This is a genomic window from Nostoc sp. (assembly GCF_036917465.1).
Taxonomy (GTDB): domain Bacteria; phylum Cyanobacteriota; class Cyanobacteriia; order Cyanobacteriales; family Nostocaceae; genus Nostoc.
On record NZ_JBALDL010000094.1, the window covers coordinates 1 to 101070 of the forward strand.

Sequence of the window (101070 nt, forward strand, 5' to 3'; positions counted from 1 at the left end):
GAACGGAGTTCTGAGGTGGATTCATCCAGTTCAAAGGTGGATGAACGGAGTTCTGAGGTGGATTCATCCAGTTCAAAGGTGGATGAACGGAGTTCCGAGGTGGATTCATCCAGTTCAAAGGTGGATGAACGGAGTTCTGAGGTGGATTCATCCAGTTCAAAGGTGGATGAACGGAGTTCTAACTCTCCCCTGCCCCCCTGCTCCCCTGCCCCCCTGCTCCCCTGCTCCCCTGCTCCCCATTCATACAACCCCACACGCGGAATCGGCCGGGGTGGCGGGGGATTGTATGCAGTTAACAGGCAATTATCAGAGATAAATTGGAGAGCATTAACAAAATTTTCTCTGCCGCCTTCGCTAAAATACTGCCATACCTGGTTAGCAATACCAACAGGTACGGTAGACTGAGAAATTAAGTCGGGATCAAAAGCATCGTCACCTGGCATTACAATGAGGTTTCTACCATTCCGTTGCACAATTTCTTGTACTACTTCTAAGCCATAACTCCAATAAGAACGTCCTCCCAATAACCGCAAAATAATTACCTGGGCGAGTTCCAAAACTTGCTCTCCATAAGTATCTATACTTAACTGTTGCTGCAACTGCAACAGATTGGCGACTCGTAATGCCGGAAAGTGTGGAGGTAATTTGGGAACTGCAACTGCTAAAGTTTGAATGTCGGTATCCGCAGCCGTAATCAACACGAAAGGCGCTGGAGTTTGTTCTAAAAAAATTAAACCCTCTGACTGATTCCATCCACCCGATGCGCTACTTATACGATGCATAATGTTTTATTACTGTCTTAAACTATTGGTTATTACACGAGCAAAACAAACTTTTTTCCCTGCATTTAGCCCCCTGTTACTAGTGATGATAAAAAATGCTTAGTTCTTCTGATTTGAGCTTTTCTCGAACCTTGCCTATTGTTGTATTTAATCAGCTTGGCGAATTGTTAGAGCAAATGGCTCAAAGATTAGGAAGTGCCACTCTGGTTTTGACAGAAGATGTTTTAGCGCGGATTTGCATACCTGTGGAGTGGCAAAGACAAAGGTTTACGTTAGTGGTTTCTGAACAATTTAGTACGCTTTTGTTAGGAAATTTTGAGCAAGGGGAGCAGGGAAGCAGGGGTGAGCAGGGAGAACAATTACCTATTCAGGACGGGCTAAACCATAGCCATCCGCTAACAGGACTCAATGCTAAGTTAACATTTGATTTAGAGGCGATCGCCTCCTTTATGCACGAATTGAGAGATTTGTTTGAATGCGATTCCTATACTCATCAAAATCTTGAATGCTATCGCCAAATTATTAGACCTAATGATGCTACGCTTCAAAGTCAATTTACTCTGCTGTTATTAGAATATCTCCTAATTCAGGCAAACCAAGAAATAATAGCACCTCCAAGCCCAATTGCGCCGGCAGTTTATATCTGTCAACCGGTGGAAGATGCTTTAAAAAAACAGATTTCCCAAGAACGGTTGTTGAATCAGGTAACAACGCAGATCCGCAAAAGTCTTGATTTGGGAGTGATTATGGCAACTGCGGTTACGCAGGTGCGTGAGTTTCTAGAATTAGACAGATTAGTAATTTATAAATTTGAAGATTCCAGAGTCAATACTCAACAATACCAGTCTTCTACACAACAAGTTAACAATAAATGCTCAACTTCTATCTCAGTAAATAATCAATCTCCACTAGAAGACTACCAACGGTATGGGGGTTATATTGTCTATGAAGCCCGTGCGACAGATGCAATTATATCTGTATTAAATTACACGGAAAGAAATTGCTTTATGCGAACCTCTCAATGTTGGGAGAAGTATCGTCAAGGCTTTACCTTAGCTGTGAATGATGTCGAAAAAACTTATGCTCTAGAAGAGTGTTTGTTGAATTTTTTAAGGGAAAGCCAAGTTAGGGCTAAGTTGGCAGCACCGATTATATTTGAAAATAAACTGTGGGGGCTGCTGATTGCTCATCAGTGCAATGAACCACGCCAGTGGACTGATAGCGAAAAAAACTTGCTGACTTCCATCGCCGAACAATTAGCGATCGCAATTCACCAAGCTGAGTTAATGCAAACCCTCACCCAAGAAAAACAAACTCTCGAACAACGAGTGATTGAACGCACAATCGGACTACGTGATGCCCTCGTCGCCGCCGAAGCTGCTAGCCGCCTTAGAAGTGAGTTTCTCGCTACTATCAGTCACGAATTACTCACGCCTTTAACCTATGTGATTGGCATGTCGTCTACCTTGTTACGCTGGCCTTTGGGAGAATTGAGTCAACGACAACGAGGTTATCTGCAAAAAATCCACGATAGTGGAGAACATTTATTAGAAATGATTAATGACATTCTAGATTTATCGCAAATCGAGGCTGGAAAGACGGCTTTAAATATTTCGGAGTTTTCTTTGGTAAATGTTGCCGAAAATGCTGTAGAGTCACTGCAAAAAAAAGCAACAAGCGAACAAATTAATCTCAACCTTGATTTGCAAATCGATCCCAGACGCGATCGCATCATCGCTGATCCAGAACGAGTAGAACAAATACTCTGGAATCTGTTAACTAATGCGATTAAATTCACCCCTGAAAGTGGTAGCGTTACCTTGCGCCTTTGGGTAGAAGATGATACCGCTATTTTTCAAGTGGAAGATACCGGGATTGGCATCCACGAAGAACAGTTACCATTACTGTTTGAGAAATTTCAACAACTCGATACACCCTATCGCCGCCGCTACGAAGGTACTGGGCTTGGATTAGCTTTAACTAAACAACTTATAGAACTTCATCGAGGTCGAATTGAAGTAGAATCAACCATCAGTATTGGCTCCATTTTTACTGTATGGATACCAACTCAGGCAATAAAAGTGCTGACTTAAAAGCCTGTTAGACAAACAACCAATTACCTTGAGCTTAAAAAACGTCTTAGCCTTGGAATAGAATTGCAAGGCTATATAGCAACAAAGGGGGGATTGTCAGATATAAATAATGAGAAAACTAGGTTTCTGACAATTTCTATTCTCCCTCCTCTTTTTATATTCTTTCGCTGGCAATTTTCTGGAGGTATTCAATGCGTTGCTGAATATCTTTGAGATATGCTTCTTTACCCATCAGTATTTCTGATTGAGCAAGTTCTTTAACTAAAATTGCCCCAGCTTGCCCCAGTTTACCATTATCAGTTGTTTTCAATGCTTCTTCGAGTGCTTCATACCACAGTTCATTTTTGGCATAATAATTTACACTTTCTGGAATGCTAATAAATTGTTTATTAGCAAGTGATTCACAATTGATGACGGTAAATTCTGCACGTCTAACAATTGGGTCATTTTCGCAGTCAATTGCGATTTGCCATAGATATGTTTTACCCACTGTGAGTTCTGGGTAATCGAGGGGAAGTTCTAGCTTGTTAATCCCGACTATTGTGGGTATTTCTTTAACTTGGCCAATTTCTTTAAGGTTGTTGGCTGAATCAAATACAGCTAATCGGAATCGCACATTTTGGGAACTTGACATATACCAAGCCAACATTGGACGGGTGGAACTGGTTTTACCGATATATGTCTGAGGTGCAAGCTGTGTTATTGGGATACCGCCGTTACTTGAACATCCACGGGAACCACCCGCACGAGAATTTTCGCTAGATGGTTTGCGATCGCGTGGTTTAAACTCAGCAAATGCTGGAACTGCTGTCATCACAAAAACCATGCCTACAAGAAGGCTTGTAAGTCTGCGGTTATTTCGCCAAAATCTGAGATGTTGATAACTCATAATAGATGCTGTTGATTGTAGGATTAATCTAAAATTTAGTTGTACTGTTTCTTTTATGGTAAAGCTACTAACTTGATTAAACCACATTATGCACTACATCTTGTAACATTGCGCTTAGTAGTAAGTTTTACTTAGTTTCAGAGGCTCATCCTTATATATAGTGCATTAGTACTATTTAGGGAAATGCAGAATGCGAGATCAAACAATGAAAGCCTTTTCCTGTAAGCTTTTAGTACAGAAATCCGGTTTGATTATTGAAATTACTTGGCTTAGTAGGCAAGAGACAAAAGGATTATAGAATATTGAGGTGTACCGAGTTTTTTTCAAAAATCAAATAAGTAAGTGGGTTAAATTAAATATAAAACCTCACCCTGCCTCCGGCTTCCCTCTCCTTAGTAAGGCTACCGCGTACACACAAGTTATCGAATCACTACCAGTCCTCGAATTACCCCACCCTAACCCTCCCCATATCTATTGGCTACGGTGTACACACAAGTCTTTGAGAGTGGCCTCATAGGCTTTTGATCCCCCCAACCCCCCGATAAATTGGGGGGCAAAAGTCTCTTAAAGTCCCCCTTATTAAGGGGGATTTAGGGGGATCTCCAACGATTTTGGGTTTGTACAAAGATGTGTGTACACCGTAGGTATGTATTGGGGAGCAAACTAAATTTTCTTGTTTCCCCCCAATACATCGGGGGGATTAAGGGGGGTAAAACCCGGATCTCAAAGTAACTCCGATTTGTGTGTACACCGTAGCTTTAGTAAAGAGAGGGATTGAGGGTGAGGTTTGATCTTATATTTAATTACGCCTACCTACTTAGAACGTATTTACAGTTAGTCAGGTACAAAACCTAAATCTCAAAGCCTTGGTAAAGCCTGTTTCCCTTCTGTTAGCGTAGCGGGGCGTAGCCCATTCTGACTCCTAAATTATCCTGTATGAATTTTATATTATGTTTCAGGAAAGAGCCGATAGAGCCATTCTTTCTGAAGTTTCCAACTAAGTTCGCAGATAGTCCCGCGAGGAAAAAGTGATTCGCGTCGAAACTCTCCTTTTAGTTGTTGAGCAAGTATTTTAGAATCTTTTGTGCCTTTATTTTCTAGTTTTGATGTAATTCCCAAACCATTATCTTTCACCGACAAATTATATTTATTTAAACTATAAACACCTGATGCTTCTACACGCTTGACTCCTTGAGCATGTTTGCCAACATTACACAACGCTTCTTCTAAGAACAGACAAATTCCGCGTTTGTCTTCCACGCTTAAATACTGATCATCAATTGGGTCAAAATTGCGAATTTTTACTTTTAATGTTTTAAAGTTTTCAAAGTCTTTACGTTCTAAGGTAGTCGAATAAACTTCATATAACAAATCGTGAAGCGGCCGGTTCAATTCAATAATAGATCCGCTACCTAAACGCAAACTTTCCTGTGTGGTTAATGCTTCGAGTTTAAGAAATTCGCCAATTTCTCTAATTTCAGAATCCAGCTTTTCAAATTGTCCCAGCAAGTGTTCATAAGGGATATCTTTAGCCCGCATGTGCTTTAATGCATAAGCAAGAGTTTGCAAAGGCCCATTATGAATTACAGAAAAAGTGTGTTGAATGGTGTTTTGCCGTTCGTGAATTTGCGATCGCAAAAATTTATCGTGCTGGTAAAATGCAAAAGTACTCAAACCTACCCCATTCACGGCTAATACAAGCAAGCTTGGTGTTACAGGAATCCATACACCCCACACCCACAGCATCATATACCCGCAGCTAAATAGACAAAATACCGCTACACTCACACTCAGTATATTTTTCCAAACAGATTGGGTTAGCCGTCCGATAAGAATCGGCAAAAAACCCCAAACCAATATCCAAATGTACTCTTCGATATCTCCCCAGCTGTAAAGCATTGGGCGGTTATCTATTACACTACTAAGGATTTGACTAATCGCATGAGCATGATAGTCTATGCCATAAATTTGACCGTTTAATTTTAAGTTAGATACAGCAGATGTATAAATAACATCGCCCGTACTCATGTTGCGGTTCCCAACTAAGACAATGCGATCGCGCAGTAATTTTGCATCAACTTTCTGATTGAGAATATCGCGCAGCGACACAACATTAAAAGGTTGATTACAGTTGCGGAAGCTCATTAAAATTGACAATCCCCCATCATCAACACGAACGTATCCGCCAAAATTATGAGTAATCCGGGATAATTCAATATCACGAAATTTTATGGTATTTGGGTCATTTTTTCCAGTTTCTAACTCAATTCCTTGTGCATTAAAATATTTAGTAACTAACCGCAATGCTAAAGAATATTTATCCTCGTTGATATTCTTAGGATTTGCTGTATATAACAAATAGCGTCGATTTCTGCTATCCTTATCATTAAGTAAATCGACAAATCCAACTCGCTCATGTGGCAAACTCTTGGGTGGTAAAGTTTCTCCAGGTGGTAAAATTTTTTCAATCCCAATAATATTAGAATTTGCTCGTAATATCTGCGCTAGTTCTTCGCCACCAGGTTCTACAGGAACATTTTTGAAAATATCCAGCCCAATAGCTAGCGGTTTATAAGTTTCCAGCTTGGTGAGTAACTCTGCAATCTTTGTATCTGGAATTGGATATTGTTTAACCCATTCAATATCTTTTTCATCGATACCGATAATTACTACACGTTCATCAGGTTTTTCTACCGGACGCAGACGTAACATCCGATCGAGAAGCATCCATTCCCAAGATTGCATTCCTCCAACTATTCTGATTGAGATCACCACAATTAGCACTATTATGCCTGGAGGTGCTGCCAGTGACCACAACCCAAATTCTTTCCAAATCCGATTCCAGATTTTTATTTTCCTTTTCATCTAGCACTCTTCTATCACTCTGGTCAAATAAAAATCCCAGTTAACTTTTAGACAAGAGCCGTAAACTGCGTTTGGAGCTTTATTTTCTCACATTATGGCTACAATTATCTCTTACTTAAAAAGTGTTGTTTAGCAAAGATTACTGTTTTTTTCTCTGGAGAAAGTAATAAAAAAGTGATAAATTCCAGATGAATTTGCCGCATATTAAGTCAGTTGGCGGGAATAAGTAAGTAGGCGTAATTAAATATAAGATCAAACCTCACCCTCAATCCCTTTCCAAAGTATCGGAGAGGGAAGCCGGAGGTAGGGTGAGGTTTTATATTTAATTTGACCCACTTACTTAAACCAAATTATGTTAATAAACCTAAATAGACTGAAAATCCTTATAAATGACTAATGACAAATGACAGCCCAAGCCAGTTAGCTTTAATCACGCCGATTTACTTAATCAATTAAACCTTCTTCACGAGAACGAATTTCGGTAAGGATTCGCATATTCTTGCCACTTTGCTTGCAGTCTTCAGGATACACCCCCAAAACATCCTGAATCTTCGTCCAGTAAGTGCGAACTACTCGTTCTGATTTATACATACGGTCAGCGATCGCTTTATCTGTCAAACTCTCTTCAAAAGCCAATCGCAACACGTCTAACCATTCTGGTTTAAGTTCGATTCCCGTTTTGATATCTTTGGTGTGAGTTGCACCCTGAAGGGCTAAATTAACCCGCATTAGCATTTCATTTTCGGCTAATCCTTTGTCTGCGATCGCAAACCCTCCTTGATGATTATCAATCTCATGTTTGATGCGGATTAACGCCTTCACATAGCTAGTTTGTACCATAAAATTATAATTGGGATGCTCTTGGATCAAAGCTTGCAACAGCTTAATTCCGGTATCAATTTCTGCTGTCTCCCCTTGCCGATCGGGAATTGATAAATCCATCACAATCAGGTCAAACTGGCGATCTTGAAGTTGAGAAAGTGTCTCTTTCCGACTCTGAGCCTTAATAATAGACGCTTCGGGATACTGACGACTTAAGACATTGAGAGTACCAGTCAATATTAATTGATGGTCATCGACAACCAGAATAACTAGTTTTTTGTCCATAGATAAATTCCCATAAACTTGATGTTTTGTCAAACTTATCTCTACCATATTTCCATCTAGATTATATCTAAAGGAGGTAGGGGGCAGGGGGAAAGGCACGAGAATATGGATTGATCCCACTACTAGTCAGCTAGTAATGAAAATAGGACTAGCCCTTTCAAGGTCAGTAGACCGAAAAGTTCTGCGATCGCTCAGTGATGGATACTTGCAAACCTGATTATTGTCTGAGAAACTGTACTTTTTGATACGGTTTTGCGAAAATTCGTTTAGAGATATTACATAAGTAAAACTAATAAATTGGAGAAAAAGGTAAGGGTAGCTCCCGCACCAGAACAATCTTCTGGCGCTGTGTCTTGGAATTTTTGTAAAGTATTGAGGTGAAGAAGTAAAACTTTTAACTTAAAGGATTAATTCGTTTGGCTATGACTGCAACTACCCCGGTTTTAACCGATAATCAAACCTTAAAAGAAGTCGTTAACTGAATAGCCAGAAAATGTTCCAATTAAAACTCAAGGTAATTGCGAACAACAAAATATATTTGAAATTTTAATTAGAGCAGCCACTCAAAGAGACAGCATTGAAAACACTACTAAAGTCTTAAAAAATGTTCCAACCAGTAATGATATCTGTTACCATTTAGAAAAATATTCAGACATCACTTAAAAACGGTAAAAGGCGAGCGCATGGATGGACGAGAATTCTTTATTTATGCAGTCTATAAAGTCCAGTTATCTTTACAGCTTATACATGATGACTATCGTCTTCGTTTTGGCATTGAGAGTAGCTACCGAATGAAAAACCAGTGCCGAATTAAAACTACTATTAAAAATCCAACCATTCGCTTTCTATTCGTAGCCTTGGCATTTTTAATTATTAATGTTTGGATTTATCTAGTCTGGCATTATCTTAGTCGCTTAAAAAGAAGTTCCAGACAAGTTTTCTCTCATCTATTTACCCTCAAACAGATACTTGAATTTTTACGTCAAGCCGTAGACCGTAACTATGGGGTAGCCTGTGAAGTTTGTTTACCATCTGACTGATTTTGATTGATTTTTGGATTTTATATATAAGCCAATCTTATCATTCCTCTGAGACGATCAGCTTTTTTCCATTCCTCCAATAACGGTATCGTACACTACTATTTTTTAGCGATCGCAAAACTTTTCGGTCTACTGACAGTGATTTGTTCGCGGAGTCAACCATAAATCGCTTAGTCGGTCATTTCGAGACGCTATTAGAAGCCATAGTTGCTAATCCACAGCAGCCAGTGGCATTACTTTCTTTGCTAACACCGCAACAGCGCCAGCAACTTTTGGTGGAGTGGAACCATACACAGGTAAACTATCCCCATCAGCTGATTCATCAATTGTTTGAGGAGCAAGTTCAGCGCACACCGGATGCGATCGCAGTAGTATTTAGAGAGCAAAAGCTGAACTACCAAGAGTTAAATGAGCAAGCAAATCAACTAGCGTACTACTTACAGAGTTTGGGAGTCACCGCAGAGGTGATGGTAGGACTTTGTGTAGAACGCTCTTTAGAAATGGTTGTGGGATTGCTTGGTATCCTTAAATCTGGTGGTGTCTATGTTCCCTTAGATCCAGCTTATCCCCAAGAACGCATCGCCTATATCCTTTCGGATTCACGCTTATCTGTTTTATTGACTCAGCAAAAATTAGTCGCCTCTTTACCAAAGCATCAAGGGCGAGTAGTTTGCTTAGATACTCTTGGGGAAGAAATGTCTGCTGGTGGTGAACTTCCACCGATGAGTGGCGTAACACCAGAAAACTTGGCTTATGTTATTTATACCTCTGGCTCAACTGGCAAACCCAAAGGAGTTGCGATCGCACACCAAGGATTATCCAACTTAGCAAAAGCACAAATCAAACTATTTGGTGTGCAAATGGCCGTGCAGGATTATCGAAGTCAGAGAAATATTACCTCTATTCAGACCCTTGAACGCTGATAGTTGGGAAGCTCAGATACTTTTTTTAGCAGAACAGGATAAGAGAGCGATCGCTCTCTTATACCAATTTTCTATGAAGCTGCATATAATTCGATCCCCCCTAGCCCACGCCAGTCGCTCATGGGGGAAACCCCCAAGACCGCGCTGGCTCCCCTTAATAAGGGGGAAACCGGAAAAACATCTATTAAAGTCCCCCTTTTTAAGGGGAGCCACTGCGTTGGGCGGCTCTGCCGACTTGAAGCACGTGGCGTGGATTTAGGGGGATCAAGATATGTGCAACTTCACATTAAATTGGTATTATCCAATAATTAATTTGCTCAAACTGTATTTGATAAAAGTAGTCTACTAAGTCCAATAAAGAATTTCTGCTTTTGGAAAGCGCCTACTAATCTCACTCTCAAAAAAGCAACGCAACGCCTTCATTGTGTCCTTACCGTAAACATACTTCGTTCCACCAAACTTATTCCGCTTAACACTGCGTTTTGCCTCATCCATCTCTAATTTTGATTGCGGATACCAAGTTTGTAAAACTTCTTTTGACCCTGGTGTGAACCGATGTGAGATTAACTCAAAGGTAAGGTTACAGTCAAAATCCAGTGCCTCGTTTATCCGGTCAAACAAACAACTATAGTGCATCTCCCAATCATCTATCGGCATAATTGGTGCGATAACCAAGCCTACTGGATAACCACCACCGCCACGGTCTAATGGTAGCGCTAACCGTCGCAATGCATTCAGTCTGGATGTTACGGACGCTGTGCCACCTTCAAACTTGCCAGAAATCGGTGCTGCATTAACACTCATCCGACAACGGGTATGCCCATTGTGTGGTAAGTCGAGTAACCTATCCACAGCATCAAATTTCGATACCCAACGTAAATGTGCATTACTACGACTGCCAAAGTAACGGATACATTCAGCGAGGCTTCCAGTTAGATGCTCAATACCTAATGGGTCTGTGTAACAGCTAACTTCAAAACTCGTGTTTTTACCTTGTTGCTCATAGTTAGCTAAGTTCTCTAATATCTGCGGTAAGTTAGCAAAAACGCGGATGACAGGTGGCCCTGACAAGCTACCAGCTAAGTAGCAGTATTGACAATGAGCGGGACAACCTTCAGCAATGTGAAACTGCCAATCCGCAGAAGGTGGAATGGGACTCAGCTTAAAAGAACTGGGTGGTGCAGTAACCACTGCTAAGGTACGTTTGGCGATGTTATAAGTATCCCGCTCAGACTCACCGCGCAGTCCCTTCAGACGATTCTGTGATAATTCTTCGATTGGTAAGTTGAGTGACTGTACACGTGCAAGAATCTGCTGCCCCCAAACCTCATCTAAGGCAGCAGGTGTAAACAGTACCCGTTCAGGTATCCACAACTTTGCTGGCCTTGTTTGTGTCTCTGATACTGAAACCTCGTCTGTAACTGTATTCAGCAATATCGTTCTCCGTCTTTAGTTTGCTGACTTCTGCAATTAATTTTCAAGAACTTGCTTAATTCGTCGCTCTAACAAATCAAGATCCAAAGTGCCTTCATCACGGCTAATTCTACGCACAGTTGAATTAACATTACCTAAATTCACTAATAAATCTTGAAGAATTTCCTGCTGCTGACGTGCTTGGGTAACTTCGCGTGGCTCTTGTACTAAATCACGCACGATCGTATCTTCAGCGCGAGAGGCGATAATTGGATCGCTTTGGCCTTGAATGTGAACAAAAGTCCGTCGCCCTGGGCCTCGTTCTTCTTCTATTGGTATAACTGCTGTTACTTGGTCAGAACGCACATATTTTCCAAATCCCAAATGGACTAGCTCTGATGAGAGTATTTTCATATATACAGCTGAAGGCTAATTTTTAAGTCTTACTTATATTATAAAATCTCTAAAAGTGACTTAAAACCATAGACCATACGGGTTATACCCAATTAAAAGTAGTAGTTATATTTGCTTATCGAAGCAAGCTAGAGGGCAGTTCCTCCTGGAGGCAGGAGGAAGAAAATATATATTTTTACGCAAAAATATACGATGTAGGGGCAATTCATGAATTGCCCCTACCTGAAAATCAGGGTTTTGGTTATTAGTTACAGAAGTGTACCAGAAGGTTGTTGCACAATCTTGTTTACAGTTTTTGCTTCTCCAATGTCTTCTCGACCTGTAATCAATCTAGAGCGACGATTACGAGTGATATAATTCCATGCCCACTGAAATACTACTAGTAATTTAGTGTCAAACTCGATTAAGAAGTAGATGTGAACTAATAGCCAAAATGCCCAAGCAATGAAACCTGTGAGTTTGATTAAGCCTAAATCTACAACAGCTAAATTTTGCCCAATCATCGCCAAACTACCCACATCATTGTAACGAAATTGTGGCAAAGTCTTACCTTGAAGCCGTCGTTGAATTAATTTACCTACATACTCTCCTTGTTGTTTAGCTACAGGTGCAACACCAGGTAAGACTTTACTATCTTGGTGGGAGAAGTTAGCTAAATCTCCAATTACGAAAATGTTGTTATAACCTTCGATAGACAAGTCAGGTTCTACAATTACCCGCCCAGAGTAATCGCATTCTACACCTGTACTTTCTGCTAAGACTTTCCCCATTGGGGAACCTTGGACACCTGCTGCCCACAATATAGTGTCTGAGGCAATTTCTGTAAATTCATTGCCTTGCTTGAAAGTAACGATACCACCTTCAATATTTGTCACCCTAGTATGAGTGTGGAGTTCTACACCTAACTTTTGCAAAGCTACTGCTGCTGATGCCGATAACTCTGGCGCAATGTGTGGGAGGATGCGAGGGCCCCCTTGTAATAGTAAAATCTTCGTTTCTGAGGTGTCGATGCTGCGGAAATCTTCTTTGAGAGTTTTGTATGCCAATTCTGCGATCGCACCTGCTAATTCTACACCAGTTGGCCCACCCCCCACAATCACAAAATTCAAGAAAGCACGGCGTTTTTCTGGATCAGTTTCTTTTTCTGCTGCTTCAAATGCGCCAAATATCCGGCGACGCATTTCTATCGCATCTTCCACAGTTTTCAAACCAGGAGCAACTTTTTCCCAGTGATCTTTACCAAAATAGGAATGGTTAGCACCTGTGGCCACAATTAATGTATCATAAGGTACTACTTCATCGCCCAGAATAATTTGTTGCGCTTTTGGATCAATCTCATTTACTTCTCCCAACAACACCTTTGTATTCTTGCTTTTGCTAAATACAGATCGCAATGGTGCGGAAATATCAGAAGGTGATAGCGTACCTGTGGCAACTTGATATAAAAGCGGCTGAAATAGGTGAAAGTTACGTTTATCAATGAGAGTAACATTTACATTCGCTGCATTCAGACCCTTTGCTGCATACAGTCCACCAAAACCACCACCAACGATAACAACCTGATGTGGTGCATTCTTTTCAAGTGAAACTGCCATAAAAAATATTTCCTTGTGTTAAGAGTTTGTAACTATTCTTAACAAATATGTAACAGCATTATGATAAAGATTGCTGTTTATTTAGAACAATTGAAAAAATAATGAAAGTAGTCAAGGTTATATTATTTCTGTTTAAAGATCCGCCGATAAGACTGGGTGTTCCACATTTAAATTGCATAAGCTGGGCGCTCATGTTGCCCACCCCACAAGAGTTATGTTTAATTAGATTATGCAAATTAGATGCTTTTTAGCTGATGACAATTGTGCTATCTTACCAACGTATTTGTATCAAATTGAAATTGAAATAATATAACCCACTACGTTAGCTGCTTATGTTATTAGGACTTACGCAAAACTACACGCGGTAGGGGCAATTCACGAATTGCCCCTACCGGAAACTCAAGGTTTGGGCTATTTTTTGCGTAAGTCCTGGTTATGTTTCTCGTGATTTTATTAATGGAATAGATTCATGAATGACTCTCCGGTGGATTGTCTTCTACTGTTGGAAGTGGTTGTTCAGATGTGCTATTTTCTTGGGATGTAGATTCCACGCTTTCTGTCATCCCGTGCTGTTCTTGTCCTCTAAGTCCTAGATATGTAGCAGCACTGATTCCTTGTAGTGTCAGAAGTGTTTCATCAAATTCTGGCATTGCCAGATTTTTAATTACCTCCCAAACAAAGAATAGTCCGATCGCAACTGTCCAAATAAATGTTTGGAACCGATGAAAGTTGACTCCATTAATATCAGATAATATATCATAGAAAAATCCCTCAGAAATGCGTTGACTACCTTTTCTCTTTCTTTCATTACCCTGTCCATCAATTAATGAAGTACCAAATGCAGTTACAGAGTTAATTCCTAATAAAACTAGTGATTGACTTGTCAAAACATTGGTATAATCTCCTGTTATGCCGTAGATAATCAGATAAGCACCAAAAATTAGAAATGTCCAAAAAGCAAGTTGAGATATCGATAGACTGAAGGGATTTCTGTTTAATTTCTTTCTACCAAGGAAAAATTGAGCAATTCGGCTTTTGCGATTCTCTTTATCAAGATCAGCCTTTTCTGGTATCAACAGTTCCTGACCACCAATCACCTCTTTTTGAGAGTAAACCCCTTCTATTCCAGGGCTACGAAGAGTACTGCGGCAATACCTAATAAATATTAATACAATAGCTACAAGTAAAAACAGACACAGCCAAAATCGCCACGAAAACAGAACTATTTTTAATTGAGGAGGTGATAGAGGATTACTCACTGGAATCGCCAGTTTTCTGGGACAGCCTACCCCCGCTATCACGTTAATACTATATCTATTTGCTCTACCAAGAAGGGCATTCCATGCAGCTTGCGATGAGTCGGTACGTTCAAGTCGAAAGGCTAACCAATTATCATCAACAATTTTCTGTTGATCTTTACCTGGAACCATGACAATGACTGGTTCTCCGTGGACATCCTCCAGTTCATAGCCATCGAGGTACAACACTAATTGCCGAGGATCAAACGAATTGGTGGCATTAGTCGTTGCACTTCTAGTTGCTGCTGATAATCCTTCAACTCTTACCCTGATGCGATCGCCCATTTTAACTTGGTTACGTCCATTGTCGGCAATGACTTGTTGAGTTTTAAGACTAGGAGGCACTGAACATATCTGAGGCGATGCCAAGTTTACAGCAGGGCCATCTGAACTATCTTGAGCAATGACTGCAAAGTTGATAGAAACAATCAACAGAAAAACCAACAAAAAAATAGCAGTAAATTTTTTAAGATTTTTATACATCCGTCGGTATTCCAGCAACAGTGATTATTCTGTCGGTAGTGTAACCGTACTTGAGTCATTCCGTATATTAAAAAACTTGTCTAAAAACAATAGATTCCCCGCTTACCTTCTTGGTGCTAGCCTCTGGTAACGTGAGACTGTATTGGTAATTTTCTTGACAAGACTATTTCCTTAAAATCTTGAAACATATAGCAAGGGACTGGGGACTGCATGAAAAGTCTTTTTGTATCTAAGTTTCATTGTTGATGTCCTAACCACCTTGGCCGCTTCTATGTACATATATATACAGTAGTTTGCAAGTAAATGAGGTACATACAGGATTAAGAATCAGATGTCCATTACACCATCCGCGCCTGTTTGAGAAAGCACCAATAGCGCATTCCCAATTCCTATTGCACCCTTTGCTTACAGAGCGCGATCGTCAGTAATGCTGCTGCTCCAAACGCTGCGATTGTCCGAACATGGTTCCAGAGCGTCCAGTTGGTCAGATATCTAGCCCATAGATTTGCACCCTCAGCACTATCTGGTTTGGCGATCGCTAGGGCATCATTCAAAGGCACATTGAAGGCGATCGTCACCAGAATAGTGCCAACGAGATAGAGCAAGCTACCAACCAATAAGTAAACCGCATCAGGTCGATGCCATTTTAACAGCGAGGCGATCGCTGTTAAAGTGCAAGCTAAAGCCGTTCCAAAGAGCGCTACCATAAACAACGGATTAATCGCTGTGATATTGATCGATTGCATGGCGACAATCCCTTCTCTCGGCTGAAGTCGAGCCAGAGCGCTCATTACAAAAGTCGAGAAGGCAAAGAATACTCCCGCTACCAGTCCGCAGCCTAAAGCAGTGAAAAGTTTTAATGCAAAAGACAAGTGGTTAACAGTTGTCATAAACCCTCCTACAGATAACGGATTAGCAAAGCTCGTTATCAAATTTGTTTTCCTACGGTGCAACCAGTTGTACTATTCGATCCGGCGTATGGGTGATTGACTCTATTGTTTGATGCAGTGACTCGTCTGCAATCTCTTTCGGGTCGATAGATTGCAGCAATACGGTCATTAATTTCTCTGCGGGTGCTGTTTGCCTCATGTGTCATATTCTACGACGCAAGGTGTACCAATCTTCCTTCTTCTTTTTTCTCCTTACCCCAATTTACTGAGTGCATACACAAGAAGAATTACTCAAAATTTGGGGCGATAACCGTTGTACAGTGCTGATGATTACCCATGATATCGACGAAGCACTATTTTTAGCAGATAAATTAATTGGTAATGATGACTAATGGGACACACGCAAAAATTGGTGAAGTCATGGAAATTCCTTTTTCTTGTCCACGCGATCACGCCCATATTATGGAAGATCCACAATACTATAGCAATCCGATTTGATTTCTGAATCACTCGTAGAGGTAAGGGACTGGGGACTGGGGACTGGGAAGAAGGAATAAAGGTGTACTGAGTTTTGTTCAAAAATCAAATATGAGTCCTATCTCAACTACGTAATTATGCTCTAGACTTCCTATTTAATCGCTTTGCCCATGATGATGTAGGTTAAACTAATCGTCATTCTTCTAACTTCTAAAATGCTTCCTTCCAGAAGAGTTTATTTGTTGCTGGTTTTAGGTATAGCAATGCCTACGGCGGGCTACGCCTACGCCCCGATCCTATACCTTTTTCTCAGCATTAAAGCAACCATCGCTATCATTGTGTTATTTGATGCCATAATTCTTGGGTTGATGGTTGCAGATGGTTTACAAGTGCGGCGTTCTCGCGTGGAAATTACCCGCGAATTACCATCCCGATTATCTATTGGACGTGATAATCCAGTAATCCTAAAAGTAACATCGCCAAATACCAACGCCTTAATTGAAATCTGCGATTACTATCCCATAGGATTTGATGTATCAACACCTGCACACCGAGCGATTATTCCCAGTAATACCACTCAAGAATTGACATATACCGTCAACCCGAAACAGCGCGGCGAGTTTCCTTGGGGAAATATTCAAGTCCGACAGTTGGGAATTTGGGGATTAGCTTGGGATGATTGGCAAATTCCCCAAAGTCTGCCAGTGAAAGTTTATCCTGATTTGGTGGGATTGCGATCGCTCACAATTCGTTTGACATTGCAATCATCAGGATCGATCCGTCAACGTAAAACTGGTATTGGTACAGAGTTTGCCGAACTGCGAAACTATCGCACTGGCGACGATTTGCGGTTTATTGATTGGAAAGCTACCGCCCGTCGCGTTGGGGCTTACGGCAATGCAACGCCACTGGTGAGGGTTCTAGAACCAGAACAGGAACAAACTTTACTTATCTTGCTCGATCGCGGCCGCTTGATGACCGCAAAGGTGCAGAATTTGCAGAGATTTGACTGGGGTTTGAATGCAACCTTATCCTTAGCATTGGCGGGATTACATCGAGGCGATCGCGTGGGTGTTGGTGTATTTGACCGCCAGATGCATACGTGGATTCCCCCAGAACGCGGTCAACATCATTTAAATCAGCTAATCGATCGCTTAACTCCAATTCAACCAGTTTTATTTGAATCTGATTATTTGGGGGCAGTAACAAATGTTTTGCAGCGTCAAACTCGCAGAGCGTTGGTAGTCGTGATTACCGACTTAGTTGATGTCACCGCTTCTACCGAACTCCTGGCTGCACTTTCCAAGCTAGCACCGCGCTATTTACCATTTTGCGTAACACTGCGAGATCCGCAAGTTGATCGTCTGGCACATACCTTTACAGATAATGTTACAAATACTTATGCCCGTGCAGTGGCACTAGATTTATTAATGCAACGACAAGTAGCTTTTGCTCAATTGAAGCAAAAAGGCGTATTAGTACTAGATGCACCAGCCAATCAAATTGCCGATCAGATAGTTGAGCGATATCTGCAACTCAAAGCGCTGAATCAACTTTAGTAGAGACGCGAAAATTTGCGTCTCTATATAATCAAGATTAACCAACCACAAAATTGTTGTTGGTTAGTGACAATCCAGTTGATAGTTGAGCAAATTTTACCTGAGTAAACCCAGCCGCACTGCCATCTTGGTCAAAGAACAATCCACCTGTAGAATTATCATAAATGAACCGTTGATCGCCTGTCGTTGCAGATGTTCCAATGGTAAACTGACTTGTCTGAAGTGAACCTTTTGATAAACCGCCACCAAAAACAGTAGCTGATACCTGAATCAGTTCATTAGTGGCATTGAAATCATAAATAGTGTCAACGCCTTTATTGTTGTAACTATTGAAAACAAAGGTATCAATCCCGCTCCCTCCTATGAGGATGTCATTACCATTGCCACCTGTGAGGATATCATTGCCACTGCCACCATCAAGGGTGTTATTGCCTGTGCTGAAGTCGCTGCCAGAGAGGTCAAGATAATCATTACCATCGCCCCCAGAGAGCAGGTTATTGCCTGTTGAACCGCCAGCCAGCAAGGTATCGTCACCTGCCCCTCCGTAGAGGGTGTTATTACCTGTTGAGCGAGAGTCTAAGTAGTCTAAGTAGCCCGTGCTGGAGTAGCTGCCAGAAATGTCAAGATAATCATTGCCATCACCCCCAGACAGCAGGTTATTGCCTGTTGAACCGCCAGCCAGCAAGGTATCGTCACCTGCACCTCCGTTGAGGGTGTTATTGCCTGTTGAGCGAGAGTACAAGTAGGCCCTGCTGGAGTAGCTGCCAGAAATGTCAAAAGAATCATTACCATCGCCTCCAGAGAGGAAGTTATCACCTGTTGAACCACCAGCACTCAAGGTATCGTCACCTGCACCTCCGTTGAGGGTGTTATTGCCTGTTGAGCGAGTGTCATTGCTGTAGAGGCTGAAGTCGCTGCCAGAAACGGAGAGAGAATCATTGCCATCGCCCCCAGAGAACAGGTTATCGCCTGTTGAACCACCAGCCGTCAAGGTATCGTCACCTGCACCTCCGTTGAGGGTGTTATTGCCTGTTGAGCGAGAGTCGGATACACCACGGTAACCCCTGTAGAAGCCAGAAATGTCAAGATAATCATTGCCATTGCCACCAGAGAGCAGGTTATCGCCTTTTGAACCACCAGCACTCAAGGTATCATCACCTGCACCTCCCTTGAGGGTGTTATTGCCTGTTGAGCGAGAGTCATTGATAACGTAAAGCGTCGTGTAAGAGCCAGAGATAGAGAGAGAATCATTGCCATCGCCACCAGAGAGCAGGTTATCACCTTTTGAAGCGCTAGCAATCAAGGTATCATCACCTGCGCCTCCGTTGAGGGTGTTATTGCCTGTTGAGCGAGTGTCGGATTTACCATAGTTCGAGTTATACCTGCCAAAGACATCAATATAATCATTACCATCGTCCCCAGAGAGCAGGTTATCACCTTTTGAAGCGCTAGCACTCAAGGTATCGTCACCTGCACCTCCGTAGAGAGTATTATTCCCAGCACCACCCCGCAGCAAGTCGTTGCCACTTTTGCCATCAATGATGTCATCACCTCCCTGACCATTGATGACATCATCTGAGTCATCAAAACCGCTAACATTATTGTTCAGGTCGTTAAGGAAGGTGACTGTATTTTTGTTGAAGATAGTGCTTTGGGTGGAGTCGGCATTGAAGACATCAAAGCTGTCTGTAGTGATAGTTTGACCATTAAACACGATATTGCCCAAGTCTACAGTTGCTCCTGTAGATGTGCTAAGGTTATCCAGGTTTTCCAGGGCAAAGTTTTGCAGAATGACTTGAGTATTTAAATTATTTTCAAAGGTGATTTCCAGATTGCTGCCATTCTGGGTAAGCAGAAGATTTCGAGCAGTCAAGCCATTACCTTGGAATATTAGGGTATCCACTTCGGCAATGACTCCTGCTGTCGGATTTGTTCCTTGACCTATGCCGCCAAAATCTGTAATGGAAATCGCGCCGGCCGCGATATTGTAAATATCGTTGCCACCTCCACCAGTTAAGGTGTCGCCGTTATTACCGGATAGGGTATCATTACCGTTGGTTCCAACAATGATCTTTGCCATAAATTTTACCTACCTAAATTGATTTTTCTATAACTTCAGTTCTTACACTGCTGTCAGCGATGTTTTCGGACACAAGAATCCACCAAAACTTGACGTTTTCGATCCTCTTGAGAAACAATATATTTCTCGAAGATTCACCTAGAGAATGGGATTCTACGTAACAATTATCTAACTTAAAGCTAGTAGAAAGACAGTGAAAACCTTGATTTTCTCTAGGTTCAATTCATGAATTGAACCTACATTTGTTGATGCGTAAGTCCTATAACTATCTCAAACTATCTAAGCCTTAAGCACTATACAAATTACTCAAGCTGTGAATTCCAGATAATTGTACAGTAGAAATCAGCGAACAACCATCAAAAAATCAACCTTGAATACCTAAAAACCACTTTTTATATTTGGTTTTTTGCCAGTGCCTAAGTCCTACAAGCTTCAAAATAGGAAATAGTTAATTTTTGAGCGGCAAAGATATTTTTATGCCTAGCTTGTAAGCTATTCTCCGTGGATGTCGAGTTTGAACATAGAGAACATCTCAATTGCCTCAAAATAACTACATAGTCAATATCTTACTTAGATGTCTATATTTAAAAAACCGTCTTTGCATACTCTTCACATTATTTGCTGATAAATGTATACACAAATACTAAGCTTTATCAATTCTTTATACTCTTCTAGTTTATAGGTAATAAGAAAGCAGAAAATAGTAAAAAATTTTGAAGGAGTGATATAAAATAGATATCTCACTTTTTGAATGTAGCGATGATGGAGATATTGCGATCGCTATATCTATCTTACATATCTCTGCAACGAGCATTATAGATTGTCAAAATTTACAAACGCAGACATCAGCTAATAAATAGCATCTCACATTCTGTAGGTAGGGGCAATATCCTGCTGTTACTCCGTTAGATAACTCACAGAGTAGCCGCAGAGCGCCTAAATAGATTGCCCCTATACCGTGTAGTTTTGCGTGACTGCTAAATTTATTTTTCGGAAATCCCTAATTAAGATTAAACAACCACAAAATTATTGTTGGTTACTAATAATCCAGCTGATAGTTGGGCAAATTTTACCTGAGTAAAATCACCTGCGCTGCCATCTTGGTCAAAGAACAATCCACCTGTAGAATTATCATAAATGAATCGTTGATTGCTTGTCGTTGCAGATGTGCCGATGGTAAATTGACTTGTCTGAAGTGAACCTAGTGATAAACCGCCACCAAAATTAGTAGCAGATACCTGAATCAGTTCATTAGTAGCGTTGAAACCATAAATACTATCAACGCCTTCATTGTAACTATTGAAAGCAAAGGTATCAGTACCATTCCCTCCTGTAAGGATGTCATTACCATTGCCACCATAAAGAGTGTTATTACCTAATGCGTTAGATGCAGAAAGAGTATCATTGCCATCACCCCCAGAGAGTAAGTTATTGCCTGTTGAATAATCAACAACCAACTTATCTGCACCAGCGCCACCGTTGAGGGTATTATTGCCTGACGTTTGGCGATAGATTTCTTCGCCATACTTATCGTAGTCGCCATATTCGTCGTACTCGTAGCCAGAGGCGGAAAGATAATCATTGCCATTGTCTCCATTCAGCAAATTATCACCTGATGAATAGTCAACATTCAAGTTATCATCACCTTCACCACCGTTAAGGGTGTTATTTCCAGTAGTCTTATACAATGCTCCTCCGAAGCCATGATCGTAGCTAGAACCGGAGAGATAGTCATTTCCATCGCCACCAGAAAGCAGATTAGCGCCTCGTGAATAGTTTACATTTAAGTAATCGTTACCAGCACCACCATTGAGGGTGTTCTTACCTGATGTGTTATCAAATCTGTAGCCCTCGAAGTTAGAGGCAAAGAGAGAATCATTGCCATCGCCACCATCTAGTAGGTTATCGCCTGTTGAAATGTTAGCGCTCAAATAATCGTCACCATTGCCGCCGTTAAGAGTATTATTACCATTGGCAAGATTGACAGAAAGACGATCGTTGTCATCGCCACCATCCAGTAAGTTATCACCTTTTGAAAAGGAAGCACTTAAGGTATCGTTACCAGCACCGCCCTTGAGGGTGTTATTCCCAGATACATAAGGGTCATAGTAGCCACTAGATACAGAGAGAGAATCATTGCCATTACCACCATCTAGTAGGTTATCGCCAGGTGATCCGTCAGCACTCAAGGTATCGTTACCAGCACCACCCTGGAGAGAGTTATTACCAGGTGTAGCGTCAACATTCAAGTAATCGTCACCAGTACCACCGTCGAGGGTGTCATTACCAGCACCACCAATCAAAGTATCATTACCACTACCACCTCGCAGCAAGTCATTGCCACTCTTGCCGTCGATGTAGTCATTACCCCCCTGACCATTAACGACATCATCTGAGTTATCTAAACCCGTAATTTTGTTATTGAGGTCATTGAGGAACGTAATAGTGTTCCTATTAAACAGGGTAGTTAAAGTGGAATCAGCATCAAACACATCAAAACTGTCGGTGATGCTGGTTTGTCCATCAAACAGGATATTGCCAATAGCTGGTTGTGAAGAAGTTGCAGGCAGATTCTCCAAGTCTTCTAATTTGAAGTTTTTTAGGATAATTTTGCTATCAGCCACGCCATCAAAAGTGATTTCCAGATTGTTACCATTCTGGGTAAGCAAGAGATTGTTGGCAGTAAAACCAGCACCCTGGAATTCAAGCGTATCCACTTCGGCAATGACTCCTGCTGTGGGGTTTGTTCCTTTACCTACCCCACCAAAATCAGTGATAGTGTCAGTACCGTGACCCAAATTGTAAATAAATTTATCCTTGCCACCAGCACCAGTCAGTGTGTCGTTATCTGCTTTACCCTTAATCGTGTCAGCACCATTACTGCCCAGTAAAATATCATCATAGTTGCTTCCAATAATACCAATGATATTTGTCATAACTTTTACGCTTCCTTAATAAATGTTTTCAGTAAATTGATAGTTTTCAGCCCGGAGTTACTACTGTTTTAGAACACAAGAACTCGCCGAGAGTTTACACTTTCGGCATATTTTTATGTCACCCTTGAGAGACAGTAATTTTCTTGAAAATCTACTATGTTAACTAGCTTACAAATAACATGCAGCTATTTGCATATCAAAGTGTCATGCGCTATAAAAATTAATGAGTGTGTACATAGACTGAAATCGGTCATTTCAGACTTTTTACAATCATCTTCAATTTAATAGCGGAGGTAGGCATCATTGAAAAAGCATTGCCAAATCGAGCTTCAACGCCTGAAAACCACACCTCATACTTTTATTTTTTGTCAATACATAAATCCTAGTAATTTGAAAATAGGGAACAGTTAACTCTTAATAGTGAAGGTGATTCTCATACCCTTGTTGTGCGCTATTGCCTGTGGGTGTCTAGCTTAAAAATAGGGAACCTTTAAATAACCTGATATTAACAAATACTGAATATTTACTTAAATGTCCATACTTTCAGAAGCATCTTTGCATACTCTTTACATTAGTTGCCGAAATATATCTATGCTAAGAAATTCTCTTAGTGTGTTCTTCACATTTTAATAATTTCTAGTTAAAAAAGATTTTGCAGACAGCAGCAGTCAAAAGCAAGCTGGAGCAGAAGTTTTCAAAGCAAGAAACTTACAAGATGCTCAATGATAAAAATATATATTTTTATCATTGAGTGCTGTGATGCCTGCGGTGAACTAATCGCTGTGCAATAATCGCTATAAGTTACAAAAATTACAAACGCATACATGAAGTGATTTAGCCAAGAAGACTTAATATTTCTTTCCTCCTGCCTTTTTTTGTAGAAGCGGCTGCTGAGTTTTTAGGGGAACGCACAGCAGAAAGTAAAAGACGGCAATATGCGCTTGATTACTGTATTAAACGTTCGCTGCGATCGCTATGATCAAAATAAAATCCAGTGATTGTAAAATTACACATGCAGAAATGATTCAACTTACCCAAAAACACTTGCAAACTATCCGCACCCATACAGAAAGCACTTATCCAGATGAGTCTTGCGGTATAATTTTGGGCTATCTGGATAATGAGCGCAAAACTGTAATAGAAGTCATACCAACAGAAAACATCTGGAACACAGAAGCGGCTACTGAGTTTCCTGGGGAACATACAGCAGAAAGTAAAAGACGGCAATATGCGATGTCTACGACGGGCTACGCCTACGCACCCGAAGTCATGCTAAAAATGCAAAAGGAAGCACGCGTTAGCGAAGCTCGTCGCGGTAGCGAGGCTCGTTCACTGAACATTATCGGCATTTTTCACTCCCACCCAGATCATCCTGCTATCCCTTCAGAATGCGTAGGCGTAGCCAGTCGTAGACATCGCCTATACGCTTGGCAAGGATACTCGTATATAATAATTAGCGTCCAAAACGGTAAATCTGGAGAACTACTAAGTTGGAGCCTTGACGATTGTCATCAGTTCCAAGCAGAGGCAATTGAAAATTTAATTTAATGGTTTAGTTTAAAGACAGTCACTCGTAACGGTTTTCGCCGCCACGACGGATGAAAATTCATCTTCCCTACTAGACATCTCTAATATAAGATACAGTTTTTCGATAGGATAATATTCCGCTCTCCCAGATCATAACTGCTATGCTCAACCCGAATCTGGACGAAATCCAGTTGACCAAAGACGATTACGAACGCTACTCCCGACACCTAATTTTACCGGAAGTAGGACTAGAAGGGCAGAAGCGCCTAAAAGCCGCCAGTGTACAGTGTATTGGTACAGGTGGATTAGGTTCACCACTACTCTTATATCTGGCGGCGGCGGGTATTGGACGTATTGGGATTGTCGATTTTGATGTTGTCGATACTTCCAATCTGCAACGCCAAGTCATCCACGGGACATCTTGGGTGGGTAAACCTAAGATTGAATCGGCAAAAAACCGCATTCACGAGATTAACCCCTATTGCCAGGTTGATTTATACGAAACCCGCTTAACTTCCGAAAACGCCCTAGAAATCCTGCAACCTTACGATATCGTCGTCGATGGTACTGATAACTTCCCCACCAGATATCTAGTTAACGATGCCTGTGTATTATTGAATAAGCCTAACGTTTACGGTTCAATTTTACGCTTTGAAGGGCAAGCTACTGTATTTAACTACCAAGGTGGGCCAAATTATCGTGACCTTTTCCCAGAACCACCACCACCAGGAATGGTTCCCTCTTGTGCAGAAGGTGGAGTACTAGGGATTTTGCCAGGAATTATTGGTTTAATCCAAGCAACGGAAACTGTCAAAATCATTTTGGGACAAGGTAATACTCTTAGTGGGCGATTGTTGCTATATAATGCCTTAGATATGAAATTTCGGGAGTTGAAACTGCGTCCTAATCCGATTCGCCCAGTGATAGAAAAGCTGGTAGACTACGAAGAATTTTGCGGAATTCCCCAAGCTAAGGCAGAAGAGGCAAAACAGCAGATGGAAAGTCAAGAAATGACTGTTAAGGATTTGAAGGAATTGCTGGATAGTGGTGCAAAAGATTTTGTCCTGCTGGATGTCCGCAACCCCAATGAGTACGAGATTGCTAAGATACCGGGTTCGGTGTTAGTACCCTTACCAGATATTGAAAATGGCAATGGGGTTGCCAAGGTTAAGGAAATATTAAACGGCCACCGCTTAATTGCTCATTGTAAGATGGGCGGGCGATCGGCAAAAGCCCTCGCCATTCTTAAGGAAGCTGGGATTGTCGGGACGAATGTCAAAGGCGGAATTACCGCTTGGAGTCGAGAAATCGATCCTTCAGTTCCAGAGTATTAAAAACGCACCGCTTTTGTTAAGGAGTGGATGAGGTTTTTGAAACGCATAAGCGCTTATGCGTTTCAAATTTTTAAGGTTCTAAGATGCTAAAGAATCAGAGGTTGTTTTAGCTAGGGGTTTAACCTGACTCAACAAATTGTGCAGTTTTTCGCCTTCAATGACTTCTGTTTCTAAGAGTTGGGTTGCTATTGTTTCTAGCAAGTCTCGATTCTGTCTGAGAATCTCTAGGGCTTGTTCGTGGGCTGTTTCCACAATTTCCTTGACTTCGCTATCAATGGCTTTAGATGTGTCTTCACTCACCGCCCGCCGAGGATTACCCCCACCATTACCCAAAAACATCGATTGTTGTCCTTGTTGGTAAGCCAATGGCCCTAAGACTTTGCTCATACCATAAGATGTCACCATCCGTTCTGCCAAGTCAGTTGCTCGTTGCAAATCGTTGGAAGCACCTGTTGTAATACTGTTAAAAACAACCTCTTCGGCGGAACGTCCACCTAGTAGAGTTGCAATTTGACCCCGCAATTCTGCTTCATTCATCAAAAAGCGGTCTTCAGTTGGTAATTGCAGAGTGTAGCCCAAAGCAGCCATCCCACGGGGAATAATCGAAATCTTTTCTACGCGACCGTTTCCTGTGGTTAGCGCCCCGACCATTGCGTGACCAACTTCATGGTATGCAACAATCTTTTTTTCAGTTTCGTTCATAACGCGACTCTTCTTCTCTAAACCTGCGACTACCCGCTCAATTGCTTCGGCGAAGTCTTCTTGAGCAACACTTTGACGCAGATTACGAGCAGCCAATAATGCGGCTTCGTTGACCAAGTTTGCCAAATCTGCACCAGCAAAACCAGGAGTACGAGTAGCGATCGCTTTTAAATTTACATCATCTCCTAATTTTACCTTTTGAGCGTGAATCTTCAGAATCGCTTCCCGACCAGATAAATCAGGACGATCTACCAAAACTTGGCGGTCAAAGCGACCTGGACGCAGCAATGCAGAATCAAGGCTTTCGGGGCGGTTAGTAGCAGCTAAGACAATCACCGTTGCATCGCCAGCTGCAAAGCCATCCATCTCTGTTAGTAACTGGTTGAGGGTCTGTTCTCGCTCATCGTTACCACCGTAGAAGCCGTTACTGCTACGAGACTTACCGATCGCATCTAATTCATCAATGAATATAATACAAGGAGCCTGTTTTTTCGCCTGCTCAAACAAATCCCGCACTCTGGAAGAACCTACACCGACAAACAATTCCACAAATTCAGAACCAGAGATGCTGAAGAATGGAACACCTGCTTCTCCTGCTACGGCTTTTGCTAAAAGTGTCTTACCAGTACCTGGAGGGCCAACTAACAACACACCTTTGGGAATCCTCGCGCCAATTTGCGTAAATCGTGCCGGAGTCTTGAGGAAATCCACAATTTCTACTAACTCGGTTTTTGCTTCTTCTACACCAGCCACATCTGCAAAGGTAATTTTAGCTGATTCGCCTTCAACGTAAACCTTAGCTTTGCTCTTACCAATGGAAAGCGCACCTTGGGGGCCACCGCCACCACCACGGGCAAGAAAGAACTGCCAAATCCCAATAAAAATCAGTGGTGGAATCACCCAACTTAAAAGGGTTGTAATCCAAGTATTCTTGGGTGGAGGTGTAGCAGCAAACTCAACTCCCTTTTGTTCTAGCAGTTTGGGTAACTCTAAATCAAAGATTGGTGTAGTTGCAAACACCTGTCCAGGCTCGGCATTTTGTGTTTTTAGTTCGTAGAGGATCTGGTTTTGACCAACGGAAACGCGATTGACTTCCCCTTCTTGTACTTGATGAATAAATAGACTATAGGGAACACCAGTAGGCCCAGAAGCAAATAAACCAGGCAAAAATAAATTTAAGAGCAGGAATAGCCCTGATACTGCCAGTAATATATTAGCTACAAGCCGAAACCGAGGTGATTTAGGTTGTTCTTTAATTGCCATAGATTTTATTACCAATCCTTAGAATGAAAACTATTGAGAATGTGACTTTATGGAAAAATTAGATATTGGCAGTCTAAAGAGTTGAAGCTGCTTATACTGTTTCTAACCAATCAAAAATTTGGGCTAACTGATCCAGTGTTACCAGTCCATACTGCCAAAGGGTCATAGCCAGGAAGTTGGGAGTTTGCTCACAATGGCGCAAAGCAAGAGAAATTGCTCCATCAGAAATACCCAACTCTTCTTCTAAAAAATGCACCAATTGATCTGTAGCTTTCATCGCAATGTTAAACAATGTTGTTAAATAAGTTTTATTTCTGAGAGAGCTTGACTTGTGTGATGCAATATTCAGGTTGCATCGTAAAGTTGTTCAATTTGTCTTGATCCTCAAGGATACTACCTATTTTCATAATTTTTCCTGTTTACGAATGTTGCAGCATTTTTTATTTATGTAACTAAACTTAACAATTAAATTAATCTTTGGGAACTAACAAGCAAATACGGTTTACCGTACTCAAAGCCTTAACACCATTGGAAACGAGAAAATTTTAATGCACAGAACCCTGTTCAAAAAGATGCAGAGATTGTGAGATGCAAAGATAAATTTCCATGTTTTTTCCCTACCTCCGTGTTATGTTTATTTTTTAACGATGATTTCTATCTCTACATAGATAGAAAGAGAGCGATCGCAAGTCAATACGGTTCGGATAAGAGCCAGCGCAGTCTTGGGGTTTCCCCAAGTGGAGCGACTGGCATGGGTTGAGGGGATATTCGAGAGACGAACACGTTAACCGAACCGTATTGGATCGCAAGTACCAAATTAAGGTTAGAGTCAGTAGGGGCGCAGCAAAGCTTACGATGGGCTACGCCTACGTAAAATCCCATTGCAAATTTTGGTATAAAGTCTTATACAGTTTGCAAGCAAAACAAAGATTATACTAAGAATTATCTGTTTTGCTTGAAAATCTTTTTTAGCAAAGATTATTATCGTTTCTTGAAGGGATTGATCGAAGATTGCTAAAATAAAGTATTTCTATTCTCTAGCAATAACAATATCGTTAGACTTAATGACTGCATAAGCTTCTTTTCCTTCAGATAGTTCTAATTCTTCTGCGGAAGCTCTGGTGATAATCGAGGTTAATTCTACTTTATGAATAATTTCCAAAGTTACCTCACTATTAACTGCTCCATAAACAACTCGTTTAACAACACCTTTAAGAATATTACGAGAGCTAACTTTTAGTGATTTCTTTTGAATAGTACTTTCTATGTCAGGCTTTTGAGTGTAGTAGATATCTTCCTGTTTTTCCTGCTGATTTGGTGGTGATCCTGTTGCTGGCGAGTGCTGATTGAGACTACGCACGAGTTCCCGCAAAATCTCAGTCTTGGTGCGTTGAGAATGTTCGCAGAACTCCTCTAGAATTTTCCGCTCGTCCTCTGAGGTTTGAAATGTAACCCATCCTTGTTCTTTTCTTGGCATAATAATATTATTATCAATTTTGGTTATCTTGGTAAAATTTTACCAAGTATGAATTCGGTATGTCGTTTTAGTAATAACATTTTTTTTGCGATAATTGTCGGCATTTTTAGCAAAATTAATCAACTAATCTTACACAAATAACTACATAAAGATTTATTTTTTTATAGTTGCAAAATATTTTTTTGGGTGAAAATGTCTAACCGTCACTGTCTTTATACCAACTAGGATAGTATGATAGTAGTCTATGGTATTTGTTGAAATAGCGATTGTAGGGGGAATCTGGCAGAAAATTCGACTAGCGTAGGCGTAGCCCGTCGCAGACATCGCATAAGTGCCGTAGGATGATTTAACGAGAGTTCACATCTAGGGGATGAAACATCTAAAATCGCGTTCTCAAGACCTGCGGAGTTTATTTGAAAACAATATCACTATTGAATACATAGCAGAACCCCTCAAAGCGATGCCAGCCGATGCAAAGGTGACAGAAGTGCTGCATTGGATGCAAGCACAAAATTTTGATGTTATCGGGGTTGAGACGGGAGATATTATTAGTGGTTATGTAGAACGCTCTAGCTTGATTCAAGGTAAAGAAGGCAAATGTGGTGACTATCAACGAGTCTTCCATCCCAAAGAACTAATAGCCATTTCCACCCCATTGATGAAGTTGCTACCCATTTTGCAACAAACTCCGCGATTGTTTGTCTTGGACTGCAATCAAGTAAGTGGTATTGTTACCTGTGGCGACTTGCAGAAAGCACCCGCACGAATGCTACTGTTTGGCTTAGTAACACTGCTAGAAATGAATTTGCTGCGGCTGGTGCGAATTTACTATCCTCAAGATTCTTGGCAAAAAATCCTCAAACCTGAACGCTTAGAAGTTGCTCAACGGCTATGGCGAGAGAGTCAAGAAAGAAACGAAGCTACAGATTTATTAGATTATTTGCAATTCTGTGATAAACGCGAGTTGATTTTAAATCAGCCAGAACTTCTCCAGCAATTGGGATTAAAATCCAAACGGTTCGGGGAACGCTTCCTCAAGTCTGCTGAACAGTTGCGAAATCGATTAGCTCACGCTCAAAATTTAGTTAGTGGCTCCTCTTGGACAGAGTTGATTTCTCTAGCAAAAGAAATGGAAACGCTGTTAATTCTCTGTGAGGAAGTCGAGTGAAGTTGTCAGCTGGCGATCGCTACGGCGGGCTACGCCAATATAAAATTAAGCTTTAACGCGGCTTATTGAGCGAATCACTAACTTGAGTACCCGTATAATTTGGAACCCAACCTTCTGCAATCGCAAAATAGCGTATCCCTTTGAAATTCAACGACGCAGTTGGACTGCACCAATGCTCAACATCGGCGGGGATGTATAGATAGTCTTGTGCCTGAATTAAAAGCTGTACCTGACTGCCATCAGATCGCACGAAGCCATAAATCATTTCTCCTGCCAACACGTAGAGAGGTTCAGCCGCAGGATGAGTATGGTAACGGCCGTAGGTTGCGATCAGGTGGTGAAGATTGAAGGAACCTGGATGCACATTTAGCAAGTCACACCAGATAGCGCCATTTTCGTGCTGAAGAAATTCAAAGACACTGTTATGCAGTTCTACATAATAACGTTTCTCAGCCTCAGTTAAAACATCCTGGTCTAACAGATTGGGGAAGAGTAGCGATGTTCCTGGATCGTAATGTCTGAGTTGAATGCCAAGAAGCGCAAGTTCAAGAGCTATTTCGCCTAAATCGCTCTCAATCGTACCGTCGTCAAGTAGTAGGTTAGCCATGACAAAAAGACTAATTAACTGTTAAGAAGAGTATACTCTATCTTTAAAACAAAAAACCACTATTCCGACTGATAAACCGGGGAATTGGTAATAGGGCATGGGACATGGGCATAGGGAATGAGAGGATAAGCGAGATGAGGGAAGTTGCAGTAAATCTTTCCCCAATGCCCAATGCCCAGAATAAATTTATCGCCAGAATGATGTTCATTAGTACCACTAGCATCTAAGCTAGTACGGGTGAACTATATGCAGTATAGAATGTCTGACTTAATTTTGTTTTGGCATCGGCGCGATTTACGCATTTCTGACAATACGGGACTGGCTGCGGCAAAACGGCAGAGTCAAAAGGTGGTAGGTGTATTTTGCCTCGATCCGAATATTCTAGAACGGGATGATATTGCTCCTGTGAGAGTAACTTATATGATTGGCTGTTTGCAGAAACTCCAAGAGCGATATACTCAAGTTGGTAGCCAGTTATTAATACTCCACGCCGATCCTGTACAAGCCATACCAGCTTTAGCAGAGGCAATAAATGCTAAAGCTGTTTTTTGGAATTGGGATGTAGAACCTTATTCGCAAGAACGCGATCGCACCGTTATAGATGCACTTAAAGAAAAAGGCATTGAGTTTCTTAATCAAAACTGGGATCAAATCCTCAACTCTCCAGATGAGATCCGCACGGGTGGTAATAGTCCCTACACAGTTTACACCCCCTTCTGGAAAAATTGGATTACCAAACCGAAAGCAAAACCAGTAGAAACACTGCAAAATGTTGAAGGCTTAACAGAAACGGAACAAGAAATTGCAAAACTTACAGGAGCGATCGCATTACCTTCAGCGAAAGATTTAGGGTTTATTTGGGATGAAGAATTGATTATTGCACCCGGAGAAGCGGCGGCACAAGAACGATTAGAAGAATTTACTTATAAAGCTATTAATGAATATCAAGAACAGAGAAATTTCCCCGCAGTTGAAGGCACATCACAACTGAGTGCAGCTTTGAAATTTGGCGTAATTGGCATTCGTAGCGTTTGGCAAGCCACCATAGAAGCACTAGAAAATAGTCGCAGTGAAGAAACAGCAGTTAATATTCGCACGTGGCAACAAGAATTAGCTTGGCGGGAGTTTTATCAACATGCAATGTATAACTTCCCCGAATTAGCTGATGGTGCTTTCCGCGACACCTTTAAGAATTTTCCCTGGGAAATAAACGAAGAACATTTCCAAGCTTGGTGTGAAGGCAGAACTGGCTACCCCATTGTAGATGCAGCCATGCGCCAATTGAATGAAAGCGGCTGGATGCACAACCGTTGTCGAATGATTGTTGCTAGTTTTCTCACCAAAGACTTGCTAATTAATCCCCAATTGGGAGAAAAATACTTTATGCAGAAGTTGATTGACGGTGATTTATCTGCTAATAATGGCGGTTGGCAATGGAGTGCTTCTAGTGGAATGGATCCTAAACCTGTGCGGATTTTTAACCCAGCTAGTCAAACACAAAAATTTGACCCAGATGGTGAATATATTCGGCAATGGGTATCAGAATTGCGGTCTGTAGATACCGAATATTTAGTTACTGGTAAAATTCCATCTTTAGAACGTCATGCTGTTGGCTATCCCGACCCAATTGTGGATCATAAAATACAACAGCAGCAGTTTAAACAGCTTTATCAACAGCAAAAAACCCTTAGTACAGGCGAGTAAAATTGTGATTTTTTTAATCTTTGTTTAGGGTTGATATTGTATCATAATACGAATCTTGCTATAGGGTAAACGCATCTAAATATTGACGAGCCTGAATAAGAGTGGAATGTACTAAGAGAACGTTTGAAAAGCCTTCTTAGTGCCATTCCATCATATTAAGTCTTGATAGGTAAACGAGAAATCATCCATAAGATGAGCAGGAAGATTAAGTAAATTACACCAACTAGTCCAAACTCAATCAGAGGAATATAGGTTACTTCGTAAATTCTGCCCAAGCCGCGTTCAGTCAGTGCATAAACGGCCAGTACACTCACTAAAAAGGCTCCATAGATAGTACGTTTAGTCAAGATACCTAAAGGTAGCCCGTGGAGTTGAGTAAGTACTAAAATACCAAGAAAACCAAAGAGAAATGTTGGCCACTTGCTTTGTCCAAGCATTAGTGATACAACGACACTATGTAAAATAACTGTTATTTCTAAAGCGAATGTCCACCAACGGTTTACATGGCTGCGGTTAAAGATCAACGACGATTGGAGCAGAAGCAAGAACATATAGAGAAAACCAATTAAGTGTCCCAAAGTCGCTTCCATTGGATGATACCAAAAGGTGTAGATAGCGGCGAAGGAGAAAAAATAGCCGTGGTACAGCTTGATAATTTCCAAAAACTGTAGATTAAATGGAACAGAATTGCCAAAAAACAAACCGCGTCGAGGTGTTTCTAAAATCAGTACGAACACCAGTAAGAGTACAACTGCACCTTGAGAAGCCCAAATTGAAGTATCTTGAGCTAGAGCATCGTACCAAATATAGGTCTGGAGAAAGTGTAAAGCAATGAATGCACCATTAATGGTAAGCATGAGGTAATTGATGGGGTGCAACGCTGATTTGTATTTCAACTGCGATCGCTGCGCCCACAAAATACATGCCCAGATGCTAAACTGATGCCCAAGGTACATGCCCCAAGCTGTCGCTCGACTCCAAAACGTCGGGTTGGGAAGCTTCCAGTAGTACCAGTTTAATCCTTGGTCAGGAAGTTTAATGATACTTGCAGGAATGCTCCCACCAATCCAAATTGCGTAGGTGAGGAGGATGCTGACAATAATGCCTAAAAACAGTACTCGGCGACCGGTCATATTAATTCGTAATTCGTAATTTAAGACGTAAAGTAAAAAAGCGTATTGTCCTATAAGCGGAAGAAAGATTAACTACGAAACCAGTATTTTCAGGCTACACGTTCTGTTTTTGATTCAGATGCGCTTTTAGTCACTCGCAAACTAAGAGTCAAAGCTACTAGCATTACTAAAAATCCACTCAAAAAAGGAGCAGAACTCCCAAACTTCATAAAACTAATCCCTGCCCATGTTGGCCCACCGATGCGTGCCAACGCAGAACAAGAACTGGCAATTCCTAATATTTGTCCTTGTTCCTCTGCGGGTGTCATCTGAGAAATTAGGCTGTTTAATATTGGTTGGCTGACACTAATTCCCCATGCCATCAGCGTGGTAGCGACCAACAATAAAACTAAGCTTTGTGAGAATCCAATTAGTAGTAATCCTAAACCTAACCCTAATATCCCCAAGGTAAGTAACTTTATTTCACCAAACTGTTTCTTGAGGAAACCGATGAGTCCTCCTTGAATGATTGTGCTAACAATCCCCATGAAGGCAAAAAGATAACTAACTTGTTGAGGGCCCCAATTTAATTGCTGTTTAGACCATAAGGCCAATGTAGAGTCCATAGCTGCAACAGCAAAGGTAACTAAAAAGTAGATGCCAAGAAGCATAAAAAATTGTGGACGCTGTGACAGTTGCAGCAAGTTTAGCTGTCGCTGACGGTAGCGATGAGCTTGCATTTTGGCTTGAGTTTCAGAATTTAGGGATTCTGGAAGTAACATCAAACCACAAAGCAATGCCAATAAAGATAATCCGGCTGCGAACAACGACGGTAGATGAAAGTTAGCGTTGTTCGGATCAGATCCGATCAAAAGACCTCCAATCGCTGGGCCGAGAATGAAGCCAAGACCAAAAGCTGCTCCGATTATGCCCATGCCACGAGCGCGATTCAGTGGCGTGGTAATATCTGCTATGTACGCCTGAGCAGTAGAAATATTCCCTGACATAATCCCGGCGAGACTACGAGCAATAAACAAAATCCATAATGAGTTGGCAAAGCCCAACCCTGTGTATGCTACTACAGAACCTAATAAAGTCAATAATAAAATCGGACGACGACCGTAGCGATCGCTAAAACTACCCCATAATGGTGCAAATAAGAACTGCATTAAAGAATAAACAGCTACTAGTAGAGTCGCTTCATTCGGTTTTGCGCCAAATTGTTCAGCATACAAAGGCAGTATCGGCAGAATAATTCCGAAGCCGAGCAAGTCTATAAATACAGTCAAAAATAAGACAAATATAGCCCTGTCATTATTTTTACCCTCCATAGTGCAATTCCCTTTTATAAAAAATATGTGTAACTTGGATTAGTTTTATGCACAGGAGGGAACGCTTGACAATCGAAGCTAATTGAATTTAAGCAGTCATTAATTCAAGCAAAATGATTGAATTTGAGCGTGGTTCAGCAAAATAGCATGGAACAAACCCATTATAAAAATTAAGCCAGTAATACTACTAATAAAAGCAACTACGATCTCATGCTTCCGTATAGCTTTTTGTATCTTAGCTTCTATGATGTGTTCTAATTCTTTGTATGACATTGAGTTTAATTTGGCAGAATTATGTGGAACTCACTTACAGAAGTTTGAGTATGTCTTATAGCGTTTCCCATCTATTTCGACGCTGTGAGAGGATCAAGTGCATTTGCGTCGTTTCAAAACAGCACCTGAAACACCAAAAGCCAATATCGCCAAGGTATAAGTTGATTCAGGAATTGCAAAAATGCTTACCTGATTAATGGCCAAGCCATATTGGGGAGCAGAACTGCTAAAAACGAGTCGTGAAATGTTTGCAGTGTCACTACGAATGCCCAAGAAAACTGCCGAATTATCTAATGCTAAGGACGAAATATTTGGAACTGAGAAAGTACCCAACAGGTTATTGGCGTTATCAAAAGCGGTGATAGAAGTTTCAACTTTCAATTTACTAGTGTCTATAGCTATTTGAGTCCCCGCACCAAAAACAGGCTGGGCAAAACTAATCGTCAAAGGCTCACCATTCCCCTGAGTACCAGGATCAGGAGTACCAGGAGGAAGAGGGCTAAAGCCTGTTGGATCTATACCTCCAAAGAGAATAAAATCTCCTTGAGCGAAGTTACTCCGAATCCCAGGGGAAGGTAAAGTTTGAAAAACAAACGGTGGAGTAACCTGAGGATTATTTGTTGGAGCTATATTTATATCTAACCCTAAACCACCTTGAGATGTTGCTGAGAAAGATTTAGGTAAAAAAACAGAAAAGTCGGGAGCCGAGGGATTGAAGACTTTACCTAAACTTCCCCAATTAACTAAATCATTGCCTCCTAAAACAGCGCGTTCAGTTACTAAAAATGTGGCTGCTTTAACTGGTAATGGGATAATCGTTATTATGGCTGTAATGATTGGTAAATATTTCAAAGATAATTTTTTGAATAATTCATTGATTGTAAATGCCACAAAGTTTACTCCTTAATTTTTTAGAAAATATCATCAAAATGGAAAAATTCAACACCCAAAATTAGGCAGTGTGCAAGGCAAACACACGAAATCTATGAAACCTTTGCTGGATAAGGATCTTGATGAAATAGCCTAAATTATCCAACGCCCAAACCCTTGATATTAAAGGATTATTATACTTTTGATACGTTTGCCCTGGTGTTTTAAGTCGAGAGAGTTGAAGCAACTAGTACGGCAAGGCGGAATTCAAAATTCAAAATTCAAAATGAATACAGGGTGAGCGTTCTATTGATTTGGAATGGGTGGTTTATTTACGCTGTGCTGTACTAGTATGTTCAATAGTTATGTTGCAACAAAAATTGGGTCTTTAATAGCTGTTATGCCAAATTATTATTTAAACATCAAGATTTGACTTTAAAATCAATCAAACTTAGAATACCCAAATTCTTAGAAAAGCCTAAAATCTTAAAAGATAAAGCCTGCTTTTATCGAACATGAATATTTTCAGTTTTTTAGTGAATTGATTTAGCATACCAAGTACTGAAGAACCAAACTTTTTGATGGCTACCCACTGCTGCCACAACAAATTGCAAAAAGCTTTAACTTGTCATGGAGTTGTGACTATTAGTAATTTTACACCAACTCAATACTCAGATTGGATGAAAGATTTTCAACGAAGGCGAATTGATTTCCTAAGAAAGACAACTTACCGTTAGAGGCGTTGTAGGAAAAGTCGCTACTGTTAGTACTACCAAAGCCTACTTTAGAAACTTGGATTACGTCGCTTTGACCAAAGTTATAATCTGTGATGGTGTCAAGACCATCATTAACACTGTTGAAAACAAACTTATCTCCACCAAAGCCACCTGTGAGAACATCGTTACCTTGTCCACCGATGATGGTGTCATTACCGAAGCCACCGGAGATAGTGTCATTACCAGCATTGCCGACTAATCGGTTATTTTGGCTATCGCCAGTAATGCTGTCACTTTCATTTGTACCGATGAGATTATCAAAGTTGATTACATTAAATGTTATTGTCCCAAGTTGGGGAACGTTATTGGCAGAGATTGTTTGCTCCTGTAAGTTAGCGGTGACAGATACACCACCAACAGATTGGGAGGAATCTATCGTGTTATTGGCAACGCTAGCATCAGCAATAACTGTTTCTACTTTAAAGACTGTGTCTGTACCAAATCCACCAGCTTTGGTAATTGTTCCTACACCGGAGAGGGTGATAGTTTTACCTAGTTTGCTGTAATCTGCTGTATCAAAGCCATCTCCGCCATCAATGCTGTCGTTACCCTTGCTGCCCTCAAAGGTGTCATCGCCTGTACCGCCTATCAATGTGTCGTTGCCATCTCCACCATCAATTAGGTCGTTGCCATCTCTACCATCAATTAGGTCGTTGCCAGCCAGACCAGATAATTGATTATTTTGACCGTTGCCTTTAATGCTGTCGTCGTTAATTGTGCCGATGACATTATCAAAATTGACTACATTAAATGTCAAGGTTCCCAGACCCGGAACGTTAAGGGCAGAGATCGTTTGAGCTTCCAGGTCAGCAATGGCAGATACCCCAGACAAAGATTGGGATGCATCTATGGTGTTGTTGCCAACACTAGCATCAGCAATTACCCTTTCTACTTGAAAGACTGTGTCTGTACCAAATCCGCCAGCTTTTTTAATTGTCCCTACTCCTGACAGGGTGATGCTTTTGCCTAAAATGCTGTAGTCTACGGTATCAAAGCCATCACCACCATCAATGCTGTCGTTACCTCGACTGGCCTTGAATGTATCATTCCCAGCTAGACCAGATAATTGATTGTTTTGACCGTCGCCTTTGATAATGTCATCGTTAATTGTGCCGATGACATTATCAAAGTTGACTACATTAAATGTCAAGGTTCCCAGACTCGGAACGTTAAGGGCAGAGATAGTTTGAGCTTCCAGGTCAGCAATGACAGATACCCCAGACAAAGATTGGGATGCATCTATGGTGTTGTTGCCAACACTAGCATCGGCAATTACCTTGTCTACCTTAAATAGAGTGTCTTGACCTAATCCACCAGCTTTGGTAACTGTTCCTACACCTGAAAGGGTGATGTTTTGACCTAGTTTGCCGTAGTCTACGGTATCAAAGTCATCACCGCCATCAATGCTGTCGTTACCTTGACCACCCTTGAAGGTGTCATTACCTGCACCACCTATCAACGTGTCATTGCCATCTCCACCATCAATACTGTCGTTACCACCTCTACCATCAATTAGGTCATTGCCAGCCAGACCAGATAATTGATTATTTTGACCGTCGCCTTTGATAATGTCATCGTTAATTGTGCCGATGACATTATCAAAGTTGACTACATTAAATGTCAAGGTTCCCAGACCCGGAACGTTGAGGGCAGAGATAGTTTGAGCTTCCAGGTCAGCAGTGGCAGATACCCCAGACAAAGATTGGGACGCATCTATGGTGTTGTTGGCAACACTAGCATCGGCAATTACCTTGTCTACCTTAAATAGAGCGTCTTGACCTAATCCACCAGCCTTGGTAACTGTTCCTACTCCTGAGAGGGTGATGGTTTTACCTAGTTTGCTATAGTCTGCGGTATCAAAGCCATCACCACCATCAATGCTATCGTTACCCTGACCACCCTTGAAGTTGTCATTACCTGCACCACCTATCAACGTGTCATTGCCATCTCCACCATCAATACTGTCATTACCACCTCTACCATCAATCAGGTCATTGCCAGCCAGACCAGATAATTGATTATCTTGACCGTCGCCCTTAATGCTGTCGTCGTTAATTGTGCCAATGACATTATCAAAATTGACTACATTAAATGTCAAGGTTCCCAGACCCGGAACGTTAAGGGCAGAGATCGTTTGGGCTTCTAGGTCAGCAACGGCAGATACCCCAGACAAAGATTGGGATGCATCTATGGTGTTGTTAGCAACAGTAGCATCAGCAATAACCGTTTCTACTTTTAAGACTTGATCGGTTCCAAATCCGCCAGCTTTTTTAATTGTTCCTACATCTGAGAGGGTAATGCTTTTACCCAGGTTACTGTAGTCTGCGGTATCAATGCCATCTCCGCCGTCAATGTTGTCGTCACCTCGACTGCCCTGAAATGTGTCATTGCCGCCATCACCAGCCAAGGTATCATTGCCCTCTCCACCATTGATTATGTCATTTCCAAGACCACCGGAGATATTGTCATTGCCTGCACGACCAAAAATTTGGTCATCACTATCAGTGCCTAACAAAAAATCATTGTTAGGAGTTCCAAAAATAGTGGACATAATATATACCTTTATCGTTTTACAGAATTTTACGGATCAAATCTCTTTGAACATTGTAATACTTGCATATTACAATGTTTTAACTTATAAAGTTCTGATGAAATTAGTTTAAACATAATTAATCCTGTTTTATATCTCTGGCAAAAGAAAAATACAGAAGGATTCCGGCTGATCAAAAATGTATTTTTGTGTAGGAAATATTGAGAAGCAATACAATTATAACTTATGCACTGTACAAAAGAAGGGTCTTGTGAATCAAGGTGAGTAGGTCGTTCCAGTCTTTGTGCTAATCACCCTTTATTGGTTGCGTAGATGTAGCCTAATTTAGACTTGGCCAAAGGTTATTGAAAAATCTAGCTATAGCAATCCTATTTGAGTTGTAAAAATTCTCGTTCGCATAGCGTGCCGGAGGCATACCGCCAAGCCGCCAAGAGAAGAAGGGAAGAAAGTTTACAAATTATTTACAACTGTTATATCAGTATTGAAAATCATAACCCTTTTCTGTCAATGCGTAAGTCCTATATACTTGACTTTGGTGAGCGATCGCTTGTCTCTGACACTTGCGTTCCCAAAGGATTACGCCAATGTCTTCTGGTACAGCGATCGCACCCAGCCCGAAATTGCTAAATTTTCAGCCTTCTCTTCTTTACATAATTTCGGAATACTACCGCAAATGCGCTGATACTTTATTTTCCCCTCTTCATAAATTCCGCAAAAACACCGTTACGCTATTTGTACTTGTGATCAAAACTTAGAGCATCCAGTTTATTAGGGCGTGTTTATGACCAACCCTGTAACGACGGTTATCCAAGTCAATCTGGAGATGGCTCTAGAGGTAGCTCAAGAATTGGAGCAAGCTCCATACACTGAACTCAGTGCTTATTGTTTGGAGATTTTACGGGAAATAGGATGTTCTGGTACTGAACTCCCTGTTAACTTACAAACTCGCGATCAGCAACTAAACTTTATCACAGGCTTTGCATCTTATGCATTTGGGGAGGTACAAAGTGTACAGAGCATTAATTGAAGATATCTTCTTTGAGCCAGAAGAGACAGAAGAAACTACTTTTCCCGCTACAGATAAAGATTTGTTGATTTTAACAGAAAAATTTTTAGCGTTTGAAATTCCTTCCAAGATTTTTTTACAGGCTATAGCCATTGCTGATTACGATGGTGCAGCTGCTTTTCGCTACGTTGATAATTATTTGATTACTCTCAAAAATAAGAATAAACGTAAGCAGAAGAAATTACTTGTGTTAGGTGCTTCGACTAAGTTTGACAATAATTGATGTGTTTCTTTACAAGCTCATTAACAACCAACCTGATTTAGATAAGATAATTTGCACTACCAATGTAGAGAGATTGCATTGCAACCTCTCTATACACATTTGTTCCACACCGACAATTAAGAATTACGAATTAACATTACTTTCTCGCAAGACAAACTTGTTCATAGCTTTTACCAGCTATATTCCAAGTGAATTCTGTTTCTACTAATTGTCTGCCGTTGTGAGACAATTCCAAACGGAGATGTGGGCGATCGAATAGTTGACTAATAGCGGTGATATACTCTTTCGGTTTATTTGCTCGTAATGCCCGTAATGGATGACTAGCAACATCTACAGTTAATCCTTCTAAGCCGCGATCGCTAGCTACTATTGGTACACCAGCGGCCATTGCTTCTAAAGTTTTATTTTTAATACCAAACCCAGTCCGCATAGGTACAACACAGATGGTAGATTTATGCAAATATTCAACCATCGAAGGCACACGCCCAATCACATTAACTCCTGGTTTGTTATCAAGTGCTAAAACTTCTTGTACCGGATGAGAACCAACAATATCGAAAGTTGTATCAGGATAAAGTCTTTGGATTTCTGGCAATACTTCGTTACTGAAAAAGCAGACAGCATCAATATTTGCCAAATTATCCATTGCACCAATGAAAATTAAGCGATGTCCACCCGGATCGGTGGTACGGTTGGGGAAAGAAACTAAATCTACGCCATTGGGAATAACAGTAATTTCACTATTGGGGTTAAAATTTTTTAGTTGAATTTTATCTTCTTCTGTTGTTGCTACAATTGCCGAAAATTTAGCACAGTAATTTTGCTCATAACGACGCAAAAGTGGTAGATTAATTTTGTCTCTTAGAGAATTTTCTGAAATGCCTGTTGTTAGTTGGTTCCGACAGGTAGCGTAAACAGAACTGTGAACATTCACTATGGTTTTTAGCTGTTTCTGAAAATGCGATTGGATATAAATTTCATTGACGCTATGTTCGCAGGTGATTACATCGCATTTCCCCGCTTCCACCCAGTTATCAATCCATGTTTGCATCTCAACGGAGTAACGATTAAGTACGCTGGGCGGTGTCCCCTGTTGCAAAAATCTCCCAAATCGCTGTATTTTCTGCAATATTCCGGTGTTTCTCGAATCTGGCGGGCGTTCAAAAATAGCTAGATGATCTACACAATCGCGTAATCCTGCTACTTCTGCATCCGTCACATCGCCCTCGCGTTGAGTTACGAGGGAAACACTATGGCGTTGACTCAGGTATTTAAGTAAATTAAATGTCCTGACTTGGGTTCCCCCGCGCGTTGGTGGGTAAGGAAAGGTGGAAGAGAGCATTAAAATGTTCATATAGATGATAAATCAAATGTGATACATACACCATGACCTCATTGAAGGCTGTATGTCATCATTTGATTTATGCAAAAGTCTATCTATTACCCCCTCCCTGCCTCCTTAAAGCATAATCAAACCCAGCCTGACACCCACAGCAACAGCCTCGGTGCGGCTGGAGACACTGAGCTTTTGAAAAATGGATGAGAGATGAAATTTGACGGTATGCTCAGAAATGTGCAAGCGTTTAGCGATCGCTTTATTCCCCAATCCAGAACCAAGCATTCCTAAAACCTCTATCTCTCGTGGTGTCAAGCTTTGTACAGGATTCGTCACCACTTTTTCCCGGATAGACAGTAATTCTACAGCATCCGGGTGCAGCACTACTAAACCAAAAGCGATCGCCTCCACAGCCGCGACAATTTCTAACTCAGTGCTAGTACTGGGCAATATCCCCCGGATACCAGAACGTAATGCCGTCTCTAAATCGATACTGTCGAGTTCTTCAACAATGGCGATTGTTCCTAATGGGTATTGCTTTTCTTGAATCAGCAGCAATTTTTCCCACACCGATTGTTGAAGATTGCTACTCAAATCTACCAGCACTACATCTGGTGATAATTGCTCAATTTCCCTTACCAATACATCCAAATCGGATGCACTCCCCACAACCGTCAGCCGAGGATTGGTAGTCACCACAGCTGATAACCCTGCCCGCACTACAGGAGAAGTGGCAACTACCATCACTCGGATCATGTCGCCTCCACAGCAGTTTTTCCAGAATGCACCTCAACATAAATCACGAATTGCTGCTTACCGCGTAAGAGTTGTAGCGGCACAGATCCTTGACTGTCATTGAGATATTTGCTTAAATCATTCACACTAGTGAATAATCGCCCCGCAACTCCAATTAAAATATCGCCAACTTGCACACCAGCAGTTTCCGCCGCACTGCCAGGTAAAATTGATAATACTAGTAAACCCAAGCTACGCCTACTTAAAAGTACGGGTTGTAGTGTAACTCCTAGTTGCGGACGATTATTTATCTGTAAAAAACGCTCAACAGTTTTGCTGGGAACTGCTACAGCTAAACCATTAACAATCATAGTGTTAATTCCCACGACTCGACCGAGACAGTCGGCAAGCGGCCCCCCAGAATTTCCAGGATACAATTGCAAATCAGCCATTACAGCCTGCGAATTATTTCCATAGATAATTCCAGTTGTCACAGCACCAGTTTCAGCAAAAGGATTACCCACCGCCAAAACTAATTCACCAACTCGCAACGCTTCCGAATTGCCAATGGTTGCAGCAGTTAAATCAGTGGCGACAATTTTCAGGGCTGCTAAATCCTGCTGTGGATCGAATTGTGTTCGCACCGCATCAAATACCCTTCCGTCTGCCAATTCCACAGTTGCACGGTTGCTAGTTGCGACATGGGCATTAGTAATAATTAGTCCGTCAGGTTGCCAAATTACGCCAGAACCAACTCCCAGAGAGCCGCTTTTCACTTTCACAGTGTATAGGCGGAGTTTAGCAGCTACCTCTGTCAATTCAGCAGTGATGTTAGTTAATGTTGTGTTTCCCATGTTATACAATTTTCCCGCATGTCAAAGTAGAATTAGTGGGCTGACAATAGTTTTTAGTCGGGTTGGGATAATTGAGAATGCTGCAAGATATTAGTCAACCCAACTTTGGAAAGCAAATTCTGACAGTTTCAAGTTCAGAAGCTCAACGTTTGAGCAAAAAAGGCGAAGTTCCGAGTTCAGAAGCTCAACATCCGAGTAAAAAGGGCGAAGTTCCGAGTTCAGAAGCTCAACGTTCGAGCAAAAAGGTCGAAATTCCGAGTTCAGAAGCTCAACGTTCGAGTAAAAAAGTCGAAGTTCCGAGTTCAGAAGCTCAACGTTCGAGTAAAAAAGTCGAAGTTCCGAGTTCAGAAGCTCAACGTTTGAGCAAAAAGGTCGAAGTTCCGAGTTCAGAAGCTCAAATGAATAGAAAATTTAGATAAATCTGACAGAGCTAGTAAAATCCATTCTAAATGGAGATTATTCCTCCTTAGTAGGTCTTTCGCCAACTGCGATCGCTAACTCAATTAACACTCCACCTCGGACAACTTGGAGATTGACAGCTTTACCAATGCGATCGCTATTATTAAGCAGCGCTAGCACATCACCTGTATCGCCCACAGTTACACCATCGAACGTTACCAAAACATCACCAAGCAGCACACCTGCATTCTCAGCAGCCCCGGAAGGCTCAACATTAACGACAATTACCCCAGTTGCAGAAGTTAAATTGAGAGAAGTTTTTAAGTTATTTGGTAAGCGTACAGGTTGCATTCCCACACCCAAGTAACCTTTTGAAATGCGTCCTTTTGCCACTAATTCGTCAACCACGCGATCGACTGTATCAGTAGGAATTGTCAGAGTAACGCCACGCCGCCCCGATGTATTCATCCCCACCACAAAACCAGCAGCATCTACCAGAGGCCCGCCAGCAAAACCAGAGTAAAGGGTGATATCTGGGCGGATAAATTGGTCAATATTTCCGCCACTCATACTTCGCCAAGCACCGCTAACCACGCTGACTACACCCATCGCCGCCCTTAAATCACCTTCGCTACCTCTTGCCAATCCTAATACCAGATGACCGACTTTGAGCGTTTTGGCATCGCCAATTTTTGCCACAGGTGTTTCTACATTTTCTACTTTAAAAACAGCAATATCAGTGCTAGAGTCATGACCAATGAGTGTTACTGGTGCAGTGCTACCATTTGATAGAGTAACAGTGATGTCGTCGTAGCGCTGGATGGACTCATCAGAGGTAACAATGATGCCATTCCGCCAGTGAATGCCACTTGGAGAAACACGAGTACCCGCATTGACTGCAACTACAGCACTCCCAGCTTGTTCTACGGTGTCAGCTAAACTGTTAGATAAAGCCAGTAATGAAGACATAAGATTTTTCTGCTAACGTTCTTAGATGTTCATATCGTCCCGTTTTCTACACACAGATGCCATCGGAAAAATGGGGAGAATCCATCCTAGAAAAATGGCTAGGGTTTATATAGCAATCCTGAATCAAACGCACACAAACAACAGGAACGAGATCCCCGACTTCTTTAAGAAGTCGGGGATCTGCGGATTGCAACAATCGCAAATGAAATGACAGATAAACAAATGCACAACCAATCAGGAGAAATCAACTCGCTCACTCCATCTAGAGAATTACCTCTATATGGCAAGAGAATTTTAGTTACAGCACCGATAAATTATGCTTATAGGTTATCTGAACAAATCATTAAACAAGGTGGTTTCCCTGTTTTCATGCCTACTGTAGAAACTTGCTATTTATCCAACTACACTAAGTTAGATATTGCTCTAAGCCAGATAGCCGATTTTGATTGGATTCTCTTCACAAGTAGAAATGGCATCACTGCATTTTTTCACCGGATGAATGATTTAGAGATTCCTGTATCTGTAGTGCAGAAATGTCAATTATGTGCTTTAGGAAAAGACGCAGAAAGCTTATTGTCTTTTTGTGGCAAGGTTGATTTAATTCCAACAGAATCTAGCCCAGCCGGGATTGTGGCGGAATTAGCGAAACTTCCGCAAATTCACAATAAAAAAGTGCTGATCCCGGCTCCAGAAGTTATTGGTTTGCCTGAGCCTGATATCATACCCAATTTGATTAGAGATTTGCAGAAATTAGGCATAGAAGTAATTTGCGTACCCACATATACCACGCAGGGCTTAGATAAAAGTATCTACAGTAGTGAATTAAACTTGATGCGTCAAGGAATAATCGATGTCATTGCTTTTAGTAGCACAGCAGAAGTAGAAAGCTTTTTGACAATGGTCAACTCGCAAAGCGATTATGAGCGTTGTATTATTGCATGTTTTGGCCCTTATACAACTGTTAATGCGCGGAAGTTGGGTATGAATGTCTCCATCGTGTCCAGGGATTATAGTTCATTTGAGGGATTTGGTGAAGCGATCGCAGAATTTTTTACTCTCACTTCCAATTCCCACTAAGCGCTTCAGGATGTAGAGCAATCAACCACATTTAACTCTAGACTCGCAGCACATAAACCCGTAGGATCAACAATGTAGTTCACATTTAACTAGGGATTGTTACATGGCAACTTATAAAGTCACACTAAAGACTCCAGATGAAGAAAAAACAATTGAAGTTTCTGATGATGATTACATTCTAGAGATTGCTAACGAAGATAATGAGATGGACTTGCCTTACTCCTGTAATGCTGGTTCTTGCTCAACCTGCGCTGGTAAGCTGATTTCAGGTACAGTTGACCAATCGGATCAAAACTTCTTAGACGACGATCAAATAGATGCGGGATGGGTTCTTACCTGTGTTGCCAAGCCCACTTCTGACTGTGTAATCCAAACCCATCAAGAAGATGAGCTTAACGGTTAACTAAGAAAAGAGCAAGTTTTTTAGGGTGCATTAGAACGAATGTTCTAATGCACCTAAAATCTAAGATCATGTCATACTCTCGGCGATAACACACTCTAGAAGATTTAAAACTTTGCACTTTCCTAAGAAAGCTGTATGAGCTAAGTAATTCATACTAAAAAGCGCTCTCCAAAAGGGAGCGCTTTTTATTTCGTTTAATAAATAGCTAGCAGATATGAGGAAATTAGCCAGATGAGGCTAGATTAACTTTGACAACTTTGTTCTTTTCTTTTTCAGCTTTGGGTAGCGTCAGCTTCAAGATCCCATCTTTATAAAAGGTTCGGTAAATTCGAGAGAAAAGACTTGTAATCTATAAAGATATTATTAGATACAAACAAGAATTACAAGTTGTGAAACTAATATAGTGGTTCTGGATTGAGTGAGATACACCCGTAGGGGTACAGCACTGCTGTGTCCTTACACTTTGCGATTAATGTTGTACTGCATCTGAATGGGAACCGCTATATTAATAGGACTTACGCAAAATTGTCTCAAAAACCTGATTTGTCGTAGCGGTAATTCATGAATTACCGCTACTTCAGAACTTTTTTGCGTAAGTCTTGATTAATGAGAATGAATTAGATTTATCAATGAAACTAGGTAGATTGATTATGTTATTTAGAGTATTTTTTTAATCAATAATATTAATCAACCCAGTTGTATTTTATTACTTTCATAGAGATAATAAAAGACGATTAACAAAACCCTCAGAAAAGATATGTCAAGCAGTTGGATTTACCTCATAGCCGCAATCATTTTTGAGGTTTCAGGCACAACTTGTATGAAGTTATCACAAGGATTTACTAAATTAGTGCCTTCAGTTTTAATATTTGTTTTCTATGGACTTTGTTTTAGTTGTTTGACTCTTGCTCTCAAGAGAATCGAAGTAAGCGTGGCTTATTCCGTCTGGGCTGGATTGGGGACTGTCTTAATTGCGCTCATTGGTATTATTTGGTTTCGTGAATCTGCCACAATTATCAAACTTTTGTCAATCGCCTTAATAGTTGCAGGGGTAATTGGCATAAATGCAAGTAATGAGTAATGAGTAAATACGCATTACTTATTACTCATTACTTCAAAATTAAAAACAGTTGGAGTCGGGGATCTGGACACGGTGAATTTTGGTTATATAATCTCTGGCTAATCAAAATTAATTAAATCCAGTAGAACGACGATAAAGTAACCAGATAAATAGCGGTGAACCCAGCAATGCGGTGACAGAACCTACAGGTAGTTCAACTGCTCCTAATCTAGAGAGTAAATCTGCAAAAGTCAGTAACCATGCACCTGCAAGGGCAGAAAGTGGTAAAACAAAGCGATGATCTGTACCAACTATGAGGCGGACACCGTGAGGGACAACAAGACCAACAAATCCAATCAAGCCACTAATGCTGACTGCACCTGCGGCTAAGAGAGTGGCGACACCACCAATTAACAGGCGCGATCGCGTCAACGAAACCCCTAAACCCACAGCCAAATCATCGCCCAAAGCCAGCACATTTACCGATCGCGCCAGTAAGCATCCCCCGATTAATGCAACGATGATATACGGGCCAGCCGTCGAAATTTCTTGCCAACCCCGTCCATTCAGGCTACCAACCAACCAACTAAGCGCAATTTGAATTTGGCCGTCTTCAGCTAAAAGCAGCAATGTACTTTGTACAGCACCAAATAAAGAACTCACCGCCACCCCGCCTAAAATCAACCGCTCAACCGAAATTCCTGACCCCGCGCGACCGAGTAAAATAACGATCGCAGAAGTCAGAATTGCTCCCATCCACGCTGCTAGAGGAATTGCGATCGGGAATATTTGCCAGACAATCATTACAATCACAATTAATCCAGCACCCGCAGAAATGCCCAAAATAAATGGATCAGCAAGACTATTGCGTAACATCCCTTGCAGTAATGCTCCTGACATTCCCAAAGCCGCGCCGACGATCAGAGCAGCCGTAATGCGCGGTAGACGTAAATCCCAGAGAATTGTCTGTTTAACCGGATCGCCTTTGTGGAGTATGGCTTGCCAAAATTCTGACATACTTAAGGGTACTGCTCCTTGAGAAAGCGATAGCACTAGCGTTAGCACCAGTGCCACACTAAGGAGTAAAACAGCCCAAATTACCCGGTGTTCAGTAAAAATTGTCTTAAATGGTTTAGCCAAATTCCGGTCTGGTATTTTCATTAACTGTAATCTGTCTCAAACAAAGCTGCATTTACATATATAGCGGTTCTCAATTGCATCGAATATAGACCTAACCCCCAGCCCCTTCCCTGCAAGGGAAGGGGAGTAAGATTCAAAGCCTCTCCCCTTGTAGGGGAGAGGTTTGGAGAGAGGTCAAAATGTATTGCATTCAAAAGAGAAGCGCTATAGTTTCTCTTCGATGATCATCAAGCCAGAAAGGTGAAAGTTGAGCCTCAGAAGGTGAACGTTGAGCTTCAGAAGGTGAACGTTGAGCTTCAGAAGGTGAACGTTGAGCTTCAGAAGGTGAACGTTGAGCTTCAGAAGGTGGAAGTTGAGCCTCAGAAGGTGAACATTGAGCCTCAGAAGGTGGAAGTTGAGCCTCAAAAGGTGAAAGTTGACCTTCAAAAGGTGGAAGTTGAGCCTCAAAAGGTGAAAGTTGACCTTCTGAGGCTGAATCTTTAAATTTTAACTTTTCATTCCCAATGCCCAATTCCCTAAGTTAGTTCTAGCCCTCCTTGATAACCAGTAACGATACGTCCACCATCTTTAAGGATGTGAACTTCTATCTGATCGCTAGCCCAAGTAATTTGGTCTTGGAAAGCCGGATTTAAGACACGAACCCGTTGATTACTAGAAGAAACTGGAGAGTTAGGAGAATTAATTGCCAGAGATTCTACAAAAGGGCCGTCAATTAGGATATCAAGTTGTTCTAACAATTCTTGAGAACCTGGTGGTGCAGATTGAGACTGTAGTTGCTTGAGAGTGAACCCAGAAAAAGACATTACATTTAACCCAGCAGCTTTTACCTTACGCGCTAAAGAAGCCAATGCAGTTGCTTGCCAAAAGGGTTCTCCACCAGAAAATGTGACACCTGTATTATGGGGATTGCTGAGAATATTTTCGGCAAGAGTATCAACAGCAATCAATTGGTTAGCCTCAAATGACCAGGAGTTAGTATTAAAGCAGCCGGGACACTCACGAAGACAACCTTGTACCCAGACAACTGCACGACAACCAGGGCCATTAACTTCTGATTGATCGACGTAACCCATAATGTTGAGATAGCCAGGGGGAATATCCATGAGTGCTAGCGATGGGTCAGGTGGCTTAATTTCCATCTCTTTAACTCCTTTTAGCCATTGCCTGTTAACCGTCAACTATAGCGAATCGACCGTTAGATAACTGTGACAAATGACAAAAGACTAATGATTAATCTCTGAAAAACTTGATGGGATTTTGAAAAGTCCGCTTTAACTGACTAGACTAAAGTTAGTTGCCTAGCTAGTATTGATCCTCCTATAGATAAAATCGATGACTCAAGAAACTTCTAGAATTTGTATCCTTGGTGGAGGCTTTGGTGGTCTTTACACAGCCTTGCGCTTAAGCCAGTTACCTTGGGAATCTACGCAAAAGCCCGAAATTGTTTTAGTAGATCAAAGCGATCGCTTCCTATTCTCCCCTTTACTTTACGAATTACTCACTGGCGAACTGCAAACCTGGGAAATTGCCCCACCATTTGAAGAACTTTTACAAGGGACTGGGGTACGTTTTTATCAAGGTGTCGTCTCTGGAATTGACATCGACCAGCAATGGGTAAATATACATGAAGGGCCACAAATCCCTTACGATCGCTTAGTACTGGCGCTAGGAGGAGAGACACCGCTAGATTTAGTCCCCGGTGCGGCAGCCTACGGCTACCCATTCCGCACCATCTCTGATGTCTATCGTTTAGAAGAACGCCTCCGATTTTTAGAAGAATCCGATGCTGATAAAATTCGGGTGGCAATTATTGGCGCTGGTTACAGTGGTGTAGAGTTAGCTTGTAAGTTAGCCGACAGACTCGGTGAAAGAGGACGCTTTCGGATCGTTGAAATCGCCGATCAAATTTTGCGAACTTCCCCAGAGTTTAATCGGGAAGCAGCAAAAAAAGCAATAGAAGCCCGTGGTATATTTATTGATTTAGAAACTAAAGTTGAGTCAATAGAGCAAAATAGCATCTCTCTAGAGTACAAAAACCAGTTAGACAAGATTCCCGTAGATTTGGTAATTTGGACTGTGGGAAATAGGGTTGCGCCCGTAGTCAAATCTCTTCCCCTCAAGCAAAATCAGCGTGGTCAAATCATCACTACATCCAATCTGCAAGTTATCGATCATCCAGAAATCTTTGCTTTAGGAGATTTAGCAGACTGTCATGATATTGAAGGGCAGCAAGTCCCCGCCACAGCACAAGCGGCTTTTCAACAAGCTGATTATACTGCTTGGAATATCTGGGCAAATATCACTAATCGTCCCCTCCTTCCCTTCCACTACCAACAGTTAGGAGAAATGATGGCATTGGGTAAAGACAACGCCACCCTTACTGGTTTGGGAATTAAACTAGATGGGCCATTGGCATCCGTTGCCCGTCGGATGGCTTATTTATATAGATTGCCAACTTTAGACCATCAACTCAAAGTTGGTTTTAATTGGCTAGTGCGTCCCATCATAGAAACGCTATCTCGATAACTTAATTAAAATTGGGCATTGGGCATGGGGATATGAGGGAGACATAATTAACGCTCTTTTATTACTTTGAAAAAATAAAATATTTGTAGGTTGGGTTGAACAAGGTGAAACCCAACAGAAGCAGCGATTATTGGCGTTGGGTTGGGTTTCGTTCCTCAACCCAACCCAATACTTCTCGGTTAGCGCAATTAGTCGTTGGAGATCCCCCCAACCCCCCTTCAAAAGGGGGGCTTTTAACCCTCTTTTACCCCCTTTTTAAGGGGGTCGCCGTAGGCGGGGGGATCTGAATCTAGGACGACTCAACCCTTATCCGAGAAGTATTGCAACCCAACATACCCATAGATTTATAGAAAATAGTGACAACAAAGGTTTCTGATTTTTATCTCGTGAGAGTCATAGAAGAGCGTTAATAACTAATGACAAATGACAAATGAAAAATTCAAAATCTTCAAACTTTGATGGAACAACCAAAAGTTATTTTTTTAGATGCTGTGGGTACACTCTTTGGTGTTAAAGGCAGTGTGGGTAAAGTTTATAGTCAGATAGCTGAGGAATTTGGTGTTACGGTTCCAGCCGAAACATTGAATACAGCCTTCATCAAAAGCTTTAAAGCAGCACCGCCGCCGATATTTCTAGATGCAGAACTGCAAGATATTCCCCAGCGCGAGTTTGATTGGTGGCGGATAATTGCCCTCAACACTTTTGAAAGTGCAGGTGTTCTTAAAGAATTTTCTGACTTTTCGGCTTTTTTTAGCGAACTTTACATCCACTTTGGTACTGGCGAACCGTGGTTTGTCTATCCTGATGTTTTACCAGCTTTAATTAACTGGCGAAGGTTAGGGGTTACTTTGGGGGTGCTGTCCAATTTTGATTCGCGGATTTATTCTGTATTGCAAAGTTTGGGATTAAGAGAGTTTTTTACCTCCGTCACTATTTCTACCCAGGTACGTGCAGCTAAACCCGATCCGCAAATTTTTGCTATTGCCTTAGATAAACATAAATGTTCCCCAGAGGCAGCATGGCATATTGGCGATAGCATTGTAGAAGATTACCACGCAGCCAAAGCAGCTGGACTCAGAGGTGTTTGGATCAATCGAGAGAATTGAGGGAGAACACTTGTCTGTCAGTCATTTTAACTTTCAGCTTGGCCGACAAATTTTCAGTTGGATTAAAGGTGAAGGATTAGCTAATGATTCTTGATTGCGCTGTTCTCGCCATTTTGCTAGCCGCAACATAGTATCTATATTATGGAGACAATAAATCTCTCTTAGAGGATGTTTTAAAAGTCGTCTGATGAGTAGCAAAACGTTTTAGATCCCCCTAAATCCCCCTTAAAAAGGGGGACTTTTAGAAACTTTGCCCTCCTTAAGAAGGGGGTTGGGGGATCAACAAGTGCCTAAAATTACAGTTAAGGTGATTTCCAGAATAAAAATTACCACACAACATCATTCCAACGTAGAGGGAAAGGGCTATTCACTCTCCTAATCGGTAAAATTATTTTGAGAAATCACCTAACCACTTTTAAAACATCCTCTAAGAGCGATCGCCTAATACAAAATAAGATCGATGGTGAAGAGTTAAAATTTGAAACATCCACCTCAGATACTCGTTAATCCCAATTCCCAATTCCCAATTCCCAATTCCCCAATTCCCAATGCCCAATGCTGCCCAAACACTCGTATGATCAACATATCAGGAAAACATAACAGCCAGATTTTTACCGCAAAACATGGGCAGCATTTGGGAAATCGATTTTTACTCTCGTCCGATTTTGGACGATAATCAGAAAAAAATTTGGGAAGTCTTAGTCTGCGAAAGCCCCTTGGATATCAGCACAAAACCAGATTCTTTGTTTCGCTATGCTCAATATTGTCCCAGTACCCAGGTAAATTCGGGCTGGTTGCGGACAGCATTGCAGGAGGCTATTGACAAAGCTGGAAAAGCACCAATTAAAATCCGCTTTTTCCGCCGCCAAATGAACAACATGATTACTAAAGCCTGCCAAGATATAGGCATTCCCGCCCAGCCTAGCCGCCGCACTTTGGTTCTTAATCAATGGTTAGAACAGCGTATGGAAGAAGTGTATCCTGAAGAACCAGGATATCAAGGGGGGACTAATCCCTCAGTTCGCTTGGAGAAACCTTTGCCGCAACGTTTACCAGATGCTTTGGAAGGGCAACAGTGGGTATTTGTTACTTTAGATGCTGCGGATTTTGCTGATATGCCAGAGTGGGAAATTGGTTTTAGTGAAGCTTTCCCTTTAGAGTTGGCGAAAGTTTCACCCGAAGCCCGGATTCCTGGTATTTTGATTTTCTCATCGAGAGCGTTACCCTTGGCTGGCTGGATGTCTGGTTTGGAGTTGGCTTTTTTGAGATTTGACACCAGTGAAGAGGCAAGATTGCTTTTAGAAACCGGTGTAGTTGAAAGCTGGATTGTGGCGAATATCAAAAAACCTCAACTCTTAGCAGAGGCTAAAGGTTTTGAGGAAGCCAAGCAAAAAGCTAACGGAGTGCATTTTATTGGTGTCCAGTCCGATCCCAAAGCACAATCTTTTGCTGGTTTTTGGCTGTTACAAGAGGTTAATCTTTGAAATTGGGAATTGGGAATTGGGAATTGGGCATGGGGCATGGGGCATGGGGAATGACAAATGACGAGATCCGTTGAGACATGACAATGATTTGGGATAATTAACTGCGTCCATCAATGTTGATTTGCGGTTTCAAATCGTAACTGTAAGGAAATGCTGATGATTTTTGGATTGTCTGCGTCCATTAGCAGAAAGCCCGATCGCAGGCTTTTAGCGATCGCACTTTCTCGTAACGTGCGTTGATATGCGGTTCAAAATCCACCATTCACTAAGGGTCATGGGTTCTGAAATTTTGTCACAAGATACACTAGCCGAACAGTTGCTGGAACTAGCTATAAAATCTGGAGCAGAAGCTGCTGAAGTGTATCAGTCGCGATCGCTTTCTCGTCCAGTGTTTTTTGAGGCAAACCGACTCAAACAGCTAGAAACTAACCAGTCTGAAGGTACAGCACTCAGGCTTTGGCGAAATGGTCGTCCGGGACTGACGGTGGCTTACGGTTCTGTCTTAGCCGAAGTGATGGTGGAAAAAGCTCTGGCATTAAGTCAACTGAATGAACCGGAAACTGTAGAATTAGGCTCTAACTTTCAGCCCTCTTACCCAGATTTAGGGGAAAGTGTGCCGATAGAGATTTTGGTAGATTGGGGCAAAGAAGCGATCGCACTCATCCGTGATGCCTATCCTGATGTTGTGTGCAATGGTGACTGGGAATGTGATATTGAAACTACCAGAATAGTCAATACTAAAGGTTTAGATTGTCACTATACTGATACTACGCTCAACTGCTATATATCAGCAGAATGGGTACGTGGCGATGATTTTTTAAGTGTTGCTGATGGTCAAACCAAGCGGGGGGAACTCCACCCTGAGAGATTAGCTAACCAAATTTTACAACGGTTAATTTGGGCTAAAGAAAATGTCTCACCCCCTACTGGTCGTGTCCCAATTTTGTTCACTTCTAAAGCCGCCGATATGCTTTGGGGTACTGTGCAAGCCGCTTTGAATGGCAAGCGAGTCTTAGAAGTAGCTTCACCTTGGACAGAACGTTTAGGTAAAGCAGTAGTTGCACCCAGTCTCACCCTCTACCAAGATCCAGAAGCTGGCCCTTACAGTTGCCCTTTTGATGATGAAGGTACTCCGACTCAATCTTTAGTATTTATCCAAAACGGGACTTTACAGAATTTTTATGGCGATCGCACCACCGGTCGTCAACTCGGTACTGACACTACTGGAAATGGTTTTCGCCCTGGTTTGGGTAGCTATCCTACTCCTGGTTTATTTAATTTTCTGATCCAGCCAGGTTCAACATCGTTACCAGATTTAATTCAACAACTTGATGATGGCTTGATTGTCGATCAAATGCTGGGTGATGGCGGCAGTATTTCTGGAGATTTTTCAATCAACGTTGATTTAGGCTACCGCGTCCAAAATGGTCATGTAATTGGGCGCGTTAAGGATACTATGGTTGCAGGTAATGTTTACACAGCCCTTAAGCAATTGGTTACACTGGGCAACGATGGTGATTGGAATGGTTCTTGTTATACTCCATCTCTAATAGTAGAAGGGCTATCCACCACAGGGAGAAGCAATTAAAGAAGGCACGGAGCAGGTACTACATCCTACACAAAGTTTCAACAAGTAATCTTGGTGCTTAAGTCCTAACCATACCCAATAACATAATTCGATAACACAATATCTTGGATATTATGTGGCATCTATCCATCCTTCAACACTTTCGACAACTGCTGCGGCCACAACGTCGTTTAGCCATCTTTGAAGCTTGTCTAATTGGCTTAGTTTCGGCTCTTGGAGCAGTCTTACTGAAGTCGGGGGTAGGCTGGCTAGGTGCATGGCGAGTGCAGACATCATTACTACTACCAGCTTGGTTTGTGCTACCTGGTATCGGCCTCACCTGCGGATTACTCGCCGGATGGTTGGTGGAGCGTGTAGCACCAGAAACTTCTGGAAGCGGCATTCCTCAAGTTAAGGCAGTGCTGGCCAATGTACCAATTGCTCTAGATTTACGGGTTGCTTTGGTTAAGCTAGTAGGCGGGATTCTGGCATTGGGTTCTGGGCTAGCTTTAGGGCGAGAAGGCCCAACAGTTCAGTTGAGTGCAGCCCTAGCATCTCAACTCAGTCGCTGGTTTCCGACTTCACCAGATCACCGCCGCCAGTTGATTGCTGCCGGCGCAGGAGCCGGATTAGCCGCCGCTTTCAATACGCCGATCGCAGGTGTATTATTTGTAGTAGAAGAACTTCTACAGGATTCTCTGGCTTTACTCTAGGGACTGCAATTCTCGCTTCGTTTATTGGTGCAGTCGTCTCGCGTGTATTAGGTGGCCGCAGTCTGGATCTCAATCTGGCATTAACTGCTTCCAAGACCAACTTTTTTGTTCAAGATATTCCTTTCTATTTGGTGTTGGGGATTTTGGCTGGGTTGTTGGGAGCGCTGTTTAATCGAGGCATTATCAGCAGCTTAACTGTTTACCGCCGCTCTCTGCGTTTTGGATTACCTGCTCGTGTGGGACTCGCTGGGCTAGTATCTGGGATGATTGTGGCGATGTTACCGCTAGCATTTCGAGATAACACGGGACTACGAGAAATTTTGATTACGGGTGAGGCTAGCTGGTCAATAGCTGCGATCGCCTTTATCTCCCAGTTTATCCTAACCTTGGTAGCTTATGGCTCTGGTGTACCAGGAGGATTATTCGCTCCCGCTTTAACTCTGGGGGCTGCCCTTGGCTACTTGGTCGGTATCGGAGAACACAGCCTGCTGCTTCCTCTGGGGATAGAGAGTGGATTGCCAATTACCTTTGCTTTGGCAGGAATGGGCGCATTTTTTACGGCAGTCGCCAGAGTCCCAATTACGGGGATAATAATTGTGTTTGAAATGACTACAGATTTCAACCTAGTGTTGCCCTTAATGATTGGCTCTGTAACATCCTATCTAGTTGCCGAAAAGCTAGTGCCAGGATCGCTATACGATAAACTTTTGGAGTGGAATGGCATCACGCTCCAAAAAGAATCTCCTACAGAGGGGATAATCACAAAGTTAACAGCCAAAGATGTGATGCAACAACAGGTAGAAACTCTGGATGCAGAGATGCCTTTGGATGAAGCAATGCAAGCTTTTGCCCGTTCCCATCATCGCGGCTTCCCCGTTGTAGAAGATAGCAAGCTGGTGGGGATTGTCACGCAATCAGATTTGTTGAAAATTCGCGATCGCAATTTAGCCAATGATATTTGTTTAAAAGAAATAATGACACCTGTCCCGATGACAGTGACACCAATCCACACTCTGGGCAATGTGCTGTATTTACTAGATCGCTATCAAATCAGTCGCTTACCAGTGGTAGATGGACGGAAACTGATCGGAATTATTACCCGTGGAGATATTATTCGCGCAGAAGCAGATCATCTTAATTGTAAGAATGGCACTCCTGGAGTGCGGCCACAACCTTCTTATGTCGTTTACCAAACGCGATCGCCTAGCACTGGTAGCGGTAGATTATTAGTCCCAGTAGCTAATCCCGAAACCGCAGGTATTTTATTACTTATGGCAGCAGCTATTGCCCGCGATCGCCATTATGAAATAGATTGCGTGCAAGTGATGCTCATACCCCGCCACACTTCCCCGTCGGAAACAGAGGTAAGAACGGCAAAAAGTCGCCGCTTGCTACGACAGGCGGAAGTTTTAGCAAAAAAGTGGAAAATTCCTTTACACACACAGATTCGAGTTACTCACGATGTTGCTCAGGCAATTTTGGAGACAATCAAGGAACAACATATCGATCTAATCTTAATGGGATGGAAAGGTAACACATCTACCCCTGGTCGGATTTTTGGCAGCGTTGTAGACACCGTAATTCGCCAAGCCACCTGTGAAGTTGTATTAGTAAAATTAGGCAAACCCCCCCAATCCCCAGTCCCCAGTCCCCACTACCCAATCCCTACTCCCCAGTTCAATCGCTGGCTAGTTCCAATGGCTGGTGGCCCCAATTCCCCGTTAGCGATTAAGTTGTTACCTGCTTTAATTACATTGGGAAACAATCCGCAAATTCGTTTAACACAGGTGTTTAATCCGTCTGAACTCAAGCCGGATATGTCAATTTCAGAACAAGCTATTCGCCACTTGATGCGGCGGCGAAAATTATCCAGTACTGTAGTTGCGCTCCCAGTGCAAGCTGATTCAGTCGCTGAAGGTGTGATTAACCTAGTGAAAACCGAAGGTTACGATGTTGTAGTTTTAGGAGCTTCCCGCGAAGGATTATTGCAGCAGGCGATTCAAGGTAATATTCCAGAAGCGATCGCTTCTGGTGTAGAAAGTACAGTAATTTTAGTTAGGGGTGCAATTAACAATTAAACTCAACTTAGGAGTTTTCAGGCAAGATTATTCTCTAATACCAATTCTGTATGAAGATGCACATAATAAGTCCCTCCTTCACAAGGGGGGACGGCGTAGCCGGGGGGTAAATATATGCAGCTTCACAGAAAAATGGTATAACTTAATTATCGATTTTACTAACGATAAAATATACCAATAATTAGAGAAACAATGATTGGTATTAGGATGGGAATAGCAACTATAAGTCCCCACTTGCCAAACTTAATTTCCTCACCCTCAGATTTTAAAAATGCAATCCAACCTACAACTCCCATTAAAATCCAAATAAATCCAAAGGCAAGAAATATAATAAATATGGAATCTTCCATTTTTTGAAAACTAACTAAATATACATATAAAACGTTTTTTGGCGTTGCATATTTGCGGGATGGGCAACATGAGCGTCCCTTGTATTTCCGGGCGGGCAGGATGCCCACCCTACAAGAATTATCCCTTAATTCAGCAATGCCCGTTTTTTAATTGTAATTAATGCCCATCAATTAACTTTGCCAAAGTTACATTAAAATGACTAAAATTAAAAGCTTCAATAGTTCTTTTTTGCAAGTATTCTGCTTGGTAAATTACTGGGTTAGAACAATTACCTTGGAGAATTTGAATCAGATTATCAGCAATTTCCTCTACATTATCAGGGTCAACTAAACATCCCAACTCACCCTCAGCTAAGGGATCTATAGAACCATCTTGATTACCCGCTAACACAGGTTTACCACAAGCTAAAGCTTCTAGATAAACAATACCAAAGCCTTCTCCCTTACTAGGCAAAGCAAAAACATCGCAGAGATTGTAATAAGCACACAATTCTTCATCTGGTATAAACCCTGCAATATTTACACAATCTTGTAAATTTAAGCTGGAAACTAAAGCATTAATTCGAGGTAAATCATCCCCTTTACCTGCAAGAATAAAGCGAACATTAGGGACATGCAAGCGGACTTTAATTAATGCATGAATAATTTGGTCATAACCTTTGTATTTTGCCATGCGTCCCATGCGCGTTACTGTTAAAATTACAGGCTGTTCACCTGTTAAGTTATATCGTTCCAGTAAATAGGGAGGTTTAGGATTTATTTTAAATTTATTTGCATCAAACGTATTAGGCAAAATTACTATTTTATCTGAGTCAATACTTGTATCTTCAAGCAAACGATGACGAGTGTAATTACTAACACTAACTATTTTATCTGCTTTTTTTAATGCTAATTTTGTAACATTATTTTGAATATCCCAAACTTCTAAGCCATGAGCAACTACCCAGTAAGGAGTCCCAGTGAGGAGTTTTAGAGCATAACAAGCAATGGCATAGTTAACATGAGTTGAGATTATTATAGTGGGACGTATAAAAATAGCCGAAAGAATTATTTTGGTGGCAAATAAAATGGGTTGTAGTAATCTTGGCAAATCTCCAAAATAATGAAATTTTGTTGAAGTTAAAAACTGCAAGTTTTCTGGCCATCTTAAATTGTGCTTGTCATACTTGAGAAACACATCATAATCACCTTCAGGATATAGATTTTGTAAAGCTTTCAGCAGAAATATTGAGTAAACTTGAATACCTCCCTTAAAATCAAATATATTCGGAAATATTAAGTAAAAATGATGTTTATCAATTTTAGGCTTCTTGAACATCGTAAATAATTTCAGGGTTTGATTGCATAATTAAATTTTTTCGAGAATTTATAGCTGCTGCTATAAAATAAAACTCAATAGTTGTAAAAGTATAGTCCTCAGTAAAAACATCTGGGATTTGAGACACTAAAAACATAATCAGTGGCACAGTAATTAGAGGATTAGCATATTTGATTTGAAGTGCTATCTTTGTTAAAAAATTAGTAAATAGTAATAATCCAGGAACTCCTTGTTCTACTAACACATTTAAAAATATATTATGTGCATGATAACCTTTATTTCCCCAAACTTTTATTCCTATCGTTTCTGGAAAAACTCCTATACCAATACCAGTAAGTGGTCTTTTAATAGTTTCATTGATAGCTGCCTGCCACATTTCAAATCTTGACAATCCTGTTCTTACAATAGTAAGAGGCATTTTTACACTTGGATTTACTAAATTTGAATCTTTTAAATGTGGATTTTCTAAAAATATATTAATTAATGGAAATATTTTACTATCTGTCAAACCAATTCTCTCTGTAGAAATTGGTATAGTTAAAATACATAAAAATAACAAGCTAATTATATAAATCATTTTTCTAACACTAATAATTCTATATGCAAATAAAAGAAATATACCTAGTATTAAAATTACCCAACCATTTCCACTAGCAGAGAGAGCTAGAGAAATTATAAAAATTAATTCGCTTACATGTAATTCAATTTTAGAAATCTTATTCTGTTTTTCTAAAATCAGGCTTAAACATAAACCAATAGCGACTATTACCCCAAACTGATTGGGGTTTTGCATAATTGAACCAATCTCTGGATAAAAACTAGGGAATTTTAATAACTTAAAAATCCAGGACTTGGGAAATAAAGCTTCTATAAAACCCAAAACTGCAATTATTTGCAATAAGTACAATATGCAACGATAGTAGAACGTTAAAAGTGGTGTTTTTATATTTCTGAAAGTTAACACCAAAAAGGCAAAAAACAATATAAAGTAAGTTGAGTATTTTATACTACAAGCAATAGCAATAGTTGGAAATTGGCTCGTTAATGACGAGAACCACATCCATAAATACATCAGGCTTATAGATATCAAAACATTTTTATGCTTCTTAACAACTTCTGGTATAGATTTTACAGATAAAATAATTATTCCAAAGCTAAATGCCGGAAGTAAGAAATAATGAATACCAATATTTATTCCCGGAAATTTAACCCGCCCTAGAAGGGAAGAAAATAGTATGAGCAGGAAAAATATATTAATCATAGCTTTATAGTTGGGGGATAGTTGCTTTAGAACGAAAAACCTAGATTAAACCCTCGATTTGAGAGTTAAACAGAGATTTTGATATTTTTCCAACTAAAATTATGAGTATGTAAAGAATACTATCACATTACCGCCGAGCGGATATAAAAACACAAATAAAGCCTGCTGATGCAGGCTTTATCTCTAATAATCTTTAGAACTTACGCCAAATATAGAGTGCAACATTAATGGTTAGAACGGGAGCCAGAGGAGCCTACCACATTAGGATCGCTATAACCTACATTATCATCAGCTTTGCGGCTCTTGCGCCCAAATAAACCAAATAAACCGAGCAAGCCCAGCAAACCCCAATCACCATCTCGGTAATTTCTATCAGTAGTCGTGCTGTCTGTAGTAGTAGTGGTAGTACTATCAGGAGTGGTTGTTGTCTGTGCAGAAGCGGGCAAAACTGTAGGCAAGGTAGCCAAACTTAAAGCTAGAACAGTAGTTCCTAAAATTTTAGAGATATTAAAGCGTTTCACGATCGCATTCCTCAATTAAATTGCTGCAAGTAATAGTTAAAGCTTATTAAGTTCTAACAGCGCTAGCATCAATCTTTAGCTGCAAATATAAATCTACTTAAAGTTGTATTCGGGATAGAGCAAATAAGCATTTTGGTATAGATTATAATAACGTGCATGGCAACTTATGGGAAACTAAAGTTAGCGATCGCATTAAAAAAGCCCGATTCCAGAAGGTTTATTGATAATTAAGATTTTTACGAAAATTTGTCTGCGTCATCTAGCAATTGCTACACTTTCATTGAGTCGTCTGCCAAATTTTGAGAATGTTCTCACCACTTCCACCACCGGCAATAGTTTTTCCATCAGGGCTGATGGCGATCGCATAAATATATCCAGAACCCGTCTCTAAAGTGCGAATTTCCTTTCCTGTTGACGGATTCCACAGTTTAATTGTCTTGTCACTACTACCACTGACAAGAGTCAGATTATTTTGACTTCCAGCGCGCAAAAAGGCAACAGAATTAACTTTATCATTATGTCCCTTCAAGGTGCGGATTTCCTTTCCGGTTTTCAGATTCCACAATTTAATTGTTTTGTCTTTACTACCACTGGCAAGGGTGACACCATCGGGAGCAAAAGCAACTGAAAGAATCCAATCTGGATTTCCCCGTAAAGTGCGGATTTCCTTTCCTGTTTCTAGATTCCACAATTTAATTGTCTTATCCCAGCTACCACTAGCTAGGGTTTTGCCATCAGGACTAAAAGCTACAGATGGAACACCACTAGTATGTCCCTGTAAAGTGCGGATTTCCTTTCCTGTCTCTAGATTCCATAGTTTGATTTTCATATCCTTACTAGCAGTACCACTGGCAAGAGTTTTGCCATCAGGACTGAAAGCTACAGAAGTAACTCCGTCAGTATTTCCCTGTAAGGTGCGGATTTCCTTTCCTGTCTCCAGATTCCACAATTTGATTGTCTTATCTGCACTACCACTGGCAAGCATCTTGCTATCAGGACTAAAAGCTATAGTCCAAATCCAATTTGAATGTCCTTCTAAAGTGTGAATTTCTTCTCCACTGGCTAGATTCCATAGCTTGATTGTCTTATCATCACTGGCACTACCAAGAGTTGTGCCATCAGGACTGAAAGCTACGGAATTCACATCGCTGGAATGCCCTTTAAGGGGTTTGGGCTGAAAATAATTTTCTGAGACTGAAACGTTTTTTGGGGGCTGAATCGGCTGAGGAATCGGCTGAGGAATCGGCTGAGAAATCGGCTGAGAATATTCCTTCCTTGGAGCCTGGAAATACCAAACTCCCCCCAATCCCAACGCCAAAATGCTAGAAATTAACAGCAGTTGACTTTTTAACGTATTATTTAGCTTTGGTGAAACTAGCCCTTTGTTTGCTGGGGCAGCTGCAAATGTTGACGTAAGTACAGTTACTGGCAGTGATGACAATGGTGGTAGCCCTGGTGTCAAGTCGGCGATGACTTCATCAGGCGATTGGTAACGCTTTTGGATATCTAGTTGCAACAGCTTATCTAAAACTTCACCCAACTCTATAGACACATAAATCTCATTCCTACCTGGACTGATTAAATATTGTCGCCAAGATGCAACCCAACTATAGCCTTGCTGTATCCACAGTTGAGATGGGCGAACTCCAGTCAAAAGATGAAAACAAGTCGCCCCCAAACTGAATAAATCACTGCTTGGGTAAGCTTTGCCATCCTGCATCTGTTCCAATGCAGTGTAACCATGCGAACCAATAACAGTACCCATTTTAGTCTGCACTGTTACCGTTAGCTGCTTGGAAGCTCCAAAATCAATTAGCACTAATCGCTCATCATTTTGACGGCGAATAATATTTTGTGGTTTGATATCCCGATGAATCACTCCCCGAACGTGGATAAACTTCAGTACGGGCAGTAAATCTAGCAAAAGTTCCCGAATCTCTGTTTCGCTATAGTTTCCCCGTGTCTCCCATTCCTTAAGCAAGTTTTTTCCATTGATGAATTGCTGCACCAAAAACAGATAGCCATTTTGCTCAAAATAAGCCAATAAGGTTGGAATTTGCGGATGCTCGGCGAGTTCTTGGAGGCGACTCGCTTCTTGTTTAAATAGTTCAGTAGCCTTTGTGAGTGGCCCAGTTCCCTGAAGTTTTGGTGCAAATTGCTTTACAACACAGCATTCATTCAGCTTATGTACATCTTCTGCTAAATAGGTTCTACCAAATCCGCCCTCGTCTGACAACACTTGAGTGGGACGATAGCGACCTCCTAGCAGGGGTATTAGTTCTGCTCTACAACTGTGGCAATAGTTGTTTTTATCAGGATTTAGGGGTTTTTGGCAATCGGGATTCACACAACAGAGCATACTGGGAATCCATTTCAAGGAGTATATATTCATCTTAAGTCATGCAGTATAATCTCTGTTGTTAGTTAATCTCACTGAGATACTATACAAATCGCCAGTTTCCTTACCTCATCAGGTATTGAACAATTTAAATAATTGGAAAAAAGTTATGTTTGAGCAATCCCTTTTGAATAATTAATTGGTTTCAGCAGCAGGAGGCAGGAAGAAACTACCCTTAAAAGTGGTTAATTCCGGCAATAAAGCTTTATATTTTGTAACACTTTTTCCTGGATATAATTCCTCATTTGAAACTGGGCAATGACCCAGAACGAAAGTTTTGATTAATACTTTTTCCTCTAGCAATCCTCTCGATTTAGTAGTCTGGCAGCATTTAGCTCAGTTTGGCAAAAATATATTGACAAAAATCCGAAAAGCAATAATTTCAGCTTGTAGCTAAATATATACTTACAAAATTAATATTCGCTCTGGTACAGCTTGGCAAAAATCCAGCTAAAATCTCAAACAAGACTCCGGGCAAAGTCCTCTTATTGAAATTATGTATATTTTCGCCCCAGTGTATTAGTAGTTTGAATTAACCTATAAATTTATTGAATCAAATTTTGTCTATCTATATAAATAGCAAATCATTAGCAAAACCAGGAGCAGAATTATGCTATTAGAAACTAAAAACTATCGTCGCAAATTAAGTCATATTCTAATTTGTTCTTTGAGTAGTACTTTGTTAATTACAAGCAATCTGCTACCCATAAGTGCCTTGGGAAAACCTCAAAACTCTCAAGGCTTCATAATTGCTAAATCACCAGATGAGAGACAACCAGAAGCTGTAAAAAAAGCAATTGAGCAAATGCCTGCTGCGACTCAAACCTCAATAGCTCCAAGACGCAAGACATCTATTGAGTCACCAATACAAAATCGTCGTATCTCTTCTAATACAGGAACTTCGCAGCAAACCTCTAGCGCTTCAGATGATGACTCTACTTCTAGACCATCTAGACGTAGGACTTCTAACTCCAATTCTAATCGTTCTAATAATATTAGTTCTGGATCTAGATCGTCTGGAAGTAGAGCTTCTAATTCAAATACAAATCGCTCTAATGGTGGCTCCAGCAGAGTTCGCAAGCCAAGTTCTAATGTAGCTAGAAGTGAAAACCGAAATATCGCCTATGCAGCAGCTTCACCTGCGACACCAACTTATAAAGAGATCAACTTTGTCGATGTCGAATTGGGTATTTTGAGTAGGAATGACTTTCAATCTCAAGGTAGATATTTTCATTTCTATGAGTTTGAAGGTAGAGAAAATCAACTCGTTCAAATTAGGCTGATTGGCAGTAATGATACACGCAGATCAAATAACTTGAGTTTAAATCCTTTGTTGTTTCTGCACGATCCCGATAATAATATCATAGTCAAAAAAGGTGCTTTGGATAAGAGCAGTGGTCGCGATGATGCCTTCATTTTTGCGCGGCTACCTAAGAACGGTACTTACAAAATTGCAGTTACTAGCCGCGATGCTGGAGAGATTGGTCGCTATAGTTTGGCTCTGAGGAATGATAGAGCTAGCTATACTTTAGATGAAGCAGGGCAACTAAGTGCCAATAGTTCAACCTTGAAACAAAATGGAGGCGCTTACAATGTTTCTAATTTCCAAGGAAGAAAAAATCAGCTGATAAGTATTCGTGTAGATAGTGTTGATGAAGAATTTTCTCCTTACATAGCTTTGCTAAATTCTCAAGGAAAGACGATCGCTATCGATATAGACAAAAATAAGGATGGTGTGTACAGCGCTTTAATTGACCGAGCTAGGTTGCCTGAAGATGATACTTACTATATAGTTGTTACTTCCAAGAATCCACAAGAACGCGGTAAATATAGATTAACTATCTTCTAATAATTTAGCTTCTATAAAAAACATCTCCCTGGTTTTACTAGGCAAAACTTGTCCCTCTCCGACTCGGAGGGGGACATTTTAGTAGGGTACAGGTTTTTACTGAGACAACTGCCAAATCTTAATGGTGTTGTCCTCACTACCACTGACAAGGGTTTTGCTATCAGGACTAAAGGCTACTGATGTCACAGTATTGGTGTGTCCTGTTAATGTGAGAATTTCTTCTCCCGTGGCTGAATTCCAAAGTTTGATGGTGCGATCGCGGCTACCACTGGCAATAATTTTACCATCGGCACTGAAAGCTACTGTTGTGACTGTGTTGGCGTGTCCTAGTAGTGTGCGAATTTCTTTACCGGTTGCGAGATTCCAAAGTTTGATAGTGCGTAGGCGTTGCCCGTCGTAGACATCGCGGCTAGCACTGGCTAAAATTTTCCCATCTGGGCTAATAGCTACAGATGTTACGGTTTGATGATTTCCCTCCAGTGTACGGATTGAGTACCCTTTGGTGAGATTCCAGATTTTGATTGTCTTGTCAAAACTCCCACTGGCAAGAATCAGGCTATCGGGGCTAATAGCTACCGATCGCACCCAGAATATATGCCCTACCAGTGTCCGAATTTGCTCTCCTGTTGCTAAATCCCAAATTTTAATGGTGTTGTCATCACTACCACTAATCAGAGTCTCGCTATCAGCGCTGATCGCTAGGGCATGAACTGAGTCAGAATGCCCTGCAAGAGTGCGAATTTGTTTTCCTGTTTTTAAATCCCAAACTTTAATGGTGCTGTCATCGCTGGCACTTACCAGAGTTTTACCATTTGGGCTAATTACTACCGTATTCACCTGCTGAGAATAGGTGTTGAGTGAAGAGATTTGTTTCCCAGTGGCGAGATTCCAAAGTTTGATTGTGCCATTGCCGCCACTGCTGGCAATGGTTTTCCCATCGGGGCTGATGGCGATGGATAAAACCGAGTTTTCATGCCCTTGGAGGGTGTTAGCTAAGGAAACCTTACCCAAAGTAATCTTTGACACTTGACCTAAAAGCACGTCATCTTTGCCAGAATTATTGTGCTGACTCAACCTAGAAACTAAACTGGTTTGAATTCGGCGAAAATGTTTATACCAAGATTCCTGGAATCCGAACAACAGAATTAAAGCACTTACCAAGATTAAAACTCTTAATAAGGGATAACTTTTTGGTAAAGATGGGGCTTGAGTTGCAGGTATTTTTCCAGATGACTTACCGGCTGGTGGTAGGGCGAGGAGTTGTTTGGGAGTTAAATCTCTGAGAACTTCATCGGCTGACTGGTAACGTTCATGGATATCTTTTTTTAAAAGCTTGTCGATAATCAAATCTAATTCAGCATTTAATGGACTCCGCAAATATTCCCGCCAATTACTCACCCAGGCGTACCCCGATTCCATCCACAATTGGAAGGGTGAGTTTCCCGTTAGCAGGTGAAAGCAGGTAGCCCCCAAACCGAACAAGTCACTGGCGGGAAAAGCTTTCCCATCTCTAATTTGTTCTAGTGGGGAATAACCATGTGAACCAATGGATGTGCCAGATTTCTGCTGAACTTTTGCAGTGAATTGCTTCGAGGAACCAAAATCAATCAGACTTAATCGCCCGTCACTTTTATGGCGGATAATATTTTCTGGTTTGATATCCCGATGAATGATTTTGCGATCGTGGATAAATTTCAGGATGGGGAGTAAATCTAACAAAATAGATTGAATATCCCTAGCGTTATACCCCTTGCGCTGTTGCAACTCCTTTAACAAATTATCGCCATTGATAAACTGCTGCACTAAATATAGGCAGCCCTCTTGCTCAAAGTAAGCTATTAAAGTTGGAATTTGAGGATGTTCCCCAAGGTCTTGTAGTCGCTGTGCTTCTTCGGCAAACAACTCCATTGCCTTTTTTTGTGACCAAGTTCCTTGGAACTTAGGAGCTAATTGCTTGACAACACACCGTTCATTGAGTTTATCGACATCTTCTGATAGATAGGTTCTGCCAAATCCCCCCTCATCTGAAAGGACTCGGATGACACGGAAGCGATTTCTTAAAAGTGACACCAGTGGGGTGCTACAACTTTGGCAGAACTTCTTTCCATTGGGATTCAGGGGATTTAGGCAATCGGGATTTAAGCAGCAGATCATGATCTGACAGGCGCGACTGCATGACAACTTAGGCTAAGTTTGCCCCTAACTTTCCCTTAAGAAAATCGACTCTCGCTTACTTGTGGTAGAAAACCCTGTTCTGGGGATTGGGGAATTACTTAATATAGTTAGCGTTTGTAAATAGTAGTCAGTCTTCCTCATCTCTGGAAAACTACGAGAGCCATAAAATTAATTATTCTTCCGATTATATAATAATCTGAATAGAAATATTTTTTTGAACTGCTAGCCCTAGTAATTTTGCTTGTATATTCACAAGCGACAATTGACTAAGTATTAAGTTAAACCCTGATGGATAAAGCATCACTGACTATTAAATGTAGTCACAATACTTACTTTATTTGTTTTTGATATTTTAAATTGCTCATAATTACTTGTTGATTTGATACTTGCGTCAATCAGACTTCAACTTAATTTTGCCACCTGATTTACTTAAACCTCGCTCTCCATTTCCGAATAGCATTAGCAGTTCTGGCGACTGGTGGCATATATACATCAGGAGTTTCGTTATAGTTTTCGTATTGTGTAATACTTTTATTATTTAATTTTTGAGTAGTTAGACAGTTAGCTAAAGTAGGCAAATAGCTTGCATAACCTAAAGCTTTGATAATTTCTTCGGCAGTCTTAAACCGATCGTCTAACGTAACCTTCACCATTTTCCCTAAAATCTTGGCGAAACTATCGGTAATATTTAATTCTTTTTGCCAGCAGATTTCGCCAGTATTTGGGTGGTACTCAAATTCTAAAGGACTTTTAGCAGTCAACATATAAATACAAGTTACCCCTAGTGCATAAATATCACTGGCATAAACTGGACGAAGAGAAAACTGTTCTGGTGGTGCAAATCCCCTAGTTCCGATAAAGTTGGTATTTACATTTATTGAGTTTTCACAAGTATCAATTAATTTCTCTTTCACTGCACCAAAATCAATCAGTACTATCCGCCTGTCATACTCACAACGCAATAAATTCTGGGGTTTAATATCCCGGTGAATCACGTGATGTTTATGAAGATATTGTAATACTGGTAATAATTCCTGTAAAAACTGTTTAACAAAGGCTTCACTTTTGGGGCCACCTCGCCGCACTTCTTGGGACAAAGTCAAACCTGGGACGTATTCTTGAATTAAAAAGAACTCCCCATTTGCCTGAAAATAGTCCAATAGCATAGGAATTTGCGAATGACTACCGAGTTGGGCTAAAGTTCTTGCTTCTTTTTCAAAACGCGTACATGCCTTTTCCCAACTTTGGGGACTAGTCACTTTCGGACATAGCTGTTTAATGACACACAGGGGATTCCCAGGTAATACGGCATCTTTAGCTAAAAAAGTAATGCCAAAACCACCTCTACCTAGAACTTGCAATATTTCATAGCGATCGCGGAATAGCTTCTTCAAACCACACATCTGAACAAGTTGACTTTGCTGTGAAATGCTCTCTTGAGAATTCGTTATTTTCTGAGAAAAGCGATTCATTAGTATAGGATATGTGCTATTAAATGTCTCTAATCTTACAACTTATATTCGTAGATAGCAGTAATATTACTGCAACTTTGCGAAATCATCACTACTTTTCTGTTAAAAATTTAAAAAGCAAAAATAAATCTCTGTATAACTAGCGCTTTTAAGGGAATTTCAAAAATCTCTTTTATCTATAGGACTCATATTTGATTTTTGAACAAAACTCAGCTTTATTCCTTCTTCCCAGTCCCCAGTCCCTTACCTCTACGAGTGATTCAGAAATCAAATCAGATTGCTATAGGTGTTCTTTGCGCCTATATGTAGTTAAAGAAATTACTTTAAACCGCAGAGGCGCAGAGAACACAGAGGTAAGAAGTTAAAAAGGGTATTGAGTTTTAAGGCACTTCAATGGGAATCAAAGCATTTTCTGGCAAGTAGTTGCAAAAACGTCCTTCATCTGAAAGCACCAAAATCAAACGTAGGGGATAATCTGGCGGAACTTGCAAATCTGCCCACGGTACTGCTAACTCTAAACAATTATTTAAGGCTACTTGAGCGCGGCTGAAACGAGGCTGCCATTGGTAATTGTCTCCAGCTTCTCGAAACTGAATCGATTGCGTCAGCAAGTTAACTTCTAGAAGGTGGTGGAAAAGATAATTAAGTGGGGCTGCATCTGGTACATCTGCCAAAGGAACTGGGCTATTAAACATTGTTTTTTCTGGATAGAACCAGAGCAAATTCAATTCTGTTGGCAAATCTTGCCCTGGCGTAGCGCCACTTTTAAAATCCAGCCGCAAATAGAAATTGAGGTGATCTACCCCATACCAAAGTCGCTGGATGACACTGCTATTGTGCATCGTTCCTCGCGCCCCGCCGATTTCTATGCGTCCAGCTTTATCCCAATCTTGCTCATCACCCTTACCATCAATGACGGGATGGATAAACCCTTGTGGGATCTGGTTTGTCTGTGCTTCGTGGATTTCCACTGGTTGCTTGAGATAGGGCGGTATAGGTTCGTTTAATGCCTTATAAATGCCAAACAGATGTTCTCGAAACAACTGGTCAAAAATGGCATCTTGATTTGAAGAGTGTCCTGTACCAAACCACCAAAACCAGTCCGAACCCTCTGCCGCATACAATGCTTCCCATGCTTCTGGGTTGTTTTCTTCCGTCGCTTCGGGATGACTTGCGAGCATAACTCTTGCTTCCGTTAAGTAATCCCAAGCCCGATTTTTGGCGCGATCGCCAATCCAGGTGGTGAAACTGCCATCCACCCAAGAACCACTATGTAGTTGCCCTCCAGGAATGGTTGCTGTGGCGGGGAATTCTTCCAAAAATTCGGAGACAGTGACGAGTTTAAGGCGGGGTTCATCGCTCAAACTTTGATACAAAGCTTCTAAGAAGGGTTTGCCATCTTCGGGATAAAATTCCCAGCAATTCTCCCCATCTAAGGCAATGGTAACTAGCCAAGGTTGATCGCTTTGACTATCTTTTTGCATTTTGGCGATCGCTTGCAAATGTCCTACTAAGTCTGCTGCTGCCTTTTTTGCGGGCATCGCACTGTAGGTAAAGCCAATCAAATCTGATAATCTGTGGTCACGAAACACAATTGACAAATCACCCTCTGCGGTTTCCAGGCGATAGGGTTGATACAACAGTTCTGGCTGCTCCACATTCCCTGCCCCATCCCGATGAAAAAAGTGTTTTAGCGTCCACCCTAAAACGGCTTCATCTGAGCATATCCACTTAAACCCTTGGTTAATAATGTGTGGAAGTATTGCCGGACTAACTGACTGTTCCGAAGGCCACAAACCACGAGGGATTTGTCCAAAGCGTTCTTGATAAAAGTTCCAAGCTTTCCGCAAGTGACGGGGAATATCTTCTTCCCACTGAAAGCGTTGCTTAGGTAGCGTCATATTAGGCACAGCTACCCGCCCAGAGTTAGTATCAGCTAATAAGGGCAAAATCGGGTGAGTGTAAGGCGTAGTGGTAACTTCTAGCTGCCCCGACTCCTGCATTTTGCGATGTTGGGGGATAATGCGGCTGAGAATTTCTCGTTGTTTGGAATAAATGCGCTGGCGATCGCTTAAAGTAAAATTTCGACCCTGTTTTAACCAAGTAGCAATTTCCGGGTCATCCCAAAACAGAGGATCGATCCAAGCCAAATTGTGCCAAGCTAGCAAATCACTATAATCTGGCAATTCCCAATTTGCTAAACACCAAGCTTGCCCCTTATCTTGCCTTTGCTGATACAACTCGGCATAGCGGGGATGGGGATCGATCAGCGTATGGTGATTGGCATCAAAAAAGTGCTGGATAATAAATTCGCGCTGTTGCTGGGTGAGTTGTTCATCCGGTGTCAAACAGGCTGTGAGGTAAGGGTCAAAAGCAGTCCCAGCAATATAATCTTCGAGTTGTAATATCAGCGATGGAACTAAATTCACCGTTTGGTGCAACTTAGGATACCTCTCTAAGAGCAATACCAAATCCAAATAATCTTTAGTCCCATGTAAACGTACCCAAGGTAAACGGTACTGCTGACTCGGAGATGTCGAAACAGCACTACCAGGAGATTTGTACAGAGGCTGATGTTGATGCCAAATAAAAGCAATGTAAAGAGGATGGGACATAGGAATAGTTAGGAGTTAAGAATGAGGAGTTAGGAGTTGATTCAAAACTCAAAACTCCTAACTCCTAACTCCTAACTTTTACACCACTTGTTCAATTTCCGCAATTTCAGGAATCATTTCTTTTAGGCGGCGTTCAATACCCATTCTCAGGGTCATTGCAGAACTGGGACAAGAACCACAAGCACCTTGTAGGCGCAGTTTTACAACAGGCCCATCAAGTTCTACGAGTTCCACATTACCGCCATCAGACATGAGATAAGGGCGCATTTCATCTAAGACTGTTTCAACGTTGTCAATTGTGAGTTCCATAGTTTTAGACCTGCTAAGTTAATGATGGGCATTGGGGAATGGGGCATTGGGCATTGGGTATTGGGTATTGGGCATTGGGCATTGAATAATAATGATTCTTATGCCATCTGCGCTGTTACTCGTTAACCATTAGCCAAAATTTTATTTTCCATGTTGTCTCAACAGAGTTTTCATGTGAGCCTCCTACTTTACTTTAGCTTTTAGGTTGTGCTTTGCAGTCTGACGCAAGACAGGATTTAATGCTCCTAAGTACACGTCATCGTAAAAAGGGGACAAAAATCTATTTTTTGTAAATTGGAGTAGAGCAAAGCAAAACCCAACATTTAGGCGTTTGTTATATTTTGTTGATTAACCCAGCCCCTAATTATACAATTTTGCGGACTAGTAGTCTGTCAAGCTAGTAATGAAAAGTTTGTAGTAAGGGACTTCCAACAAATAAATTACCCAATCTTGTGAGGCGCTCATGTTGCCCACCCCACTAGAAGTAGTTGAGTATTTTTTTATTTGGAAGTCCCTAAGCACAAAGCGTGCTTAGAAAATAAGGACTGAAGTCCTTACTACGAACTTTCTTACCCATCAATTTAAACTTGACAGACTACTAGGGGCAGAATTCTTTCCAATCTCCCATCCCCAATTTTGTTATTTGCTAAATAATTACTAAAAAACTTTAAAATTTAAAATTCCAAACCCAGGATTACTAATGACCAATGACCAATGACTAATGACTAATGACTCATTCAGCACTGTTTGTTGAGTCGCCATCACCAGACGAAACCATAACTGGCTGTTGATATAGTGGCACTGTAAATGTCACTGTTGAACCAAGTCCTTCGCCAAGACTATAAAAATGTACCTCGCCGCCCATTGCCTCTACTAGCTTCTGGGATATTGCCAGTCCTAAACCAGTGCCACCATACTGGCGAGTGCGGGAGCCATCTACCTGAGAGAATAATTGAAACAGTTTATCTTGTTTGTCTAGAGAAACACCGATGCCAGTATCTGCCACACGGACTCTCACCATGCCGGGAAATTCCTGACCTTGAAAGTTCGGCTTTGCTTTTTTGAGTACTAAATCGGCGCTGACAGTAACACCACCTTCATGGGTAAATTTGATGGCATTACCTAGCAAATTGAGCATAACTTGTAGCAACCGTTGGTAGTTGCTTTGGACAATGATTTCATCGGAGGTAGCAGGCATTTGCATCAGAAAGCTGAGATTTTTCATTTCTGCTTGGGGACGCATGAAACTTTCTACATCGCTGAATAGCTCATTTAGCTTGACTGGAGCATAAGCTAGCTCCATTTTGCCAGCTTCGATTTTGGCAATGTCCAAAATATCGTTGATGATATTTAGGAGATGTATCGATAAGTTATGAGCTTCTGACAAAAATTGGTTTTGTTCTTCTGGGTCATCTGCCATGCCTTCCAAAATCAGCTTTAAAAAGCCGATCATACCGTTGAGGGGGGTACGAATTTCATGGGAGACATTAGCCAGAAACTCACTTTTGAGACGGGAAGCTTCTTCAGCTTTTTGACGTGCGACTTCTAATTCTTCATATAAAGTAGCATGTGCGATCGCAGTTCCTAGTTGATCTGCTGCTTCTTTTGCTAGTTCTAATTCCGATTCTGTTAATGTATAGCATTCATCTTGCCAATTCAAGGCAACCAATCCATTGGCTTGGTCTTGATAGCAAGTCGCAACCACCAAAGTTTTCTGCCGCCCAGACTCCTTGCATCCAGGCACTTCCATTACAACTGGTTCTAGAGTTGTCAAAGCCTGAGCAAAGGTAGGCTCAGAAGTTATATCTATTTCCAAGCCAAGCATTGATTTGAGTTCTAGCTGGCGATATTCAGCTTTCACCTCTACTTTTGAGCTAGAAGCCTGATAAGTACAAATAATACAGCGCTCTAGCCGCAGTGCTTTACCTAAACTGTCAACTGTTTGCTGCCAAATAATATTTAAATCTAATGTCCGGCGAATATTTCTGGTAATGCGAGTTACCAATTTCTGGTGTTGCTGCGAACGTAAAGCCGCCTCTATTTGGGTAGGCGTTTTTGAGACCACACACCCTTGTTTTTTATTGAGTGTCGCTTGCACTAAGCGTCCCATAACTAAAACTGTAGTGGCAGTTGTTCCCAAACTAGGCATTACCGGACTAATCACTAAGTCCAACTCAAATAATTCCTGGTGGTAGCTAAACCAACACTGAAACCTTTCTGGCACTAAACTTGTCAAAATTCGGTGCAATCGTTCCAAATAATTAACCTTATCCACTGGGACAAAGGTTTGCGTCTGGTTCAACTCGTCAACTATTTTTTCGGTATTTAACCCCAGGAGTTCGCTGTGCTGCCAACAAAAGGTCAGATAGCGCCCTGCCCCATTTTGTGTATACACCAACTCGGCTCCTAGAGTTGGTAATGAGCCATCAGTCTTACTGGAAATAGATTCCAGATTTTGGGAAAATACATTCGGCAATTGGGAATTGGCAGTAATAGTCATTAATTGAGTTGGATAGACAAAGGGTATCCGACCGTAATTGTACTAAAGCTGCTCAAATTTTTGCATAAATTTTTACAGCTTTTTCGTTTTTATTGGTTATTTCTTGATGTTCTGAAATCTAGCTTGACAAACTTCACCTTTTTTAACTTGCATTGACAAATGACTGATGGCATCAATCGTTCCATTCACCGCGAGGAGGAACGGGTGTACGCACAGGAGTGCGCGTCAGTTCGTCATCTCTAAGGATTTCACCACGCAACCACTGGCGAATTGCTACCTCAATCACTTTACTTGGATCGTTGGTGAGATGCTGAATTTGCTTTAGTAACTCGGAGTCCAGGCGGACGGCAATTTCTACCTTATCGGCTCGTGTGTTTTCCGCATCGGTAGTTTTCTCTTGCATATTCATAGGTTTGATATACTCTGAATTGGTTTTGTCTAAAGCTTTGTAAAGTAGTTATATCGATCATTTGGGCTAATTCACTGAAAAATCTTCAAGGGGGACAGTTAAATAGTTCCCCGAAATAGCACCAAAGTAACAGCTTTAAGTTTTAAATCGCATTTTTCATATAACTGACTAGACAATGGCTCTAGAATTTTTGCGGACAAATCAGCGATCTTGGGTAATTACGGGTCGCAATTGTCCAAGATACTTACATGATCCCTACATGTACTTATTTACATTTATTGTACGCTCCCAGCTGTTGAATACTAGCAGCGACAAATAGACTTTCATAATATTCTTAAAAGTCCACCTATTTAGATCGAAACTTAAAGATGGGGTGAAGAGGGGAATTGAGGACTGGGGATTAGGGACTGGGTACTGGGTACTGGGAAATAAATTCTTTTAAGATTTAGTTTGGATCTGAATCCTCATCCAAATCTTTCTAATCCCTAGTCCCTAATCCCCAGTCTCCAATACCCACTAAAAGCAAAGAGCTTCTTGGCTAAGAAAGCATTAAAATACATTAAGTAAATTGCTCTTTTAACTTTGGTTGCTGCTAAGGCAAAGATAGTATATGACTGACGTTCCCGCAGTTCGCATTCGCAATTTTTGTATTATTGCTCACATCGACCACGGGAAATCAACCCTCGCCGATCGCTTGCTACAAGCTACTGGCACTGTTGAAGACCGACAGATGAAGGAACAGTTTCTCGACAACATGGATCTGGAACGGGAGCGCGGCATTACGATTAAGCTGCAAGCTGCCCGGATGAATTACACAGCGAAAGATGGTCAGCAGTATGTGCTGAATCTAATTGATACTCCGGGACACGTTGATTTCTCTTATGAAGTCTCCCGCTCTCTTGTTGCTTGTGAAGGAGCGCTATTGGTAGTAGATGCGTCCCAAGGTGTAGAGGCGCAAACTTTGGCAAATGTCTATTTAGCCTTAGAGAGTAACCTGGAAATTATCCCGGTTTTGAATAAAATTGATTTGCCAGGGGCAGAACCAGAACGGGTAATTGGCGAAATTGAAGAAATTATCGGTTTAGATTGCAGTGGTGCGATTTTGGCTTCTGCTAAAGAAGGAATTGGTATTGATGAAATTTTAGAAGCCGTTGTTGAGCGGATACCGCCACCGCCTAATACCATAAATGAACGCTTACGAGCGTTAATATTTGATAGCTATTACGACAGTTACCGAGGAGTAATTGTGTATTTTCGGGTGATGGATGGCACTGTCAAAAAAGGCGATCGCATTCACTTAATGGCATCCGGTAAAGAATTTGAAATTGATGAGTTAGGCGTTCTTTCTCCGACTCAAAAGCAAGTTGAAGAATTGCACGCTGGGGAAGTAGGCTATTTGGGAGCCTCAATTAGAGCTGTAGCTGATGCACGGGTGGGCGACACAATTACTCTGAGTAAGGCGAAAGCAGAGTCACCCTTACCAGGTTACGCAGAAGCGAACCCAATGGTTTTTTGCGGGATGTTCCCCATTGATGCTGACCAATTTGAAGATTTGCGGGAAGCCTTAGAAAAGCTGGAACTCAACGACGCAGCGCTGCATTACGAACCAGAAACTTCCAGCGCGATGGGGTTTGGCTTCCGTTGTGGGTTTTTGGGCTTGCTGCACATGGAAATTGTCCAGGAACGTCTAGAGCGAGAGTATAACCTCGATTTGATCATTACAGCCCCCTCGGTGGTTTATAAGGTGATTACCCTCAAAGGAGAGGAACTGTACATCGATAATCCTAGCCGTTTGCCTTCTCCCAACGATCGCGAAAGAATTGAAGAACCCTACGTCCAAGTAGAGATGATTACCCCGGAAACTTATGTTGGCAGCTTGATGGAGTTGTCACAAAATCGTCGTGGCATCTTTAAGGATATGAAATATCTCACCCAAGGACGAACCACCCTTACGTATGAGCTACCCTTGGCGGAAGTTGTAACTGACTTTTTCGATCAAATGAAGTCGCGATCGCGCGGCTACGCCAGTATGGAATATCACATCATTGGCTACCGTGAAAATCCTCTGGTGAAGCTGGACATCATGATTAACGGCGATCCTGTGGATTCCTTGGCGATGATTGTCCATCGGGATAAAGCTTACAACGTCGGGCGGGCAATGGCAGAAAAACTCAAGGAACTAATTCCCCGCCATCAATTCAAAGTCCCAATTCAGGCATCTATTGGCAGTAAAGTTATTGCCAGCGAACACATTCCCGCCTTACGGAAAGATGTCTTAGCCAAGTGCTACGGTGGTGACATCAGTCGGAAGAAAAAACTTTTGCAGAAGCAAGCAAAAGGTAAAAAGCGGATGAAATCTGTAGGTACTGTGGATGTACCACAGGAAGCTTTTATGGCAGTACTGCGCTTGGATCAAAACTAATTTACTTTGACTTTTCCCCCTTCCCATTACGGGAAGGGTTAAGTTTTTCCAGATGACGTGAAAAGTCAGAACCCGTAGCCCGCTATGTGGGTTAGATTTTTTCATAAATCAAATCGGATTCCTATAGATTAATCAGGAGATAGGACAGACAAGGAAGAAAATTCTGCCTTATCTCCCTACTACTCATTTTCATCAGAATTTAGCCAAGAGGTTGCTTTTCATCACATTGACGTGAGTACTGTAATTCCAAATCATTTTGCCGTTCCCTACCTCTTACCGGACAAAGCTTACTGTTCGCGCTCATACAATCCATGTGTGGTGTTTTAGCACAAACCACGAGTAGTCCACCCAGAACAAATAACAAACCACAAATTGCAAGTGTATTAACCCAATAAATTTCCAGCGCACCATGAACTACTACTTCTCGCAGTAAAGATACAATTGTTACCTCAACTGCCACTCCTACAGAAATACTATGTTCTTGCAAATAGACCATTAATAGTCGGAATAACTCGACTAAAATCAACACAAATAGTATTTTTGCAGTCACATGTTTGTAGTCTAGTGGCTGGATGAGGGCGATCGCTATTCCCCACAATTGGATCAGCATCACGGCGAACAAACCCAAGCACAAGACAATCACAATTAAGTCTTGAAAGGCTTCCATGTTGCGAACAATTGAGTGCCGATCGAGCCAGCGATCGCTAAATAAAAATCGACTTTTCTGGCGCTTTTGCATGTAGGTTCCATTCCAATCGGGACAAGTTCAGACCACACCAGCCAGTCAACCCAATAGTTTTATATTATATAATGTTAAGTTTTTGTGCCTCAGCGAGGTTGGTAATTTATCAGTCATTGGTCATTTATCATGGGTTTTAGACAAAGGATAAATGACAAATGACTGTTCGCTATTCATTTTAAATTCTGTGCTTGTTGCAACAATTGCTCGGCATTTTTCGCCCATTGAGGATTACCCTGAGCTTTGTATAAATCTCTAGCGAATTGCAATACTTGTACTGCATCTCGATATTGCTGTAACTGCATAAAAACTAATCCTGCACCATAATAAGCATTAGGATAGTTAGAGTTAGCTTCGGCTGATTTTCTAAAAGCCTCTAATGCTTCTTGTGATTTGCGTTGCTGAAACCAAATTGAGCCAAGATTGTAGTAAGCTTCTGGATATTTTGGATTAATTTTTAGTGCCTGATTAAAGGCATCTCTGGCTCGATCTAGTTTACCTTGGTGGAGATAACACATCCCTATATGGTAAGGAGGTTCTGGTGCATTTTTGCTATATTCTATGGCTTTTTTAAAAGATGCGATCGCTTTCTCGCAATCTCCTTGTTGCTCTCGTACCAACCCCAAGTTATAGTGAGCAAATCCGAGTTTAGGATCGAGTTCTAGCGATCGCTGTAAGTAATCGTTAGCTAACTGTAAATTATTGCCTTCTAACAACGCACCACCTAAATTAGCAAAAGCTGGAGCAAATTTTGAATCGGCTTGCGTTGCTCGATAAAATGCATCCGCAGAGGGTTGTAATTGTCCCGTTTGTCGGTATGCTAACCCTAAATTATAGTGCGCTGGTGCTAATGTCGCATCTAACTTGACTGCTTGTTTAAAGGCTGCGATCGCATCTTGTACTTTTCCCGCCTGAATTGCCTTTAAACCTTGGTTCAAGTAGTCTATAGCTGTTTTACTATTAGATTGTGCCAGCTTTGAGGGGAAAGTGGGAGAAAGGGAAAAAGATGGCGATGGAATACTAACAACCAACAAACTCAAACTTACTAACCCTGCTATGGGATATTTAGAAAATGATAATCTCATTGATTTTCTGATTCGCAACACTTTCAGTTAAATTTACTTCATAAAAAGTTATTTACAAAAATTTTAGATTCGCTATTAAACTTTACTGAGATTAACTTTTATTAAGATAAATCTTACAACGGGCTACATTTTTTTTACTTTCGATTAAAAGAAGGATAATAAAAAATTAAAGAAGGGGTAATCTTGACTCCAGAAAACCATTTTTTGATCGAATAAAATTCAGAATAGCTGGATTGTTCTTCATCCCTTGATATATAAGGAATCATGCGGTTATAAAAAACTTACCGCAAGTGAGGTTTTATGAACGAAAAAGTAAAATCGGGTTCGCGGAATGTGGCAATTGTCGGGCCTTATTTAAGTGGAAAAACTACTTTACTAGAAAGCTTGTTATTTGTCACAGGGGCAATTTCTCGCAAAGGGAGTGTTAAAGACAGCAATACAGTGGGAGATAGTGCTGCCGAGTCGCGCGATCGCCAGATGAGTGTAGAAGTCAGCGCCGCTAGCACTGAGTATAACGACATTCGCTTTACTTTTATTGACTGTCCGGGAAGCGTAGAATTTGCCCAAGAAACCTACAATGCTTTAATCGGAGTGGATGCAGCAATTGTAGTTTGCGAACCCATCCGCGAACGAGTCCTTACCCTCGCCCCTCTATTTAAATTCCTGGACGATTGGGAAATTCCCCATCTCGTCTTCGTCAATAAAATGGATCGGGCAAATATTCACGTCTTAGAAACGTTACACGCCCTGAAAGCAGTATCTAGCCGTCCCCTGGTAGCGCATCAATATCCCATCATGAACGGGGAACAACTCACCGGCTTTATCGATATGGTGAGCGAACAGGCATATAAATATCATCCAGGCGCACCTGCTGACCCTATTCCCTTCCCCGAAAGTTTAAAAGAAGAAGAACATATAGCACGGGCAGAAATGCTCGAAACCCTAGCCAATTTTGACGATCATTTACTCGAAGAACTTTTAGAAGACATTGAACCGCCCCAAGAGGAAATTCTCAAAGATTTAAAAATGGAATTAGGGGCAGATTTAGTAGTCCCCGTTTTCTTTGGTATAGCAGAACAAGATTATGGTGTTAGACCTCTATTAGAAGCCTTGTTACGGGAAGCCCCCGAAGCAGAAACCACAGCAGAACGTCGTTTAAAAAACTTAAAAAGTGATACACCTTTAGCGCAGGTATTAAAAACTTTCTACACTCCCCAAGGTGGCAAACTTTCTCTGGTGCGTGTTTGGCGGGGCAAATTAACTGATGGTATTGTCCTCAATGGGATTCGGACTGGTGGAATTTTCCGCCTTATCGGACAACAACAGCAGTTTGTTAATGAAGTTGGTGCTGGTGAAATTGTCGCATTGAGCCGTTTAGAAGGCATTAAGACAGGCGATACAATCTCTACAGAACAGCAATCAGTGATGGAATTACCCAAAGCTGTACAGTTTGAGCCTGTGTATGCCCTCGCCATTACACCAGAAAAGCGCAACGATGAAGTTAAACTCAGCAGTGCCATTACTAAGTTATTAGAAGAAGACTGCTCGCTTGCTTGGGAACAACACGGCGATACTCACGAAGTTATTCTTTGGGGTCAAGGCGAGATTCATTTACAAGTTACCCTAGACAGACTGCGCCGCAAATATAATCTACCGATGACAACCCACTTGCCACAAGTGCCTTACAAAGAAACCATCCGCAAAACGGTGGCTTCAGTTCATGGGCGCTATAAGCACCAAAGCGGCGGCCACGGACAGTTTGGTGATGTTTTTCTCGAAATCAAACCCCTACCACGGGGTACAGGTTTTAACTTTAATGAAACTATTGTTGGTGGCGTGGTTCCCAAACAGTACATTCCTGGGGTAGAAATGGGCGTGCGGGAATTTCTGACATCTGGGCCTTTGGGCTTCCCACTAGTGGATTTGGCGGTAACTTTGACTAATGGTTCTTACCACAACGTTGATAGTTCCGAACAAGCCTTTAAGCAAGCTGCCCGATTAGCAATGCAAACGGGGATACCGCAAGCGGAACCTACCTTGTTAGAACCAATTCTGCGGGTGGAAGTGACTACACCGAGCGAATTTACCTCCAAAGTGCTGCAACTGTTAAGTGGTAGACGGGGGCAAATTTTAGGCTATGAGGGGAGAAACGATTGGCAAAGCTGGGATAATGTCTCTGCATACTTGCCACAAGCAGAGATGCAGAATTTTATTGTAGAACTGCGATCGCTCACTCTTGGCGTTGGTTCCTTCCACTGGGAATATGACCATTTGCAGGAAGTGCCGGAAAAGCTTGCTGAACGTGTCATTCACAGCAATGGCAATGGTGGTAACGGCAATGGTAATAAATGATTTTAGACTTTAGGTTGTTCTTACACCATCGTAGGCTTTTTTAATTTGCGATCGTTGAAAACCATAGATCCCTGATTTCATAAAAGCGATCGGGGATCTATTTATGTTGTGTATCAAGGTAAATCCGTCGTCTCAGCTTATTATTAATCATTCTTTAATGTGAAATAGACCTGTGTCGTAAGGGCAATTTATGTAAACGCAAACCAACTTATCGCAGGATATTACCCCTACGATAGATGTGGTTTTTCAAAACATTTATATTTATTCTTTCCTGTCAATGAGTAAGTTTTATGGTTGATGTACCGCCAGGTATTCTCAGGTTGGCATAGTCGCCGATTAGTTGAACGGATGAAGGTGGCTGGTGTAAGACTGCACAGCATCTTTGAACTGCGGCTTGATATTCTCGCCATTGCTTACGGATTGCTATACTGGCGGCATCGTTACCTAAGTCTGAAAATCTTAGCCCAGCCCGAATTAGCCAAGATTCTACATCAGTTGTTTCACCCAGTATTTCTGGAATGGGATTAATCTTTTCCATGAGTAATATCTTTTATGCATATTTAAAATTGGTCATTTCACTTTAAGAGAAACTATTGATAATAGCCAAATATAATTGGTTATCATAATCATAAATAAAAATGATTGAAAAATGTGTCATATCTGAGCATCCATACTCAGATATGACAGAACCAATTACTATTACGGCTGGTAAACATCATTACTTTAGCTTGCGAATAAGCTGTTTCCTAGCTCGTAATAACTAGAACCGATAGCCTAATCCAGCTTGGAAGCTGACGGCATCAGCATCACTATTTCTGTAGGCATCAATTCCCCATTTAGTATCACCATAAGCAATGACATTGTTGCTAACTTCTGATTCAATACCAAGGGTGACTACAGGTGAATTCTGATTGCCCAGTGGGGTTTTTTGACCTTCGTCAGTTACAAAAGAATAACCACCACCGAAGTAAACGTTAGTATTTTTGGCGATCGCCGCATCGTAAGTCACGATGGGCATAATTGCGGCAGCATCACCACCATACAGCGCAGAACCGCGCAGTGAAATAGGTGTCTTCGGAATAGCGTATCGTCCTTGAATATTACCGCCAATTTGTGATTCATCGTTTCCTTGTCCGCCACTGGTTGCACCAACTGCAATCCCAGCACCAATGTAATTACCGTTTGTACCGGCTGTTTGAGCAGAAGCAATTCCTGCTGAGAGGACAATGGAAGCAACAGCGAATGCAGAGGCAGCTAATTTTGTAAGTTTCATAGAATTCTTCTCACTAGAGTTAGGTAAAATCAATGTTCTCTAGTACTAGAATCTCTTTTTTTACAAAATGTAACCTCGCACATCTGGTTCACCCAAGTGGCTGAATTATTTCTCACCCACTTGGTTAGTTACTTCTTCAAAAAACGCTGACGTAGACGAGATATAAAAATATTCACCTCTGGTATTTTCAGCCAGGAAGCGATCGCAGCAAACACCGTAATCCCTACGAAACCCGATACACACAATTGCAACACCAAAATCAGTAAACCCGTTTTACCTAGCAATTGTTGAGAACCAACCAATGTCCCATAGCTTGCTACCCCACCTACCACGCTACCAGCAGCCAAACCCAAAATCGGCAAACCCCACTCACGCCAAGGTAAACCATTGAGTTTGCGATCGAGTAACCACAACAGCATCAACATTGAGCTACAGTTTACACCCACTGTTGCCAACACCAAACCGGGAGCGCCAAAAGGTTTAACGAAAAACCAATCTAATAAGATATTGAGCAAGATGTTAAAAATACTGATGCGAAAAGGTGTCTGTCCATCGCCTAAAGCGTAGAATACGCGCACCAAAACATCACGTCCCAAATAGACAAACATCCCAATTCCGTAAGCCACTAGCAAGGATGAAACTAGCTTTGTAGCTTCCGGCTTGAAAGCACCGCGCTCATATATCACCTGCACAATAGGTACAGATAATGCCACCATCAGCGCCCCTAGCGGTAGCATGGTGAAGGCAGTGAGTAACAGTCCTTGGCGAATGCGTAATTTTAAATCTGGCCAATTTTCGGGGCCGGCAAGTCTGGCAAATATCGGTAACAGAGGCAGTAAAATGATATTAGAAATAATCCCCAAGGGAGTTTGGACTAATAGATTCGCATAGTTAAATCCTGCCGCAGCCCCAGGTATAGGACTGGCGAAATAAAGATCAGTGGCAACATTAATTGGCATCATTCCAGAGGAAACTGTTGCCGGAGTCATAATTCTAATTACTTCTTGAACGCCTGGTGATTTAAAATCAAACCGTAGGCGTAATGTGCCTAATCCTAACCGCCACTGGACAATTAGCTGGACTAACCACTGGAGAATTGCTCCTGCCAAAGTTCCCCAAGCTAAGACCATTCCCCCGATTAAAGCGTATTCCGGTTTAATAATATCCTTACCTAGTTGCATCGCCAGGATACCAAGACCGCCAACAACAGTAATACTGGATAATAAAGGGCTAATGGAAAGTAACCAATATTGATTGGCCGCGTTGAGAGTACCAAAGCCGATGCCAATTAAACCGGCAAATAAAGCCATCGGTGCCATAATGCGGAGTTGTTGAATGGCGATCGCTCTGGTTGTCTCTTCCAAACCATGACCGACTATATCAACGATCGCATCCGCAAATAAAATTTGAGCAACTGTCACCAGCAACAGCGCTCCAGCCACCAGTGTTGTCACAGTTTCCACTAGGGGAGCCGCTTCTTCTCGCCGCCGCTTGGCTAAAACGCTGACAACTGCACTGTGCAATGGCCCATTTACACCACCGAGTAAGATCAATAGAAAGCCAGGGATAATATAGGCATAGCTATAGGCGGTAGCAGCAGCACCAACACCAAAAGCCGCAGCGATCGCTTGCTGCCGCACTAAACCGAAGACTTTACTAATTAATGTGGCTGCGGCAACAATGCCAGCAATTCCAGCGAAAGAACGAGAGGGTTTTTGGTCTTGTTGTGTCACGAATAATACCCGACAACTCTTACAGAGTGCATACTTTAAAACATTTAACCTGAAATTCCGTAGTCTGTCAGGTAAATTTTGGCAAATCAGTCATTAGTTTATAGTCTGATGGCAGTTATTTTAAGTGCGATGCCTCCGGGGGGCAGAGCAAAATTACCGAATTAGCTCTTAGTAAGTGGCTCTAGTCTTTACTACAAACCTTGAATTATTCATGTCTTTTGCTGTATACAAGCCAAAATTATTTTTTAACCCATTACAAGGATAGATCGAGAAAGGGGAACTATAAAAATAGCCATCTTCTGGGAAATAGTTGAACACTGTACAAATGTGCAGTTTGTCATATTTTAGACTCCATGAAGTAGGGTATGAGGAACTCTTGTATAAAAACAACAAAATCCAGAACAATGGAACGCAATTCAAATTTCACAGAAAATCAACTTCTATTGTCAAGCGCTCAACTTCAAGAGCAATTAGACCAACAAAAGGCTCTGGCGAGTGTAATTGTGCGAATTCGGGAGTCTCTTGACTTAGAAACGATTTTTCAAACTACCGCTACAGAAGTGCGGCTACTGCTAAATGCTGACCGTGTAGCAGTCTTTCAGTTTGACCTAGACAAAGACTGGGAAGGAGAATTTGTTTCTGAAGATGTTGCACCTGGTTGGACTTCGGCATTACAAGTAAAAGTTTATGACCACTGCTTTGGAGAACAATTTGCTTCCAGTTATCAAAAAGGTCGAGTCCAAGCAGTAGCGGATATTTACAATGCCGGGCTGAGTGATTGTCATGCCGCAATTTTGAGTAAATTCCAGGTCAAGGCCAACCTTGTTGTCCCTTTATCGCGCCAGAAGGAACTGTGGGGACTGCTTTGTATTCATCAGTGCAGTGAGGCTCGTGACTGGAAAGAATCGGAAATTGGGTTTATTCGTCAAATTGCTGACCATCTTGACGTTGCGATTCAACAAGCAAAGCATCTCCATGAAGTCCAATTACAAGCCGCAAAATTGGCTCAAGCAGTTCAGCGCGACCAAGTAATTGCTCAGATTGTCGATAAAATTCGCTTACACCTTGATATTGAAACCATTTTTAAAACCACAACTCAAGAAATACGCAAGCTGCTGGAAGCCGATCGAGTTGCTATCTTTAGCTTCGATGCCGATTGGAGTGGTAACTTTGTTGCTGAATCATTTGCTGAAGGTTGGACTCCCTTGGTTGGCATTCAGTCGGCGATGTCTACGACGGGCTACGCCTACGCTGATACTTATTTGCAACAGACGCAAGGCGGACGTTACCTTGACAACCAGACATTTACAGCTAATGACATTTATCAAGCTGGATTAACAGACTCTCATGTAACCCTGTTGGAGCAATTCCAGGCAAAATCCTTTGCAACAGCCCCCATTCTCCAGGGAGATCAACTTTGGGGAGTCATTGCTGCTTACCAAAATACCTCACCTAGACAGTGGCAATCTTATGAAGTCGAATCACTGACCAAAATCGGCACACAAATTGGTGTGGCAGTGCAACACCATAAGTTGCTGGCATACGCTCAGTACCAAGCAGAGCAACAAAAGACATTAACTAGCGTGATTACTCGAATTCGGGAGTCTCTAGATTTAGATACAATCTTCCAAACTACCGTCACCGAGGCCCGGAAAATGCTGCAAGCAGATCGAGTGGCAGTCTTTCGTTTTGACCCTCAAAAAGATTGGGAAGGAGAATTTATTTCGGAGGATGTTGTAGCTGAATGTAACTCGGTAATCGCCGAAAAAATTTATGATTATTGCTTCAGTGAAAACTTTGCAACCCTTTACGCCCAAGGTCGAGTCAATGCGATCGCTGACATTTTTCAACGAAAATTTCAAGCTTGCTACATCCAAATTTTAGAAAAATTACAAGTACGGGCAAATCTGGTTGCACCTCTATTGAAAAAGGGTGAACTTTGGGGCTTGCTGTGTATTCACCAATGCAACGCTCCTCGTGACTGGCAACCCTCTGAAATTGAATTTGCCAGTCAAATAGCCCAGCAATTGGGAGTTGCATTAAAACAGGATTCTTATTTAAAGCAAGTTCAAATGCAGATTGTCCAGTTAGCAGAAGCCACCGAACGCGAGAAAGCAATGGAACGACAAAAATTGCTAGCTGCAACTATTGACAAAATCCGTCAGTCACTCGATATTAAAACTATTTTTAGAACCACTACTCAAGCTGTGCGAGAGTTGCTCGAAGTCGAGCGAGTTGCAATCTACCGCTTTAACTCGGATTGGAGCGGTAAATTTGTCGCAGATTCTTTTAAAGATGCATGGAAACCTCTTGCACATACCCAACCAATGACTATAGAAACTTTTGAGGACACAGACGACGATAACGAACTTCCGCGCAACGAAACCTTTGTTCCGATTCGACAAGGTGAAAAATTATGGGGATTATTGGTTGCTTATCAAAATTCACAACCGCGTTATTGGAAAGAGGAAGAAATCAATTTACTAGCTCAAGTAGCTGTGCAATTTGGAATTGCAATTCAGCAAGCAGAATTACTCGAACAAACTAAACGTCAAACCTTAGAACTTACTCAGACTCTGCAAGAATTAAAACAAACTCAGTCCAGGTTAATTCAAGGTGAAAAAATGGCAGGTTTAGGAAAATTAATTGCTGGAGTCGCCCATGAAATCAACAATCCTGTAGGTTTTATTTTTGGCAATCTCATCCATTTAGATAAATATACTCAAGAATTGCTGAATGTAGTGAACCTTTACCGTCAAAATTCCTCACTCTTACCATCTGTCCAAGATCAAATTGACAAGACTGATTTGGATTTTCTTATCGAAGATTTACCCAAAACCCTTGAATCAATGAAAGTAGGAACAGAGCGAATTTGTGATATTGTGCTATCACTGCGAAACTTTTCTCGTACAGATGAGGCTGAATTCAAGGCAGTAGACATTCACGAAGGATTGGACAGTACTTTGCTAATTTTAGGGCATCGGCTCAAAAATAATAATGAACGCCCAGCTATAGAGATTGTTAAAGAATATGCTAATTTAAATTTGCTCGAATGCTATCCCGCGCAATTAAATCAAGTGTTTATGAATCTTATTAGTAATAGTATTGATGCATTAGAGGAAAAATTTCAAACTATACAGCAAAGGTATTTGAATTTATCCCAAATGTGTCCTATAATACCATTGACTATCTGGATTAGTACGCAAGCCACTAATAACCAGGTTGTAATTAGAATAGCTGATAATGGTTTGGGGATTCCAGAAGAGGTGCGATCGCACATGTTTGATCCCTTCTTCACTACCAAAGCACCAGGTAAAGGTACGGGGTTAGGATTGTCCATCAGCTATCAAATAATAGTTGAAAAACATCATGGACAAATTAAATGTTCGTCTAAACCTGGAGAAGGAACAGAATTTTTGATTGAAATTCCCAGTAGTAATTAGAGGTGACTAGTCTTTGATAATTATCACTCATTATTAAGTAGGGGAGTGAGGAACGATACAGATTTAATTCGTACTTTCACATTCTTTGAGAACAAAGTCACGTTAAAGACACTTCCGGCTAAGAGCAATGGTGTCTCAAAAGTTTTTGAATTAGTTTGGTAACGTATTAAGTCTAGGACTTACGCATTGACAGAAAACAATAAATATATATCCCGGAAAAACCATATTTCTCGTAGGGGTTTAGCAATGCTAAACCCCTACTCCAGGTTAAGTTATCGGTAAAAATATAATTAGTCAAAGTCTGAAACAAGCTATTTCGGTGAAAGCATACTATGACTAATTTGTACAGTGCGTAAGTCCTAAAGTCATAGAAAAAAATAGCTAATAGCCCCATTTACCACTGATTTCTTAATATACTGATTGTGAGTGGACTACGATGCAAAGGTAGGTGTTATCTCCCAGTTAAAATTTATAACAGGGGTCAAGGGGTTTGCTAATTTTGTCTATCTTTGTTCAACGTTCAGTATTCATCCGCCATTTTATCAAACTTGCATCTGTGAATGTTCTTTCAAATCTAATGGTTCCGTTAGCAGGGCTAATAGATGTAATGTTTTTAGGGCATTTAACGGAGATTCGCCATTTAGCAGGTGTTGCACTAGCAACAATTTTATTTAATTACATTTATTGGACATTCGGCTTCTTACGCATGGGTACAACTGGAATGGTTGCACAGGCGATAGGACGTAAAGATAACCAATCAGCAGTAGTAATTGGTTTACAGCATGGAATCTTAGCACTGATATTAGGACTCGCAATTCTGATATTTCAACAACCTTTACAAATATTAGGATTTGCGATTCTAAGTGCTACACCAGAAGTTAAAAGTTCGGGAGTTGATTTCTATAATGCTTTAGTATGGGGCGCTCCAGCAACATTGATTAACTTTGTCTTGATTGGCTGGTTTCTGGGACAAGCACAAAGTAGTAAAGTGTTGTTGCTTTCAGCCATTAGTAATTTTGCCAATGTACTACTTGATTATCTATTTATTGTTCAGTGGGGATGGTCAAGTAGAGGCGCTGGGTTAGCAACAGCCAGTAGTCAATATCTTATGCTAATGGTAGGTACTTTGCTATATTTTCAAACAATTTCATTCAAGCAAATACGAGCTTTAATCGGGGAATTATTTGACTTCTCTGCTTTAAAATCAGCTTTAATGCTGAATGGAGAAATTATTATTCGGACTTTCGCTTTAATTTCGACAATGGCGATGTTTAGTAACCTCAGTTCAATGTTAGGAACTGAAATTCTGGCGGCAAATACCCTTCTGATGCAAGTGGTGAGCTTGGCAGCATATTTCATTGATGGCTTGGCATTCGCTACTGAGAGCTTGGCTGGAATTTTTCAAGGTAGTGGAAATATTACTTCTTTGAAGCAACTGTTGCAAACTTCTGTAGTCAGTAGCTTGCTTATAGGATTAATGTTTGCTACTGCATTCATTTTTGCCCCAGAATCATTGTTAAGATTGCTGACCAATCATACTGAAATTATCAATAATTTGCGCTCTTATATTCCTTGGTTGTTACCAGTTTTAGGTTTTGGCTCAGTCGCTTATGCGCTAGACGGTTATTTTCTAGGGCTGACTCAAGGTCAGACACTTCGTCAAGCTATGCTTACAGCCACTATAATCGGTTTTATTCCATCAGCAATTATGGCTTGGTATTTCCATAATAGCCATTTACTATGGCTATCAATGTCTTTATTTATGGCAGCAAGAACAATAACTTTGGCATTGTGCGTACCAAAAACATTAATTAAAAAATAGGGATGTCATCCGTCAAAAAGAGATTAAATACGGTTATTTTTAGGATAAATTGAGATGAATTTCAAGCTTTACACTTAACTGAATGGTTTAACAGCGCTATTGACGAAGAAATCTTTCACCTAAAGAAGACTTACAACACCCTGGCGGTTGAGGGAACTGGATTTGGCGGCACAATGCCCCTGTCGCAATTGTCGAAGGGGATAAGGTTTTTCCTCTGATGCCACAAAAGAAGGGAAGCAGTAACTTCCCTTCTACTCTTTATCGAGCTAGTGTAGTGAACTACTCCTAGTAGCTATAAAGCTGAACTAGGAGCTTCTGTAATCACGGGGGAATGCCTAAAGTTAGACATTGAAGGTGGGGACTTCCGCGACTCGTTAACTGAGAGTGATTTCTTATCGATAGTTAGACTCATGTCTAAGATGCCATTCCCGTTTCTCATGTTCTCTACGTTGCCATTCACGGCGATCACGTTCTTCGCGCTCTCTACGTTGCCATGCCAGCCTCCTTTGTTCTCGTTCGCGCCACTCATGTTGGTGATTATTTCCCAAAATTACTTCTACTTGAGCAGATGCACGCTCTGCTAAAACACTTGAAGTTAGTAAAACGCCTAACAAACAAGATGAGAGAATTCTTTTCATGTTCATAAAGAGATACCTTTGATTGAACCAGAAATCTATAGTTTTAGACTTCTTTCTTCCACAAAAGGTTCAATTAGGGGAGACGCTTTCAAACAATACTAGCCGTGTTCTTAATTACTCCTTATCTGGCGTACTTCATCCATATATAGTAATAATTACCAAATTTTAAAAAACTTTTCCCAGTCCCCAGTTCCAAGTATTGAGTCTCAAAGCGGCGAGGAGTTGAACCTTTTTCCCATTCATTCGGTCTAATAAATACCAGCAACGAAACGGATAGAGGAGAACGCCTCAAGTGTTAGTTGTGCCAGCCGAGGTTTCAAAAGCAAATCAATTGATTGGTGAATCAGAAAGCGAATCTGACAGTTATCTAGTAAAGCAGTGCCTACGGGGTGACACCCAAAGCTACGGTCAGCTTTACCGTCGCCATCAGCAAAGAATAAGGTCAATCCTCTACAAACTCTGTACTCCCGCCAGCCTGGATGATGTGGTGCAGGAAGTGTTTCTCCTAGCCTGGAAAGGATTGCCCAAGTTTCGCCAAACAGCAAAATTTTCCACATGGCTGTACCGAATCGCTTGGAACGTGGCTTGTGACCAGCGACAGGCAGATGTTAAAAGGCGAACTCAATTACAGATTCTGAGTGAAAAAGCTCCTACCCAACAGGAAGCCCCAGAGTTGATGAATTTGCATTATCAAGACCTTGTGCAACGGGGACTAGCAAACCTAAGTTTTGATCATCGGACGATATTGGTTTTGCATGATTTGGAAGAAGTACCTCAAAAAGAGATCGCACAAATCCTAGACATTCCACTAGGAACAGTCAAATCACGCCTATTCCATGCTCGTTCTGCCATGCGTCAATTTCTCCAAAACCAAGGAGTACAGCTTTGACTCAGCCACCCGATGATGATTCTCACCTAATTAATTTTCTGTGCCAACATCGCCCAGAAGTTCCGCCAGTTTCACCTGATTTAGAACAACAAATTTTACAACAGGTGAAAGCTTGTCCTTTGCCACCCTTACGCCACTATTCAAGGTTGAGCTTAGTTCTGCCTGTTGCTGCTGGATTAGTAGCTGCTATAGTTGGCTACCGTGCCTTTATACCCGCTCAACCGAGTCCGGCTGAACTTGCTACATTGGAAACTTTTATTGAAAGTAATTGGCAAGGTACAGTCAGTAACCAACATCTGGAAAGTGATGTATGGCATTTTACAGACTTAGATACTGAATAGGAGATCGCTTTCATGTTAATCCGTCGTGTTTCCATTTTGGCGATCGCAATGATTGCCGTTAGTAGCACTATTGCTCTGGCCAAGCCAACTTTACTTTCACGCCAAATCATTGCCCAAACCCCCATAAGTATACCTCGGACAAATGGTGGTAAATCAGGAGGATGGCTCAAGGATTTGAATTTGACATCCCAGCAACTGCAAAAGATTAAGGAAATTCGTAATCAATCTAAACAGCAAATAACCCAAAAATCACAAGAGATACGTCAAGGACAACAGGAATTACATGACCTGATAGCAGGGACAGCTACTAAAGAGCAAGTGCGGGGTAAATATAACCAAATTAAGCTTGTAAAGCAACAGCTTGCTGATACCCAATTTGAAAATACCCTTGCTATCCGAGAAATCTTGAACCCAGAGCAACGGCAGAAATTTGCTGAACGTATGTATAAGAAAAATCCTCCACCTCCAGCACGGCAAAATTAACTTTATGACTGTAAAGCCGAAATATTGGGTGTTGTTAGTGTTAATCTTACTGGGAGGAATTCCCCCCAGTAATGCAGCTTCCACACCTGTTAACCCAAAAGTATTACATATAATTAATCGCCTCAGTTTTGGCCCTCGTCCGGGAGATGTGCAAAGAGTGGAGTCTATGGGTGTAGAGCGATACATTCAGGAACAACTCTCACCCGAATCGATTCCCGAACCGCAAAGTCTCACCAGCCAACTAAAACAGTTAGATACTCTCCAATTGAATCCGGTAGAACTCTTAGAATATGGCACAACTAATCTTCCAGGACAAAAACCCACCCAGTCTGAAAGAAAAGCTGCCAACAAAAGGGCTAAACAGGTTCTAGATATGGCAGTCCAGGCGCGATTATTAGAGGCAACAAGCAGTCAGCGACAACTCCAGGAAGTGATGGTGGACTTTTGGTATAACCATTTTAATGTGGATGCTGCTAAAGGACGCGATCGCCTCTGGGTGGGAGCTTATGAACAACAGGCGATTCGACCTTACACTTTGGGACGCTTTCGTGACCTGTTAGGGGCAACCGCTCATCATCCAGCTATGCAGTATTATTTAGACAACTTCCAAAATCGGGCTGACAGCCGCCCTGATGCCCAAGGTAATATTCGAGGTTTGAATGAAAACTATGCCCGCGAACTGATGGAGCTACACACTCTCGGCGTAGATGGAGGCTATACTCAGCAAGATGTGATTGCTCTGGCGCGGATTTTAAGTGGTTGGGGTTTTAGCCGTCCCGGTCAGCAAATAGATAATAGTTTCGGATTTTACTTTAATCCAAAACGTCATGATTTTAGCGACAAAGTTTTCCTGGGACACACAATCAAAAGCGGTGGTGAAGCCCAAGGGGAGGAAGCTTTGGATATTTTGGCTCGGAATCCGGCGACTGCACGTCACATCAGCTATCAGATAGCTCAATATTTTGTCAACGATGTTCCCCCGACTGCTCTAGTAAACAATCTCACACAACGTTATCTTGCCACTGATGGCAATATTCGTGAGGTTCTCAACACCCTATTCCACAGCCGGGAATTTTGGGATGCAAAAAACTTTAATGCCAAGTTTAAAACACCACTTCAATACGCTATCTCTGCGGTACGAGCCACAGGTGTGGAAGTAAATAACACAAGACCGATCTCCAATCTGCTGCAACAGTTGGGAATGCCCCTATACGGTTGCCAAACTCCAGATGGTTACAAAAACACAGCAGATGTGTGGTTAAATCCTGATGCAATGAATCGCCGCCTCAGTTTTGCTTTGGCGATCGCTAATGGAAATTTACCCTTATCAAGCATCCCCCCAAATATGGGACAGCAGACAATTGGCACAGGGCAAAGACCTTTACAAAAGTCTCCCAGTATTCCTGTAGATGCTTGGCAACTAACCAATACGTTGGGCAATTCTTTTTCAACAAAAACGCAGAAAGCGATCGCCTCTAGTTCCCCTCAAATTCATAGTGCTTTAATTTTGGGCAGTCCAGAATTTATGCATCGTTAGTTACACAATTGGGCATTGGGCATTGGGCATTGGGAATCAGCCTTACGCTTTGCGATCGCGGTTCGTTAAAAAAATAATTTTCACAACTCATAGTAATTTTAATTATGAAAAGACGTGACTTCTTAATCCAAAGTGGAATTTTTTCAGCTGCCGCAATTACAGCCATAGCTAGCAATGCTTGGGTAGCGAGATCCGCTACCCAAAATAGTAACCAGAAGCGCTTGATTGTAATTTTCCTTCGTGGCGCGGTAGACGGTTTAAACATCGTAGTTCCTTATTCAGAGGCAGCTTACTATCAAGCTCGACCGCAAATTGCTATTCCTCAACCAGGAAAGGAAGGGGGAGTAATAGATTTAGATGGACGCTTTGGGCTACATCCAGCATTAGCTTCTCTGATACCCGAATGGCAGCAGAACAGTTTGGCATTTGTTCATGCTTGTGGTTCTCCCGATCCAACTCGCTCTCACTTTGATGCCCAACAATATATGGAAAACGCTACTCCTGGCGATAAGCATACTCAGGATGGTTGGATGAATCGTTTACTAGGGGTGATTTCTCAAAAAACACCTATCCAAGCAGTAAGTGTCGGAGAAACAACACCCTGGATTTTTTCTGGACGGATGCCTGTAGCTAACATTGCATCAGGGAGAAATGCTAACAGACCTCTGCCAATAGATCGTCCTCAATTAGCAGCAGCATTCGATCGACTTTATAGCAGTAATGATGCTTTAAGTCAGACCTATCACCAAGGACGAATGGCGCGTCAGGCCATCATGAGTGACCTAGATAGTGAAATGAAAATGGCCAATAATGGTGCGCCTTCACCTGATGGCTTCGCCAGCGATGCCCAACGATTAGCGCAACTAATGCTCAAAGACCCCAGAATTGAGTTAGGGTTTATGGCTTTGGGGGGTTGGGATACTCATGTCAATCAAGGTAACACTCAAGGACAGTTAGCTCGGAACTTAAAAAAATTGGGTTCTGGTTTGGCAGCTTTAGTAAAAGGTTTGGGGAGCGTTTACCAGAATACGACAATTGTCGTGATGTCCGAATTTGGTCGTACAGTCAAGCAAAATGATAACGGTGGTACTGACCACGGTCATGGGAATGTTATGTGGGTTTTGGGCGGTCAAGTTCGCGGCGGTAAAGTTTACGGTGAATGGCCTGGTCTATCTACAGCCCAGCTTTACCAAGGTAGGGACTTGGCTATTACCACTGATTTTCGGGATGTTATCTCTGCCGTGTTAGAAGATCATCTACATCTCAATCAAGCAAAATTGAATCAAGTGTTACCAAATTATGCATCTACTCAGAAAGTAGCATTAATTGTCAAGTAAGCAATTCTGATTGTTAGGTTTGATCGGTTTCTGGTGGCAACCGCCAAACTAGAATAATAGAAAAAATCCCCTTTCGATAATATGTTTTGGAGTCAGAATAGGTAAATGAGATAATCCCTGAGCAAGTTTGGCAATTTGGCATCTCATATCTTCGGGTTGCAGTTTAAATAGAGATATCAACACAACGGGAGAGTGAAGAAGTTGTACGAGGGATAAGGTAAAACTTTCCGCTTCTGCTGTCCCGGCTATGCCAGTTGTTAGTTGAATGCTGTAGAACGGCTCTACATGATTGATACAGCATTCAATTGAGTTCAGTTCCCGCTCTACAACTGGCTAGAAATCAACAAAACCAAATAGAATTTCAAAAGATGAAAGATATGCAGTATCTTCGAGACAATTATAATTTGGTAATAATGTAATTGGTAAACTGACAATTTTTTGGAAAAACGAAAGTTGGCGATTTCCCCAAATAAAACTTTTTAGAATTCGCCCGATCGCGGAATGTCTTATCACTGAGGGAAATGATTGATGCAAGCTCCAGTAGATTTTGCCGAGATCACAGCAGAAACTCCGACGCTCTTAAGCGTAACTGCCGAATACCAAGCTATCCAGGCGCAGTTTAACCAGGCTCAAACCTCTGAGCAACGAAAGGCTGCCTTTCAACAGTGGGATGCCTTACGATGCAGACTCAGTACGTGGAAGGAACTCACGCAACTGCACTTTCACCAAGATACGCAAAATCCAGAGTACAAAACTGCCTTAGATTATTGCAGCGAACTTTCACCATCTCTGACTGCCCTTGAAGTAGATATAAAACGGTACCTGATTCACAGCCCCGATCGCGCCGAGTTAGAACAAAGCTTGGGACGGCAAGCCTTTTTGCTGTGGGAAGCAGACATCACAACTTTTGAAGAAGCGATCGCAGCAGATTTAGTTGAAGAATCCAAACTCATCAATGAGTATACCAAACTGATCGCCTCGGCAAAGCTAGATTTTCGGGGTGAACAAGTAAATTTATCGGGTTTGCAACCCTATATGCAAAGTAAAGAGCGAGACATTCGCCACCAGGCAGAACAGTGTCGCTGGCAGTTTTTTGAGCAGAATCAAGATCGCTTCGATCAACTGTTCGATCGATTGGTAAAACTGCGCGATCGCATGGCAAAAAAGTTGGGCGATGAAAACTACATTGCGCTAGGATATCGTCGAATGCGACGGGTGGATTACAATCAAACCGATGTTGAACGCTATCGAGATCAAGTAGTTCAAGAGGTCGTTCCCTTAGCGATGGAGCTAATTCAGCAACAGGCAAAACGGCTTAATCTAGACACCTTGTATTTCTGGGATGAGTCTGTCTTTGATGCAGAAGGTAGTCCGGCTCCGATGGGCAATCATGACTGGATGCTGCAACGGGCGCAAGAAATGTTTGATGCCTTGAATCCATCGCTGGCAAGCTTTTTTAAGATGATGGTTGAGCAGCATTTACTGGATTTGCAAAACCGTCCCGGAAAAGCAGGAGGCGGATTTTGCACAAGCTTTCCAACATATAATGCTCCCTACGTGTTCGCAAATTTCAATGGCACAAAAAACGACGTGCAGGTGTTTGTTCACGAAATTGGTCATGCCTTCCAAATGTGGCGAAGTCGCCATTTGCCAGTTTTCGATTACCTGTGGCCTACCCTAGAATCGTGTGAAATTCACTCCATGAGTTTAGAGTTTCTCACCTATTCGCAAATGGAAAAGTTTTTTGGGGATCAAGCCGATCGATTTCGGAGGCAGCATCTAGCGTGGTCGATTCTATTTCAGCCTTATGGTGTGGCAGTGGATCATTTTCAGCATTTAGTATATGCGAACCCAGAAGCAACGCCACAAGAACGACATCAAATGTGGCAACAAATGGAAGCTCGTTATCTGCCTTGGCGTAAATATGGAGATTTGAACTACCTCAACAAAGGCGGACTCTGGCAAGAAAAACAACACATTTACTGCTCACCCTTTTATTACATTGATTACACCTTGGCGGGGTGTTGCGCCTTGCAGTTTTGGGTGAAAGCAGAAGAAAATTATTCGCAAGCATTGGCGGAGTATATTGCATTATGCGATCGCGGGGGTTCTGCATCCTTTCGAGAATTAGTGCGATCGGCAAATCTCATTTCTCCCTTTGAAGCTGGCGCACTTTCTCAAGTCGTTAAAAAAGTGCGTCAGACTTTGAAGGCTGGCTGATTGACCTCAGAATACTTTACGTACTTCTAGATGGGCAAGAATATCTGAGCGATCGCGCCATACAGGACGCAATTTTTTGTTGGCAAACATCTGTTGTCGCCCCATAAGCATCAATACCTGGAGCGGTGATTTGGGCTTCATACCACCAAAATAAATCTGACCAAGGTAGATTGGGTATTGGCTTATCTGCGATCGCAACTGCCATAACCAGCTTGATGATTACCTATGGAGAAATTAACGTTGTTACGAGGTTTGGCTAGATTGCTCAAACCCAATAGTGGTACGGTATATCTTGATGGAACATCCATTTTTAATCTTTCTACCAAAGAAGTAGCGCAGCAGTTAGGTATTTTACCCCAGGGGCCAGTAGCACCGGAAGGTTTAACAGTGCGAGATTTAGTAGCACAAGGACGTTACCCTTATCAAAATTAGTTGCAGCAGTAGTCGGCAAAAGATGAAAAAATCGTACAGCAGGCACTAGAAATTACAGATTTGTTGATAATTGGCAGATAGAGCATTAGATACTTTATCTGATGGACAACGACAAAGAGCTTGGATTGCAATGGCGCTGGCGGAAGATACAGATATTTTACTTTTAGATGAACCGACTACTTTTTTAGATTTGGCACACCAGATAGAGATTTTGGACTTACTGTATAAGTTAAACCAAACTCAGGGACGAACAATGGTAATGGTACTACATAATTTAAATCAGGCGTGTCGTTATGCTGATTACTTAGTTGCAGTCAAAGATGGTCGAATTTTTGCTGCTGGGGAACCAAAGTTAGTCATGACTCAAGAAATGGTTCAAGAAGTTTTTAAGTTGGAATGTCAGATTATTCTCTATCCTATTGTAGAGACACCGATGTGTTTACGTATAGAACGCAAGGAAAAAGCAAACAATAAACCAATTTACTTAAATTCCTAATGCAATTTATGGTAATACAAAACGGCGTAAATCCAGCTTCGCTCATATTGTACTAAGTAAGTGGGCGGAAATAAATTCAACTATGTTACAAAACGTAAACGAACTTCAAACTCTTACCAATGACCAATGACAGCCCCCACTAGTTAGCTTTAATTGCACCGACCTACTTAAAGATATCGCTCTGATCAATCACCTAACTACAAACTATAAACAGTCGTGACAATCACATCAAAATCTCCTATAGCACCTAATAAGGCTAGCAATTCAGCCCATCCTTTACAGCGCGTGCTGAAATATGGAAGACGCTATCGCCAACAAATTTGGCAAGCAATATCATTTTCAATCATTAATACGATATTAGATTTAGCACCACCGTGGTTGATTGGTACTGCGGTAGATATTCTCGTCAAGAAGGATGATTCCCTAATTGCAAAATGGGGAGTTAAAGATATATTTTCACAATTTTTGTTGCTTTCATTTATCACTGTCATTATTTGGGTATTTGAATCACTTTCTCAGTATGCTTACGATCGGCTGTGGCGTAATTTAGCTCAAAATATTCAGCATCATTTACGCTTAGATACTTACAACCACGTACAAGAATTAGATTCAGCTTACTTTGAAGAAAGCAGCACTGGAAACTTGATGTCAATTCTAAATGATGACATCAACCAGTTAGAAGATTTTTTAAATTTCGGAGCTAATGACATCATTCAGATTAGCACCTCGCTGATAATTTTAACTATTGGTGCTTTCTGGATTTTACCTCCCTCCATTACCTTAGCAGTAATCCTACCAATGCCATTTATTGTTTGGGGTTCTTTAATTTATCAAAAGCGCCTAGAAGTTCGTTATGCTGATGTGCGGAATAAAGTAGGTTTTCTGAACTCACGACTCGCAAATAATCTCAGTGGAATTAACACAATTAAGAGTTTCACTGCTGAAGCTTATGAAAGTGCTAGATTAGCTGAGGAAAGCGAAGCATATAGAAAAAGTAACATCAAGGCAATCAAACTTTCGGCTGCATTTATTCCCATAATTAGAATGCTAGTTTTAATTGGGTTCACAGGCTTACTATTTTGGGGAGGTATGGCAACATCTGCTGGGATTATATCGATTGGTAATTACAGTGTTTTACTAGTTTTAGTCCAGAGGTTATTGTGGCCATTGGTGTCATTAGGGAAAATATTTGACAAATATCAAAGATCAATGGCTTCTGTGAATCGGGTGATGAATTTGTTGGATACTCCCATCAATATTATTAGGGGGGATATATCTTTAAATGTTTCTCAATTACGTGGTGAAATTGATTTTCAACAAGTAACTTTTGCTTATCAAGAGAGAGAACCAGTAATTAAGAACCTATCCTTACATATTCCTCAAAGCCAAACTATTGCTATTGTTGGCTCTACTGGTTCCGGTAAAAGTACTTTAGTTAAATTACTATTGCGCTTTTATGATATTTCTTCTGGAAAGATTACTATAGATGGGATTGATATCCAAGATTTAAATTTACATGATTTGCGTCGCAGTATCGGTTTAGTAAGTCAGGATGTATTCTTATTTCATGGTACTATCGCTGAGAATATTGCCTACGGTACTTTTGATGCTAACGATGAACAAATAATTAATGCTGCCAAAATTGCTGAAGCCCATGATTTTATTATGCGACTCCCTCAAAAATATCAGACGATAGTTGGAGAACGGGGTCAAAAATTATCTGGTGGACAACGCCAAAGAATTGCGATCGCTAGGGCTGTGGTAAAAAATCCACCTATATTAGTCTTAGATGAAGCTACATCAGCAGTGGATAATGAAACCGAAGCGGCAATTCAGCGTTCTTTAGAAAAGATTACTGTTAATCGAACAACCATAGCTATAGCTCATCGTCTTTCTACTATCCGTAATGCTGATTGCATTTATGTAATGGAATATGGCGAGTTAGTTGAGTCGGGAACCCATGAAGAGTTGTTAGATAAGAATGGGATTTATGCTAATTTGTGGCGTGTGCAATCGGGGATAAAATCTAAGTGAGAGTGTTGCTCAAATTGTGTATAAATCATCTTATCAATAATTATTTTATGTTAGATCCTTAAATCTAAAGAAGCTTGTCAACAGCGCTGAATATAGCCGGAAGTAGAGAGTCAGGAGGCATCTTTATTCTGGCTCCTGACTCCTCAAAACTTTAAAAGTGAAACTTAAATGGCTATTGGCTTAATAACTAGTTACTGAACAAATCTAAATCCGTTACAGCACCAATACTGCTAGAAGACACCAATTTGGCATATTTTGCCAACACACCTTTGGTATAACGGGGGGCGGGGGGTTTCCAGTTGGCACGGCGATGGGCTAATTCTTCTTCAGATATATTCAACT

The 101070-nt window shown here is 41.4% G+C and carries 74 protein-coding genes and 5 pseudogenes; 34 read left to right on the forward strand and 45 right to left on the reverse strand.

From position 1 onward, the window contains the following. Positions 1-782 (reverse strand): annotated as a pseudogene (locus tag V7K38_RS25390) (hypothetical protein); the annotation flags it as partial. Between the two features lie 95 nt (positions 783-877). Here V7K38_RS25390 and V7K38_RS25395 point away from each other — a divergent pair. Then, on the forward strand, positions 878-2875 hold the full coding sequence (locus tag V7K38_RS25395; protein ID WP_334861837.1) for a GAF domain-containing sensor histidine kinase: 1998 nt from the start codon (positions 878-880) through the stop codon (positions 2873-2875). 154 nt (positions 2876-3029) lie between these two features. Here V7K38_RS25395 and V7K38_RS25400 read toward each other — a convergent pair whose 3' ends face one another. The 3 genes from V7K38_RS25400 to V7K38_RS25410 all read right to left on the reverse strand — a co-directional run bounded on the left by V7K38_RS25400 (position 3030) and on the right by V7K38_RS25410 (position 7784). Continuing rightward, positions 3030-3764 (reverse strand): DUF928 domain-containing protein, encoded by a 735-nt coding sequence (locus V7K38_RS25400; RefSeq protein ID WP_334861839.1) that lies wholly within the window; start codon positions 3762-3764, stop codon positions 3030-3032. 948 nt (positions 3765-4712) lie between these two features. Continuing rightward, a complete protein-coding gene (locus V7K38_RS25405) occupies positions 4713-6629 on the reverse strand; it encodes a sensor histidine kinase (RefSeq protein ID WP_334861841.1) in 1917 nt (638 codons plus the stop codon). A gap of 444 nt (positions 6630-7073) precedes the next feature. After that, positions 7074-7784 carry a response regulator transcription factor gene (locus V7K38_RS25410; protein WP_334861843.1) on the reverse strand — a complete coding sequence of 237 codons (711 nt, stop codon included), beginning with the start codon at positions 7782-7784 and terminating at the stop codon, positions 7074-7076. A gap of 635 nt (positions 7785-8419) precedes the next feature. Between V7K38_RS25410 and V7K38_RS25415 the strand changes: the two genes are divergently transcribed. Together V7K38_RS25415 and V7K38_RS25420 are read left to right on the forward strand one after the other, a co-directional pair. Next, on the forward strand, positions 8420-8776 hold the full coding sequence (locus V7K38_RS25415) for a hypothetical protein (RefSeq protein WP_334861845.1): 357 nt from the start codon (positions 8420-8422) through the stop codon (positions 8774-8776). Between the two features lie 143 nt (positions 8777-8919). Continuing rightward, positions 8920-9699, forward strand: a complete 780-nt coding sequence (locus tag V7K38_RS25420; protein WP_334861847.1) for an AMP-binding protein — start codon at positions 8920-8922, stop codon at positions 9697-9699. A 345-nt stretch (positions 9700-10044) separates the two neighbouring features. On the opposite strand, the gene V7K38_RS25425 is transcribed toward V7K38_RS25420, so the two are convergent. The 5 genes from V7K38_RS25425 to V7K38_RS25445 all read right to left on the reverse strand — a co-directional run bounded on the left by V7K38_RS25425 (position 10045) and on the right by V7K38_RS25445 (position 15792). Beyond that, on the reverse strand, positions 10045-11067 hold the full coding sequence (locus V7K38_RS25425; protein WP_334861975.1) for a spore photoproduct lyase family protein: 1023 nt from the start codon (positions 11065-11067) through the stop codon (positions 10045-10047). Between the two features lie 102 nt (positions 11068-11169). After that, positions 11170-11526 carry a hypothetical protein gene (locus tag V7K38_RS25430; protein ID WP_190896616.1) on the reverse strand — a complete coding sequence of 119 codons (357 nt, stop codon included), beginning with the start codon at positions 11524-11526 and terminating at the stop codon, positions 11170-11172. A gap of 248 nt (positions 11527-11774) precedes the next feature. Further along, positions 11775-13121, reverse strand: coding sequence for an NAD(P)/FAD-dependent oxidoreductase (locus tag V7K38_RS25435; protein WP_334861849.1), 1347 nt, complete (start codon positions 13119-13121; stop codon positions 11775-11777). Positions 13122-13588: 467 nt separating this feature from the next. After that, positions 13589-14902 carry a hypothetical protein gene (locus V7K38_RS25440; protein WP_334861850.1) on the reverse strand — a complete coding sequence of 438 codons (1314 nt, stop codon included), beginning with the start codon at positions 14900-14902 and terminating at the stop codon, positions 13589-13591. A 389-nt stretch (positions 14903-15291) separates the two neighbouring features. After that, entirely contained in the window at positions 15292-15792 is a 501-nt protein-coding gene (locus V7K38_RS25445) for an anthrone oxygenase family protein (RefSeq protein ID WP_334861852.1), read from the reverse strand. A gap of 278 nt (positions 15793-16070) precedes the next feature. On the opposite strand from V7K38_RS25445, the pseudogene V7K38_RS25450 reads away from it, so the two are divergent. After that, a pseudogene (locus V7K38_RS25450) lies at positions 16071-16290 on the forward strand (bacitracin ABC transporter ATP-binding protein); the annotation flags it as partial. A 194-nt stretch (positions 16291-16484) separates the two neighbouring features. Then, the gene (locus tag V7K38_RS25455) at positions 16485-17828 is read left to right on the forward strand and encodes a DUF58 domain-containing protein (RefSeq protein ID WP_334861854.1); all 1344 of its coding nucleotides are present in this window, start codon (positions 16485-16487) and stop codon (positions 17826-17828) included. A gap of 37 nt (positions 17829-17865) precedes the next feature. Here the strand turns inward: V7K38_RS25455 and V7K38_RS25460 are convergent, their stop codons facing one another. After that, positions 17866-19908: a beta strand repeat-containing protein gene (locus tag V7K38_RS25460; RefSeq protein ID WP_334861856.1), complete on the reverse strand. Its 2043-nt coding sequence runs from the start codon at positions 19906-19908 to the stop codon at positions 17866-17868. A 1010-nt stretch (positions 19909-20918) separates the two neighbouring features. After that, positions 20919-22835: a calcium-binding protein gene (locus tag V7K38_RS25465; protein ID WP_442940803.1), complete on the reverse strand. Its 1917-nt coding sequence runs from the start codon at positions 22833-22835 to the stop codon at positions 20919-20921. 1029 nt (positions 22836-23864) lie between these two features. Between V7K38_RS25465 and V7K38_RS25470 the strand changes: the two genes are divergently transcribed. Next, positions 23865-24392 (forward strand): M67 family metallopeptidase, encoded by a 528-nt coding sequence (locus tag V7K38_RS25470; RefSeq protein ID WP_334861860.1) that lies wholly within the window; start codon positions 23865-23867, stop codon positions 24390-24392. A gap of 140 nt (positions 24393-24532) precedes the next feature. After that, on the forward strand, positions 24533-25705 hold the full coding sequence (gene moeB / locus V7K38_RS25475; protein WP_334861862.1) for a molybdopterin-synthase adenylyltransferase MoeB: 1173 nt from the start codon (positions 24533-24535) through the stop codon (positions 25703-25705). Between the two features lie 78 nt (positions 25706-25783). Here moeB and ftsH4 read toward each other — a convergent pair whose 3' ends face one another. The 3 genes from ftsH4 to V7K38_RS25490 all read right to left on the reverse strand — a co-directional run bounded on the left by ftsH4 (position 25784) and on the right by V7K38_RS25490 (position 29147). Continuing rightward, positions 25784-27670, reverse strand: coding sequence for an ATP-dependent zinc metalloprotease FtsH4 (ftsH4, locus tag V7K38_RS25480; protein ID WP_334861864.1), 1887 nt, complete (start codon positions 27668-27670; stop codon positions 25784-25786). 91 nt (positions 27671-27761) lie between these two features. Then, positions 27762-27947 (reverse strand): DUF2949 domain-containing protein, encoded by a 186-nt coding sequence (locus tag V7K38_RS25485; protein ID WP_334722084.1) that lies wholly within the window; start codon positions 27945-27947, stop codon positions 27762-27764. A gap of 753 nt (positions 27948-28700) precedes the next feature. Continuing rightward, positions 28701-29147 (reverse strand): TOBE domain-containing protein, encoded by a 447-nt coding sequence (locus V7K38_RS25490; RefSeq protein WP_334861866.1) that lies wholly within the window; start codon positions 29145-29147, stop codon positions 28701-28703. A 370-nt stretch (positions 29148-29517) separates the two neighbouring features. On the opposite strand from V7K38_RS25490, the gene V7K38_RS25495 reads away from it, so the two are divergent. Then, positions 29518-30315, forward strand: coding sequence for a hypothetical protein (locus V7K38_RS25495; protein ID WP_334861868.1), 798 nt, complete (start codon positions 29518-29520; stop codon positions 30313-30315). Between the two features lie 52 nt (positions 30316-30367). On the opposite strand, the gene V7K38_RS25500 is transcribed toward V7K38_RS25495, so the two are convergent. Next, positions 30368-30922 carry an acireductone dioxygenase gene (locus V7K38_RS25500; RefSeq protein WP_334861870.1) on the reverse strand — a complete coding sequence of 185 codons (555 nt, stop codon included), beginning with the start codon at positions 30920-30922 and terminating at the stop codon, positions 30368-30370. A gap of 258 nt (positions 30923-31180) precedes the next feature. On the opposite strand from V7K38_RS25500, the gene V7K38_RS25505 reads away from it, so the two are divergent. Next, positions 31181-32626: a deoxyribodipyrimidine photo-lyase, 8-HDF type gene (locus V7K38_RS25505; protein WP_334861872.1), complete on the forward strand. Its 1446-nt coding sequence runs from the start codon at positions 31181-31183 to the stop codon at positions 32624-32626. 155 nt (positions 32627-32781) lie between these two features. On the opposite strand, the gene V7K38_RS25510 is transcribed toward V7K38_RS25505, so the two are convergent. The 4 genes from V7K38_RS25510 to V7K38_RS25525 all read right to left on the reverse strand — a co-directional run bounded on the left by V7K38_RS25510 (position 32782) and on the right by V7K38_RS25525 (position 39539). Further along, positions 32782-33759, reverse strand: coding sequence for a hypothetical protein (locus V7K38_RS25510; RefSeq protein WP_334861874.1), 978 nt, complete (start codon positions 33757-33759; stop codon positions 32782-32784). 89 nt (positions 33760-33848) lie between these two features. Continuing rightward, positions 33849-35069, reverse strand: a complete 1221-nt coding sequence (locus tag V7K38_RS25515; RefSeq protein ID WP_334861876.1) for an MFS transporter — start codon at positions 35067-35069, stop codon at positions 33849-33851. A gap of 366 nt (positions 35070-35435) precedes the next feature. Beyond that, complete coding sequence (locus tag V7K38_RS25520) at positions 35436-36233, reverse strand: hypothetical protein (RefSeq protein WP_334861878.1); 798 nt, start codon at positions 36231-36233, stop codon at positions 35436-35438. A 633-nt stretch (positions 36234-36866) separates the two neighbouring features. Continuing rightward, complete coding sequence (locus tag V7K38_RS25525; RefSeq protein ID WP_334861880.1) at positions 36867-39539, reverse strand: beta strand repeat-containing protein; 2673 nt, start codon at positions 39537-39539, stop codon at positions 36867-36869. Between the two features lie 372 nt (positions 39540-39911). Between V7K38_RS25525 and V7K38_RS25530 the strand changes: the two genes are divergently transcribed. The 3 genes from V7K38_RS25530 to V7K38_RS25540 all read left to right on the forward strand — a co-directional run bounded on the left by V7K38_RS25530 (position 39912) and on the right by V7K38_RS25540 (position 40828). Then, positions 39912-40166, forward strand: a complete 255-nt coding sequence (locus tag V7K38_RS25530) for a hypothetical protein (protein WP_334861882.1) — start codon at positions 39912-39914, stop codon at positions 40164-40166. A 154-nt stretch (positions 40167-40320) separates the two neighbouring features. Then, positions 40321-40566 (forward strand): hypothetical protein, encoded by a 246-nt coding sequence (locus tag V7K38_RS25535; RefSeq protein ID WP_334861884.1) that lies wholly within the window; start codon positions 40321-40323, stop codon positions 40564-40566. Next, positions 40547-40828: a hypothetical protein gene (locus V7K38_RS25540; RefSeq protein ID WP_334861886.1), complete on the forward strand. Its 282-nt coding sequence runs from the start codon at positions 40547-40549 to the stop codon at positions 40826-40828. The genes V7K38_RS25535 and V7K38_RS25540 overlap by 20 nt, the downstream gene beginning before the upstream one ends. Before the next feature lie 136 nt (positions 40829-40964). On the opposite strand, the gene V7K38_RS25545 is transcribed toward V7K38_RS25540, so the two are convergent. The 3 genes from V7K38_RS25545 to V7K38_RS25555 all read right to left on the reverse strand — a co-directional run bounded on the left by V7K38_RS25545 (position 40965) and on the right by V7K38_RS25555 (position 43753). After that, entirely contained in the window at positions 40965-42182 is a 1218-nt protein-coding gene (locus tag V7K38_RS25545) for a glycosyltransferase family 4 protein (protein ID WP_334861888.1), read from the reverse strand. 105 nt (positions 42183-42287) lie between these two features. Further along, positions 42288-42920 carry a response regulator transcription factor gene (locus V7K38_RS25550; protein WP_334861890.1) on the reverse strand — a complete coding sequence of 211 codons (633 nt, stop codon included), beginning with the start codon at positions 42918-42920 and terminating at the stop codon, positions 42288-42290. Next, positions 42917-43753: a S1C family serine protease gene (locus V7K38_RS25555; protein WP_334861892.1), complete on the reverse strand. Its 837-nt coding sequence runs from the start codon at positions 43751-43753 to the stop codon at positions 42917-42919. The genes V7K38_RS25550 and V7K38_RS25555 overlap by 4 nt, the downstream gene beginning before the upstream one ends. A 77-nt stretch (positions 43754-43830) precedes the next feature. Between V7K38_RS25555 and V7K38_RS25560 the strand changes: the two genes are divergently transcribed. Then, positions 43831-44172, forward strand: a complete 342-nt coding sequence (locus tag V7K38_RS25560) for a hypothetical protein (RefSeq protein WP_334861894.1) — start codon at positions 43831-43833, stop codon at positions 44170-44172. A 37-nt stretch (positions 44173-44209) separates the two neighbouring features. Here the strand turns inward: V7K38_RS25560 and V7K38_RS25565 are convergent, their stop codons facing one another. Beyond that, positions 44210-45121, reverse strand: a complete 912-nt coding sequence (locus tag V7K38_RS25565; RefSeq protein WP_334861896.1) for a S1C family serine protease — start codon at positions 45119-45121, stop codon at positions 44210-44212. Between the two features lie 207 nt (positions 45122-45328). Between V7K38_RS25565 and V7K38_RS25570 the strand changes: the two genes are divergently transcribed. Next, complete coding sequence (locus V7K38_RS25570; RefSeq protein ID WP_334861898.1) at positions 45329-46198, forward strand: uroporphyrinogen-III synthase; 870 nt, start codon at positions 45329-45331, stop codon at positions 46196-46198. A 103-nt stretch (positions 46199-46301) separates the two neighbouring features. Beyond that, on the forward strand, positions 46302-46601 hold the full coding sequence (locus tag V7K38_RS25575; protein WP_334861900.1) for a 2Fe-2S iron-sulfur cluster-binding protein: 300 nt from the start codon (positions 46302-46304) through the stop codon (positions 46599-46601). Between the two features lie 223 nt (positions 46602-46824). On the opposite strand, the pseudogene V7K38_RS25580 reads toward V7K38_RS25575, so the two are convergent. Next, positions 46825-46914: pseudogene (locus tag V7K38_RS25580) on the reverse strand (Hsp20/alpha crystallin family protein); the annotation flags it as partial. Positions 46915-47358: 444 nt separating this feature from the next. On the opposite strand from V7K38_RS25580, the gene V7K38_RS25585 reads away from it, so the two are divergent. Beyond that, positions 47359-47682, forward strand: a complete 324-nt coding sequence (locus V7K38_RS25585) for a DMT family transporter (protein WP_334861902.1) — start codon at positions 47359-47361, stop codon at positions 47680-47682. A gap of 108 nt (positions 47683-47790) precedes the next feature. Here V7K38_RS25585 and V7K38_RS25590 read toward each other — a convergent pair whose 3' ends face one another. The 3 genes from V7K38_RS25590 to V7K38_RS25600 all read right to left on the reverse strand — a co-directional run bounded on the left by V7K38_RS25590 (position 47791) and on the right by V7K38_RS25600 (position 49940). Beyond that, complete coding sequence (locus V7K38_RS25590; protein WP_334861904.1) at positions 47791-48822, reverse strand: FecCD family ABC transporter permease; 1032 nt, start codon at positions 48820-48822, stop codon at positions 47791-47793. Positions 48823-48991: 169 nt separating this feature from the next. Then, positions 48992-49312 (reverse strand): hypothetical protein, encoded by a 321-nt coding sequence (locus V7K38_RS25595; RefSeq protein ID WP_334861906.1) that lies wholly within the window; start codon positions 49310-49312, stop codon positions 48992-48994. 4 nt (positions 49313-49316) lie between these two features. After that, a complete protein-coding gene (locus V7K38_RS25600; protein WP_334861908.1) occupies positions 49317-49940 on the reverse strand; it encodes a 4Fe-4S single cluster domain-containing protein in 624 nt (207 codons plus the stop codon). A 193-nt stretch (positions 49941-50133) separates the two neighbouring features. Between V7K38_RS25600 and V7K38_RS25605 the strand changes: the two genes are divergently transcribed. From V7K38_RS25605 to V7K38_RS25625, 5 genes and pseudogenes are all read left to right on the forward strand, one after another. Further along, on the forward strand, positions 50134-51327 hold the full coding sequence (locus V7K38_RS25605) for an NAD(P)/FAD-dependent oxidoreductase (protein ID WP_334861910.1): 1194 nt from the start codon (positions 50134-50136) through the stop codon (positions 51325-51327). 458 nt (positions 51328-51785) lie between these two features. Next, entirely contained in the window at positions 51786-52433 is a 648-nt protein-coding gene (locus V7K38_RS25610) for an HAD-IA family hydrolase (protein WP_334861912.1), read from the forward strand. Positions 52434-53056: 623 nt separating this feature from the next. Continuing rightward, positions 53057-53917: a Tab2/Atab2 family RNA-binding protein gene (locus tag V7K38_RS25615; RefSeq protein WP_334861914.1), complete on the forward strand. Its 861-nt coding sequence runs from the start codon at positions 53057-53059 to the stop codon at positions 53915-53917. 274 nt (positions 53918-54191) lie between these two features. Further along, positions 54192-55505, forward strand: a complete 1314-nt coding sequence (locus tag V7K38_RS25620) for a TldD/PmbA family protein (RefSeq protein WP_334861917.1) — start codon at positions 54192-54194, stop codon at positions 55503-55505. A 113-nt stretch (positions 55506-55618) separates the two neighbouring features. Continuing rightward, positions 55619-58275: pseudogene (locus tag V7K38_RS25625) on the forward strand (chloride channel protein). Between the two features lie 158 nt (positions 58276-58433). Here V7K38_RS25625 and V7K38_RS25630 read toward each other — a convergent pair. The 5 genes from V7K38_RS25630 to V7K38_RS25650 form a co-directional block, all read right to left on the reverse strand. Then, positions 58434-58625, reverse strand: coding sequence for a hypothetical protein (locus V7K38_RS25630; protein ID WP_334861919.1), 192 nt, complete (start codon positions 58623-58625; stop codon positions 58434-58436). A gap of 157 nt (positions 58626-58782) precedes the next feature. Next, positions 58783-59943, reverse strand: coding sequence for a glycosyltransferase family 4 protein (locus V7K38_RS25635; RefSeq protein WP_334861921.1), 1161 nt, complete (start codon positions 59941-59943; stop codon positions 58783-58785). Beyond that, positions 59927-61204 carry an O-antigen ligase family protein gene (locus V7K38_RS25640; protein ID WP_334861923.1) on the reverse strand — a complete coding sequence of 426 codons (1278 nt, stop codon included), beginning with the start codon at positions 61202-61204 and terminating at the stop codon, positions 59927-59929. Before V7K38_RS25640 ends, V7K38_RS25635 begins: the two co-directional genes overlap by 17 nt. Positions 61205-61428: 224 nt before the next feature. Further along, on the reverse strand, positions 61429-61725 hold the full coding sequence (locus tag V7K38_RS25645) for a WGxxGxxG family protein (RefSeq protein ID WP_334861925.1): 297 nt from the start codon (positions 61723-61725) through the stop codon (positions 61429-61431). A gap of 277 nt (positions 61726-62002) precedes the next feature. Continuing rightward, a complete protein-coding gene (locus tag V7K38_RS25650) occupies positions 62003-64084 on the reverse strand; it encodes a serine/threonine-protein kinase (protein WP_334861977.1) in 2082 nt (693 codons plus the stop codon). Positions 64085-64733: 649 nt separating this feature from the next. On the opposite strand from V7K38_RS25650, the gene V7K38_RS25655 reads away from it, so the two are divergent. After that, on the forward strand, positions 64734-65972 hold the full coding sequence (locus tag V7K38_RS25655; RefSeq protein ID WP_334861927.1) for a peptidase: 1239 nt from the start codon (positions 64734-64736) through the stop codon (positions 65970-65972). Positions 65973-66068: 96 nt separating this feature from the next. On the opposite strand, the gene V7K38_RS25660 is transcribed toward V7K38_RS25655, so the two are convergent. The 6 genes from V7K38_RS25660 to V7K38_RS25685 all read right to left on the reverse strand — a co-directional run bounded on the left by V7K38_RS25660 (position 66069) and on the right by V7K38_RS25685 (position 75452). Then, positions 66069-68126: a serine/threonine-protein kinase gene (locus V7K38_RS25660; protein ID WP_334861929.1), complete on the reverse strand. Its 2058-nt coding sequence runs from the start codon at positions 68124-68126 to the stop codon at positions 66069-66071. A gap of 446 nt (positions 68127-68572) precedes the next feature. Then, positions 68573-69619, reverse strand: a complete 1047-nt coding sequence (locus V7K38_RS25665) for a serine/threonine-protein kinase (protein WP_334861931.1) — start codon at positions 69617-69619, stop codon at positions 68573-68575. A 380-nt stretch (positions 69620-69999) separates the two neighbouring features. Further along, the gene (locus tag V7K38_RS25670; protein ID WP_334861933.1) at positions 70000-72234 is read right to left on the reverse strand and encodes a glycoside hydrolase; all 2235 of its coding nucleotides are present in this window, start codon (positions 72232-72234) and stop codon (positions 70000-70002) included. Between the two features lie 78 nt (positions 72235-72312). Then, entirely contained in the window at positions 72313-72543 is a 231-nt protein-coding gene (locus V7K38_RS25675) for a NifU family protein (RefSeq protein ID WP_012408256.1), read from the reverse strand. Between the two features lie 733 nt (positions 72544-73276). Beyond that, positions 73277-75043: a sensor histidine kinase gene (locus V7K38_RS25680; RefSeq protein ID WP_334861935.1), complete on the reverse strand. Its 1767-nt coding sequence runs from the start codon at positions 75041-75043 to the stop codon at positions 73277-73279. Between the two features lie 172 nt (positions 75044-75215). Further along, positions 75216-75452 carry a hypothetical protein gene (locus tag V7K38_RS25685; RefSeq protein ID WP_334861937.1) on the reverse strand — a complete coding sequence of 79 codons (237 nt, stop codon included), beginning with the start codon at positions 75450-75452 and terminating at the stop codon, positions 75216-75218. Between the two features lie 610 nt (positions 75453-76062). On the opposite strand from V7K38_RS25685, the gene lepA reads away from it, so the two are divergent. Beyond that, positions 76063-77874, forward strand: coding sequence for a translation elongation factor 4 (gene lepA, locus V7K38_RS25690; RefSeq protein WP_334861939.1), 1812 nt, complete (start codon positions 76063-76065; stop codon positions 77872-77874). 199 nt (positions 77875-78073) lie between these two features. Here the strand turns inward: lepA and V7K38_RS25695 are convergent, their stop codons facing one another. Both V7K38_RS25695 and V7K38_RS25700 read right to left on the reverse strand, forming a co-directional pair. Next, a complete protein-coding gene (locus V7K38_RS25695) occupies positions 78074-78613 on the reverse strand; it encodes a phosphate-starvation-inducible PsiE family protein (RefSeq protein WP_334861941.1) in 540 nt (179 codons plus the stop codon). Between the two features lie 173 nt (positions 78614-78786). Further along, positions 78787-79698 (reverse strand): tetratricopeptide repeat protein, encoded by a 912-nt coding sequence (locus V7K38_RS25700; RefSeq protein ID WP_334861943.1) that lies wholly within the window; start codon positions 79696-79698, stop codon positions 78787-78789. Positions 79699-79998: 300 nt separating this feature from the next. Here V7K38_RS25700 and V7K38_RS25705 point away from each other — a divergent pair, with 300 nt between their 5' ends. Continuing rightward, the gene (locus V7K38_RS25705) at positions 79999-82050 is read left to right on the forward strand and encodes an elongation factor G (protein WP_334861945.1); all 2052 of its coding nucleotides are present in this window, start codon (positions 79999-80001) and stop codon (positions 82048-82050) included. Between the two features lie 274 nt (positions 82051-82324). Here the strand turns inward: V7K38_RS25705 and V7K38_RS25710 are convergent, their stop codons facing one another. From V7K38_RS25710 to murJ, 3 genes are all read right to left on the reverse strand, one after another. Then, a complete protein-coding gene (locus tag V7K38_RS25710) occupies positions 82325-82588 on the reverse strand; it encodes a hypothetical protein (protein ID WP_334861947.1) in 264 nt (87 codons plus the stop codon). A 222-nt stretch (positions 82589-82810) separates the two neighbouring features. Beyond that, positions 82811-83323: a hypothetical protein gene (locus tag V7K38_RS25715; protein ID WP_334861949.1), complete on the reverse strand. Its 513-nt coding sequence runs from the start codon at positions 83321-83323 to the stop codon at positions 82811-82813. Between the two features lie 128 nt (positions 83324-83451). Then, positions 83452-85056 (reverse strand): murein biosynthesis integral membrane protein MurJ, encoded by a 1605-nt coding sequence (gene murJ, locus V7K38_RS25720; RefSeq protein WP_334861951.1) that lies wholly within the window; start codon positions 85054-85056, stop codon positions 83452-83454. Positions 85057-85460: 404 nt separating this feature from the next. On the opposite strand from murJ, the gene V7K38_RS25725 reads away from it, so the two are divergent. Both V7K38_RS25725 and gntT read left to right on the forward strand, forming a co-directional pair. After that, positions 85461-88499, forward strand: a complete 3039-nt coding sequence (locus V7K38_RS25725; protein ID WP_334861953.1) for a GAF domain-containing sensor histidine kinase — start codon at positions 85461-85463, stop codon at positions 88497-88499. A gap of 499 nt (positions 88500-88998) precedes the next feature. Then, a complete protein-coding gene (gene gntT / locus V7K38_RS25730; protein WP_334861955.1) occupies positions 88999-90321 on the forward strand; it encodes a guanitoxin biosynthesis MATE family efflux transporter GntT in 1323 nt (440 codons plus the stop codon). Positions 90322-90713: 392 nt separating this feature from the next. Here gntT and V7K38_RS25735 read toward each other — a convergent pair whose 3' ends face one another. Beyond that, on the reverse strand, positions 90714-90965 hold the full coding sequence (locus V7K38_RS25735) for a hypothetical protein (protein WP_334861957.1): 252 nt from the start codon (positions 90963-90965) through the stop codon (positions 90714-90716). 295 nt (positions 90966-91260) lie between these two features. Here V7K38_RS25735 and V7K38_RS25740 point away from each other — a divergent pair, with 295 nt between their 5' ends. From V7K38_RS25740 to V7K38_RS25765, 6 genes are all read left to right on the forward strand, one after another. Further along, on the forward strand, positions 91261-91848 hold the full coding sequence (locus V7K38_RS25740) for a sigma-70 family RNA polymerase sigma factor (protein WP_334861959.1): 588 nt from the start codon (positions 91261-91263) through the stop codon (positions 91846-91848). Then, on the forward strand, positions 91845-92189 hold the full coding sequence (locus V7K38_RS25745) for a hypothetical protein (RefSeq protein ID WP_334861961.1): 345 nt from the start codon (positions 91845-91847) through the stop codon (positions 92187-92189). The genes V7K38_RS25740 and V7K38_RS25745 overlap by 4 nt, the downstream gene beginning before the upstream one ends. A 12-nt stretch (positions 92190-92201) precedes the next feature. Next, positions 92202-92672 (forward strand): Spy/CpxP family protein refolding chaperone, encoded by a 471-nt coding sequence (locus V7K38_RS25750; RefSeq protein WP_334861963.1) that lies wholly within the window; start codon positions 92202-92204, stop codon positions 92670-92672. Between the two features lie 4 nt (positions 92673-92676). After that, positions 92677-94209, forward strand: coding sequence for a DUF1800 domain-containing protein (locus V7K38_RS25755; protein WP_334861965.1), 1533 nt, complete (start codon positions 92677-92679; stop codon positions 94207-94209). Positions 94210-94313: 104 nt separating this feature from the next. After that, a complete protein-coding gene (locus V7K38_RS25760) occupies positions 94314-95546 on the forward strand; it encodes a DUF1501 domain-containing protein (protein WP_334861967.1) in 1233 nt (410 codons plus the stop codon). A gap of 528 nt (positions 95547-96074) precedes the next feature. Next, positions 96075-97766 carry a M3 family oligoendopeptidase gene (locus V7K38_RS25765; RefSeq protein ID WP_334861969.1) on the forward strand — a complete coding sequence of 564 codons (1692 nt, stop codon included), beginning with the start codon at positions 96075-96077 and terminating at the stop codon, positions 97764-97766. 16 nt (positions 97767-97782) lie between these two features. Here V7K38_RS25765 and V7K38_RS25770 read toward each other — a convergent pair whose 3' ends face one another. Then, on the reverse strand, positions 97783-97971 hold the full coding sequence (locus V7K38_RS25770; RefSeq protein ID WP_334861971.1) for a hypothetical protein: 189 nt from the start codon (positions 97969-97971) through the stop codon (positions 97783-97785). A 26-nt stretch (positions 97972-97997) separates the two neighbouring features. Between V7K38_RS25770 and V7K38_RS25775 the strand changes: the two are divergent. Both V7K38_RS25775 and V7K38_RS25780 read left to right on the forward strand, forming a co-directional pair. Beyond that, a pseudogene (locus V7K38_RS25775) lies at positions 97998-98694 on the forward strand (ABC transporter ATP-binding protein); the annotation flags it as partial. A gap of 216 nt (positions 98695-98910) precedes the next feature. Next, entirely contained in the window at positions 98911-100728 is a 1818-nt protein-coding gene (locus V7K38_RS25780) for an ABC transporter ATP-binding protein (RefSeq protein WP_334861973.1), read from the forward strand. Positions 100729-101070 lie beyond the last annotated feature (342 nt).

Coding starts and splice junctions, on each gene's coding strand:
- V7K38_RS25650 (WP_334861977.1), bottom strand. CDS start 64,084: ATGCTCTGTTGTGTGAATCCCGATTGCCAAAAACCCCTAAATCCTGAT.
- V7K38_RS25705 (WP_334861945.1), top strand. CDS start 79,999: ATGAACGAAAAAGTAAAATCGGGTTCGCGGAATGTGGCAATTGTCGGG.
- V7K38_RS25615 (WP_334861914.1), top strand. CDS start 53,057: ATGGGCAGCATTTGGGAAATCGATTTTTACTCTCGTCCGATTTTGGAC.
- V7K38_RS25565 (WP_334861896.1), bottom strand. CDS start 45,121: ATGTCTTCATTACTGGCTTTATCTAACAGTTTAGCTGACACCGTAGAA.
- V7K38_RS25455 (WP_334861854.1), top strand. CDS start 16,485: ATGCTTCCTTCCAGAAGAGTTTATTTGTTGCTGGTTTTAGGTATAGCA.
- V7K38_RS25535 (WP_334861884.1), top strand. CDS start 40,321: ATGACCAACCCTGTAACGACGGTTATCCAAGTCAATCTGGAGATGGCT.
- V7K38_RS25755 (WP_334861965.1), top strand. CDS start 92,677: ATGACTGTAAAGCCGAAATATTGGGTGTTGTTAGTGTTAATCTTACTG.
- V7K38_RS25770 (WP_334861971.1), bottom strand. CDS start 97,971: ATGGCAGTTGCGATCGCAGATAAGCCAATACCCAATCTACCTTGGTCA.
- V7K38_RS25675 (WP_012408256.1), bottom strand. CDS start 72,543: ATGGAACTCACAATTGACAACGTTGAAACAGTCTTAGATGAAATGCGC.
- V7K38_RS25545 (WP_334861888.1), bottom strand. CDS start 42,182: ATGAACATTTTAATGCTCTCTTCCACCTTTCCTTACCCACCAACGCGC.
- V7K38_RS25550 (WP_334861890.1), bottom strand. CDS start 42,920: ATGATCCGAGTGATGGTAGTTGCCACTTCTCCTGTAGTGCGGGCAGGG.
- V7K38_RS25585 (WP_334861902.1), top strand. CDS start 47,359: ATGTCAAGCAGTTGGATTTACCTCATAGCCGCAATCATTTTTGAGGTT.
- V7K38_RS25490 (WP_334861866.1), bottom strand. CDS start 29,147: ATGCCAAGAAAAGAACAAGGATGGGTTACATTTCAAACCTCAGAGGAC.
- V7K38_RS25640 (WP_334861923.1), bottom strand. CDS start 61,204: ATGATTAATATATTTTTCCTGCTCATACTATTTTCTTCCCTTCTAGGG.
- V7K38_RS25655 (WP_334861927.1), top strand. CDS start 64,734: ATGCTATTAGAAACTAAAAACTATCGTCGCAAATTAAGTCATATTCTA.
- V7K38_RS25700 (WP_334861943.1), bottom strand. CDS start 79,698: ATGAGATTATCATTTTCTAAATATCCCATAGCAGGGTTAGTAAGTTTG.
- V7K38_RS25670 (WP_334861933.1), bottom strand. CDS start 72,234: ATGTCCCATCCTCTTTACATTGCTTTTATTTGGCATCAACATCAGCCT.
- V7K38_RS25610 (WP_334861912.1), top strand. CDS start 51,786: ATGGAACAACCAAAAGTTATTTTTTTAGATGCTGTGGGTACACTCTTT.
- V7K38_RS25405 (WP_334861841.1), bottom strand. CDS start 6,629: ATGAAAAGGAAAATAAAAATCTGGAATCGGATTTGGAAAGAATTTGGG.
- V7K38_RS25600 (WP_334861908.1), bottom strand. CDS start 49,940: ATGGAAATTAAGCCACCTGACCCATCGCTAGCACTCATGGATATTCCC.
- V7K38_RS25555 (WP_334861892.1), bottom strand. CDS start 43,753: ATGGGAAACACAACATTAACTAACATCACTGCTGAATTGACAGAGGTA.
- V7K38_RS25575 (WP_334861900.1), top strand. CDS start 46,302: ATGGCAACTTATAAAGTCACACTAAAGACTCCAGATGAAGAAAAAACA.
- V7K38_RS25725 (WP_334861953.1), top strand. CDS start 85,461: ATGGAACGCAATTCAAATTTCACAGAAAATCAACTTCTATTGTCAAGC.
- V7K38_RS25680 (WP_334861935.1), bottom strand. CDS start 75,043: ATGACTATTACTGCCAATTCCCAATTGCCGAATGTATTTTCCCAAAAT.
- V7K38_RS25735 (WP_334861957.1), bottom strand. CDS start 90,965: ATGAACATGAAAAGAATTCTCTCATCTTGTTTGTTAGGCGTTTTACTA.
- V7K38_RS25660 (WP_334861929.1), bottom strand. CDS start 68,126: ATGATCTGCTGCTTAAATCCCGATTGCCTAAATCCCCTGAATCCCAAT.
- V7K38_RS25445 (WP_334861852.1), bottom strand. CDS start 15,792: ATGACAACTGTTAACCACTTGTCTTTTGCATTAAAACTTTTCACTGCT.
- V7K38_RS25415 (WP_334861845.1), top strand. CDS start 8,420: ATGGATGGACGAGAATTCTTTATTTATGCAGTCTATAAAGTCCAGTTA.
- V7K38_RS25685 (WP_334861937.1), bottom strand. CDS start 75,452: ATGAATATGCAAGAGAAAACTACCGATGCGGAAAACACACGAGCCGAT.
- V7K38_RS25620 (WP_334861917.1), top strand. CDS start 54,192: ATGGGTTCTGAAATTTTGTCACAAGATACACTAGCCGAACAGTTGCTG.
- V7K38_RS25630 (WP_334861919.1), bottom strand. CDS start 58,625: ATGGAAGATTCCATATTTATTATATTTCTTGCCTTTGGATTTATTTGG.
- V7K38_RS25710 (WP_334861947.1), bottom strand. CDS start 82,588: ATGGAAAAGATTAATCCCATTCCAGAAATACTGGGTGAAACAACTGAT.
- ftsH4 (WP_334861864.1), bottom strand. CDS start 27,670: ATGGCAATTAAAGAACAACCTAAATCACCTCGGTTTCGGCTTGTAGCT.
- V7K38_RS25395 (WP_334861837.1), top strand. CDS start 878: ATGCTTAGTTCTTCTGATTTGAGCTTTTCTCGAACCTTGCCTATTGTT.
- V7K38_RS25505 (WP_334861872.1), top strand. CDS start 31,181: ATGTCTGACTTAATTTTGTTTTGGCATCGGCGCGATTTACGCATTTCT.
- V7K38_RS25470 (WP_334861860.1), top strand. CDS start 23,865: ATGATTCAACTTACCCAAAAACACTTGCAAACTATCCGCACCCATACA.
- V7K38_RS25440 (WP_334861850.1), bottom strand. CDS start 14,902: ATGTATAAAAATCTTAAAAAATTTACTGCTATTTTTTTGTTGGTTTTT.
- V7K38_RS25495 (WP_334861868.1), top strand. CDS start 29,518: ATGAAACATCTAAAATCGCGTTCTCAAGACCTGCGGAGTTTATTTGAA.
- V7K38_RS25570 (WP_334861898.1), top strand. CDS start 45,329: ATGACAGATAAACAAATGCACAACCAATCAGGAGAAATCAACTCGCTC.
- V7K38_RS25460 (WP_334861856.1), bottom strand. CDS start 19,908: ATGGCAAAGATCATTGTTGGAACCAACGGTAATGATACCCTATCCGGT.
- V7K38_RS25525 (WP_334861880.1), bottom strand. CDS start 39,539: ATGTCCACTATTTTTGGAACTCCTAACAATGATTTTTTGTTAGGCACT.
- V7K38_RS25750 (WP_334861963.1), top strand. CDS start 92,202: ATGTTAATCCGTCGTGTTTCCATTTTGGCGATCGCAATGATTGCCGTT.
- V7K38_RS25515 (WP_334861876.1), bottom strand. CDS start 35,069: ATGGAGGGTAAAAATAATGACAGGGCTATATTTGTCTTATTTTTGACT.
- lepA (WP_334861939.1), top strand. CDS start 76,063: ATGACTGACGTTCCCGCAGTTCGCATTCGCAATTTTTGTATTATTGCT.
- V7K38_RS25695 (WP_334861941.1), bottom strand. CDS start 78,613: ATGCAAAAGCGCCAGAAAAGTCGATTTTTATTTAGCGATCGCTGGCTC.
- V7K38_RS25590 (WP_334861904.1), bottom strand. CDS start 48,822: ATGAAAATACCAGACCGGAATTTGGCTAAACCATTTAAGACAATTTTT.
- V7K38_RS25715 (WP_334861949.1), bottom strand. CDS start 83,323: ATGAAACTTACAAAATTAGCTGCCTCTGCATTCGCTGTTGCTTCCATT.
- moeB (WP_334861862.1), top strand. CDS start 24,533: ATGCTCAACCCGAATCTGGACGAAATCCAGTTGACCAAAGACGATTAC.
- V7K38_RS25430 (WP_190896616.1), bottom strand. CDS start 11,526: ATGAAAATACTCTCATCAGAGCTAGTCCATTTGGGATTTGGAAAATAT.
- V7K38_RS25435 (WP_334861849.1), bottom strand. CDS start 13,121: ATGGCAGTTTCACTTGAAAAGAATGCACCACATCAGGTTGTTATCGTT.
- V7K38_RS25400 (WP_334861839.1), bottom strand. CDS start 3,764: ATGAGTTATCAACATCTCAGATTTTGGCGAAATAACCGCAGACTTACA.
- V7K38_RS25665 (WP_334861931.1), bottom strand. CDS start 69,619: ATGAATCGCTTTTCTCAGAAAATAACGAATTCTCAAGAGAGCATTTCA.
- V7K38_RS25760 (WP_334861967.1), top strand. CDS start 94,314: ATGAAAAGACGTGACTTCTTAATCCAAAGTGGAATTTTTTCAGCTGCC.
- V7K38_RS25635 (WP_334861921.1), bottom strand. CDS start 59,943: ATGTTCAAGAAGCCTAAAATTGATAAACATCATTTTTACTTAATATTT.
- V7K38_RS25765 (WP_334861969.1), top strand. CDS start 96,075: ATGCAAGCTCCAGTAGATTTTGCCGAGATCACAGCAGAAACTCCGACG.
- V7K38_RS25510 (WP_334861874.1), bottom strand. CDS start 33,759: ATGACCGGTCGCCGAGTACTGTTTTTAGGCATTATTGTCAGCATCCTC.
- V7K38_RS25500 (WP_334861870.1), bottom strand. CDS start 30,922: ATGGCTAACCTACTACTTGACGACGGTACGATTGAGAGCGATTTAGGC.
- V7K38_RS25485 (WP_334722084.1), bottom strand. CDS start 27,947: ATGAAAGCTACAGATCAATTGGTGCATTTTTTAGAAGAAGAGTTGGGT.
- V7K38_RS25605 (WP_334861910.1), top strand. CDS start 50,134: ATGACTCAAGAAACTTCTAGAATTTGTATCCTTGGTGGAGGCTTTGGT.
- V7K38_RS25560 (WP_334861894.1), top strand. CDS start 43,831: ATGCTGCAAGATATTAGTCAACCCAACTTTGGAAAGCAAATTCTGACA.
- V7K38_RS25410 (WP_334861843.1), bottom strand. CDS start 7,784: ATGGTAGAGATAAGTTTGACAAAACATCAAGTTTATGGGAATTTATCT.